94 protein-coding genes (1 of these 94 only partly in view) are annotated in these 114,620 nt (G+C 71.4%); 50 read left to right on the top strand and 44 right to left on the bottom strand.

The genetic code is table 11. From position 1 onward, the window contains the following. A protein-coding gene (locus tag ACFQ6S_RS04390; protein WP_383403273.1) for an ABC transporter ATP-binding protein crosses the window boundary here: on the top strand, nt 1–528 show its end. The gene continues 1,287 nt to the left of window position 1, outside the view; only the last 528 of its 1,815 coding nucleotides appear in the window; its start codon lies off the left edge, out of view; the stop codon is at nt 526–528. Nucleotides 529–603: 75 nt separating this feature from the next. On the opposite strand, the gene ACFQ6S_RS04385 is transcribed toward ACFQ6S_RS04390, so the two are convergent. Both ACFQ6S_RS04385 and ACFQ6S_RS04380 read right to left on the bottom strand, forming a co-directional pair. Further along, nucleotides 604–996 carry a VOC family protein gene (locus ACFQ6S_RS04385; protein ID WP_383403270.1) on the bottom strand — a complete coding sequence of 131 codons (393 nt, stop codon included), beginning with the start codon at nt 994–996 and terminating at the stop codon, nt 604–606. Nucleotides 997–1,129: 133 nt separating this feature from the next. Beyond that, the gene (locus ACFQ6S_RS04380) at nt 1,130–2,815 is read right to left on the bottom strand and encodes a hypothetical protein (RefSeq protein WP_383403267.1); all 1,686 of its coding nucleotides are present in this window, start codon (nt 2,813–2,815) and stop codon (nt 1,130–1,132) included. A 340-nt stretch (nt 2,816–3,155) separates the two neighbouring features. Here ACFQ6S_RS04380 and ACFQ6S_RS04375 point away from each other — a divergent pair, with 340 nt between their 5' ends. The 9 genes from ACFQ6S_RS04375 (at nt 3,156) to tgmB (ending at nt 14,980) form a co-directional block, all read left to right on the top strand. After that, nucleotides 3,156–5,681, top strand: coding sequence for a SpoIIE family protein phosphatase (locus tag ACFQ6S_RS04375; protein ID WP_383403264.1), 2,526 nt, complete (start codon nt 3,156–3,158; stop codon nt 5,679–5,681). A 154-nt stretch (nt 5,682–5,835) separates the two neighbouring features. Further along, on the top strand, nt 5,836–8,607 hold the full coding sequence (locus ACFQ6S_RS04370) for a SpoIIE family protein phosphatase (RefSeq protein WP_383403261.1): 2,772 nt from the start codon (nt 5,836–5,838) through the stop codon (nt 8,605–8,607). A gap of 135 nt (nt 8,608–8,742) precedes the next feature. After that, nucleotides 8,743–9,564 (top strand): chitosanase, encoded by an 822-nt coding sequence (locus ACFQ6S_RS04365; protein ID WP_383403258.1) that lies wholly within the window; start codon nt 8,743–8,745, stop codon nt 9,562–9,564. Nucleotides 9,565–9,728: 164 nt separating this feature from the next. After that, entirely contained in the window at nt 9,729–11,093 is a 1,365-nt protein-coding gene (locus ACFQ6S_RS04360; RefSeq protein WP_383403255.1) for an FAD-dependent oxidoreductase, read from the top strand. A gap of 151 nt (nt 11,094–11,244) precedes the next feature. After that, nucleotides 11,245–11,739 (top strand): lamin tail domain-containing protein, encoded by a 495-nt coding sequence (locus ACFQ6S_RS04355; RefSeq protein ID WP_383403252.1) that lies wholly within the window; start codon nt 11,245–11,247, stop codon nt 11,737–11,739. 220 nt (nt 11,740–11,959) lie between these two features. After that, nucleotides 11,960–13,096 carry a hypothetical protein gene (locus ACFQ6S_RS04350; protein ID WP_383403249.1) on the top strand — a complete coding sequence of 379 codons (1,137 nt, stop codon included), beginning with the start codon at nt 11,960–11,962 and terminating at the stop codon, nt 13,094–13,096. Nucleotides 13,097–13,383: 287 nt separating this feature from the next. Continuing rightward, a complete protein-coding gene (locus ACFQ6S_RS04345) occupies nt 13,384–13,680 on the top strand; it encodes a DUF1232 domain-containing protein (protein ID WP_383403246.1) in 297 nt (98 codons plus the stop codon). 117 nt (nt 13,681–13,797) lie between these two features. Continuing rightward, nucleotides 13,798–13,989 (top strand): putative ATP-grasp-modified RiPP, encoded by a 192-nt coding sequence (gene tgmA / locus ACFQ6S_RS04340; protein WP_383403243.1) that lies wholly within the window; start codon nt 13,798–13,800, stop codon nt 13,987–13,989. Nucleotides 13,990–14,005: 16 nt separating this feature from the next. Further along, nucleotides 14,006–14,980: an ATP-grasp ribosomal peptide maturase gene (gene tgmB, locus ACFQ6S_RS04335; protein ID WP_383403240.1), complete on the top strand. Its 975-nt coding sequence runs from the start codon at nt 14,006–14,008 to the stop codon at nt 14,978–14,980. A gap of 6 nt (nt 14,981–14,986) precedes the next feature. On the opposite strand, the gene ACFQ6S_RS04330 is transcribed toward tgmB, so the two are convergent. Together ACFQ6S_RS04330 and ACFQ6S_RS04325 are read right to left on the bottom strand one after the other, a co-directional pair. Then, nucleotides 14,987–15,202: a hypothetical protein gene (locus tag ACFQ6S_RS04330; protein ID WP_383403237.1), complete on the bottom strand. Its 216-nt coding sequence runs from the start codon at nt 15,200–15,202 to the stop codon at nt 14,987–14,989. 167 nt (nt 15,203–15,369) lie between these two features. Further along, nucleotides 15,370–15,831, bottom strand: a complete 462-nt coding sequence (locus ACFQ6S_RS04325; RefSeq protein ID WP_383403234.1) for a DUF2269 family protein — start codon at nt 15,829–15,831, stop codon at nt 15,370–15,372. A 223-nt stretch (nt 15,832–16,054) separates the two neighbouring features. On the opposite strand from ACFQ6S_RS04325, the gene ACFQ6S_RS04320 reads away from it, so the two are divergent. Together ACFQ6S_RS04320 and ACFQ6S_RS04315 are read left to right on the top strand one after the other, a co-directional pair. Next, entirely contained in the window at nt 16,055–17,011 is a 957-nt protein-coding gene (locus ACFQ6S_RS04320) for a GlxA family transcriptional regulator (RefSeq protein WP_383403231.1), read from the top strand. A gap of 115 nt (nt 17,012–17,126) precedes the next feature. Further along, on the top strand, nt 17,127–17,477 hold the full coding sequence (locus ACFQ6S_RS04315) for a hypothetical protein (RefSeq protein ID WP_383403228.1): 351 nt from the start codon (nt 17,127–17,129) through the stop codon (nt 17,475–17,477). A gap of 41 nt (nt 17,478–17,518) precedes the next feature. Here ACFQ6S_RS04315 and ACFQ6S_RS04310 read toward each other — a convergent pair whose 3' ends face one another. Genes ACFQ6S_RS04310 through ACFQ6S_RS04300 form a run of 3 tightly spaced genes read right to left on the bottom strand, consistent with a single transcriptional unit; the run spans nt 17,519 to nt 29,246 of the window. Then, entirely contained in the window at nt 17,519–24,763 is a 7,245-nt protein-coding gene (locus ACFQ6S_RS04310; protein WP_383403225.1) for a MupA/Atu3671 family FMN-dependent luciferase-like monooxygenase, read from the bottom strand. After that, entirely contained in the window at nt 24,760–27,993 is a 3,234-nt protein-coding gene (locus ACFQ6S_RS04305; RefSeq protein WP_383403222.1) for a type I polyketide synthase, read from the bottom strand. The genes ACFQ6S_RS04310 and ACFQ6S_RS04305 overlap by 4 nt, the downstream gene beginning before the upstream one ends. After that, nucleotides 27,993–29,246, bottom strand: a complete 1,254-nt coding sequence (locus tag ACFQ6S_RS04300) for an MFS transporter (RefSeq protein ID WP_383403219.1) — start codon at nt 29,244–29,246, stop codon at nt 27,993–27,995. The genes ACFQ6S_RS04305 and ACFQ6S_RS04300 overlap by 1 nt, the downstream gene beginning before the upstream one ends. A gap of 502 nt (nt 29,247–29,748) precedes the next feature. On the opposite strand from ACFQ6S_RS04300, the gene ACFQ6S_RS04295 reads away from it, so the two are divergent. After that, nucleotides 29,749–30,375 (top strand): TetR/AcrR family transcriptional regulator, encoded by a 627-nt coding sequence (locus ACFQ6S_RS04295; RefSeq protein WP_383403217.1) that lies wholly within the window; start codon nt 29,749–29,751, stop codon nt 30,373–30,375. Between the two features lie 50 nt (nt 30,376–30,425). On the opposite strand, the gene ACFQ6S_RS04290 is transcribed toward ACFQ6S_RS04295, so the two are convergent. The 4 genes from ACFQ6S_RS04290 to ACFQ6S_RS04275 all read right to left on the bottom strand — a co-directional run bounded on the left by ACFQ6S_RS04290 (nt 30,426) and on the right by ACFQ6S_RS04275 (nt 35,610). Beyond that, the gene (locus ACFQ6S_RS04290) at nt 30,426–31,265 is read right to left on the bottom strand and encodes an SDR family oxidoreductase (RefSeq protein WP_383403215.1); all 840 of its coding nucleotides are present in this window, start codon (nt 31,263–31,265) and stop codon (nt 30,426–30,428) included. Between the two features lie 25 nt (nt 31,266–31,290). After that, nucleotides 31,291–32,121 carry a transferase gene (locus ACFQ6S_RS04285; RefSeq protein ID WP_383403212.1) on the bottom strand — a complete coding sequence of 277 codons (831 nt, stop codon included), beginning with the start codon at nt 32,119–32,121 and terminating at the stop codon, nt 31,291–31,293. Continuing rightward, on the bottom strand, nt 32,118–33,383 hold the full coding sequence (locus ACFQ6S_RS04280) for a glycosyltransferase family 4 protein (RefSeq protein WP_383403210.1): 1,266 nt from the start codon (nt 33,381–33,383) through the stop codon (nt 32,118–32,120). The genes ACFQ6S_RS04285 and ACFQ6S_RS04280 overlap by 4 nt, the downstream gene beginning before the upstream one ends. A gap of 100 nt (nt 33,384–33,483) precedes the next feature. Then, nucleotides 33,484–35,610, bottom strand: a complete 2,127-nt coding sequence (locus ACFQ6S_RS04275; protein WP_383403205.1) for an alpha-galactosidase — start codon at nt 35,608–35,610, stop codon at nt 33,484–33,486. A gap of 104 nt (nt 35,611–35,714) precedes the next feature. On the opposite strand from ACFQ6S_RS04275, the gene ACFQ6S_RS04270 reads away from it, so the two are divergent. Both ACFQ6S_RS04270 and ACFQ6S_RS04265 read left to right on the top strand, forming a co-directional pair. Further along, the gene (locus ACFQ6S_RS04270; protein ID WP_383403202.1) at nt 35,715–36,752 is read left to right on the top strand and encodes a LacI family DNA-binding transcriptional regulator; all 1,038 of its coding nucleotides are present in this window, start codon (nt 35,715–35,717) and stop codon (nt 36,750–36,752) included. Between the two features lie 50 nt (nt 36,753–36,802). Beyond that, the gene (locus ACFQ6S_RS04265; protein ID WP_383403199.1) at nt 36,803–39,262 is read left to right on the top strand and encodes a cellulosome protein; all 2,460 of its coding nucleotides are present in this window, start codon (nt 36,803–36,805) and stop codon (nt 39,260–39,262) included. 62 nt (nt 39,263–39,324) lie between these two features. Here ACFQ6S_RS04265 and ACFQ6S_RS04260 read toward each other — a convergent pair whose 3' ends face one another. Together ACFQ6S_RS04260 and ACFQ6S_RS04255 are read right to left on the bottom strand one after the other, a co-directional pair. Further along, entirely contained in the window at nt 39,325–41,094 is a 1,770-nt protein-coding gene (locus tag ACFQ6S_RS04260) for an ABC transporter ATP-binding protein (protein ID WP_383403195.1), read from the bottom strand. Between the two features lie 128 nt (nt 41,095–41,222). Continuing rightward, nucleotides 41,223–42,080, bottom strand: coding sequence for an aldo/keto reductase (locus ACFQ6S_RS04255; protein WP_383403192.1), 858 nt, complete (start codon nt 42,078–42,080; stop codon nt 41,223–41,225). 257 nt (nt 42,081–42,337) lie between these two features. On the opposite strand from ACFQ6S_RS04255, the gene ACFQ6S_RS04250 reads away from it, so the two are divergent. Further along, nucleotides 42,338–43,225 (top strand): Gfo/Idh/MocA family protein, encoded by an 888-nt coding sequence (locus tag ACFQ6S_RS04250; protein WP_383403189.1) that lies wholly within the window; start codon nt 42,338–42,340, stop codon nt 43,223–43,225. Nucleotides 43,226–43,369: 144 nt separating this feature from the next. Here ACFQ6S_RS04250 and ACFQ6S_RS04245 read toward each other — a convergent pair whose 3' ends face one another. Continuing rightward, entirely contained in the window at nt 43,370–44,131 is a 762-nt protein-coding gene (locus tag ACFQ6S_RS04245; RefSeq protein ID WP_383403186.1) for an SDR family NAD(P)-dependent oxidoreductase, read from the bottom strand. 147 nt (nt 44,132–44,278) lie between these two features. On the opposite strand from ACFQ6S_RS04245, the gene ACFQ6S_RS04240 reads away from it, so the two are divergent. Next, nucleotides 44,279–45,187 (top strand): AraC family transcriptional regulator N-terminal domain-containing protein, encoded by a 909-nt coding sequence (locus tag ACFQ6S_RS04240; RefSeq protein WP_383403183.1) that lies wholly within the window; start codon nt 44,279–44,281, stop codon nt 45,185–45,187. A gap of 20 nt (nt 45,188–45,207) precedes the next feature. Here ACFQ6S_RS04240 and ACFQ6S_RS04235 read toward each other — a convergent pair whose 3' ends face one another. Together ACFQ6S_RS04235 and ACFQ6S_RS04230 are read right to left on the bottom strand one after the other, a co-directional pair. Continuing rightward, nucleotides 45,208–45,534: a hypothetical protein gene (locus ACFQ6S_RS04235; RefSeq protein ID WP_383403181.1), complete on the bottom strand. Its 327-nt coding sequence runs from the start codon at nt 45,532–45,534 to the stop codon at nt 45,208–45,210. A gap of 123 nt (nt 45,535–45,657) precedes the next feature. Beyond that, nucleotides 45,658–46,554: a GNAT family N-acetyltransferase gene (locus ACFQ6S_RS04230; RefSeq protein ID WP_383403178.1), complete on the bottom strand. Its 897-nt coding sequence runs from the start codon at nt 46,552–46,554 to the stop codon at nt 45,658–45,660. A 517-nt stretch (nt 46,555–47,071) separates the two neighbouring features. Between ACFQ6S_RS04230 and ACFQ6S_RS04225 the strand changes: the two genes are divergently transcribed. Together ACFQ6S_RS04225 and ACFQ6S_RS04220 are read left to right on the top strand one after the other, a co-directional pair. Beyond that, nucleotides 47,072–48,280 carry a glycoside hydrolase family 64 protein gene (locus ACFQ6S_RS04225; RefSeq protein WP_383403176.1) on the top strand — a complete coding sequence of 403 codons (1,209 nt, stop codon included), beginning with the start codon at nt 47,072–47,074 and terminating at the stop codon, nt 48,278–48,280. 129 nt (nt 48,281–48,409) lie between these two features. Further along, nucleotides 48,410–48,616: a hypothetical protein gene (locus ACFQ6S_RS04220; RefSeq protein WP_383404316.1), complete on the top strand. Its 207-nt coding sequence runs from the start codon at nt 48,410–48,412 to the stop codon at nt 48,614–48,616. A gap of 69 nt (nt 48,617–48,685) precedes the next feature. Here the strand turns inward: ACFQ6S_RS04220 and ACFQ6S_RS04215 are convergent, their stop codons facing one another. Then, nucleotides 48,686–49,825 (bottom strand): sulfite oxidase, encoded by a 1,140-nt coding sequence (locus ACFQ6S_RS04215; RefSeq protein WP_383403173.1) that lies wholly within the window; start codon nt 49,823–49,825, stop codon nt 48,686–48,688. Nucleotides 49,826–50,011: 186 nt separating this feature from the next. Here ACFQ6S_RS04215 and sthA point away from each other — a divergent pair, with 186 nt between their 5' ends. Beyond that, nucleotides 50,012–51,415 carry a Si-specific NAD(P)(+) transhydrogenase gene (sthA, locus tag ACFQ6S_RS04210; RefSeq protein ID WP_383403170.1) on the top strand — a complete coding sequence of 468 codons (1,404 nt, stop codon included), beginning with the start codon at nt 50,012–50,014 and terminating at the stop codon, nt 51,413–51,415. A 21-nt stretch (nt 51,416–51,436) separates the two neighbouring features. On the opposite strand, the gene ACFQ6S_RS04205 is transcribed toward sthA, so the two are convergent. Then, entirely contained in the window at nt 51,437–51,940 is a 504-nt protein-coding gene (locus tag ACFQ6S_RS04205; RefSeq protein ID WP_383403167.1) for a DUF5709 domain-containing protein, read from the bottom strand. 310 nt (nt 51,941–52,250) lie between these two features. On the opposite strand from ACFQ6S_RS04205, the gene ACFQ6S_RS04200 reads away from it, so the two are divergent. After that, complete coding sequence (locus ACFQ6S_RS04200; protein ID WP_383403164.1) at nt 52,251–53,720, top strand: APC family permease; 1,470 nt, start codon at nt 52,251–52,253, stop codon at nt 53,718–53,720. An 11-nt stretch (nt 53,721–53,731) separates the two neighbouring features. Beyond that, a complete protein-coding gene (locus ACFQ6S_RS04195) occupies nt 53,732–54,703 on the top strand; it encodes a hypothetical protein (RefSeq protein ID WP_383403161.1) in 972 nt (323 codons plus the stop codon). A 29-nt stretch (nt 54,704–54,732) separates the two neighbouring features. Here ACFQ6S_RS04195 and ACFQ6S_RS04190 read toward each other — a convergent pair whose 3' ends face one another. The 3 genes from ACFQ6S_RS04190 to ACFQ6S_RS04180 all read right to left on the bottom strand — a co-directional run bounded on the left by ACFQ6S_RS04190 (nt 54,733) and on the right by ACFQ6S_RS04180 (nt 58,490). Then, nucleotides 54,733–55,869, bottom strand: a complete 1,137-nt coding sequence (locus tag ACFQ6S_RS04190; protein ID WP_383403159.1) for a HoxN/HupN/NixA family nickel/cobalt transporter — start codon at nt 55,867–55,869, stop codon at nt 54,733–54,735. A 183-nt stretch (nt 55,870–56,052) separates the two neighbouring features. After that, entirely contained in the window at nt 56,053–56,997 is a 945-nt protein-coding gene (locus ACFQ6S_RS04185) for a YbhN family protein (protein ID WP_383403156.1), read from the bottom strand. Next, nucleotides 56,994–58,490: a hypothetical protein gene (locus ACFQ6S_RS04180; RefSeq protein ID WP_383403153.1), complete on the bottom strand. Its 1,497-nt coding sequence runs from the start codon at nt 58,488–58,490 to the stop codon at nt 56,994–56,996. The genes ACFQ6S_RS04185 and ACFQ6S_RS04180 overlap by 4 nt, the downstream gene beginning before the upstream one ends. Before the next feature lie 229 nt (nt 58,491–58,719). Between ACFQ6S_RS04180 and ACFQ6S_RS04175 the strand changes: the two genes are divergently transcribed. Beyond that, a complete protein-coding gene (locus ACFQ6S_RS04175; RefSeq protein ID WP_383403150.1) occupies nt 58,720–59,400 on the top strand; it encodes a nucleoside/nucleotide kinase family protein in 681 nt (226 codons plus the stop codon). Nucleotides 59,401–59,409: 9 nt separating this feature from the next. On the opposite strand, the gene ACFQ6S_RS04170 is transcribed toward ACFQ6S_RS04175, so the two are convergent. The 5 genes from ACFQ6S_RS04170 to ACFQ6S_RS04150 form a co-directional block, all read right to left on the bottom strand. Further along, nucleotides 59,410–61,242 carry a hypothetical protein gene (locus tag ACFQ6S_RS04170; protein WP_383403147.1) on the bottom strand — a complete coding sequence of 611 codons (1,833 nt, stop codon included), beginning with the start codon at nt 61,240–61,242 and terminating at the stop codon, nt 59,410–59,412. 5 nt (nt 61,243–61,247) lie between these two features. Further along, a complete protein-coding gene (locus tag ACFQ6S_RS04165) occupies nt 61,248–62,135 on the bottom strand; it encodes a carbohydrate ABC transporter permease (RefSeq protein WP_383403144.1) in 888 nt (295 codons plus the stop codon). Nucleotides 62,136–62,159: 24 nt separating this feature from the next. Next, complete coding sequence (locus ACFQ6S_RS04160) at nt 62,160–63,140, bottom strand: carbohydrate ABC transporter permease (RefSeq protein WP_383403141.1); 981 nt, start codon at nt 63,138–63,140, stop codon at nt 62,160–62,162. Nucleotides 63,141–63,305: 165 nt separating this feature from the next. Beyond that, nucleotides 63,306–64,637, bottom strand: coding sequence for an ABC transporter substrate-binding protein (locus ACFQ6S_RS04155; protein WP_383403139.1), 1,332 nt, complete (start codon nt 64,635–64,637; stop codon nt 63,306–63,308). A 269-nt stretch (nt 64,638–64,906) separates the two neighbouring features. Beyond that, the gene (locus tag ACFQ6S_RS04150) at nt 64,907–66,028 is read right to left on the bottom strand and encodes an ROK family protein (RefSeq protein ID WP_383403136.1); all 1,122 of its coding nucleotides are present in this window, start codon (nt 66,026–66,028) and stop codon (nt 64,907–64,909) included. A 352-nt stretch (nt 66,029–66,380) separates the two neighbouring features. Here ACFQ6S_RS04150 and ACFQ6S_RS04145 point away from each other — a divergent pair, with 352 nt between their 5' ends. The 5 genes from ACFQ6S_RS04145 (at nt 66,381) to ACFQ6S_RS04125 (ending at nt 72,893) form a co-directional block, all read left to right on the top strand. Further along, on the top strand, nt 66,381–67,259 hold the full coding sequence (locus tag ACFQ6S_RS04145; protein WP_383403132.1) for an N-acetylglucosamine kinase: 879 nt from the start codon (nt 66,381–66,383) through the stop codon (nt 67,257–67,259). Nucleotides 67,260–67,427: 168 nt separating this feature from the next. Continuing rightward, on the top strand, nt 67,428–69,350 hold the full coding sequence (locus ACFQ6S_RS04140; protein ID WP_383403129.1) for a phosphatase PAP2 family protein: 1,923 nt from the start codon (nt 67,428–67,430) through the stop codon (nt 69,348–69,350). 93 nt (nt 69,351–69,443) lie between these two features. Then, entirely contained in the window at nt 69,444–71,123 is a 1,680-nt protein-coding gene (locus ACFQ6S_RS04135; protein WP_383404314.1) for an ArnT family glycosyltransferase, read from the top strand. Nucleotides 71,124–71,204: 81 nt separating this feature from the next. Next, nucleotides 71,205–72,128, top strand: a complete 924-nt coding sequence (locus ACFQ6S_RS04130; protein WP_383403126.1) for a MurR/RpiR family transcriptional regulator — start codon at nt 71,205–71,207, stop codon at nt 72,126–72,128. A 390-nt stretch (nt 72,129–72,518) separates the two neighbouring features. After that, on the top strand, nt 72,519–72,893 hold the full coding sequence (locus ACFQ6S_RS04125; RefSeq protein ID WP_383403124.1) for a hypothetical protein: 375 nt from the start codon (nt 72,519–72,521) through the stop codon (nt 72,891–72,893). Between the two features lie 41 nt (nt 72,894–72,934). On the opposite strand, the gene ACFQ6S_RS04120 is transcribed toward ACFQ6S_RS04125, so the two are convergent. Continuing rightward, nucleotides 72,935–73,726: a cellulose binding domain-containing protein gene (locus ACFQ6S_RS04120; protein WP_383403121.1), complete on the bottom strand. Its 792-nt coding sequence runs from the start codon at nt 73,724–73,726 to the stop codon at nt 72,935–72,937. A gap of 109 nt (nt 73,727–73,835) precedes the next feature. Further along, nucleotides 73,836–74,669, bottom strand: a complete 834-nt coding sequence (locus ACFQ6S_RS04115; RefSeq protein WP_383403119.1) for a hypothetical protein — start codon at nt 74,667–74,669, stop codon at nt 73,836–73,838. A gap of 244 nt (nt 74,670–74,913) precedes the next feature. On the opposite strand from ACFQ6S_RS04115, the gene ACFQ6S_RS04110 reads away from it, so the two are divergent. Continuing rightward, nucleotides 74,914–75,588 carry a TetR family transcriptional regulator gene (locus tag ACFQ6S_RS04110; protein WP_383404312.1) on the top strand — a complete coding sequence of 225 codons (675 nt, stop codon included), beginning with the start codon at nt 74,914–74,916 and terminating at the stop codon, nt 75,586–75,588. A 169-nt stretch (nt 75,589–75,757) separates the two neighbouring features. Further along, complete coding sequence (locus ACFQ6S_RS04105) at nt 75,758–76,171, top strand: Zn-ribbon domain-containing OB-fold protein (protein WP_383403116.1); 414 nt, start codon at nt 75,758–75,760, stop codon at nt 76,169–76,171. On the opposite strand, the gene ACFQ6S_RS04100 is transcribed toward ACFQ6S_RS04105, so the two are convergent. Then, nucleotides 76,153–77,541 carry a Gfo/Idh/MocA family protein gene (locus ACFQ6S_RS04100; RefSeq protein ID WP_383403113.1) on the bottom strand — a complete coding sequence of 463 codons (1,389 nt, stop codon included), beginning with the start codon at nt 77,539–77,541 and terminating at the stop codon, nt 76,153–76,155. The genes ACFQ6S_RS04105 and ACFQ6S_RS04100 overlap by 19 nt on opposite strands. 170 nt (nt 77,542–77,711) lie before the next feature. On the opposite strand from ACFQ6S_RS04100, the gene ACFQ6S_RS04095 reads away from it, so the two are divergent. After that, nucleotides 77,712–80,486 (top strand): hypothetical protein, encoded by a 2,775-nt coding sequence (locus ACFQ6S_RS04095; RefSeq protein ID WP_383403110.1) that lies wholly within the window; start codon nt 77,712–77,714, stop codon nt 80,484–80,486. A gap of 26 nt (nt 80,487–80,512) precedes the next feature. Here ACFQ6S_RS04095 and ACFQ6S_RS04090 read toward each other — a convergent pair whose 3' ends face one another. Beyond that, the gene (locus tag ACFQ6S_RS04090) at nt 80,513–80,899 is read right to left on the bottom strand and encodes a PPOX class F420-dependent oxidoreductase (protein WP_383403108.1); all 387 of its coding nucleotides are present in this window, start codon (nt 80,897–80,899) and stop codon (nt 80,513–80,515) included. Between the two features lie 59 nt (nt 80,900–80,958). Beyond that, nucleotides 80,959–82,137, bottom strand: coding sequence for a MalY/PatB family protein (locus tag ACFQ6S_RS04085; protein WP_383403105.1), 1,179 nt, complete (start codon nt 82,135–82,137; stop codon nt 80,959–80,961). A gap of 250 nt (nt 82,138–82,387) precedes the next feature. Here ACFQ6S_RS04085 and ACFQ6S_RS04080 point away from each other — a divergent pair, with 250 nt between their 5' ends. Then, on the top strand, nt 82,388–83,752 hold the full coding sequence (locus ACFQ6S_RS04080; RefSeq protein WP_383403103.1) for a S1 family peptidase: 1,365 nt from the start codon (nt 82,388–82,390) through the stop codon (nt 83,750–83,752). A 9-nt stretch (nt 83,753–83,761) separates the two neighbouring features. Here ACFQ6S_RS04080 and ACFQ6S_RS04075 read toward each other — a convergent pair whose 3' ends face one another. From ACFQ6S_RS04075 to ACFQ6S_RS04060, 4 genes are all read right to left on the bottom strand, one after another. Further along, entirely contained in the window at nt 83,762–84,160 is a 399-nt protein-coding gene (locus ACFQ6S_RS04075) for an EamA family transporter (RefSeq protein ID WP_383403101.1), read from the bottom strand. After that, nucleotides 84,157–84,711 (bottom strand): hypothetical protein, encoded by a 555-nt coding sequence (locus ACFQ6S_RS04070; protein WP_383403098.1) that lies wholly within the window; start codon nt 84,709–84,711, stop codon nt 84,157–84,159. Before ACFQ6S_RS04070 ends, ACFQ6S_RS04075 begins: the two co-directional genes overlap by 4 nt. A gap of 85 nt (nt 84,712–84,796) precedes the next feature. Further along, the gene (locus tag ACFQ6S_RS04065; protein WP_383403094.1) at nt 84,797–84,982 is read right to left on the bottom strand and encodes a hypothetical protein; all 186 of its coding nucleotides are present in this window, start codon (nt 84,980–84,982) and stop codon (nt 84,797–84,799) included. Between the two features lie 100 nt (nt 84,983–85,082). Beyond that, nucleotides 85,083–86,243: an ROK family protein gene (locus ACFQ6S_RS04060; protein ID WP_383403091.1), complete on the bottom strand. Its 1,161-nt coding sequence runs from the start codon at nt 86,241–86,243 to the stop codon at nt 85,083–85,085. A 163-nt stretch (nt 86,244–86,406) separates the two neighbouring features. Here ACFQ6S_RS04060 and ACFQ6S_RS04055 point away from each other — a divergent pair, with 163 nt between their 5' ends. From ACFQ6S_RS04055 to ACFQ6S_RS04040, 4 genes are read left to right on the top strand one after another with little or no spacing between them, the layout of a single operon-like run. Next, entirely contained in the window at nt 86,407–87,372 is a 966-nt protein-coding gene (locus ACFQ6S_RS04055; protein WP_383403088.1) for a carbohydrate ABC transporter permease, read from the top strand. Between the two features lie 18 nt (nt 87,373–87,390). Then, nucleotides 87,391–88,308, top strand: coding sequence for a carbohydrate ABC transporter permease (locus ACFQ6S_RS04050; RefSeq protein WP_383403085.1), 918 nt, complete (start codon nt 87,391–87,393; stop codon nt 88,306–88,308). A 22-nt stretch (nt 88,309–88,330) separates the two neighbouring features. Further along, a complete protein-coding gene (locus ACFQ6S_RS04045) occupies nt 88,331–89,668 on the top strand; it encodes an ABC transporter substrate-binding protein (protein ID WP_383403082.1) in 1,338 nt (445 codons plus the stop codon). Nucleotides 89,669–89,682: 14 nt separating this feature from the next. Further along, the gene (locus tag ACFQ6S_RS04040) at nt 89,683–90,885 is read left to right on the top strand and encodes a Gfo/Idh/MocA family protein (protein WP_383404310.1); all 1,203 of its coding nucleotides are present in this window, start codon (nt 89,683–89,685) and stop codon (nt 90,883–90,885) included. A gap of 43 nt (nt 90,886–90,928) precedes the next feature. On the opposite strand, the gene ACFQ6S_RS04035 is transcribed toward ACFQ6S_RS04040, so the two are convergent. Next, nucleotides 90,929–91,630 carry a L,D-transpeptidase family protein gene (locus ACFQ6S_RS04035; protein ID WP_383403079.1) on the bottom strand — a complete coding sequence of 234 codons (702 nt, stop codon included), beginning with the start codon at nt 91,628–91,630 and terminating at the stop codon, nt 90,929–90,931. A 165-nt stretch (nt 91,631–91,795) separates the two neighbouring features. Then, nucleotides 91,796–92,593: an SDR family NAD(P)-dependent oxidoreductase gene (locus ACFQ6S_RS04030; protein WP_383403076.1), complete on the bottom strand. Its 798-nt coding sequence runs from the start codon at nt 92,591–92,593 to the stop codon at nt 91,796–91,798. Between the two features lie 50 nt (nt 92,594–92,643). Here ACFQ6S_RS04030 and ACFQ6S_RS04025 point away from each other — a divergent pair, with 50 nt between their 5' ends. Continuing rightward, complete coding sequence (locus ACFQ6S_RS04025) at nt 92,644–93,189, top strand: hypothetical protein (protein ID WP_383403073.1); 546 nt, start codon at nt 92,644–92,646, stop codon at nt 93,187–93,189. On the opposite strand, the gene ACFQ6S_RS04020 is transcribed toward ACFQ6S_RS04025, so the two are convergent. From ACFQ6S_RS04020 to ACFQ6S_RS04005, 4 genes are all read right to left on the bottom strand, one after another. Beyond that, entirely contained in the window at nt 93,180–94,094 is a 915-nt protein-coding gene (locus ACFQ6S_RS04020) for an SDR family oxidoreductase (protein ID WP_383403070.1), read from the bottom strand. The two genes, ACFQ6S_RS04025 and ACFQ6S_RS04020, sit on opposite strands and share 10 nt — an antisense overlap. Before the next feature lie 96 nt (nt 94,095–94,190). Next, on the bottom strand, nt 94,191–94,565 hold the full coding sequence (locus tag ACFQ6S_RS04015) for a DUF4180 domain-containing protein (protein WP_383403067.1): 375 nt from the start codon (nt 94,563–94,565) through the stop codon (nt 94,191–94,193). 51 nt (nt 94,566–94,616) lie between these two features. Next, complete coding sequence (locus ACFQ6S_RS04010; protein WP_383403065.1) at nt 94,617–95,246, bottom strand: MBL fold metallo-hydrolase; 630 nt, start codon at nt 95,244–95,246, stop codon at nt 94,617–94,619. Next, nucleotides 95,246–96,334, bottom strand: a complete 1,089-nt coding sequence (locus ACFQ6S_RS04005) for an S-(hydroxymethyl)mycothiol dehydrogenase (protein WP_383403062.1) — start codon at nt 96,332–96,334, stop codon at nt 95,246–95,248. Before ACFQ6S_RS04005 ends, ACFQ6S_RS04010 begins: the two co-directional genes overlap by 1 nt. 224 nt (nt 96,335–96,558) lie before the next feature. Here ACFQ6S_RS04005 and ACFQ6S_RS04000 point away from each other — a divergent pair, with 224 nt between their 5' ends. Next, a complete protein-coding gene (locus tag ACFQ6S_RS04000; RefSeq protein WP_383403059.1) occupies nt 96,559–98,241 on the top strand; it encodes a rhodanese-like domain-containing protein in 1,683 nt (560 codons plus the stop codon). Nucleotides 98,242–98,346: 105 nt separating this feature from the next. After that, nucleotides 98,347–99,096 (top strand): sulfite exporter TauE/SafE family protein, encoded by a 750-nt coding sequence (locus tag ACFQ6S_RS03995; RefSeq protein ID WP_383403056.1) that lies wholly within the window; start codon nt 98,347–98,349, stop codon nt 99,094–99,096. 42 nt (nt 99,097–99,138) lie between these two features. Here the strand turns inward: ACFQ6S_RS03995 and ACFQ6S_RS03990 are convergent, their stop codons facing one another. After that, nucleotides 99,139–99,426 (bottom strand): metal-sensitive transcriptional regulator, encoded by a 288-nt coding sequence (locus tag ACFQ6S_RS03990; RefSeq protein ID WP_383403053.1) that lies wholly within the window; start codon nt 99,424–99,426, stop codon nt 99,139–99,141. A 64-nt stretch (nt 99,427–99,490) separates the two neighbouring features. Between ACFQ6S_RS03990 and ACFQ6S_RS03985 the strand changes: the two genes are divergently transcribed. Beyond that, nucleotides 99,491–100,069, top strand: a complete 579-nt coding sequence (locus ACFQ6S_RS03985; RefSeq protein WP_383403050.1) for a rhodanese-like domain-containing protein — start codon at nt 99,491–99,493, stop codon at nt 100,067–100,069. Between the two features lie 134 nt (nt 100,070–100,203). Beyond that, nucleotides 100,204–101,958 carry an ABC transporter ATP-binding protein gene (locus ACFQ6S_RS03980; protein ID WP_383403047.1) on the top strand — a complete coding sequence of 585 codons (1,755 nt, stop codon included), beginning with the start codon at nt 100,204–100,206 and terminating at the stop codon, nt 101,956–101,958. Nucleotides 101,959–101,974: 16 nt separating this feature from the next. On the opposite strand, the gene ACFQ6S_RS03975 is transcribed toward ACFQ6S_RS03980, so the two are convergent. Continuing rightward, nucleotides 101,975–102,820, bottom strand: coding sequence for a (2Fe-2S)-binding protein (locus ACFQ6S_RS03975; protein ID WP_383403044.1), 846 nt, complete (start codon nt 102,818–102,820; stop codon nt 101,975–101,977). Between the two features lie 175 nt (nt 102,821–102,995). On the opposite strand from ACFQ6S_RS03975, the gene ACFQ6S_RS03970 reads away from it, so the two are divergent. From ACFQ6S_RS03970 to ACFQ6S_RS03930, 9 genes are all read left to right on the top strand, one after another. Next, nucleotides 102,996–104,021 (top strand): FecCD family ABC transporter permease, encoded by a 1,026-nt coding sequence (locus ACFQ6S_RS03970; RefSeq protein WP_383403041.1) that lies wholly within the window; start codon nt 102,996–102,998, stop codon nt 104,019–104,021. Further along, nucleotides 104,018–105,067, top strand: coding sequence for a FecCD family ABC transporter permease (locus ACFQ6S_RS03965; RefSeq protein ID WP_383403038.1), 1,050 nt, complete (start codon nt 104,018–104,020; stop codon nt 105,065–105,067). Before ACFQ6S_RS03970 ends, ACFQ6S_RS03965 begins: the two co-directional genes overlap by 4 nt. 71 nt (nt 105,068–105,138) lie before the next feature. Beyond that, nucleotides 105,139–105,954 carry an ABC transporter ATP-binding protein gene (locus ACFQ6S_RS03960; protein WP_383404308.1) on the top strand — a complete coding sequence of 272 codons (816 nt, stop codon included), beginning with the start codon at nt 105,139–105,141 and terminating at the stop codon, nt 105,952–105,954. 28 nt (nt 105,955–105,982) lie between these two features. Then, nucleotides 105,983–107,011: an ABC transporter substrate-binding protein gene (locus tag ACFQ6S_RS03955; protein WP_383403035.1), complete on the top strand. Its 1,029-nt coding sequence runs from the start codon at nt 105,983–105,985 to the stop codon at nt 107,009–107,011. 106 nt (nt 107,012–107,117) lie between these two features. Then, nucleotides 107,118–108,293 (top strand): acetyl-CoA carboxylase biotin carboxylase subunit family protein, encoded by a 1,176-nt coding sequence (locus ACFQ6S_RS03950; protein ID WP_383403033.1) that lies wholly within the window; start codon nt 107,118–107,120, stop codon nt 108,291–108,293. Beyond that, complete coding sequence (locus tag ACFQ6S_RS03945) at nt 108,290–109,969, top strand: IucA/IucC family protein (protein WP_383403030.1); 1,680 nt, start codon at nt 108,290–108,292, stop codon at nt 109,967–109,969. The genes ACFQ6S_RS03950 and ACFQ6S_RS03945 overlap by 4 nt, the downstream gene beginning before the upstream one ends. Next, nucleotides 109,966–111,150, top strand: a complete 1,185-nt coding sequence (locus ACFQ6S_RS03940; protein WP_383403027.1) for an MFS transporter — start codon at nt 109,966–109,968, stop codon at nt 111,148–111,150. Before ACFQ6S_RS03945 ends, ACFQ6S_RS03940 begins: the two co-directional genes overlap by 4 nt. Further along, nucleotides 111,150–112,931 (top strand): IucA/IucC family protein, encoded by a 1,782-nt coding sequence (locus ACFQ6S_RS03935; RefSeq protein ID WP_383403024.1) that lies wholly within the window; start codon nt 111,150–111,152, stop codon nt 112,929–112,931. Before ACFQ6S_RS03940 ends, ACFQ6S_RS03935 begins: the two co-directional genes overlap by 1 nt. After that, the gene (locus tag ACFQ6S_RS03930) at nt 112,928–114,127 is read left to right on the top strand and encodes a type III PLP-dependent enzyme (protein ID WP_383403021.1); all 1,200 of its coding nucleotides are present in this window, start codon (nt 112,928–112,930) and stop codon (nt 114,125–114,127) included. Before ACFQ6S_RS03935 ends, ACFQ6S_RS03930 begins: the two co-directional genes overlap by 4 nt. A 79-nt stretch (nt 114,128–114,206) precedes the next feature. Here ACFQ6S_RS03930 and ACFQ6S_RS03925 read toward each other — a convergent pair whose 3' ends face one another. Continuing rightward, the gene (locus ACFQ6S_RS03925) at nt 114,207–114,515 is read right to left on the bottom strand and encodes a hypothetical protein (protein WP_383403020.1); all 309 of its coding nucleotides are present in this window, start codon (nt 114,513–114,515) and stop codon (nt 114,207–114,209) included. Nucleotides 114,516–114,620 lie beyond the last annotated feature (105 nt).

The raw sequence follows: 114,620 nt of genomic DNA, 5'->3' as shown, positions 1-114,620 counted from the left end.
ATCGCCTACGTGCCGCAGGATCCGGCGATGTTCCACCGGACGCTGAGGGAGAACATCGCCTTCGCCCGGCCGGACGCCGACGACGCCGAGATCCGCCGCGCGGCGGAGGCGGCGCACGTCACGGAGTTCGCCGACGCGCTGCCGAACGGCTTCGACACCATGGTGGGCGAGCGCGGGATCAAGCTGTCCGGCGGTCAGCGCCAGCGGGTCGCCCTCGCCCGCGCGATCCTGCGCGACGCGCCGATCCTGCTGCTCGACGAGGCGACCAGTGCCCTGGATTCCGAGAGCGAGATCCTCGTCCAGGAAGCGCTGTGGCGGCTCATGGACGGCAGGACCGCGCTGGTGGTGGCGCATCGCCTGAGCACGGTCGCCACCATGGATCTGCTCGTCGTTCTCGACCGCGGCCAGATCGTCGAGCAGGGCACCCACGAAGAACTGCTCGCCTCGGACGGCGACTACGCGAAGCTGTGGCAGCACCAGTCGGGCGGTTTCCTCGACGACAGCCCTGCGCGGGCGGAGCTGCCCTGAGCGGGAGACGGCCCCGGGCGGGGGAGAGTGTTCCGCCGCCCGGCCCGGCCGAGATCGACGTCCCTCGTCGGTCGGTCAGTTCTCCTGGAGCACGGAGAGCACGTTCCCGGCGGGGTCCGTGAACCACGCGATGGCCGCCGGGCCGCCCTCGCCGACCCGGACGATGCCCTTCTCGTCGTGCTCGAATCCGGAGTAGCGCTCCAAAGACACACCGCGTCGCTCCAGTTCGCCGACGGCGGCCGCGATGTCGTCCACGGGGAAGTTGAGGATCGTGAACGTGGCGGGGGTGTGTGTCGGCTTGGGGTAGACGAAGACCTGCGCGCCGCTGCCGAGCTTGAGGATCAGCAGGCGCATCTCCCCCGCTCCCGTCTCCTCCACCTCCAGGCCGAGCGTCTCGCCGTAGAAGCGGCGGGCCTCGCCGAGGTCGTCGACCGAGAAACCGCTGAACGCCTGCGATTGTCCGAGCATGCCGTGTGTCTCCTTCACGGGGAGCTGTCCTGACGTCCCAGGGCACACCACGCACGCGGAGGCCCGGACGCACGCCACGCCTCCGGCATCCGGATGGTGGTGCGCCCTTCACCCGCAGGGTGCGGCACCCCCGTCAGCGTTCGGCGCAGCAGTCGTCCTCGGCGGTGTCCCGGCCGCTCGTGTCGAGCCGGCAGAAGCAGGAGGCCTCGATCGGTACGTCCGCCAGCGCGGCGGCGAGACGCAGCTGCTGGGCCACCATCTGCGCCTCCCCGGTCCGGCCCAGACGCATCAGGCACTCGTGGAGGCCGTGCAGGGACCAGACGTTGCCGGGATGCTGAAGGGCGCGCGGGAGGGAGCCGTCGAGGCCGAGGTCGGCCCGGTAGACCGCCTCGGCCTCCTCGACCAGGCCCTGTTCGAGGAGGAGGGCGCCGTAGGCGTGCCGGGTGGGCTGCATCCAGCCCCACGGTTCGTCGTAGGGGAGGTTGTCGTCCAGGTCGATGGAGCGGCGCAGGGCGGCGAAGGCCGCGTCGTGATCGCCCTTGCGGTATTCCAGCTCGCCGTCGAGCATCGCCGAGGCGATGGCGAGGATGTCGGCGCAGGTGTTGTTGAACAGCATGCGGGTCTCGGGGACCCGGGCGACCGCCGCACGGAAGAGCAGCCGTTCCGCTTCCGCCTCCGGGATGCGGTGGGTGGAGGACAGGGCGACGCCGCGGGCGTAGTGGAGCATCGCGGTCGTCATGGCGTACAGCTCCGGGTCGGTGGGCAGCGGGCGGTGGAGGATGTCGTCCCAGCGGCCGAAGCGGATCAGGGCGTGGACGCGCATGGCGAGGAAGGCCTCGAGCCAGTCGGCCATGGGCGGGCTCGGCACGCGCAGCAGGTCCTCGGGGATGGACGCCTCGAGCTGGGCCGCGGTCCGCAGGGCCACCTCGGACTGGCCGAGGAACATCGCGCCGTAGATCTTGAAGTGGTAGTTGTGCGAGCGGTACAGGGTGTAGAAGTTCATCGCCCCGGCTCGGGCGTGGTACTTCTCGTCGGCCTCGATGGCCGCCGTGTTGTCCGAGACGACCCGCCGGTAGTCGCCGCAGAGCACCTCCAGGTGCGAGGGCATGTGGAGGAGGTGCCCGGCGTCCGGCACCAGTCCGCGCAGCCGGTCCGCGACGGGCAGGGCCAGCTCCGGGGTCGGGGACATCTCCATCAGGTGGATGTACAGGTGGACCAGCCCAGGGTGGTCCAGTCCGGCGTCGCCGGCGAGGGCCCGGTCGAGGACGTCCTTGGCCTCCGGGGTGCGTGCGCCTTCGGCGGGTTCGCCGGTCCTGAGGTCCCACAGCTGCCAGGGGGTGAGGTTCATCAGGGCGTCGGCGTAGAGGGTGGCGATGTCCAGGTCGTCGGGGGCGAGGTCGTAGACCGCGCGCATGCTGTCGGCGTAGGGAGCGTTCCAGATCGAGCAGTCCTCCACCGCCTTGGCCTGCGGATAGCGGGCCCGAAGTGCGCCGATCAGGGCCTGTTCGACGGGGGTGCCGGTCGCCGCCTTCTCATGGGCCAGCTCCACGGCGGCGTGGGTGCGGTCCACGGTGCGCGCGAGGTCCTCGTCGTCGAAGAACTCCCAGGGCTTGTTGTAGTTCGGGCCGAGCGCGTAGGCGATGCCCCAGTGGGCCATGGCGCAGTCGGGATCGGCCTCGGCAGCGGCCTCGAAGCAGACGACGGCCTCCTCGTGATGGAAGGCGTAGGTCCACGCCAGCCCCCGGTCGAACCAGAGCTGGGCCTGGGCGGAGGACGTGGTGACGGAGCGGGTGTGGGTGCCGAGGTCGTAGTACTCCATGGGTCTGCTCTCCTGCCTGGGCCATGCCCACCGGATCGTGACCGAGTCCTTGTGCCAGCATCCGCCCTGTCATCCGCCGGGGGTGCCGTTTCGCTGTCGGACGTCGGGAACGCTCCGGGTCGGTGGTCTTCCTGTTTCGCACCGACAACGGGGTGGGCGGCGGCCCGGTTTCGGGTACTCGCCTTCCGGGAAGGCCACGACATCGGCAGGCGCTGCCCCCGCGCTCCCCGTTCCCATGATCGAATGCACCTGTTTTGCGCCGCCCAGGTGCGGGCCAGGTGCGTCGTGGCGCATTCTTGCTGTGTCGCGGGCGTGACGGCGTACGGACGAGGTAGGGCCGATGACGGTGAGCGCCGAAGGCGCAGAGCGGACGCCCGGCGGGCTGGCGGCGCTGCTGATCGATGCCTCGGCCGAGGCGATCAGTGCGGCGGCCGGCCACGCGGGAGGGGTCTATCTGCGCTCTGGCACGCCCGGACTGCTCCGTCTGGCGGTGCTGGAGGGGTTGCCGGGGCCGTTGTTCCGGCCGTGGTGGCGGCTGCATGTGGACCGGCCGTTCCCCGTCGCGGACGCCTACCGGCTCGGGGTCGAGGTGGTGCTGCCGAACGCGACGGAGACGATGCGCCGCTATCCGCAGTTCGCCGCGGGTCTGCCCTTCCAGTTCGGATCCCTGTACGTCCCCGTCACGAGCGGATCGTCCGTGTTCGGGGTGCTGACGGTGCTGCGGCCCTCGGCGCCGGACGCCACGGAGCTGCTGCCCGTGCGCGAGCGTATGGCGCAGGTGGCGAAGGAGCTGGGCTCGGCGCTGCGGAGCCTGCAGAGCAAGGACACGTCCGCGGTGTCCTGGGACGTCGGGCCCCTGTGCGTCCGGCCGCCGGCCCGGCGTCGGCCCTCCGGGTATCTCGGCCGGTTCGCCTGGGACCCGGTGACGGGCGTGGTGAGCGCCGAGGAGCGGCTGAACGTCGTGCTCGGTACGGTCCCCGGGGAGGCCCACGACAGCGTGGAGGCGTTCGCGGAGGCCGTCGCCCCGAGGGACACGGAACGGATTCTCGCGGCACTGCGGGAGGCGGCCGGCGGCCGGCCGCCGGCCCTGCCGCTGTACGTGCGTGCTGCCAACGGTGCACTGCGGCTGGTCGAGATCTGGGGGCCGTACGACGACCCGGCGCCGTTCGGGATCACGCCCGTACGCGGTGTCGTCCTCGATCCGGGGGAGAGCGCGGTGGCCGACGTGGCGGCCGATCTGCTGCCGGACGGGATCTTCTGCCTGGACCGGCTGGGAGCGGTCGTCTACGCCAATCCGCACGCGGCCCGCCTGTTGCGCCGCTCGCGCACCGAACTGCTCGGCCGGACCCTGTGGGAGACCGTGCCCTGGCTGAACCAGCCCGCAGTCGAGGACCATCTGCGGGTGGCTCTGCTGGCGCCGGAGCCGGTGCACTTCCATGTCCGCAGACCGTCCGCCAAGGAGCACGATCCCACCGCCAGCCCGTTCGGGGGCGACTGGCTCGCACTGTCCCTGTATCCCGGCCCCGACCTGCTGACCTGCACCATCCGCCCAGGGCACGGGGTGGCGGACCACCCGTCCGACGTCCCGGAGGCGCAGGTCACGCCCGAGCCGGCCGGCGCGTCCTCGCTCGCTCCGCTGTACCGGCCCATCGTCCTCGCCATCGCGCTCACCGAGGCGGTCACCCCGCGCCAGGTGTCCGCCGTCGTGATGCGCGAGCTGCTGCCCGTGTTCGGCGGCCGTCGGCTGGCCATCTACCTGCTCCAGGAGCGGCATCTCAATCTGGCCTGGGAGACGGGCTTCCCCAAGGGGTTCCTCGCCCCGTTCGACGGTGTGGGGCTGGACGAGGGCCTGCCGGGGGTGGAGACGCTGACCACCGGGCGACCGCTGTTCTTCGACTCGATGCAGCAGCTCTCCGACGCCTATCCGGGCATCGCGCTGGACGCCACGGAGGGCGCCCGCGCCTTTCTGCCGCTGATCGCCTCCGGGCGGCCCGTGGGCTCCTGCATCCTCGGCTTCGACCGGCCGCGCAGCTTCAGCTCCGAGGAACGGGCGGTGCTCACCGCCATGGCCGGGCTGATCGCGCACGCCATGGAGAAGGCGCAGCGCTACGAGAGCGAGGCCGCGCTGGCCCGCGGACTCCAGCAGGCGCTGCTCCCCCGCCGGCTGTCCGAGCACCCGCTGCTGGAGACCGCCGGGCGCTATCTGCCGGGCACCCAGGGCATGGAGGTGGGCGGCGACTGGTACGACGTCGTGCCCGCCGGGGACGGGCTGGCCCTGGTCATCGGCGATGTGCAGGGGCACGGCGTACAGGCGGCGGCCACCATGGGCCAGCTGCGCAGCGCCGTGCGTGCCTTCGCCCTCGGCGACCGGCCGCCCGACGAGGTCATGAGCGGCACCAACCACCTGCTCATCGACCTGGACACGGGTCTGTTCGCGAGCTGCTGCTACATCAGGCTGGACCCCGCGACCGGTCTCGCCCAGGCGGCCGTGGCCGGGCACCCGCGCCCGCTGCTGCGCCGCCCCGACGGCCGCACCCATCTCGTGGACCTGCCGGGCGGGGTGGTGCTCGGCGTGGACCCGCAGGCCCAGTACCCGGTGGAGGAGCTGCGGATGGAGCCGGGTGCCGTACTGGCGCTGTACACGGACGGGCTGGTCGAACGGCCCGGCGTCGACATCGACGAGGGCATCAGCGCGCTGCGGGTGGCGCTGGCCAAGGCCGGGGCCCCCGGCGCCCGTCCGGGCGGCCGCTCGCTGGCCGGCGTGGCCGACCGGCTCACCGCGACGGCCCGGCACATGGCGGACCGACCCGACGACATCGCGCTGCTGCTCGCGACCCGGCGGGCCACGCCGCTGCGCCGGAAGTGAGGGTGCCTCCACCGGCGTAACCCCGTCGTGGAGACGGCAGTTGCCCGGATTCGACCGATCACGCCCGTGATCGAAGTGTGAGAGAGGAAACAGCTCCTGTCACGGTGTGTGACGTCTCTCGCCTACGGAGGCCCGGCAGTGTAGACATGGGCACATGGTCCGACTATCGGGTCGATCCGGGGCCCGGTCGGCCGGTCGTCCCAGCGGTCCGCGCACCCGGCGTGCGCCCGACCGCGGCGCCCTTGTGCCCGAGCGAGGCGTACCGCTCGATCCGGAGGGACAGCACAAGGGCCCGCTCGCCTGGCTGCGGTCGGCGGTCGGCGGTCGCAGCGTCGCCGGGCAGGTGTTCCTGCTGCAAGTGGTGATCGTGCTGCTGCTGGTGGTCGCCGCGGTGGTGGCCCTGGTGCTTCAGGTGCGCTACGACTCCACGCAGGAGGCGCGCAACCGTTCGGTGGCGGTGGCCGAGTCGTTCGCGAACGCGCCGGGCACCCGGGAGGCGCTGGAGAGCCCTGATCCCACGGCCGTGCTCCAGCCCCGGGCCGAGGCGGCGCGCGTGGCGACCGGCGTGGACTTCATCGTCGTCATGAACACCGACGGCATCCGCTACACCCACCCCAAGCCGGACCGCATCGGCAAGCACTTCGTCGGGAACCTGGAGCCCGCGCTGGAGGGCAAGGTGGTGACCGAGCAGATCACCGGCACCATCGGCCCGCTCGTCCAGGCCGTGGTCCCCATCAAGGATCCCGACGGAAAGGTCGTCGGCCTGGTGTCGGCCGGGATCACCACCGCCACCGTGGGCGGCACGGCCGACCGCCAGCTGCCTCTCGTCCTGACCGCCGCGGCGGTCGCGCTCGGCCTGTCCACGGCCGGCACCGCACTGGTCAGCAGACGGCTGCTGCGGCAGACGCACGGTCTCGGGCCGGGCGAGATGACCCGGATGTACGAGCACCACGACGCCGTGCTGCACGCCGTACGGGAGGGCGTGATCATCGTCGGCGGCGAGGGCAGGCTACTGCTCGCGAACGACGAGGCGCACCGCCTGCTCGACCTGCCCGAGGACGCCGAGGGTCGCCGGGTGCTGGACCTCGGTCTCGCCGCCGACACGGCCGAGCTGCTGGACTCCGGCCGGATGGCCACGGACGAGGTGCACCTGGTCAAGGACCGGTTGCTGGCGGTCAACCAGCGTCCCACCCACCTCAGGGGCCGGCCCTCCGGCAGCGTCGCCACCCTGCGCGACTCGACGGAGCTGCGCGCCCTTTCCGGTCGCGCCGAGGAGGCCCGCGAGCGTCTAGACATGCTGTACGACGCCGGGGTGGGCATCGGCACCAGCCTGGACGTGACCCGTACCGCGGAGGAGTTGGCGGAGCTGGCGGTGCCCCGGTTCTCGGACTACGCCACCGTCGACCTGTTCGACGCGGTGCTCGGGGGCGGGCAGCCGGAGGCGGTCACCCGGCTGCGGCGCACGGCGTCCAGCGGGATCCGCAAGGACGCGCCGCTGTACCCGGTGGGCGAGCAGATCCGTTTCGTCGACTCCTCGCCGCAGGCCCGCGCGCTGAAGGACGGACAGGCCGTCGTCGAACCGCACCTGGAGGAGGCGCCGGGGTGGCGTGCCCAGGACCTGGAGCGCTCGGCGCAGATCGTGGAGTTCGGCATCCACTCGCTGATCGCGGTGCCGCTCAGGGCGGGGTCCCTGGTGCTGGGCGTGGTGAGTTTCTGGCGGTCCCAGAAGGCCGGTCCGTTCGACACCGACGAGCTGGCGCTGGCGGAGGAGCTGGTCGCGCGTGCGGCGGTCTCCATCGACAACGCCCGCCGGTACACGCGCGAGCACAGCATGGCGGTGACGCTCCAGCGCAGCCTGCTGCCGCGCAGCCTGCCCGAGCAGAACGCCCTGGACATCGCCTACCGGTATCTGCCCGCGCAGGCCGGGGTGGGCGGTGACTGGTTCGACGTGCTGCCGCTGTCCGGCGCCCGGGTCGCGCTGGTGGTGGGGGACGTCGTCGGCCACGGGCTGCACGCGGCGGCCACGATGGGCCGGCTGCGTACGGCCGTGCACAACTTCTCCGCCCTGGACCTGCCGCCCGACGAACTGCTCGCACTCCTCGACGAACTGGTCGCCCGCATCGACCAGGACGAGACCGAGGAGACCGACAGCGCCCCGGTGACCGGCGCGACCTGTCTGTACGCGGTCTACGACCCGGTGTCCCGGATGTGCACCATCGCCCGCGCCGGCCATCCGCCGCCGGCCCTGGTCCGGCCGGACGGCACCGTGGAGTTCACCGACGTGCCCGCCGGCCCGCCGCTGGGCCTGGGCGGGCTGCCGTTCGAGACGGCCGAGCTGGAGCTGGCGGAGGACAGCCGGCTCGTGCTGTACACGGACGGGCTGGTGGAGGACCGGGAACGGGACATCGACGAGGGTCTGGAGCAGTTGCGGGACGCGCTGGCCGGGGCCGGCCGGTCGCCGGAGGAGACCTGCCAGGCCGTACTGGAGGCCCGGTTGCCGGCCCGGCCGAGCGACGACATCGCGCTGCTCGTGGCGCGTACGCGGGCGCTCGGGGCGGACCTGGTCGCCGAATGGCAGGTGCCGTCGGACCCGGCGGCCGTGGCCGAGGTCCGTTCCGCGGTGACGCGGACGCTGGAGGGCTGGGGCCTGGAGGAGCTGTCGTTCACCACGGAGCTGATCCTGAGCGAGCTGGTCACCAACGCCATCCGGTACGGCGGTGACCCGATCCGGGTGCGCATGCTGCTCGACCGGAGCCTGATCTGCGAGGTCTTCGACAGCAGCAGCACCTCGCCGCATCTGCGGTACGCGGCGATGACGGACGAGGGCGGGCGCGGCCTGTTCCTGGTCGCGCAGCTGGCCGAGCGCTGGGGCACGCGGTATCTGCCCGCGGGCAAGGTCATCTGGGCGGAGCAGCCGCTGCCGTAGCCCGGCGTCGGCTTGTAGGTAGGTACGAACCTTTGACGTGACCGGTGCCCTCCGCGCTCAGCTTCTGATAGGAAACCTTCCTATCAGTGTCACGTACGGCCAACTCCCCACCCCCCACCACTCATTGGAGCCGCCGTGAAGCACCACCCCACACACACGTCACGCCGCACCCTCCTCGCCCTGATAGGCGCGTCGGTGGCGTCCACCCCACTCCTCAGCCCCTCCGGCGCCGCCGCGCACCAGGCCGCGCTGGGACTCGACGACCCGGCGAAGAAGGAGATCGCCATGAAGCTGGTGTCGAGTGCGGAGAACTCCTCGCTCGACTGGAAGGCGCAGTACAAGTACATCGAGGACATCGGCGACGGCCGCGGCTACACCGCCGGCATCATCGGCTTCTGCTCCGGCACGGGCGACATGCTCGACCTCGTCGAGCTGTACACCGAGCGCCGTCCCGGCAACGTCCTCGCCTCGTACCTGCCGGCGCTGCGCCGGGTCGACGGCACCGACTCGCACGACGGGCTCGACCCGAACTACCCCCGCGACTGGGGCCGGGCCGCACAGGACCAGGCGTTCAAGCAGGCGCAGAACGACGAGCGCGACCGGGTGTACTTCAACCCGGCCGTCCGGCAGGGCAAGACCGACGGCCTCAGGGTGCTCGGTCAGTTCGCGTACTACGACGCCATCGTCATGCACGGCGACGGCACCGACCCCACCAGTTTCCGCAACATCCGCAAGCGCGCCCTGGACCGGGCCCGGCCGCCGGCGCAGGGCGGCGACGAAGTCACCTATCTGAACGCCTTCCTGGACGCGCGGGTGTGGGCCATGAAGCAGGAGGAGGCCCACAGCGACACCAGCCGGGTCGACACCGCCCAGCGGGTCTTCCTGCGCAACGGCAACCTGGACCTCAATACGCCGCTGGACTGGAAGGTGTACGGGGACAGCTACCACATCGGCTGACGGAGACCTGGGGTTGCCGTACCTCCCACGGTCACGGCAACCCCGGAACCACCCATAGAATTGATTTATGAGCTCATAGGTTGGACCCGTGTACCGACTTAGGCTTGCCTTAGTTTAGGCTTCCCGTTCGAGTCGATCTATCGCCTCTCGAAGGGAACCTGATCATGCCCCGCCCCCTGCGGGTAGCCATTGTCGGAGCCGGCCCCGCCGGGATCTACGCCGCCGACGCGTTGCTCAAGTCCGACGTGGCCACCGAGCCCGGTGTGTCCATCGACCTGTTCGAGCGCATGCCGGCGCCGTTCGGCCTGATCCGGTATGGCGTCGCCCCCGACCACCCCCGCATCAAGGGCATCATCACGGCCCTCCACCAGGTGCTGGACAAGCCGCAGATCCGTCTCTTCGGCAACGTCGACTACCCCAACGACATCAGCCTGGACGACCTGCGCGCGTTCTACGACGCCGTGATCTTCTCCACGGGCGCCACGGCCGACCGGGAGCTTCGCATACCCGGCATCGACCTCGACGGCTCCTACGGCGCGGCCGACTTCGTCTCCTGGTACGACGGCCACCCGGACGTGCCGCGCACCTGGCCGCTCCAGGCCGAGAAAGTCGCCGTCCTCGGCGTCGGCAACGTCGCGCTCGACGTGGCCCGCATCCTCGCCAAGACGGCGGAGGAGCTGCTGCCGACGGAGATCCCGCCGAACGTCCACGACGGCCTGAAGGCCAACAAGGCGCTGGAGGTCCACGTCTTCGGGCGCCGCGGCCCGGCGCAGGCGAAGTTCTCCCCGATGGAGCTGCGGGAGCTGGACCACTCCCCCAACATCGAGGTCATCGTCGACCCCGAGGACATCGACTACGACGAGGGCTCGATCGAGACCCGGCGCGGCAACAAGCAGGCCGACATGGTCGCCAAGACCCTGGAGAACTGGGCGATCCGCGACGTCGGGGACCGACCGCACAAGCTGTTCCTGCACTTCTTCGAGTCGCCGACCGAGATCCTCGGCGAGGACGGCAAGGTCGTCGGGCTGCGCACCGAGCGCACCGCCCTCGACGGCACCGGCAACGTCAAGGGCACCGGCGAGTTCAAGGACTGGGACGTCAGCGCGATCTACCGCGCGGTCGGCTACCTCTCCGACAAACTCCCCAAGCTGCCCTGGGACATCGACTCGGGCACCGTCCCGGACGAGGGCGGCCGGGTCATCCAGGAGTCCGGCGAGCACCTGCAGTCGACGTACGTCACCGGCTGGATCCGGCGCGGCCCGGTGGGCCTCATCGGCCACACCAAGGGCGACGCCAACGAAACCGTGGCGAACCTGCTGGACGACTTCGCCAACAGCCGCCTCCAGACGCCGGGTTCGCCCGAACCGGAGGCCGTGGAGGCGTTCCTCGCCGAGCGCGAGGTCCGGTTCACCACCTGGGAGGGCTGGTACAAGCTCGACGCCGCCGAGAAGGCGCTGGGCGAGCCGCAGGGACGTGAGCGCGTGAAGCTCGTCGAGCGCGAGGACATGCTCCGGGAGAGCGGCGCGTAACGCGCCGGCTCGATGCAAACGGAGAGGGGCGGGGGGTCAACCCCCCGCCCCTCTCCGTTTTCCCGCTTTTCGGTGAAATCAGCACAGCGGTCATCTTCCCTGGATACACTCTTGATCTTCACAGAAGCTCCACACAGGGGGATGTTTCTCCATGCGTATACGCATTGTCGCCATAACCGCCGTCGCGGCCGGCACGCTCGGCGCGCTCTCCGCCGCCCCGGCCCAGGCCACCGAATACTCGTCCGCGCTGAAGATCCGCGGCATCCAGTACGACGCGCCCGGCCGCGACTCGAACAACTGCCGGACCGGCAACACCGACGAGGAATACCTGACGATCAAGAACTACTCGTCCGGAACCACGGTGAACCTCAAGGGCTACGTCGTGAAGGACAAGGCCGGCAACCGCTTCCAGTTCACCGCCAACCACAACCTGGGGCCCGGTGACTACGTGAAGCTCCGGGGCGGCAACGGCACCGACTCCGACCGGAACAACGTCGTCTACCGCGACAACTGCAACTTCCTGTGGAACAACGACAAGGACTCGATCTACCTCTACAAGCCCTCGGGCGCCGGGGCGGACTCGCACGCGTACACCAAGACCGGCAACGACCGGGACGGCAACGGCTACATCGGCTACCACAACTGAGCGAGCGCCCGGGGATGAGCAGGACCCGCCCCAAATGCGGATGGTGGGCGGGTCCTGCTCACCGGGTCATTGTCCTGACGGGACGTGGCGCGGACCACGAGTGAGCGGCGGCCGGCCGGTGCGGTCCGCACACACCCCGTGTGCGGACCCCCCGCCCGCTCGGCATCCACCTGCGGCGACATACTGGTAGGGCACGTACCCCCCGCCCACAGATGGACCCATGGCCAGCTCCCCCAGCACCCGCCCCAGCACCCCTCCGACGATCTGGTCGGCCCGCGGTCGCCACCTCGGGCCCGCCGCACAGGATGCACTCCGGCTCAGTCTGCGGCAGCGCAAGGACAGCCGGGCCATAGACGACTACCTTGAGCTGCCCGAGGCCGAGGGCGCCCAGGAGTCGGCCTTCGAGGCCCGCTGGCGGGTCGCCGAGACCGTGACCGTACGGGCCCGGCTCACCGTCGAGCACGGCTCCGGCACTGGGCAGGACTGGGTGCTGGTCGCGGAGGCGGACGCCCCGTGGGACCAGCGGTGGCCGTCGCCGGCCGCCATGTTCTGGCCGCAGGATCCGGACGCGACCTGGGACCACGACGCGGCCACCGGCCTGCGCCTGCGCGACATCAACCCGCTCCCCTCGGACGACAAGGCCGTCCGGAGCCTGCTGCGGGACGCCGCGGGTGACGGCTGGAGCATCCATGTCGTCGTCCACGAGGCCATGACCACCGACCAGCGCGGCCGCGCGCCGCTGGCCGGGATGCTGCCGCCCGGCCTGCGGCACCGGGTGGTCGAGCACCGTGCCGTGCCCAGCCAGCTGCGGGTCGTGAACTGGGCCCTGCGCGAGCACGATGTGCAGGTGCCGCGCGGCGGTGCCGTGGTGCTGCCCGGCACTCCGGCGCCGTCCGGCTACGACGCCGGCGACTTCGCCGTACGCAGCGTCTTCCTCGACGGCTCGGAGCCGGCCGAACTCATCCACGCCGTGACCCGCTTCGCCGCCCTGCCGCGCCCGCTGCCGGAGGGCGCCGAGGAGGCCCTGACCGCCCTGCGCGAGGACTGGCGGCTGCTGACCCTCGAGGAGGAACTCGCCCGCGAGCGGCAGCTGGTGGCGATGTACGCGGAGGCCCTGGAGGCCATGACGAAGTCCCGGGACCTGTATCGCGAGGCCGCCGAACAGGCACACGCGGCACTGGCCGCCTACCGGGAGTCCGCCGCCGAAGCCGTACCCGAGCCCCGGCCCGAGCCGAGCGCCGACGCACCCACGTCCCCCCTCCAGCAGCTGACCCGGACCTTCGAGCGCCTCAAGGGCACCGCCCGGACCCGCAGGGCCGCCGCGGAGGAACAGCCGGAGACCTCCGACCGCCACTAGCGGAGCGAGCGAAAAGTACGGGAAACGACCGACCCGTGCACCCCACGGGCGTATGCCGGCTGGGGCGGATTCGTGGGGCGGGGCTACTGCGTCGGGCGGGTGCTCATCGATGCGTGCTTCAGCCGCCCGGGAGGCCGGTCAAGCAGGTGACCGGGCTCTTTGTGCGTCTTCCGCCCTGACGGGTGAAGGGATGCGGCCGGGTGAGCGCCGTCATGCAATGCGGACGACCCGAGCGGGCATCCGACTAGCAGTGCGTGTGATGTGCGACACCGGCAGGAGGAGTGTCAGTGGAGTCGACCACCACGGTGATCGTCGTCGTCGTGGCCCTCGCGGCCGTCGTGCTCGCCCTGGCCGTCGGGGTGCTGGTGCGGCTCGTGCGGACGCGGCGACTGCTGCGCCGATCCGGGCTGCCGACCGGGCCACGCTGGGTGTTCTGGGGTGCCGTCCTGTACTTCGTACTACCGGCCGACCTGGTGCCCGATCCGGTGTATCTGGACGACATCGGCGTGCTCTTGCTGGCACTGCGTACCCTGCGCCGCTCTCCCGAGGCGGGACCGCCGGACGCCGTTGATTACAGAAAGTAAGGAAACCAACCACGCGTTCGATTCGTTTAAGTAAGTGGAAACCAAAGGGCGTCGGTGGACCGAGGGCCGCCGCCGGGTGACCAGGCTCGATCGGAGCAGCACCTTGAGGGAGAGACGATGCAACCGTTCGCGCTCAACTATGCACGGTCGGCAGTGGAGTTGGAGGTCACCGCTCCGTACGCCTACGACTCCGGTATGCAGTTGAACGTGCTCCGTGACGGGCGCATAGCCGCCTGTGATCACGCCCTGTTGCGGGAGTTGGCCACCACGACGTCCACGGCGGGCTCGAAGACTCACTTCGACGACTGAACACAGGTCGGCGACGATGACCGTCTTGATTCTGACCAACGAAGAGGACGTGACCGCGGACATGGTGGTCGTGCACCTCAACGCGGCCGGCGTTCCGGTGTTCCGCCTCGATCCCGCCGACCTGACCGGCGGGGTCGCCTTGTCGGGCGAGTTCGTGCACGGCGCCTTCCGCGGCCATCTCTCGGCCGCGGGGCGCCTGGTGAGCATCGGCGGGCTGCGGTCGGTCTGGCTGCGCAGGCCGGGGCCGGCGGCGCAGCGTGCGGCCAGTGCCTCGGCCTGGCTGACGGAGGAGGCCGGGCAGGCGCTGTACGGCATGCTGCGCGGCAGCGACGCCCGCTGGATGAACCATCCCGACGCGGCCCGCCGGGCCCGTCACAAGCCCTGGCAGCTACGGCTGGCCCAGCAGTGCGGCCTGCCCGTTCCGGCCACCCTCATCACCACATTCCCGCAGGCCGCCCGCGAGTTCGCCGAGCGCTATCCCGATCTGGTGGTCAAGCCGGTCTCCGGCGCGCATCCGCAGGACCCGCCCCGCGCGGTGCCGACCAGCAGGGTGGCCCCGGACACGGACTTCTCCGCCGTCGCGTTCGGACCCACCCTGCTGCAACGCCGCGTCGCCAAGCGGGCCGACATCCGGCTCACCGCGGTCGGCGATCGGCTGCTGGCCGCCCGCAAGGCGACCGGCACCGAGACCGAGGTGGATGTCCGCTTCGCCGGGTCCGAGGAGCCGTGGCGTCCCGTGGACGTCGCGCCGCGTATCGCCGAGGCGGTCCTCGCCTATCTGCGGGGTGCCGAACTCGCCTACGGCGCCTTCGACTTCGTCGAGGACGCCGACGGGATGTGGTGGTTCCTGGAGTGCAACCAGTCGGGACAGTTCGGCTTCGTCGAGGTGGACACGGGTCAGCCGATCGCCCGCACCATCGCCGAGTGGCTCGCCCGACCCGTCTCCGGGCAGGAGCCCCACGTCAACGGCGCGAGCGCGAGGGTCCTGTGACGGGGCTCAGCCGTGATGCGGGCCGGGCGGCAGGGCGCTGCGCTGCCAGGTCGGGGCCGCGGGCGCCGGGCGGACCGGAGCCGGCGCGTGGCCGAGGGGCGGCCCCGGCTGCATCACGAACTCCATTTCCCGGCTGACGCGTTCGGCCTCCCTGCGCACTTGGGTGGGGATGTCGCCGCGCTCCGCGATGAGCCGGTCGTAGATGGGGGAATCCTGGAACACCCGTCAACGCGCCTTTCCTGTCGTGGCCCCTGTGTGCATATGGGCACGGCTGACGATTCTAGGCGCCGACGCACACTGAAGTACGAATTCTGCCAGAGCGCTTGACGGCGGACGAATCGGCACTGACGCGGCCCGCGACTCGGCGCCGGGTGCCGCCCGGTTTCCGGTCAGGCACCCGTCGTCGAGCCGGGCCGGACGATCATCAGGATGGTGACGGTCGCCCACAGGAGGTTGAAGATCCCGGTGACCACGGCGAGTTGGACCGTGGCCGAGCGTTCTACGGGCCGCTGGGCGCTGAGTTGCTCCAGAAGTTCCTCCTGGCGGGGCAGGACGAACGCGATCAGCAGGCCGGCGGCCGCGGCGGTCAGGGCGATGGAGGTGATGAGCCATCCGCTGCCCAGGACGCCCATCGCCAGGGCGGTGGCCAGGCCGAGGACGGGGACCGAGACCCCGATGGCCGCGTAGAGGCGGCAGACGCGGTGCAGCAGCTGGACGGTGCCCACCGCCACGGCCCCGTCCGCCGCCGGGACGCGGCGCGCGGCCGGCGGGAACATGCTGGCGGCGACGGTGACGGGGCCGACGGCGACGATGGCGGCAAGGACGTGAAGGATGAGCAGGATCTTGGTCATCGGGTGGTGTCGGTCTCCGTGTCGGCGTGGCGTCGGGGCGCCGGGCCCGGTTCGCGTGGGGCGGCGGCCCGGCCCACGTTAGGGATCTTCCGACTGATCGCACAGAGGCTGAAATGACAGCTTCCAACGGGTTTCCGCCACCCCCATATCTGGCCGCTCAGCACTACCTCGCCCTGCGATCTGGACTTCTGTCGATGGCGGGAATCTGCCTAAGGTGGCGTTCATGCACACCGTGGCGATCCTGGTTCTCGACAATGTGGTGCCGTTCGACATGGCGACGCCCTTCCAGATGTTCGGCTGGACGCGGCTGCCGGACGGCCGCCGTCCCTACCGGGTCCGGCTGTGCGCGGAAACACCGGAGGTGCCCACGGAGGGCTTCGCTCTGCGGATCGACCGGGGGCTCGACGGGCTGGCGGACGCGGACACGATCATCGTGCCGGGCTGCGACGACACCGAGCCGCCGTCCGCCGCCGTCCTGGCGGCGCTGCGGGAGGCCGCGCGAGCCGGCACGCGCATCGCGTCCGTGTGTGTGGGCGCCTTCGTCCTGGCCGAGGCAGGACTGCTGGACGGGATGCGCGCCACCACCCACTGGATGGCCACCGGTGACCTGGCCCGGCGCTTCCCCGGCATCCATGTGGAGCCGGACGTGCTGTACGTCGACAACGGGCAGATCCTCACGTCCGCCGGAGCCGCCGCGGGACTGGACATGTGCCTGCACATGATCCGGCGGGATCTGGGGTCGGCCGTGGCCGCCCACACCGCCCGCATGTCCGTCGTACCGCTGGAACGGGAGGGCGGGCAGGCCCAGTTCATCGTGCACGAGCATCCGCCCGTGCCGCGCGGCTCCGCCCTGGAACCCCTGCTGGAGTGGATCGAGGACAATCTCGCGGGCGAGATCACCATCGGGGCGATGGCGGAGCGCTCGGGGATGAGCGAGCGCACCTTCGGTCGCCGGTTCCGTGAGCAGACCGGCACCACTCCCCTGCAGTGGCTGCTGCGGGCGCGGGTGCGGCGGGCCCAGTATCTGCTGGAGAACAGCGACCATCCGGTCGAGCGGATCGCCCGCCAGGCCGGGTTCGGCTCCCCCACGGCCTTCCGTGAACGGTTCCGCCGGGTGGTCGGCACGACGCCGCACTCCTATCGCTCCGCGTTCCAGGGGAAATCCATGGTCGACGCCTAGTCATTCCCGGCGGTCCGGGCCTCGTCGGTCACGGTGGGAAAAATCACCCGAATCCACGAGGGCCGTGAGCAGTTGGACAGAGGGAATCGACCCGCCTCAAGGACGGTGTACCCCCATGAACTGCTCCAGCCGCCTGCTGTGTGTCCTCTACATCGCCACGAGCGCGGGGCTCGCCTGGACCTCGATCCTCGAATTCCGGTTCGGCCCGATGTGGGCCGCCTGTCTGTTCGCGGCCGCCGGTCTCGTGCCGGTCATCGCCGTGGTCCGGGAGACGGTGATCGGTGAACAGCGGCGGATCCTGCTGGATCTGATCGCGCGGGCCTCGCGTGGCGGCGGCGATGCCGCCGAGGCGATCGTGCGGGCGGAGCTCGACTCCGCGTGCTGCGAGCGGTGGTGGACGAGTCTCGGCACCGAGCACGAAATGACCTGCCGGCACTGGATGCCGAGGAGCAGCAGCGCGGCGTGAGCGTCCGCCGTCCGGCTGCGGGACGGCGGACGCCCACGGGTTCACTGCTCCAGCGCCCGGTCGACCTCCTCGCGCAGGAGGGCGACGTAGTCGCGGGTCCAGCCCTCGATGGTGCCGCGGTCCCACAGGTCGGACGAGTACTCGACGAATCCCTTGAGTTCGTCCCCGGCCGGAACGAGCCCGACACTGAGTTCCGTCCGGGCGGCGGCGGGTGCGAGGTCCTCGATGGCCGTGGTCAGACCGGGCAGTTCTACCTCCGCCTCCAGCGAGCTCTGGTAGGCGAAGCCGACGTCCAGCCGGTCCGGTACGTCGACTCCCCTGCGCTCCCGCATCGCCGGGGCGATCCGGCGCACCGGCATGGCACGGTCCATGCACTCCACCGTCGTACGGGCGACCTGGTCCGTCAGCGCGGCGAAGGAATCCGCGGCCCCGTCCCGCACCGGCAGCGCGAAGCCGGTGACCGTGCACGCCAGCAGGGACTCGAACTCGCGGCGCTCACGGTTGGCGTAGGAGACGTTGAACACGACGTCGGACTGCCCGGACTTCTGTGCGAGCATCCGGCCCAGAGCAGCCGCGGTGACCGCGAAGGGTGTCGTCCGCCGCGCTCTCGCAAGCCGCTCGACGGCGGTCCGTACCTCGGCCGGCACGGTGAACATCACGGCGCCGCCGCGTCCGCTCGCGCTCTTCGGACGGGGCCGGTCCAGCGGCAGACCGACGGTGAACGGCACTCCGTCGAGCTCGCGCAGCCAGAACTCCAGCTTCCTTTCGTCGGCGGCCTGGTCGGCCTGCTCCGACTGCCATTGCGCGTACGTCACGGGCTGGCATTCCACCGGCGGAAGACTGTCGGGTTCGCCCGTCGACGCCGAGCCGTAGAGCGCGGCCAGTTCCTTCAGGAGCAGGCTGACGGACCAGCCGTCGCAGGCGGAGTGGTGCAGCACCAGCAGCAGGACCCAGGTGCGCTCGCCGGTACGCAGCAGGCGCTGCGTCATCGGGATGCCCGCCATGGGATCCAGCGGGGTCTCGGCGGCCTCGGCGCTGGCCCGTTCCACGTCGGACCGGAGCTCCTCCGGTGGCCGCCCGGTGAGGTCCTCGACCGGCAGTTCCACCGGCCGGGCCCGCAGCACCTGTTGCTCCCAGCCGTCCCCGCTGCGGGCCAGGCGGGTCCGCAGTCCCTCGTGCCGCTCGACGAGCCGGGTCAGGGCGGTCCGCAGGGCCACCGCGTCCAGGTCACCGGAGAAGGTGATCCGCAGGGCGACGTTGAAGACCTGTGGGAGCAGGTGGTCGGCGTGGACCGTGGCGAAGCGGGACTGCTGCGCGGTGGCGGGCGCACGGCGTTCCACAGCGGCCTCGCCGCAATGGCTGGCCGTCACATCCTGTACCGTTCCGGCCAGTTGGGCCGTCATGGCGCGCAGGGTCGGGTCCTGGTAGAAGCCCAGCATCGGGTACTCGGTGCCGAACTCCTCGCGGACGCGGTTGACCAGCCGCATCGCCGTGATCGAGTGGCCGCCGAGATCGAAGAACGAGGCGTCGTCCCTGATGCCGTCGGCATCGATCCCGAACTCGTCCGCCCACATGCGCCGTACTCGAAGCTCGACGTCCGTCCGGTGACCGGCTGCCGGCTCCCCGCCGGCGCTCGGCCTGCGGCTCGGTGCCGTGGTGACGAGGTCCGGTGCCGGGAGCGCGGACCGGTCCAGCTTGCCGTTGCCCGTCACGGGCAGCGCGGGCGGGATGCGCCAGGCGCGCGGCACGAGGTACTCCGGCAGCCGGGCCGCCAGTTCCTCGGCCAGGAGGTCGGCGCAGGCCTGACGGTCGTCGGCCGCCGTGCCGACAGGGTCGGCGGGCACGGCGTAGGCCGCGAGATATGCCTCGCCCCGGTCGTTGCGCCGGGCCAGTACGGCCGCCTCGCGGACGCCGTCGAGGGCGTTGAGCACACGGGAGACCTCCTCCGGCTCGACCCGGAAGCCACGGATCTTCACCTGGTCGTCGGCCCGGCCGCAGAACTCCAGTTTCCCGTCGGCGGTCCAGCGGACCAGGTCGCCCGTGCGATACCGGCGCGCGTCCGGAGCGGCACCCGGATCCGGCAGGAAACGGTCCGAAGTGAGTTCGGGGCGGTGCAGATAGCCGAGGGCCACGCCCGGCCCGGCGACGTACAACTCCCCCACCGCGCCGACGGGGACCGGGTCGCCCGACTCGTCCAGCACGCTCAGCCGTACGTTGTCGACCGGGCGTCCGACGGCGATGGGCGGGGCGGGGTCCTCGCCCTGCGGGGTCACGGTCTCCGTGCTGCACAGGACGGTGATCTCGGTGGGCCCGTACACGTTCACGGTCTCGTACTGCGCCTCGGGACGCGGCCGGGTGCGCAGTACGTCTCCGCCGAGCAGCAGCTGCCGCAGGGGCGGCTGGTCGCGAGGTGGCAGCCGCAGCACCTGTTCGCCGAGGGCGGTGGGCAGGATGGAGAAGGTGACGCCCTGCTCGGCGTACCACCGCGCCAGGGCCAGCGGGTCCCTGCGAATCTCCTCGTCGGCGAACGTCACCGACGCCCCCGCGGTCAGGGCCGGCCAGATCTCCAGGAGCGAGGCGTCGAAACTCTGGCTGCACACGACGGAGCTTCGGTCGGCCGGGGTGCAGGCGAAGCGCCGGTGGTGCCATTCGCACAGGTCGACGACACCGCGGTGCGGCACGACGACGCCCTTGGGGGTACCGGTGCTGCCCGAGGTGTAAAGGACGCAGCAGGGCGAGTGGCTGTCGGTGCGGGACGCGGCGCGTGCGGGGTGTGGCACGGTCGCGTCGGGCGGTACGACGGTCACGTCCGCGGGCAGCTTCAGGGCTGCCGCCTCCTCGCGCGTCGACACCACGATCCGGGCGCCGCACTCGGCGATGATCTGCTCGGCGCGCACCCGGCCGAGGGACGGGTCCAACGGCACATACGCGCAGCCCGCCTTGAGCACGGCGAGCATGGCGACGACGAGGTCGGCGGAGCGGGGCAGCCACAAGGCGATCTCACCGTCACCCGCGGGGTGCTGTTCCCGCAGGACGGCTGCCAACCGCTCCGCCCGATCGTCGAGTTGGCGATACGTCAGTCGGACATCGCCGCTGATCACGGCCGTACCGCCCGGCGTCGCGGCCGCCTGACGGGCGACGAGGTCGTGGACGGTGGTGTCGGCGAGCGGACGGGACGGGCCGCGTTGCCAGGCCGCCGGCACGGGCTCCCCCTCGACCACTGCCGGGGCGAGCCGGGACAGCGGTACGTCCGGCGTTTCGACCGCAGTGGCGAGCAGGTCACGGAGGGTGGCGAAGAACCGGTCGACCGTCTGCGGGTCGAACAGGTCGGTGTTGTACTCCAGATGGCAGCGCACGCCGTGCGGCTGATCGGTGAAGTAGACGGTCAGATCCGTCAGGGACTTGTCCGGTCCGGCGTCGAGGGGTGTGGCCTCAAGGCCGGGCAGGTCGAAGCGGAACGGCTCGGCCCGCTGGAACTCGGCGAACGCCTGGAACACCGGCGTCCGGTCGACCGCCCTCGGTGGGTCGAGTTCGCGCACCACCCGCTCGAAGGGCACCCGGGCGTGGTCGTAGGCGTCGAGGGCGACCGTTCGCACCCGGTCCAGGAGTGTGGCGAACGTGGGGTCTCCGGACAGGTCGAGGCGCAGGGCGAGCGTGTTCACGAAGAAGCCGAGCACATGCTCGGCCCGCTCGGGCCGGTCCGAGATGGGGGTGCCGACGACTAGGTCCGTCTGTCCCGTGACCCGGTGCAGCATCGCCGCGTATCCGGCGAGCAGGGTCATGAACAGGGTGCCGCGGCGGGCGCGGCTCAACTCGCGCAGTCGGTCGGAGAGTTCGGGATCCAAGGTGTGGAAGACGGCCCGGCCGTTGGAGGTCATCGTGGCCGGGCGCGGCCGGTCGGCGGGCAGGGCGAGCGCGGGCAGCTCGCCGCCGAGGACGCGGCGCCAGTGGACCAGGTCCTCGTCGGCCTCGGGGCCGTGCGCGGACGCCGCCTGTTCCCTGGCGTGGTCGGCGTAGGACCAGGTGAGGGCGGGGAGGTCGGGTGCGGTTCCGTCGCGTTCGGCCCGGTAGAGGGCGGAGAGGTCGCGGGCGAGGACGGTGGCGGAGGCCGCGTCGACGACGATGTGGTGCAGGGACAGCACCAGGACGTGCTCGGCCTCGGCGAGCCTGACCAGCCGCGTGACGAACAGCGGGCCGTCGGCCAGGTCGAAGCGGCGTGCGCTCTCGGCCGACAGGACGTCCCGGAGCGTGGTCCTGGCACCGCCGGTGCCGGTGGCATCCACGACGGCGAAGTCCGGTTCGGCCGCGGGCCGCACCACCTGGCGCGGCTCGCCCCCGATCTCCCGGAAGACGGTGCGCAGCCCCTCGTGCCGGGCCACGACGCCGCGCAGCGCGGCATGCAGGGCGGGCACGTCGAGCGGGCCGTCGAGGCGGATCGCCTTGATCTCGTTGTAGGCGGTACGCCCCGGGAGCAGCCGCTCCAGGAACCAGATCCGTTCCTGGCCGGGCGACAAGGGCGCGTCGGCGGGGGCGATCTCAGCGGCAGCGGGTTCCGGGCGGTCCTCGGTGCGTCGTCGGTGGCGGCGGCGCAAGGCGTCCAGGTGCGGCAGGCCTCCACGCAGCGCGTCCTGCGCCACTCCGAAGTCGACGAGGGCGACGATCTCGTCGGCGCCCGCCGCCGTCACCGCCTCCACCACCGGCCGCACGCTGTCCACCGTGCCGATCAGGGCACGCTGGTCGCAGTAGCGGCCGTAGGCGCGGCGGAACACGGCATCCAGGTCGTCCTCGCTGAGCTCGGCCAGGTCGATGCTGTGCCCGAGGCTGTTGGTGACGCCGCTGAACACGGACAGGGACGCGCGCATATAGCGGGACAGCGGCTCGTAGGCCTCGGCCCGCGCGGTGTCGTGGTCCGGCGCGAGATAGGTGTGCAGCAGGACGGCCACCCGCCCGGCGTCCGGGTCCAGGCCGTGCGCGGCCCGGGTGCGCCGGTACAGGGCGATGTTGTCCTGGAGCTGCTCCACGCTCTGGGTCATCAGGTTGGTGACGATGCCCAGGTCGTGGCGGGCGGCGAGTTCGTACGAGGCGGGGTTGCCGACCACCGCGGTGTACATCGGCGGGACGTCCTGCACCGGCCGGGGGAAGAGCCGTACCTCGGCTTCGCCGTCGCCGCTGGTCCGGCGCAGGGCGTCGCCCCGCCAGAACTTCCGTACCTCCTCCAGCTGTTCGTACATCAGCTCCTTGTGCCGGCCGAAACGGTCCGGGAAGAAGACGAAGTCGTTCGCGCTCCAGCCGCTGGCGACACCGATGCCCACGCGCCCGCCGGAGAGGTTGTCGACCATCGACCACTCCTCGGCGACCCGGATGGGGTCGTGGAGCGGCAGGACGACCGAGCCCGCGTTGAGCCGGATGCGTTCGGTCTCGCGGGACAGCGCGGCGGCGAGCACCGCAGGGTTGGGAAAGAGGCCGCCGAAGGAGTGGAAGTGGCGCTCGGGCATCCACAGCGCGTGAAAGCCGTGCCGGTCGGCGAATCGGGCGACGTCCATGAGGAGTTCGTACTGGCCGTGCCGGGGCTCTGAGGCGTCCTGCGGGTAGTCGCCGAAGAAGTAGACGCTGAAGTCGGTGGTACGCGCGGCGGGTTCGCTCACGGGGCGTGCCGTGCGGGATCCGGTGACGGCCGCGGCGTTCCAGGCCATGGAGGCCACGGCGACCGGAGCGGGCTCCTGCGGCACCGGCTCGGGTGGCGCGGCCTTCGGGGCCACGGGCCGTCCGCCCGGGAAGAAGCCCGCCGACCGCAGCTCGCGCAGCGAGTCCCGTACGGCGTCCGCGACGAACTCGATGTCGCCGTCGGAGTGGGCGGTGGACAGGAAGAAGTTGCGCCACTCCCACACATGCACACCGCGCAGCATGAGGTGGTGGTACAGGAGTTCCATGTCGGCGCGGTGCTCGAAGCGGAACTGTGAACCGAAGTGGCTGATCCTCAGCGGGTACTCCTCGGCCTCGAAGAAGCCGTTGAGCGTCGTGGCCAGTTCGGCGGTCCGCGCGTTGAGCCGCTCCTGCAGGTGCGGGCTGTGCTCCTTGAGGTGGGTCAGTACGGCGCGCGCGGCCACCATCGAGACCGGGTGCTGGATGTACGTACCGCCGAAGAAGGTGGTGTCGGCGGGCGGGTAGCTGTCGTCGCCGTACGACCAGTGGCCGCCGTCGACGCCGTCCATGATGTCCGCGCGGCCCGCGATGGCGCCGATGGGGAAGCCGCCGCCGAGGAGCTTGCCGTACGTGGCGAGGTCGGGGGTGACGCCGTACAGCTCCTGTGCGCCGCGCGGGGCGGGGCGGAAGCCGGTCAGCATCTCGTCGAAGAGCAGCACGATGCCGTGTCGGCGGGTCAGCTCCCGCAGCTTCCTTACGAACTCGACCGGTTGGAGTGCGGGGTGCCTGCTCTGCACCGGCTCGACGACGACGGCGGCGATCTCGCCGGCCTGGCGTTCGATGGCCTCCAGGGCGGCGTCGCTGCCGTAGTCGAGCACCAGCAGATCGGCGACGGCGGACTGCGGGATGCCTCGGGAGACCGGCACGGTCGTGCGGTCGGCGCCGGCCCCGGAGGGGCGGCCGAGGACGTTGTCGGCGTGGCCGTGGTACCCGCCCAGGAAGGTGACGATCTTGTCGCGGCCGGTGGCGGCGCGGGCCAGGCGGATGGCCGCCGAGTTCGCCTCCGTACCGGAGTTGGCGAACGCCACGCGCTCCGACCCGGTGAGTTCGGCGAGGAGTTCCGCAGCCTCGCCGGTCTCGACGTTGCGCGGGCCGAGCTGGATGCCGCGGGAGAGGTGCTCGCGGACGGCCTCGGTGACGAAGTCCGGTTCATGGCCGAAGAGGAGGACGCCGAAGCCCATGGTGATGTCGACGTACTCGTTGCCGTCCACGTCCTGGAGCCGCGCCCCGCTCGCCCGGTGGCCGGCGATGGGGTACAGCATCTCCTTGGTGCCGCTGCGGAAGCCGACCACGGCACGGCTGTCGGCGAGGACGCGACGGTAGCGCTGGGCGATCCGCTTGGAGGTCGGCGTCCTGGCGGTGTAGCGGCGTACGAGGTCGGCCAGGTGCTCCTGCTGGGTCTGCGGGGCGGCCTCCCGCACCATGCCGGAGGTGCGCGGGACCGTCACCCGGGGGCCGTGCACGCGGGGCGGCTGAGGGGCGGGCGCGTCGGCGCCCATCTGTTCGGCGATGCGCTGTGAGAGCTCGGTCATCGCCGCGAGGTCGCGGTCGAGTGCGGCGGATATGCCGTTCAGGCCGGTCACTTGGCCACCTTGCCGTTGAGCCGGTCGGTGGCGGCGGCGGTCTGGAGCGCGAGCAGCTGGGAGAGCTGGGACATCATCTGGAGCTGTATCTGGGACATCTGGTGGATCTTGTGGGCGAGGTCCTCCAGCTCCTCGCGGGTGGCGTATTCGGGAGCGGGGACGGGGGCGTCGGGGGCGGCTACGGGCGCGGGTGGCGCGGCAATCACGGGCGCGGGCGCCGGCACGGGCTCGGGTGCGGTCGTCGGCCGGGGTGACTCCGGCCCGAGGGCCCCCGGCATCCGCGCGGCGATGAACTCCGCGAGCCGCCGCGGCGTCCCCGTCTCCTCGAAGAGCTGGCGCATGGACACCTTGACCTGGTGCTCCTGCTCCAGTTCGCGCAGCACGCTGATCATCTGCAGCGAGTCGGCGCCGAGGTCGAAGAAGGACGCGTCGGCGACGATCACGGTCGGATCCTCGCCGAGGTGCCGGGCGGTCGTGTGGACGATGCCGTGGAGTACCCGCTCGACCGCTGCCTCTTGCTGAACCACTTCGGCTCCCTCTCTCGCTGCTGTTCTCGTGCTCAGGGCCGTCAATCCCGGCCCCGTCCAGTGGTCCCTGTGCTGGAACCGGTATCCGGGCAGGGGGATGCGTCTGCCTCCGCCGCCGGCCAGGAGCACCCGCCAGTCGACGTCCGCCCCCGCGCAGTGCAGCCCCGCGGCGGCCCCCCAGAGGGAGCCGAGGCCGGTGCCGCGTCGCAGGGACGGCAGCGACCGCACGGCGGGAAGCGCCCGGCGGGCCAGACCGCTGAGGGTGGTGTGCGGCCCGATCTCCAGCAGTACGTCGGGCTGTTGTGCCCCGATACCGTGCAACGCCAGGTCGAAACGGACGGGTTCGCGCGTGTGCCGTACGAAGTGCTCGGCGTCGGGAGTCCAGCCGGGCGGGCGGGTCACCCCGTCCAGAGCGCTGACGAACGGGATGCGCACCGGCCGCAGGGCCACGTCGGCGAGTACCTTCCGGAACTCTTCGAGCATCGGTTCCATCAGGGCGGTGTGGAAGGCGCGGGTCACCGGCAGGCGCCGGCCCGGAGTGCCTCGGTCGTCCAGCAGGGCGCACGCACGGTCCACGGCCTCGACCGTTCCCGCGAGCACCTGGGCGCGGGGCCCGTTGGTCACGGCCGGCTCCAGACCGGGTATCTCGGCGGCCAGGGCGAGGGCGGCCGCCCGGTCGAGCGGTGCCGCCACCATCGCGCCGGGGGCGCAGCGCCGCTGCATCAGCCGGCCGCGCTCGATGGTGAGGCGCAGACCGTCGTCGAGGGAGAGGGCGCCGGCCGCGTACAGCGCGGCGTACTCGCCGACGCTGTGTCCGGTGACGGCGTACGGCTCGACGCCGGTCTCGCGCCACAGCCGGACCAGGGCGCACTGGAGGGCGAACAGCGCGGGTTGCGCGGTGTCCGTGTCCTGCTGCGCCCCGTCGGCCGCTGCCTCGTCGCTGAAGAGCCGGGACCCGGTGAGCTCGCGGTAGTGATGCTCGCAGGCGTCGAGCACCTCCCGCGCGACGGGAAACCGCTCGTGAAGGGCGGCGGCCATGCCCGGGTACTGACTGCCCTGTCCGGTGAACTGGAACGCCACGCGTGCGGGGCCTTCCTGCGGCGCCGTCCCGGTGGTCGCCTCCGCCCCCGCGGTCCCGGCGAGCCAGGTGTCGAGGGCGTCCGCGAGGGCCGCCGGGGTGGAGCCCCTGACCGCGAGCCGGTGTCGGCCGTGGGACCGGCCGAGGGCGGCGGTGGTGACGAGGTCCGCCAGGTGCGGTTCGGGCGCCTGCCGTAACCGGTCGCTCAGGGCACGGGCGTTGTCCGCGAGCGCGTCCGCGCCGCTCGCGGAGACCAGCAGCACGTCCGCCGGGGTGGCGGCGTCGGTCCGGGGCGCGGGGGCGGGTGCCTGTTCCAGGATCAGGTGGACGTTGGTGCCGCCGACGCCGAGCGAGGTCAGGCCGGCGCGGCGGGGCACGTCGCCGTCGGGCCACGGCTGTGCGGTGCGGGGGATGTGGAAGGGGCTGTGGTCGAGGTCGAGGGCGGGGTTGGGCTCGCTGAAGTTCGCCATGGGCGGGATGACGCCGTGCTTCAGGACCAGCAGGGTCTTGACGAGTCCGGCCAGTCCTGAGGCCGCGTCGAGATGGCCGATGTTGGCCTTGGTCGAGCCGAGGGCGCAGTAGCCGGTGCGGTCGGTGTCCTCGCGGTAGGCGAGGGTGGCGCCGTCGAACTCGATGGGGTCGCCCTTGAGCGTGCCGGTGCCGTGGGTCTCCAGGTAGCCGATGGTGTCGGCGCGGACGCCGGCGCGCCGCAGGGCCTGGCGGATGGCGGCGCGCTGCCCCTGTGCGCTGGGCGCGGTGAACGCCTTCTTGTCGGCCCCGTCGTTGCCGATGCCCCAGCCGCGGACGACCCCGTGGATCGTGTCGCCGTCGGCGACGGCCCGCTCCAGCCGTTTCAGTACGACGGCCAGGACGCCGGTCCCGCCCACGGTGCCGTCGGCGCCCGCGTCGAAGGCCCGCAGGCGGCCCGACTTGGAGAGGATCGAGCCCTTGACGTACCGGTAGCCGAGGACCTGCGGCACATGGACGGCGGTGGCGCCGACGAGGGCGACGTCGCAGTCGCCCATGAGCAGTGACTGAGCGGCGGACTGCACGGCGACCAGCGAACTGGAGCAGCCCGTCTGCACGTTGACGGCGGGTCCGGTCAGGCCCAGCCGGTAGGCGACGCGGGTGGCGGTGAAGTCGGCGTAGTTGCCGACGGTGATCTGGATGCCCGCCATCCAGTCGGTGACGGGTTCGCTGGGCAGGACGTTGTTGAGGAGGTAGTTCTGGAGCGTGTACAGGTGGTAGCCGGTGCTGGCGTAGACGCCGACGCGGGTGCCGTCGCGCTCGTCCGGATGGCCGGCGTTCTCCAGGGCGTGCTGGGCGCACTCCAGGAACATGCGGTGCTGGGGGTCGGTGAGCCGGGCCTCGCGGGCGCTCATCCCGAAGTGCTGGGCATCGAAGCCTGCGATGTCGTCCAGGACACCGGAGGCGCCGACGAAGTCCGGTGCCCGGTACTCCTCTTCGGGGACGCCGGCGGCGGCCAGTTCCTCCTGCGTGAACCGGGTGATGCGGTCCGTGCCGTCATGGACGAGGCGCCAGAGCTCCTCCGGGGTGTCGGCGCCGGGCAGCCGGAAGGCCATGCCGATCACGGCCATCCGCGGGTCGGGGTCGCTGGTGGCCATCAGCCGCGTCCTTCCGTCACCGTCGATGCGTCAGGGGCGGCCGTTTCCTCGACGGCGGGGTCACGCTTGCCGGCCCTTCCGACGAGCAACAGCAGCAGGGCCAGACACAGTGCGATCGCCAAGCCGTGGAAGGCGGCCACCACCTGCAGCGGTGAGAACGTCTCCAGCAGCGCGCCGCTCACGAGCATGCCGAGGCCGAAGCCGGTGTTCTCGGCCGAGGCGGAGAGTCCGAAGAGCCGCCCGCGCTGGTCGTCGGGTGCGGCCTGGAGCCGCGACACGTAGACGATCTCGGTGAATCCGTCGGCGGCTCCGGCGACGAGAGCGGCGCTGACGGCGGGCACGGTCGGTAGCCCGCAGAACACCACGATGAACCCGGCCGACATCACACAGGCGCCGAGCGCGAAGGCCCGCTCCCCCGGTGTCCGCCCGCTCTTCTTGGTGAGCCGGCCGATCACCTGCTGGGCGACGATGTTGCCGATGGCCCATGTGGCCCAGAACTGGCTGATGAACGTGGCCGGATGGTCGGGGTCGAGGCCGCTGGAGTAGATCGGCAGGGCGACGTTGTGGGAGGAGGATCCCAGTCCGTCCACCGCCCGGATGGCGATCATCGCCATCAGCACCGGCGCCGTACCGAGCAGCAGCCGGGCGGTCCAGCGGGCGGCGCCCGAAGCGTCCGCGGTGCCGGAGCCGGCCGCGGCGGCCTTGGTCCGCACGGGCAGCAGGAACAGCACCGTCGCGGAGACCAGGAAGGTGGCGGCGTCCAGCGCGAACGCGGCGGAGTACCCGACCTGCGCCACCACCACGCCCGACGAGGCGAACCCGGCGATCATGGCGAGCGAACGCCCCGTCACCAGCAGCCCGTTGGCGCGCACCCGGTGCTCCGCCCCGACGATCTCCGGGATGCTGCTGCGCAGCGCCACCTGGGACAGCGTCGAGCAGCCGCCCGTGACCACGGCGAGGGCGTAGAGCAGGCCCACGCGCATGCCGTCGGGCGCGAGCAGCAGCGTCAGCAGCGCCACCGCCTGGCACAGGTCGGCGCCGACCATCAGCCGTTTGCGGTCGTACGCCGAGACCAGACGCCCGCTCACCCAGCCGGACACAACGCTCGTCGCGAGCCGTACGGCCATGAAGAGCCCGGCGGCCAGCGCGCTGCCCGTGGCGTCGTAGACGAAGACGTTCAGCGCCACCATGTTCAGGTAACTGCCGTACGCCGAGATGCCGTTGCCCAGGACGAGCAGACGGAAGTACCTCATGCACCTTCCCCTGGTCTGCATGAAGGGTGTGAATGATGTGCGGCCGGAATGCCTGCCCGCCTGCTCAGTGGCGCGTCAAGTCCACAGGGACAGCGGGCCCCGATACGTCGGTGCGCACCGCTGTCGCACGGCGTGTCCATTCCCCCATGGCCGGCCCGGCACAGAAACCATTCCCCCCATACGCCACCGGTCGGTGGCCATTGGTCCGCCACCCAAGCAGACCCGGACAGGCGGGTTCAAGACTCCAGGGAGGTCTAGACGACTTCCGGTCCGGATTTGGCGATTTCGGAGCGCTCAGCGCCATCGCGCGAGCCTGTGACTCGCCGGCGTTCACGCAGGTGACGTGCCGAAACCCGGCTCACCGTGCCGGTATCGATTTGCGCCAAGGAACACCTCGCCGTCGCGGCCTCACCCAGACCACCGAACCTCCTGTAGGGGCTGCTCCAATTAGAGTGGACACTTCAGCAAGCGATCGTCCACCGTACGACCCGAGGGACACCCCATGAGCAGCCCGCAGCCGACGCGCAGGAAGCGTGCGAACGGGGTGGAGTCACGCCAGCGCATTCTGGACGCCACCGTCGAGATCGCCGGTGAGCGCGGCTACGACGGCACCTCCATCGCGGCCGTCAGCGCCAAGTGCGGGCTGCCGGCCAGCTCCATCTACTGGCACTTCAAGGACAAAGACGACCTGATCGCCGCGGTCATCGAGCGCAGCTTCGAGACCTGGCTCACGGCCGTCGAGCTGCCGGGCGACGAGACCGGCACGCCGCTGGAGCGGGTCACCGCCATGGCGGCCCATGTCGCGAAGTCCCTCGTCGACGCCCCCGACTTCCTGCGCCTCGGCCTGATGCTCGCGCTGGAACGCCGTCCCACCGAGCCCCGTGGCCGCACGGTGTTCCTCCAGGTCCGCGACATCACCCACCGGAAGATCGCCGAGGTCGTCGCCGCCCTGTTCCCCGACCTCGACGAGAAGGCGGTGGACACCCTCACCACGTACGCCATCGCCGGCGCCGACGGTCTGTTCGTGCACCACGAGGTCAACGGCAGGGCCGTCGACCTCGTGGCGTTGTTCGAGCTGCACGCCCAGGTCGTCCATGACGCGGCGGCACGGATGTCGGCACAGCGGTAGGGCGATACGGCGGTAGGGCGATACGGCGGTAGAGCCGTGGTTCCGCGGACCTAACCCGCCTTGAACGCGTCGGCGTGCTCGGCCGCCCACTCGGCGAAGGTGCGGGCCGGCCGCCCGGTGACCTTCTCGACGGTGCCGACGACGGTCCGGCCCACCTCCGGAGTGTTCCCGTACGCCTCCAGCAGGAAGCCGATCACGGCCTCCGGGTGACCGGCTGCCCGCCACCGCGCCACAGCCTGCTCCTCGGTCAGCTCGACCAGGGAGATCTCCTGGCCGCGTGCGGCGGCGATCGCGGCCACCTTGTCGGTGACGGTGAGCAGTTCGGGCCCGGTGATCACGTACTCCTGTCCCCCGTGCCCCTCCTCGGTGAGCGCCACCGCGGCGACGGCACCGATGTCGCCCTCGTGGACCATGGCGCTCAGCCGGGCGACGAAGGGCTCGCGCACCTCGCCGTCGGCGGCGATCCCGTCCGCCCACTCCAGGGCGTTGCCCATGAACTCGACGGGCATCAGCACGGTCCAGTCCACACCGTCGTCCGCCCGTACCGCGTCCTCCAGCGGCGTCGAGTCGCCGCCGTGCAGCACGGTGACCCGGCGCACGCCGGCCGCCCGGGCCAGCTCCAGGATCCGCGGACCGGTCTCCAGCGGGGCGAAGTAGGCCCCGCCGAAGGTGATCAGGTGGACGCCGGTGATCCCTTCCAGCGCCGGGACCAGGCTGTCGGGTTCGGTCAGGTCGCCCTGGACCACCTCGACCCCGGCGGGGAGGTCGGCCTTCGCCGCGTCCCGGGTCAGCGCGCGGACCGCGTGACCGCGGGCGAGCAGTTCGGCGACGACCCGGCGGCCGACGGTTCCGGTGGCACCGGTGACAAGGATCTTCTGCGTCTGCGTCATGGAACGACCGTACGGAGACTTGCGGTCAGGTTCTGTCCGCAAGTACCGAGAGGTCGTTGTCGACCGTGTAGTAGGGCCGCACGACGGCATCGCCGGCCTCGGTCGCCGGAAAGACGTGGATCTCCTTGCGGTCCGCGACGTCGTCGAGAAGCCGGCCGATCCGTACCGGCGCCTTTCCCTCGGCGGATCCGACCCGGACGGACAGGTCCCAGACCCGGTTGCCGGCGTCGCCCCCGCCCGTCAGTTCCCCGTACTCCACGGTGAAGGAGAATCCGCGACCGTCGTCCGCGACCCGGGGCACGAGGGTCCGCACGGTCCCGCCATCGCCCCGCAGCCGCAGTCGTACGACGGCCCCCTCGGCGAGCGACGTGCCGTGCAGCCGGGCCCTGACCGTCATCGACCGGTCCGTGACGTCGATGCCCTCGACCTCCGCGTGGGCGGTGCGCAGCCAGGCCCGTACCGCGAGGTAGCCGTCCTTCGTCACGTACGGGACGCGCACGGCGACCGGCGAGGGCCGGTCACGAAGGTGTCCGTCGACCAAGGTCCGCAGGTCACGCAGGCCGGGGCGCAGACGCTGCCGGGGCGCGCCGGATTCGGGGACGAGGTACACGTCCCAGCGGCCTTCGGCGAGGACGAGTCGCGGTTCCAGGACGGCCTTCAGGCAGCCGTCCTGGAAGGGTTCGAGGTCGAGGGAGTGGAGGGTCTTCTCGGGCTGCCCCTTCTTCGGGCGCAGTCTCAGCAGCAGACGAGCGTCGACGGACGGTGCCCGGAGGGCGAAGGTGATCCGGCCGTCCGCGTCGGCGGTGCAGTCGACCCGGGGGATCGTGCCCTCGGTCGTACGGGTGTCCGTGTTCATCGCCGTCCCCTCCGTACCGTACGCAGCGCACCCGAGGCCACGGCGTGCGCGGCGTCGCGCGCTGCGAAGCCCTGGCTGACCAGGGCGCGTTGTATTCGCCTCGGTTCCGGTGCGACCGCTCGCGCTTCGCCCGGCGCGGCGGTCACCGCGTCGATCATGCGCTCGGCCTGCTCCACGACGGGGCCCGGGGCGAACCGTCGCGCGTTCTCCATCGCGGTACGTCCCATCCGCCGACGCCGCTCGTCGTCGCGGACCAGCTCCAGCAACGCGGCGCTCATGGCCTCGCGGTCCCCGACGGGGACCAGCCGGCCGTCGACGCCGTCCTCGATGATCTCGCCGGGACCGTGGGGGCAGTCGGTGCTCACCACCGGCAGTCCGCAGCGCATCGCCTCGACGATGGTCATGCCGAAGGGTTCGAAGTTGGCGGCGGTCGCGCCGATCGAGCCCTTGACCCACTCCGCCTCCATGGGGGCCGACGCGCCCATCAGAAAGGCGTTGTTGCACAGGCCGAGGTCCTGGATGAGCCGCCGAAGCCGGTCCCGTTCCTCGCCCTTGCCGTAGATGCGCAGTTGCCAGTCCGGGTGGGCGGCGGCGACCGGGGCGAAGGCCTCGATGAGGAGGTCGTAACGCTTCACCGGGACCAGCCGGCCGGCCGCGACCACCACCTTCGCGTCACCGTCCGCCGGGGGCAGCGCGGGATCGGGGACGCTGTTCGGAAGTGCCTCCACCCGGACGCCGGGCAGCCGCATCTTGCGCCGGTAGGCGGCGGCGTCCGCCTCCGTGACCGTGGTGAGCACGTCGAGTCTGCGGTAGGCCCGGCGCAGCGCCGTGCGCAGCCGGGGGGAATGGTTGTCGAGGGTGAGGTGCTCCTGCCCCACGCGGACGACCCGCTCCGGTGCCTGGAGCGCGAGGTGGACGTTGAGCCCCGGCCGTGTGCCGATGACCACGTCGGCGTCGGTCGTCGCCAGGCACTCGCCGATCCGTTCGTCGGTCAGCTCGCTGTACTGCCCGTAGCGGTACTCGGCGGCCGGGAAGACCCGTGCCGGTCTGAGATGCAGCGGATGTTCCTTCTCGTGCCGCAGATCCACCAGCGGTCTCAAGGACACCCTCGGGTCGAGGGTGAAGTTCGGGTGTTCCCGGTGCCTCAGGGCAGAGATGATCTCCACCTCGTGCCGTTCGGCGAGGGCCTGGGCCAGGTTGAACGTGGTGGTGATCGTGCCTCCGATCCCGTAGGCGTTGTGGAGCAGGAAAGAGATCTTCATGGCGGACTAGACCGCGTCCAGTCCCATTCAGTTGCCTTTTGTTATCGCCCTGTTGCCTTTCCGGCCATGTGTCCGACAGATGTGGGACCGCAACGCATGCCTAGACATGCGAGGTCAGCCGGACCAGCAGGAAACCGGGCGTGCGCGGCAGCGTGACCCGCAGCCCGTCGCCGTCCCACATCGCCGAACCGCCCTGGGCGCCGGACGGGTGCAGGATCTCCGCGTGGACCTCTCCGCCCGCCAAGTGACCCACGGGCAGCCGCAGTTCGGGCTCGCCGCCCCGCCGCCAGACCGAGACGTACGTCGTACGGTCGTCGGGCGACCGCATCCCGAGGGCCAGCCACTCGTCCGTCCACCCCGGCAGCCCCAGCGGCCAGAACGGCACGGCCCGCGCCAGGTCCCCACGTATTTTCCGGTACGTGGTCAGCGCGTTCCGCACGAGGGCGAGTTGGCGCCGGGTCATGCGATCCAGGTGGCCCGAGAGATGGATCCGGCCGAGCAGGGCCCCGCCCAGGGTGAAGGCGATCAGATCGTCGTCGTGGTCGGGCTGCGGATAGGCCCAGACGGCGCCCTGTTCGGGTGGCGCGGCGGTCGGGGCGGCGGCCGCGATCGGCGGGTGGCGCAGGGGGTCCTGCTGGTCGCTGGTGGACTGGAGTTGGGTTACGGACAGGGTCGCGCCGTCCATGCGCATGCCGCCCGAGGCACAGTTCTCGATCACCAAGTCCGGGTACCGGCCCAGCACTTCGGCGAGCCAGTCGAGGTAGGCCCGGGTGTGGCCGAGCAGACCGGCGCCCGGGGCGAGGTCTCCGGGAGCGAGCGTTCCGGGGTCGATCACGATGTTGTAGTCCAGCTTGAGGTAGCCCACGCCCCAGTCGCCGACGATCCTGTCCACGGTCCTGTCGAGGTGCGCGCGGGCGGCCGGATGGCGCAGGTCGAGCTGGTGACGGCCCTGCTCGGCGAGGCGTACACCGTCGCGCTGGAAGAAGGCGTCCGGGGGCAGTGAGGAGGCCAGCGGGCTGCGTACGCCGACGACCTCCGGCTCCAGCCACAGACCGGGCACCATGCCGCGCTCGCGGATCCGGTCCAGGACCGCTCGGAGCCCGCCGCCGGGGAAGCGGCGCGACGAGGGCAGCCACTCGCCGACGCCGTCCCACCAGCCGCCGTCCGTCGAGTCGTCGTACCAGCCGGCGTCCACGCAGAAGTACTCCGCGCCCACGTCGGCCGCCGCGTCGATCAGGGGCAGCAGCTTCTGTGTCGTGGGGTCGCCCATGAGCGTGTTCATGTAGTCGTTGAAGACGACCGGGAGGGTGGTGTGGTCCGGGTGCGGGCGGCGCACCGCCCGGCGGTACGAGGTCAGCGCGCCCATGGCCGCGTCGAACCCGGATCCCAGGGCCAGCACGCCCGGCACGGTGGTGAACTCCTCACCGGCGGCGAGCCGGACACGCCACTGGTGCTCGGTGTCCGTGGGGCCGTTCAGCGCCAGATACGTGCCGCGCGCGCTGTCGCCCAGGTCCCAGCGCCAGCCGGCCGGGGACTCGATCTGCCACAGCCAGGTGCGGCCGCTCCCCCGCTCCGTCAGCGCCCCCATCGGCAGATGACCGTCGGTGGGCCAGCTGCCGCGTCCGGCAAGGACCAGGGCGGCCCGGCTGTCGTGCTGATGGACATCGCCGTTGATGTCGGCGACGCTGTCGCGCAGTGGCTCGCTGTACCAACGGCACTCGGCGAGCCAGTCGTTGCGGGCTCGGCGTACATCGAGGGCGTCCGGTGCGGGCAGACCGCCGACCAGCAGGCTGCTGACGGACTGGAGGACGAGGGGCTCGGCTCCGTCGTTGCGCAGCCGGACGCGGGAGCGGAGCACCGGCAGCCCTTCCGGAGACGTCAGTTCGACGAACGCCGTCAACCCCGTTGCCGGGTCGTGGAGTTCGAGGTGCAGCCACCTCCGGTCGCCGTGCCTGCCGGTGCGATGGCCCCGGTACTTCAGCCGCGTGCCGAGGGCCGTGCCGGTGAACCGCGAGCCGGACCAGCCGCTGCCGTGCCCGAGGGCGGTCAACTCGACGAGGGGCAGGGCGCATGCGGGGGCGGCCCGGCCGGGGTCGCCGGGGCGGGCGAGGCGGACCAGCCGCAGGGTTCCGTCGGGAGCGGTGGCGAACTCCGCCTCCAGGCCGGTATGGCCCCAACCGAGCCTGTCCGGCGCGTTGTCGAAGGCCGCATCCGATGTGCTGGTCAAGGTGGTCCCCTCCTGAGCCCGCCGCTCGGGGGGCCGCGCCGACCAGCGTGAATACCTCGTCACGGTCTCTTGACGGCCTCCATGTGACCGGTCACAATCCTGGCATGCATGTGACCGGTCACACAAGGCACCCGGCGAGCATCAGAGATGTCGCGACCGCCGCCGGCGTCTCGTACCAGACCGTCTCCCGGGTCATCAACGGCCATCCCAGCGTCAGGCCCGCCACCCGGGACCGCGTGCTCGCCGCCATCGACGACCTCGGCTTTCGCCGCAACGCCACCGCGCTCGCGCTGGCCAGCGGACGCAGCAGGGCGGTGACCGTGCTCACCGCGAACACCACCCACCACGGCTACGCGTCCCTCCTCCAGGGCGTCGAGGAAGCGGCCCGCGCCGCGTCCTACGCGGTCGGGATCGGCGTACTCGAATCGGACGAGGAGGCCGCCGTCGCCGCCGGGGTACAGCGGGCGGCGGACGTCGGCGGCGGAGTGATCGTCATCGCCTACGATCCGGCCGGAGTGCGGGCGCTCGGCGCCGTCCCCGCCGAACTCCCGGTCGTCGGCGTGGTCGAGACCCCTCAGGCCCCGCCCGGCGGCGACCGCCCCCGGGTGTGGACCGACGACCGCGAGGCCGCCTACGAGGCGACCCGTCACCTGCTGTCCCTGGGCCACGAGACGGTGCACTACGTCGCCATCCCGTCCAGCACCCGCCGTACCAGCGCCCGCACCAACGGCTGGCGGAGTGCCCTGCGCGAGGCCGGAGCCACCGAACCCCGTCCGGTGCAGGGCGGTTGGGGCCCCGAGGGCGGTCACTCGGCCGGGCTGAGGCTGGCGCGGAACCCTGCCGTCACCGCGATCCTGTGCGGCAACGACGAGCTTGCGCTGGGCGTGTTGCGCGCCCTGCACGAATGCGGTCGTCCCGTCCCCGGCGAGGTCAGCGTGGCCGGGTTCGACGACGCCCCGCACTCGGCCTATCTGACCCCGTCCCTGACGACCGTACGCCTGGACTTCACCGGTCTGGGCCGGGCCGCGTTCGCGCTGCTGCACGGGATGTTGGAGGGGGCAGCGCAAGACGCCCCGCGCCCCGTCCGCGCACCGGAGCTGGTGGTCCGGGAGAGCTCCGGGCCGCCGCCCGCCATCGCCTGAACGCCCCACCGCAACCACCCCGGTCACATCAGCACTTGGAGGAACCGCAATTGGCAGGCACCCTCCCCTCGGCAGGCCCCGGTCCGCAGCGCCTCACCGTCGACCTCGGCGCCTCCGAGGGCCCGGTGATGCTCGGCGCCAACGGCGCTCTGTACGGACTCGGCGACGACGGGGTCCCGAGCGACGCCGCGCTGGAGCCCCTCAAGATCACGAGCATCTCCCAGAAGCCGGAAGGCGGCGCACAGCACCCCAACGGCGACGCGCTCACCGTCTCCAGGTCGTTCTTCCGCAACGGAGGCGGCGAGATCCTGGTGATGATGCAGGATGTCTACGCCGAGTGGCCGTACGAGGACCTCGGCATCGACGACTACCTCTCCAGGGTCGACAGAATCGTCGAGGAGGTGACGGCGGACCCGAACCGCGACCGTTTCGTCTACATCCCGTTCAATGAGCCCGACCAGATCTGGTACCGGCTCGACGTCTCCGGCCAGGCCGAGTACGAGGCCAACCGCGACCGGTTCTTCCAGGACTGGAAGGCGGTGTACCGGCGGATCCGCGCGATCGACCCCGCCGCGAGGATCGCCGGCCCCAACGAAGCCGCGTACCACAGCCGCCTGTTGCGCGACTTCCTCGCCTTCGCCAGGCGCGAGAACGTCCTGCCTCAGGTGATGACCTGGCACGAGCTGGACTCCGGCTCGCTGCGGGACTTCCAGGCTCACTACGACGACTACCGGGCCTTGGAGCGGGAGGCGGGCATCGCCCCGCTGAGGGTCAACATCGACGAGTACGCCAACCGCCGCGACCTGTCAGTGCCGGGGCAACTCGTGCAGTGGGTCTCGATGTTCGAGAGGAACAAGGTGTACGCCAACGCGGCCTACTGGGACGCGGCGGGCAACCTCAGCGGCCACGTGGTCCGCGCCAACATCCCCAACGGCGGCTGGTGGTTCTTCCGCTGGTACGCCGGGCTGACGGGCGACACCGTGCAAGTGACCCCACCGCGGCCGAGCGCCGTCGACACGCTCCAGGGCCTCGCCTCCCTCGACAGCGCCCGCCGCCAGGCCCAGGTCCTGCTCGGCGGTTCCGCCGGCGACTGCGACGTCGTGATCCGCGAGGTCCCCGGCTCCGTCTTCGGCCGTACGGTCACCGTGGTCGTCGCGGAGGCCGCCTGGTCCGGCTACGAGGGACGGCATGCGGCGCCGCGTGTGCTCGCCCGGACGAAGCTGCCGGTGGCCGAGGACGGTTCGGTGACCGTGCCGCTGCACGGCATGGACCGCATGTCCGCCTATCGGATCGTCCTCACCCCGGGCGGCTCCGGCACCCCGACCGCTCCTTTGGTCCCCTTCTCGGCGTCGTACGAGGCCGAGGACGCGGCCATCACCGACGGCGAGGTCACCACGCTGGGCACGGTCGAGAACGCCAACGGCTATGCCGCCTCCGGCACGAAGGACGTCGCCTCCCTCAACCGGCCCACCAGCAAGGTCGACTTCACGGTCACCGTCCCGCACGACGGGACGTACGACCTGGCGATCCTCTACGGCAACCAGTCCGGCGCCCCCGCCACCCAGCGCCTCTCGGTCGATGCCGGAGCCCCGGTCACCGTCACCTACCCCTCCACCCAGAACTGGGCCTACCGCGCCAGGAAGGAGTTGCCGGTCCACCTGGCGGCGGGCACCCATGTACTGACGCTGGCCAAGGGCTCCGCCGAGGTCACGCTCGACCGCATCGACCTGACCGCCCGCACCGGCGAGCCCACCGCCTCGTACGAGGCCACGCTGGCGGACATCGGCGGCAGGCCGTCGTACGACTACTCCTCGTCGGCCGACGTGGGCACGGGTGCCCTCGTGCTGCGTCCGGGAGACAGGGCCGTGTTCGATGTGTACGCCCCGTGTGACGGCTACTACACGGTGAGGCCGCGAGCGTCGGCGGCCGTGGAACTCGCCCTGCACGGAGCGACGGTGACGGCTGCGCCCGAACGCCCCCTGCGCCTGTACCTGGTGGCGGGCAACAACCGCGTCTCGGTGACGGCCGGGCACGCGTCGGTCCGTTCACTCGACGTCTCGGGCGACGGCTCGACGTCCGGCACCCTCACCTACGCCGCCGCCTCGGCCCGGCTCACGGGTGGGGCCGAGCTGGTCGAGTCGGCGTACGCCTCCAGCGGCTCCTACATCGGGCGGCTCGGCAACAGCCCGTCCAGTGCGGCCGAGTTCACGGTGCGGGCGCCCGGCTCGGGCCGCCATCTGCTGGTCGTCCACTACGCGCACAACGACCGGCGCGACAACGGCCACGCCTACAACACGGACATCATGTCCCGGACGGCGGACATCACCGTCGGCGACGGTACGCCGGTGACGGTCACCTTCAAGAACACCTGGAGCCCGGACGACTACTGGACCGTGGGCGTGCCCGTCGAGCTGGAGGAGGGCGTCAACAAGGTGACGTTCCGCAACGCGACGGCGTGGGCGCCGAACATCGACCGGATCGAGCTGGGCCGGGTCGTCCACCGACCGTAGCCCGGCCGGCCGTGCCGCCCGCTCCACCGGACGTGGTCCGTGGAGCGGGCGGAACACCCGTGTCAGGCGACCTGCCCGCTGTGCAGTGCCGCGTACGCCCCATTGCGGCGCAGCAGTTCCTCGTGGGTGCCGATCTCCTGGATCCGGCCGTCCCCCATCACCACGATGCGGTCCGCGCCCCGCACCGTGGAGAGACGGTGGGCCACGACGAAGGTGGTGCGACCGCGCAGCAGCCGGGCGAGGGCCTGCTGGACCAGCGCCTCCGACTGGGTGTCCAGGGCCGAGGTCGCCTCGTCGAGGACCAGGACCCTGGGGTCACGGATCAGCGCCCTCGCGATGGCCAGGCGTTGCTTCTGCCCACCGGACAGGCGTGCGCCGCGCTCGCCGACCAGGGTGTCCAGACCCTGCGGCAGCCGGTCGACGAACTCCAGCGCGTTGGCGTCACGCAGCGCCGCACGCACCGTCTCCTCGTCGGCGTCGTCCATGCCGTAGGCGACGTTCTCACGGATGGTGCCGTCGAAGAGGATCGACTCCTGCGGCACGACCGACACGAAGCGGCGGTATGTGCGCAGGTCGAGGGTGTTCATGTCGGTGCCGTCGAGCAGCAGCCGGCCGGAGGTCGGGCGGATGAAGCCGATGACGAGGTTCAGCACCGTGGACTTGCCCGCGCCGGACGCGCCGACGAGGGCGACGGTCTCCCCCGGCGCGACGGTGAGGCCGAAGTCCCGTACTGCTGGGCGGCCGCTGTCCTCGTAGGCGTAGCCCACATGGTCGAAGGTCACCGCGCCGCGCAGCGAGGTGAGTTCGGCCTTGCCCTCGTTGTCCTCCAGTTCGGGGGCCTGGAGGACCTCGCCGACGGAGCGTACGGATTCCAGGCCCTTGGTGATGACCGGTGCCAGTCCGGCCAGGGTGGTCGTGGAGTTGGTGAGGGTGGTCAGGAACGCGCTCAGCATCACGACGTCGCCGGCGGTGACGCCCCAGACGTCGTAGTACGAGACCAGCGCCGCGCCGGCGAGGACGAGCACGCCGACCACGTTCAGCACGACCCAGGCGAGCGAGCCGAAGCGGCCGTTGACGAGATCGAGGCGCATCCCGGAGGTCAGCAGCCGGTGCAGGGTGCCGTCCATGCGGCGCAGCGCCTTGCCCTCCAGGCCGTGGGCACGGGTGACCGGGATGAGGCGGGTCATCTCCGTGACGCGGGAGGAGAGGGTCTCCACTTCGTGCCGGAAGTGCTCGTTGTGGGTGCGCAGCCGGGCCCTCAGGCGGGCGACGACCAGTGCGGCGGCGGGCACGATGACCAGGAAGACCGGTACGAACTCCGGTGTGCGTACGGCGATGATGACCAGGCCGCCGATGAGCACGGTGGTCGCTCCGAGCCCTGTCTCCGCGGTCTGCTGCACCATCTGCTCGACGGTCTCGACGTCGCGCACGACTTTGGCCTGGAGCACACCGGCGCTGACGCGCGAGTGGTAGCCGATGGACAGTTGCTGCATGCGGGTGCACAGCGCGGAGCGCAGGCCGGTGCCCATCCGGCGCACGCTGCCGTACAGCAGACGGACGTACAGCAGGTGCAGGGGGTAGTTGACCAGCAGGATGAACATGATCACGCCGGTGTTCAGCCAGAGTCTGCTGATCGGCTGGTGCTGGACGACGGTGTCGATGATGGACGCAGTGATCAGCGGCAGCAGCCAGACCGGACTGTGCTTGACGGTGAAGACGCCGACCGCCGCCGCGAGGCGGTGGCGGTCGGCGCGGAAGAGATAGGCGAGCGTGCGTACGGGATGTTCGTCCCGGTAACGGTGGTCGAGCGGTCTCTCATGTGACGACGCCATCGGCGTTGTCCTTCCCGATGTTCCGGATGAAGAGCGGGCATTGAATGGATAGCAAGCGCTTTCCTATCCCGTTCCGGAAGGGTGTACACACCAGGTCGGACACGAATTCCCGCTCGCCCCCGGAAGATTCAGACGGCGTCCAGCTGCGCGATCTCCTCGGCGGTGAGCACGAGTTCGGTCGCGGCGAGAGAGTCCCGGACGGTCTCCGGGCGGCTCGACCCCGGGATCGGGACGACGACCGGCGACTTGGCGAGCATCCAGGCGAGGCAGACCCGCTGCGGGCTCACCCCGTGGGCCTCGGCGACGCGCGCGAACGGGGCGTAGGCGGAGCCCAGTTCACCGGCCCGTGAGATGCCGCCGAGCGGGCTCCAGGGCAGGAACGCGATGCCGAGTTCGTCGCACAGACGCAGCTCCGGCTCGCTGGAGCGGAACGCCGGGGAGAACTGGTTCTGCACCGAGACCAGCCTGCCGCCGAGGATGTCGTTAGCCTCCCTGATCCGGTCGGGGTTCGCGTTGGATATCCCGGCCATGCGGATCTTGCCCTCGTCGAGCAGTTCGCGTACGGCGCCGACGGACTCGGCGTACGGCACCCTCGGGTCGGGGCGGTGGAACTGGTAGAGCCCGATGGCCTCCACGCCCAGCCGGCGCAGGGACGCCTCGCAAGCATCCTTGAGGTACCGAGGGCTGCCGTCCAGCGTCCAACTGCCGTCGCCGGGGCGCAGATGGCCGCCCTTGGTGGCGACCAGCACGTCCTTGCCGAGGTCGTGGGAGGCGAGGGCCTTGGCGATGAGGGTCTCGTTGTGACCGACCTCGTGGGCATGAAGGTGGTAGGCGTCGGCGGTGTCGATCAAGGACACGCCGACGTCGAGCGCGGCGTGGATCGTGGCGAGGGAACGGGCCTCGTCCGGGCGGCCCTCGATGGACATGGGCATCCCGCCCAGACCGATCGCGCTGACCTCGACATCCCCGATGCGGCGGGTGTGCATGGGCTCGTGACCTCTTTCGGCTGTCGCGCGGAAAACGATGTCGTCCGGCGAGCGCGCCACGGATCGCACGCGGTACCGGACCGACTCCAGCGTGGCTTTCGGGTCGCGGGAGGTCCAATAGAAGAAAGCGAATGCATTCAGTGACGGCGCCGCTGAATCCCCGCTGCCGGGACCGCCCGGGTAACTGCTTGCGCCGCCTCCGGGTTGATGTGACACCCTCACCTCGATCGATCGACGGCATCGTGAGAGGCGGCGGCATGCGCATCGGACTGCTCGGCACCGGCCCGTGGGCCCAGATGGCCCATGCCCCCGCCCTGGATCGGCACGCCGAACTGGACTTCGTCGGGGTGTGGGGCCGCCGCACGGCCCCCACGAAGGAACTGGCCGACGCCTACGGGGTACGTGCCTACGACGACGTCGACGCGCTGCTCGCCGACGTGGACGCGGTGGCCGTCGCCCTGCCGCCGGCCATTCAGGCCGACCTCGCGGTGCGGGCCGCGCGGGCGGGCTGTCATCTGCTGCTGGACAAGCCGCTGGCACCGACGGTGGAGCAGGCACGGGCGGTCGTCGAGGCCGTCGAGTCGGCCGGGGTGGCTTCGGTCGTATTCTTCACCACCCGTTTCCAGCCGGAGACCGAGGCGTGGATCACCGAACAGGCGGCGGTGGAGGGCTGGTTCACTGGACGGGCGCAGTGGCTCGGCGCGGTGTTCAGCGATGACGGCAACCCGTTCGCGGACTCGCCGTGGCGTCGGGAGAAGGGCGCGCTGTGGGACGTGGGCCCGCACGCCCTGTCCGTGCTGCTGCCGGTCCTGGGGGACGTGCGGCGCGTGACGGCGGCCGCGCAGGGGCCCGGTGACACGGTCCACCTGGTCCTCGATCACAGCGGCGGCGCGTCGAGCACGCTGGCCCTGAGCCTCACGGCACCGCCCGCGGCGGCCGGGGCCGCGGTGGAGCTGCGGGGCACGGCCGGGGTGACACTCCTCCCGGAGAGCACCGAGAGCGCGGTCACCGCCCTGCTCCGGGCCACGGACGGCTTGCTGACCGCCGCCCGGACCGGGAACGCGCACGCGTGCGACGCGGGGTTCGGGCTGCGGGTCACCGAGATCCTGGCGACCGCCGAAGGGCTTTTGAACGGGGAGGCCTGACGGCGCGGGGGCCTCCGAGGCCTGGGCCGTGTCCCCAAGGTCCCGTCGTCCGCCCGCAGGGCGGGTCCCGCGGCATCTGGTGCGTGCTCTCGGCCTGGGGAGCGTGCCATGCGTCGCGGGGCAGGCGGGACTTCGCGGACCGGCCTAGAGGTTGTAGCCGCCCGACACCTCGATGTTCTGGGCGGTGACCCAGCGGCTCTCGTCGGAGACCAGGGTGGCGATCATCGCGCCGATGTCGTCGGGTTCCCCGACGCGGCCGAACGCCGTCTTCGCGGCGAGAGCCGGGACGACTTCCGGGTACCGGGTGAAGGCGTCGTCGGCGAGGCGGGTGCGCGTCGCCCCGGGCGAGACCGCGTTGACGCGGATGCCGCGGCCGCTGAACTCCTTGGCCATGTAGCGGGTCAGGACGTCGAGGCCGCCCTTCATGGTGGCGTAGGCCGAGTAGCCGGGCTCCAGGCCGGTCGTGGTGGCCGCCGAGTTGCTGCTCGTGTTGACGACGGCGCCCCCGTCCGCCATCAGGGGCAGCAGCTTCTGCGTCAGGAAGTACGGCCCCTTCAGCAGGACCCGGGTCAGCCGGTCGAACATCTCCTCCGACATGTCCTCGATCAACGCCGTCTGCGCGATCCCCGCGTTGTTGACCAGGTGGTCGAAGGTGTCGCGCCCCCAGGTGTCGCGCAGCACGCCGGCCACCTTGTCGCGAAAGGCGTCGAAGGTGTCGCTCGCACCGACGTCCAGCGGCAGCGCCACGGCGGTGCCGCCCGCCTGCTCGATGGCGGCGACCGTCTCCTGTCCGCCGCGGGCGTTACTGCCATAGGTCAGGATCACTCCGACCCCGCGCCCGGCGATCTCGATGGCGGCACTCTGTCCGATGCCGGAGCTGGCGCCGGTGACGATGGCGATCTTCATGGTCTCTCCTCTGAGCGAAACGGAAGCGGTGCAGTGATTCCATTCAACCCATCTGACCTGCGGATACGTTAGAACGATGCTCGCCGGTACTTGCACGATCCTCTCGCCTGCGGGAACCGTCGCACGCAACCGTGCTGCAATGGCCGTATGCCGCTGGAAGAACTCCGCGCCCTGCTGGCCCGGCACGTCCGACCCGACTGGACGACCGCCATCGACGGGGTGCTCATCTCGAAGGTCGACCGGCCCGACCCACCGGCGCCCTCGATGTCCGGCACGGTCCTCGCGGTGATCGCCCAGGGCGCCAAACGACTCGCCCTGGGCGACCGGGTCTATGAGTACGGCCCCGGGCAGTACCTGGTCGCCTCCGTCGATCTGCCCGTCACCGGACAGTTCCTCCAGGTCGGCCCCGAGCAGCCGGCGCTGGGCTTCGGTCTCACCCTGGAGCCGTCAGCCGTCGCCGAACTGCTGCTCCAGGCCGGGCCGGGAGACGCTCCCCGGGCCGGCCCAGGCGCACCGTCGGGGATCGCCGTCAGCGACGCCTCCACGGCACTCCTCGACGCGGTGGTCCGGCTGCTGCGTCTGCTCGACGAACCCCGCGATCGGGCCGTGCTCGCCCCCTTGGTCAAGCGCGAGATCCTGTGGCGCCTGATCACGGGTGAGCAGGGAGCGACGGTTCGGCAGCTCGGCCTCGCCGACAGCAGCCTCAGTCATGTCTCGCGGGCCGTGCGCTGGATCCGCGAGCACTATGCGGAGCCCTTCCGGGTGGAGGACGTCGCCCGCAGGTCCGGCATGAGCGTCTCCGCCTTCTACCGCAACTTCCAGGCGGTGACCGCGATGAGCCCCATCCAGTTCCAGAAGCAGATCAGGCTCCAGGAGGCCAGGCTGCTGCTCACCACACACCCGGGCGATGTCACGGGCGTGGGTCAGCGCGTCGGCTATGACAACCCGTCACAGTTCAGCCGGGAATACCGCCGCCAGTTCGGCGCACCGCCCAGCAGGGACGCCGCTCGGCTGCGGGATGCCGTGCGCGGCAGCCACGCGGGTGCCCTTCCCTGAGTCGACCGGGGGGCGGAGCACTAGTCCTCGAACGGCTCCTCGCTCCACCGGAACCACGCCCTGTCACCCTCGATGTGCAGCAGGAACTCGGCGACGGGGCCGTCCGGCGAGGACAGTGAGACGCGTCTTCGGATCTCGTCGTAGGCGGCCTCCCATTCCTCCCAGAGCTCGTCGTGGTCCCGCTCCAGCAGCGCCAGTTCACGGGCGAACAGGTCACGGACATCGTCGTATCCCGGGCCGGGCGTGAAGTGGCCGGACAGCCAGGGGAAGTCGGCCTCGTCGATACGGATCTCCCCCACCGGCTCCTCGCCGCTGCGCACCTGCCAGACGCCGCCGTCGAACCCCATGCCGCCCCTCCGTCACCCGCCGTCGATCACTGTCGGCCAGCATGCCACCGGGCACTGACAGACGGCCCGGACCTGCGGTCGAGGTCCGGGCCGCCCTCCCTCACAAGAGGGTGCTGGCGCTCGCTACGCCTGGCCCACCGGATGGAAGTTGATGCGTTCCTTCACAACGGGGTAGCCGGCCTTGGTGAAGTTCGCGGCCATGGGGAAGTTGCCCTGGTCCGTGCCCCCGGTGATGACCTCCGCGCCCTGCTCGGTGAGGAAGTGGGTGCACTCGGCGAGGAGGTCGTAGGCATAGCCGTGGCCGCGCTGTTCCGGGACGACCCCGATGAAGCCGATGGTCGGGCCGGAGGGATTGTGCGCCGGGATGTGGATGCCGGCCAGGTCGCCCTCCGGGGTGTAGGCGACCTGCCACCACTCCCGTGGGGACGGGCACCAGTGGAAGAAGTCCAGCTCCTCCTGGGCGGCTTGGTCGAGGCCGCCCTCCTCGATGGCGCGCAGCGAGTGTGCGTCCAGGGTGGCGGAGTGGATGCGGCGCAGGGCGTCGAAGAAGACCGCGTCGTCGGACTCGGCGCCGAAGCGCAGCCGTCCGGGACGCTCGGGCAGTCCGAGCTCCGGGGTCCAGCGGTACAGGAAGCGTTCGACGAGGAGTTCGTACCCGGCCGCGCGTGCGGCGTTGAACCGGGCCTCGGCGGCGGCCTTGAGGACGGGGTCGTCCCGCCAGCCGCTGGGCAGGTTGATCTCCAGTTCGACCCGCCAGGGGACGGACCGCAGGAGTTCGGCGCCGGCCTCCTCCTCGCCCTCGGTCACGTCGAACCAGTTGATGTTGATGGGCTCCGAGTCGTCGGGGCCGCCCCACCAGGCGCCACGGGCGACGACCGTGCCGTCGCGCAGGGCCACCCGCTTCCACTCGGTGCGGAACCGGGTACGCCGGTGGCCGTCACCGGCGTCCAGCGGGTCGGGGTGTGCGTCGAAGAGATGGGCGTCGCTCGTGGTGAGCGCGCGGATGACCAGATCGGTCACGGATTCCTCCGGGATACAGGCTGCTTGGAGCGCTCCCGGTCAGATCGTGAACAGCACGCCGGGGCAGCGAAGAAGGGAGCGCGGGAAAGATGTGAACTGCACGGCACTCGCCTCCTTCCGTCCGTCTCAAGGCGTGGAGCCACACAGTACGTGATCTTCGGCGGCGTCGCCACGGGTTTTCCGCGTCTATCGGGGGTCGTCAACCGGGGAATGCTGAGAGCGCTCTCACCAACCCTTGACAGACTTAAGCCAACCTTAGGCGAGGGTTAAGCGGATGTAGTCATTCCGTGTTGGTTCAAGTTCTCGCAGTTCAGGGGGTTTTGGGCCTGGTGCAGACCTGTTGGCCGACGCGAGGGGCATGCGTACCATCGGGGCTCATCGGCGGCACTGACGGTCGGTCCGAGGACATTCCGAGAGCGCTCTCAGGGGACGCTTTTCGCCATCTCTCTCGGGACGACCTTGCAGGCCCGCCGCCGCGACCCAAGTACCCCCACGAGTACTCCGGGAGACCCCCCACATGGCACCCCGTCATCAGCGCCCACTCGGTCGACGCAGGCTTCTCCTCGCCCTCGGCGGTGCGGCGGTGGCCGTCCCCGCCGCCGCCACCCTGGCCCCGTACGCCCTCGCGGACACGTCCGCTGCCGGCGACGCGTCCGTCGCGGCGGGTCCGCTGCCGCTGACGATCGTCAACGACAGCGGCTCCTTCGGCAACGCGAGCGTGCACCTCTACATCGTCGGCAACCAGGACGGCAGGCAGGTCCGTGTCACGCCCGACGGCACCCTCGCGCCGATCGCACTGTCGGACAACGGCTCCGACGGCTTCACCGACTACGCCATCTCCCTGGCCGGCAGCGGCGAGACCCGGCTGTCCCTCCCCTACATGTCCGGCCGGATCTATGTGTCGCTCGGCGAGAAGCTCAAGTTCAAGGCCGTGACCGACGGCAACGGCAATGCCGCGCTCCAGTACCCGGCGGGCTGGGTGACGTCCGACCCCAACTACCCGGTCCTGCACGACTGTGCAGAGTTCACGTACAACGCCTCGGGCATGTTCTGCAACACCACCATGGTCGACATGTTCAGCGTGCCGATGAGCATCCGGCTGACCGGTGCCAAGGACCAGTCGACGGGCCGACTGCGCGCCGGCGGACGGGCGGACGCGTTCGCAGCGGTCCGCCAGGTCGAGCAGTTCGCTCCGCTCGTCGTGGACGACAGGCGCCTCATCGCCCCGGGTCACGGTCTGGACGCCGGACTGTTCGCCAAGGACTACCTCGCGCCGTACATCGACGAGGTGTGGAGCACGTACACCGGGCGGGACCTCACCGTCACGACCAATGCGGGGACGTTCACCGGGCGGGTCCGCGGTGATCGGTTCACCTTCGACGGGCCCGCCCAGGTGTCCTTCGCCAAGCCGTCGACGCGGGACGTGCTGTTCTGCGACGGCAATCTAGCCGCCCCCAACGACGGCACGACCGGTCCCGTCGCCGCGGTGCTCGGTGCCGGCTTCAACCGCTCGACCCTGCTCAGCCATCCCGCCCAGCCCACGACCGACGCCGGCACCTTCTACCGGACCGACCTGACCAATCACTACGCCAAGGCGATGCACGCGGCCACCGCGGACGGCAAGGCGTACGGCTTCGCCTTCGACGACGTGGCCGACTTCGCCTCGTACATCCAGGACACGGCGCCGACGGGGATCACGCTGACGCTCACGCCCTTCGAGGGCTGACACGGCGCGGGAGGGGGTGGGGTGCCGGCGCCTCCGGATGCAGGGTCCGCTCAGGCGTTGAATGGTGTTAACAGACCCGATGACCGCACCGGGCCCGAAGTAGTCATCCGGATCCGAGGAGCACAGATGATGCCGACGTCCCAGCCCGAAGCGTCCGGGCCGTCCGGGGAGCGCACCACCCCGGACGACCTGCTCCACGCCCGCACCGGCACCGAGGTGTCCCCCGAGGACATCGTGCTTGCCTCAGGCAAGGACCTCACCCCACGCAATCTGGAATGGGCGAAGCGCAAGCTGGCGGCCGAGGGGCCGTCCGCTCTCGACAAGCTGCTGCCCTAGCCGTACCCGCCCTGCCCGCCCCGGGTCCGCACGGCCACCCGGGGCGGCCATGTGCGCCCGTCGGGCCGCTCACGCAGGCGCCCGGCCGCCGTCCTCGTCCGTGCACAGCACCGGGACCCGCTGGACGAGGTTGTTCGCGAAGCCTCCGCGGTTCCAGGGCTGGTCCAGTGGCTGGCTGTGTCCTCCGGCGTCGGTGGCCCGGGCGCTCAGCACGTGCTCACCCGGGGTCGCCGTCCACCTGTGCCGCCAGCGGCGCCACGCCCAGCGCTGTCCGTCGTCCGGGGTGGGTTCGGCGTCCTCCCAGGTGCGTCCCCCGTCCACGCTGACCTCGACGCGCGTCACCGGCGCGCGCCCGGACCAGGCACGCCCCTCCAGGTCCACCGGGCCGGGCCGGACCACACGGGCCCGGGACATGAAGTCCGGGAAGCCGGGTGGCACCAGCAGGGCGCGCGGTGCGATACGCGTGACCGGCTCGCCCTCGTCCTCGGCGTGCCGGCGCAGCCGGTAGGCCACGGCCTGCTGGAATCCCGTGAACGGCTCGTCCACGACGGTGATCTCGCGCAGCCATTTCACCTGCGCCATGCCGTACCAGCCGGGCACGACCAGCCGCAGCGGCCGGCCGTGCTGCGGGGGCAGTGGGGCGCCGTTCATCGCGTACGCCACCAGTACCTCGGGATCGTCGCCCAGGGCCACCGCCAGGGGCAGGGCGCGCTGGTAGTCCTGTTCGACGCCGCGCTCGACCCCATGGTCGGCGCCGGTGAAGACCACGTCGACCGCGCTCGGATCCACTCCGGCCTCGATGAGCAGCAGGCGCAGCGGTACGCCCGTCCAGTCTGCGGTCCCGACGGCCTCGACGAGCCACGGCTGGCTCACCGGCCGGGGGGTGAGCAGAGCGCGGCCGTTTCCCGCGCACTCCATCGTGACGCGGGTCGTGACCGGCGGGAACGTCCGCAGGGCGGCCAGGTCCAGGCGCAGGGGGCGGTGGACGCGGCCGTCCAGGGCCAGGTGCCAGGGGGTGCCGTCGGGGACGTACGGGATGTCGTAGTGGGTCAGGACGTAGTGCAGGCCGGGCGGGGTGATGTCGTGGCGCAGGGCTTCGAGGGGCAGGCCGTGGTTGCGGGTCGCGAGCGCCAGTTCGTCCCGGCCGATGCCCTCCTCCGGGGCGGCCAGCCGGGCCGGCGTGCTCGCGTCGGCGAGTCGATGACCCATATAGGCATTATCGACCCATGGTGGCGATATCGCGCCGGGCCGCCGCGACCTCCCCGGTGCGGCGCGAGCACCGGGGGCGCGGCGATGCGGAGGCGCAACTTCCGTACCGCCCCCGGCACTTCGGTCGGGCAACCGTTCACGGTTCGCCCTTTCGAAAGAGGCCCTCCGGCTGTCAGACTCCGGAGGGTGCCCGACCTCGACATGCTCGTCATCGGATCCGGACCCGGCGGTCAGAAGGCCGCCATCGCGGCGGCCAAGCTCGGCCGCCGCGTCGCCGTCGTCGATCGCCCCGACATGGTCGGCGGCGTCTCCATCCACACCGGCACCATCCCCTCCAAGACCCTGCGCGAGGCGGTGCTGTACCTGACGGGTCTCACCCAGCGCGATCTGTACGGGCAGAGCTACCGGCTCAAGGAGGACATCACCGTCGCCGACCTGACCGCCCGCACCCAGCACGTGGTCGGCCGTGAGGTGGACGTCATCCGCAGCCAGCTGTCCCGCAACCATGTCGCCCTGTACGCCGGGACCGGTCGCTTCGTCGACCCGCACACCGTCGCTCTGCAGGAGGTCACCGGCCATGAACGGCTGCTGACCGCCGAGCACATCGTGATCGCCACCGGCACCCGGCCCGCGCGGCCCGGCAGCGTGGAGTTCGACGGGCGGACGATCCTGGACTCGGACAACGTCCTGGCGCTGGAGCGGGTGCCGCGTTCCATGGTCATCGTCGGTGCCGGAGTGATCGGCATGGAGTACGCGAGCATGTTCGCCGCGCTCGGCAGCAAGATCACCGTGGTGGAGAAGCGCGCCGGGATGCTCGACATGTGCGACGTCGAAGTGATCGAGTCGCTCAAGTACCACCTGCGGGATCTCGCCGTCACGTTCCGCTTCGGGGAGACCGTCGCCGCGGTCGAGCGGCATCCGCGCGGGACGCTGACCCTCCTGGAGAGCGGCAAGAAGATACCCGCCGACGCGGTGATGTACTCGGCGGGCCGGCAGGGGCTCACCGACGAGCTGGACCTGGACAAGGCGGGGCTGGCAGCGGACCCGCGCGGCCGGATCAAGGTCGACGAGCACTATCGCACCGAGGTGCCGCACATCTACGCCGTCGGTGACGTCATCGGCTTCCCGGCACTGGCCGCGACCTCGATGGAGCAAGGGCGGTCGGCGGCTTACCACGCCTGCGGAGAGCCCGTCGGTCAGATGCACAACCTCCAACCGATCGGCATCTACACCATCCCGGAGATCAGTTTCGTGGGCCGGACCGAGGACCAGCTAACCGAGGACCTGGTGCCCTTCGAGGTCGGCATCTCCCGCTACCGCGAGCTGGCCCGTGGGCAGATCATCGGCGACTCGCACGGCATGCTGAAGCTGCTGGTCTCCCCCGAGGACCGCACTCTGCTCGGGGTGCACTGCTTCGGTACGGGGGCGACCGAGCTCATCCACATCGGGCAGTCCGTGATGGGGTGCGGCGGTACGGTCGACTATCTGGTCGACGCGGTGTTCAACTATCCGACCCTCGCGGAGTCCTACAAGGTCGCCGCCCTGGACGCCACGAACAGACTCCGGCAGATCGACCACATCGGAGACTGACCACTCGGTGGCACGCCGGCCTCAGATCTCCTGGTCGCCGTCCGGCAGCCCCTCGTCGTCGACCACGTGCATCGCGGCCTCCTCGGCGCCGGCCGCTCCGCCGTCGATGCCCAGGTCGGCGGCGACCTCCTCCTTCGTGGTGTCAGGGTGGGCTCCCTCGTCCGGGGCGACAAGACGGCCCGCGCGGTCGGTGCCGGCCTCGGGGTCGACGGGTTCACCGTCGCCGCCGGGCAGGTCGCCCACGTCGTCGCCGACCGGCACGGTCGCTTCGGGAACCTCCTCGGCCAGCCGTTGGTCGAGGGTCTCGCCGTCGTGCTGTTCGGCTGCCGTGGTGCCGTGCCTGGTCACCCCGAGCGGCTTCTCCGGCGGGGAGTAGCCCTCGTCGAGGATGTCGTCGTAGGTCCGCTCGTCCACGGCGTCCTGAAGGTCGAGCGGCGCGGCGTCCTCCTGCTCCTCGTTGCTTCCGGTGGGCTGGTACGCGTCGTCCGCCATCGGCTCGGAGGGCGTACGTTCGGTGGGGCCCATGGCCGCCTCCCTCACTCGCGGGCATCGCCTGGTTCGGCTGGTGCATGTCCTGAACCGCGTATCCCGTGGCGCGGTCGCCAACCCCGGAAGATCCGTTGGCTCTTGAACCCTCAAAGAGTGTGGCTATCATCACTCGCACACACGGCGTGACTGCACGACGACGCAACGGCGTACAGTGTCCGCCACCTCTCTTTCGCCGCCCCTGACCCGAGGTCACCCCTCTCCGGTTCGTGGCGTTGTTCCACCCACCCCCCTCTACGGCGTCGGGGCCGGTTCGCCCTGAAGTCGTGCAAGACGGAAAGCGGCGCGCATGAGCAACAACAGGGGCAGAGGGCTGCAAGCCAATGCCCTCGGAACGTTCGACACGGTGGTGATGGCGGTCGCGGGCAGCGCCCCGGCCTACTCGATCGCCGCGACCACGGCGGTCCTCGTCGGTGCGGTGGGCCTGGCCAGCCCGGCCGCGCTGCTGTACTGCGCGATACCGATGCTGGGCATCGCGCTGGCCTACAGCCGCCTCAGCCGGATCGACGTGAACGCGGGCGCCAGTTACTCCTGGGTCGGCCGGACGCTCCATCCCTTCCTGGGCTTCGTCAGCGGCTGGGCCCTGGTGATCTCGGCGACGATCTTCATGGTGGCGGGTTCGCTGCCCGCCGGCTCGATGACGCTCGCCCTGTTCGACGGGGAACTCGCGGATAACACCGCGCTGTCCACGCTGGTCGGCGCCTGCTGGTTCCTGTTCATGCTGCTGGTGGTGCTGGGCGGGGCCCGGCTCACGGTCCGGGCGCAGCTCGTGATGTCCGGTGTCGAACTGGTCATACTGGCCCTGTTCGCCGTGCTCGCCCTCTTCCACTCGGGAAGTGCCCGCGCCTTCGACTGGTCATGGCTCGGCTTCGACCACTTCGACGGCGCGACCGGATTCGCCTCGGGCGCGCTGATCGCCGCCTTCTACTACTGGGGCTGGGACGTCACCAGCAACCTCAGCGAGGAGACCCGCAACAGCCGCCGTACGACAGGGCTCGCGGGGCTCATCGGGGTGGGTGTGGTCTTCCTGCTGTTCGAGGTGTTCACGATCGCGGTGAACGTCATCCTCTCCTCCCGCCAGATCCAGGAGAACGACGCCAATGTGCTGGCGGTGCTCGGCGAGGAGGTGTGGCCGGGCTGGGGCGGCAAGTTGCTGATCGTGGCGGTGATGCTGTCCACCATCGCCACGCTGGAGACCACGCTCATCCAGGTCACGCGCTCGCTGTTCGCGATGGGCCGGGACCGTACGATGCCGGCCGCGCTGGGCCGGGTGCACCGCCGGTGGAACACGCCGTGGGTGGCGATCGCGGTGGTCGGCGCGGTGGCGCTGGCGATGTTCATCGCCTCCAACTCCCTGGGCTCGGTGGGCGACATCCTTTCCGACGCCATCTCGGCGATCGGACTGCAGATCGCCGTCTACTACGGGCTGACGGGGCTCGCGGCGGTCGTCGCCTACCGCAAGATGCTGCTGACGTCGGTGGGCGACTTCGTGTTCGGCGGGCTGTGGCCGCTGTTCGGGGCGCTGTTCATGTTCTGGATCTTCGTCGAGTCGCTCGGCGAGCTGAGCCGCTCGGCGATCGTGATCGGCATCGGCGGTCTCGCGGCGGGGCTGATCCCGATGCTCTGGTACTGGCGGCAGGGCAGCGACTACTACCGGCCGTCCAAGCTGGACGCCACACAGACCGTCGAGGCGGACTACGTCCCGGCCGACGGCGGCACCAACCCCCTCGTCCACGAGGGTCTTCCGACCGACTTCTGAGGGAGACCCCGATGGCGCGAGGCAACTCCAAGCGCGACTTCGATCCCGACTTCGACCCGGACTGCGGGGACTCGGCCCTCACCCACGCCCGCCAGGACATCGTGATCGGCCGCTGGCAGGGGCTGCGGGAGCTGCTGCGGGTCACCGGGCCCGACTGGCTGTCCCGGGGCCACCGGGTGCGGTCGCTCGCCCAGGCGTGTGCGAGCAGTTCGACGGTGGAGTCCTGGCTGGCGGCCGAGCCGCACAGCGGTGACGCGCTGGTGCTGCGGGCGGCGACGGAGACGGCCCGGGCGTTCAACGTGGCGATCGCCGCGGGCCGGGGCATGCCGATCGACCAGCAGCGGATCGACACCGCGGTGCTCTCCTGCCTCAGGGCCGCCGACTCCTATCCGGACGATCCGACACCCTGGATCTCCCTCATCTCCGTCGCCCGGCTGTATCCGCAGGGCGTACGGCGGCAGGAACTCGGGCGCTGGTGGGACGAGTTGCACGGGCGGGACCCCTACAGCGTGGAGGGGCACCTCCAGGTGCTGCACTACTACTCCTCGCGCTGGCACGGCACCCACGGCCTGATGTACGACTTCGCCCGCGACGCGGCCGGAGTCGCACCGCCCGGCTGCCCGCTGCCGGTGCTCGTGCAGTACGCCCGGGTCGAGGAGTTCCGCTACGCCCTCGACGCCGCCAAGGGCCGGCACAGTTCGATGGGGATCGGACAGCACTGGAGCAACGACGGCGCCGTCAGCGACGTACGCCGCACCTGGGAGCGCTGGATCATGGGCCGCGCCGACCAGAACGTGGCCCCCGGCGAACTGCGCGACTTCAACTACCTGGCCCACGCGGCCTGTCACGCGGGAGCGCACGACATCGCCGCGGCCCTGTTCCGCATTCTGGGCCGCCGTGCCACCCGGGCGCCATGGGCGTACATCGGCGATCCCGACAAGCAGCTCGTGCGGTGGCGCAAGGAGGTGGGGGTGCGGGCCTGACCGGGCCGCCGGTCGCGGGCCGCGCGGTCTCAGGGCTCCTCGGCGCGCGGGCCCGTCGTCCACTTCTCCTCGATCCGTCCGACCCTCCACACCACCAGGGCGACGGCCCAGGTCACGGCGAACAGGCCCACGACGGCGAACCCGGCGGTATTGAGGTCGAGGCCGGTGGTCCAGGTCCAGAAGGGGCCGTGCAGGGACAGGCGGTCGGCGAGCAGGGTGAGGAGTTCGATGGTGCCGATGAGGAGGGCGACCGCGACGGACAGGCCGGTGATCGTGAGGTTGTAGTAGACCTTGCGGACCGGCTGGGAGAAGGCCCAGCCGTAGGCGAAGTTCATGAACGTGCCGTCGATCGTATCCAGTAGGGACATGCCCGCCGCGAACAGGACGGGCAGGCACAGGATCGCGTACCAGGTCAGACCGGCGGCGGCGCCGGAGCCGGCCAGGACGAGCAGGGCGACCTCGGTCGCGGTGTCGAAGCCGAGGCCGAAGAGAAGGCCGAGCGGGTACATGTGCCAGGGCTTGGTGATCGACCTCGTGGCGCGGCCGAGGATGCGGTTCATGAAGCCGCGGTTGTTCAGCTGTTCTTCGAGGGCCGCCTCGTCGTAGTGGCCCGAGCGCATCCGGCGGAACACCTTCCAGATGCCGGCCAGGGCGACCAGATTGATCGCCGCGATGAGATAGAGGAACGCGCCGGAGACCGTCGTACCGATCAGGCCGGTGACGGCGTGGAGGCGGGAGCCGTCGTCGCGGACCGGTCCGGCCAGGTTCCGCACGCCGAGGGAGAGCAGCACGGCCAGGGCGAGGACCACGCTGGAGTGGCCGAGGGAGAACCAGAAGCCGACCGACAGGGGCCGTTGTCCCTCCCCCATCAGCTTGCGGGTGGTGTTGTCGATCGCCGCGATGTGGTCGGCGTCGAATGCGTGCCGCATCCCGAGCGTGTACGCGGTGACGCCGATGCCGATCCCGAAGGACCGCTGACCGACGTCGTAGTGCTGGGGCGCGACGACCGCGACGAGGGTGAACCAGCCGATGATGTGCAGGGCCAGCACGAACGCGGCCATGCCGCCGACCCTGCTCCACTCCTGCCGCGTCATCGAAGAACGGACGCGGTGCCACGCGGGTGTCGTGGCCGGGAGGGTCGGAGTGGAGCCAGGGGCAGCCGTCATCGCGGTGGGAGCGTCTTTCCTGCGGAGGGCGGCTGCGTTGTACAGCCTGCGGCCATCCTCCGGTACTTGCAAACCATGTGCAGTAAAAGCCGGGGCAGTTGTTCGCCATGGAAACCACAGCTCTTCGCCATGGGGAGGGAAAGCACGGCGAGCGCCGCCTCGTGGAGACGCCCTCGACCTTCTTCACAGGGCCCTGCGGCGGACGAGCACCGCGAGCACCACCAGCCCGGGGATCAGCGGCAGCCACACGGTCAGCAGCCGGTAGCCGAGCACCGCGGAGGCGGCCGCCGTCGCCGGGGCACCGACGGCGGTCAGCGCGAGGGCGAGCACGGCGTCGAGGGAGCCGAGGCCGCCGGGCGTCGGCAGCAGCGCGGCCGCGCTGCTCGCGGCGACGTAGAGCAGCGCCACCCGGGCCGGCGGGAGGGGCAGGGCGACCGCCCGGGTGACGGCGATCAGGACGGCGCAGTGCAGGACGACGAAGGCCAGCGAGCCACCCCACAGCGCCACCGCACGCGCCGGCCGCGCGTGGACGGCACAGATGTACGCCCAGACCGTCGCCGGCGCCCGCCGGCACCGGGGCCACAGCGGGCCGACCAGCAGGAGGACCGCGACGGTGACCGCCGTGAACACCGCGACCAGGATTCCCCCGCTGAAGTGCGGGAGGTGCAGCACGCCGGGGAAGGCCGCGAAGAGTACGGCGACCATGGCGCCGCGCGCGATCCCGCCGGCGGTGCCCTTGACCGCGATCGCGGTGACCGCGTCGCCCAGCGACAGGCCGCAGCGTATGAGGAAGCGCAGGTTCACCGCGCCCGCGCCGAGACCGGCGGGCAGCACCTGATTGGCGGCCGAGGCGGCGAACTGCCCCGCCACCAGACGTCCGGGCGGTAACCGGCGGGGCACCGCGCCCTGTTGGGCGAGCGCCGCGCACGGCCAGGTCACCAGCGCGGCCGCGGCGGCCACCAGCAGCCAGCCCTGGTCGGCGAGGGCGAGCCGGACGGCGCCGGTCTCCAGCACCGGCCAGTGGCGTCGGGCCAGCAGGAACACGGCGACCAGGACGGCGAGTGCGAGGGCGGTGTGCCAGTAGGCGCGTCTGCGCCAGGGCTTGGCGAGGACCTGCTCAGGCGTCATGCCGTGTCGTCCGCACCCGGCGCCGGGGCGATGCGGACCACCAGACCGGCGAGGCGGTGGAGCTCCCAGTCACTGGCGTACCGCGGCGGTTCGCGGCCGGGTACGGAGAGCGCGCCGACCGGGACGCCGCGGGCGGTCCGCAGGATGCCGGCCCGGCTGATGTTGGCGTTGTGGCCGCCGATCGCGCCGGAGCCGCAGCCGGTGTAGTGGGCGACGGGGATGGCATGGTGCCCGGTGAGCAGACAGGGCGGGCGCACGCCCAGGCGGTGCAGTTCGGCTGCGGAGCGGGCCCAGTCTCCGCGGGCGGAGTCGGTGCGGTCCACGATGCGGTCCAGGACGACGTACTGCACGGCCAGATGCCCGGCGAGGCCGAACGCGACCACGGCCGCGGCCGCCGGGCGCAGCCGGCCGTTCGGTGCGGTGACCAGATGGCGCAGCGCGTCGGCGACCGGGAGGGCGAGGAGGAGGTAGGCGGGCAGGAGGAAGCGGGGTGCCGCGTATCCGATCAGGAACAGGTACGGGAAGGCTGCCGTCGTGGCGCAGGCCAGCGGGAGCAGGGTGCGGGTGGTGCGTCCGAACCGGACCGCGACCGCGAGACCGCAGGCGGCGAGCAGGGGGAGCACGAACCACCAGGCGTAGTAGGCCGGATGAGGGGTCGCCAAGTCGCACGGCCGGCACAGGGCGCTTCCGACGAGGGCGCGCAGCTGGTCGTCGACAGCGAGGTTCCAGCCGAGGTCGCCCTGGATGCGGGAGGCCTCGTTCAGCCGCTCGCGCAGGCCGCCGAAGCTGACGTACGCCTCGATCACCCACGGGATTCCACCTGCCGCCAGGCCCAGGGCGAGGGCTCCCGCGAGCCGCCGGTGCCGCGCCTGCACGACGAGGGCGAGCAGCGGCAGTGTGACCCAGACGGCGTCGGTGGGCCGCATCCAGGCCATCAGCGCGGCGCCGGCCAGGACGCCCCACAGAGGGCGCTTGTCGAGGCGGTCGGCGCGGGCGCGCAGGAAGCAGCCGACGCAGAGCAGGGCGCCGTACGCGACCCAGAGGTTGGGCATGGCCTGCGGGCCGTAGAAGAGGGTCACCCACAGGGTGGCGAACAGGGCGCCCGCGCCGGCCAGGACGCGGGCCGCGAACAGTCCGCGCCAGGCGCGCAGGGCCAGGTACAGGCCGAGTCCGGACAGCACGGCGAGATGGAACCGCAGCAGTGTCGTGGACGACGACCAGGAGGCGACGGGCCACACGAGGAGCGAGACGCCCCGCGCGCGGGGTGCGCTGAAGAACGCGGCCGGTGCGTCGGCGGCGACCTGGCTGACGTACACCACCTCGTCCCAGCCGAGGCCCATCGAGGGCCCCACGAGGAGGAGTTGGGCGAGGGCGAAGGCACCGGCGACCGCCGCGAGCGGGCCGTCGCCGCGTGCCCGCCGTGACCTGCCGAACACGAGCGCCTCGTCGAGCCGCCCCGCACCGACGAGCATGGGCCGCGTGCCCTGGGCCATCGTCCACCCCTCACCCCTACGAACCGTAGGGCTACTGAGCCCCACGGCCTGGCGAGTTGGACAGCGGGGAACGGAAAATCAGCGAAAACACGGACAAAGTAACCCGAAGGGAGTGGGTGTGCAGAGCATGTTCGGCCAGCCGGATGACACCGGTTCATGGCCGCCGGTCGATCAGGAACCGGGGTGGACGGCCCGAGGTCGCCACAGGCCGGCTGCCACACTCTGCAATGTGACCCTGACCTTCGAGGACCTCCTCGCCCGCGCCCGGTCCCTCCCCCGTGACGGCCGTCGGGCCGTGCTCGGCATCGCCGGCAGTCCCGGGTCCGGCAAGACGACGCTCGCCGAACGCCTGGTGCGGGAGCTGAACGGTGCCGGGGAGCCGTGGGTCGCCCATGTGCCGATGGACGGCTTCCATCTCGCCGACGCCGAGCTGGAACGGCTCGGCCGACGGGACCGCAAGGGCGCGCCCGACACCTTCGACGCGGCGGGGTACGCGGCGCTGCTGCGGCGCCTGCACGAGGACGCCGACGACGGCACCGTCTACGCGCCCGGCTTCGAGCGGGTTCTGGAGCAGCCGATCGCGGGGGCCGTCCCGGTGCAGCCGACGGCCCGGCTGGTGGTGACCGAGGGGAACTACCTGCTGCTGGACACGGGCGCCTGGGCCCGGGTCCGGCCGCAGCTGGACGAGGTGTGGTTCTGCGAGCCGGACGAGCCGGAGCGGCTGCGGCGCCTGATCGCCCGGCACGAGGAGTTCGGCAAGTCGCACGACGAGGCGGTGGCCTGGGTGCGGCGCTCGGACCAGCCCAACGCGGAACTGGTCGCCATGACCCGCGACCGCGCCGACCTGCTGGTGCCGGTCACGGCACTGCCCGCCCCGCACGAGCCGCCCTCGGCGCGTGCGGGGGCGTGAACTTCCCGCCTACACAGCCCGCAGGGACAGCTCGGGCTCTCCCTGCGCGTCGCCCGCCGGCTCGCCGATCACGGCGGTGAAGGCCTCCGTACGGACCGTCAGGCCCGAGCCGTCGGAAGCGAAGGCGGGCGCGTAGGGACCCGTCGCCCCGTAACGTACGGCGAAGACGTGCAGGTCCTCCGGTCCGCCGAGGGCCGGTTCGGCCTCCAGAGCCGAGGAACCGACGAGGTGGCTCCAGCCCAGGTCAGGGTTGCCGTAGCCGCGAGGGTCGGCCGCCAGCGCGAAGGCCGCCTCCTCCTGGGTCCGGTCCGCGCGGGCGTCGAAGTGGTCCTCGCCCTCCGGCTCCGGGTGGGTGAGGCGGAGAACGCCGGCGGACGTGACCTGACCTTCCGCGTTCCTGCGCACGCGATCGCCGTCGTCGGCGGCGTACGGCAGACCGGCGAGCAGATACGGCGTTCCCGGGAGCCGCTGCACCGCGACCGTCGTCCACAGGCTCGTGCCGTCGGTGACGTACAGGGACCGCACATGGCGCAGGACGTGGTCGCGGCCGACGACCGGCTTGGTGACCAGCTTGGCCGTGAGGCCGTCCGCGCGGACGTCCCGGACACGGACCTCGCCCATCGGGCGGCAGTGCAGGAAACCGTCCGTCACCGGGCCGAAGCCGTGCTGCCGGTTCACCGCCGCGGGGAGGTAGTAGATGCCGGACGCCTCGACCAGCGACGGGGTCATCCGGTCGTCGAAGGCCACCGAGACGCTGCCCGCCCGGAGCTGGTGGCGGGCCGGGGTCGTGGACGGCGTGCGGTGCCAGCGCGTGGTGTCCTGGGTCTGCCAGACCAGCATCCAGGCGAAGTGGCCGTCGACTGAGCCGTCCGCCTTGACGGCGTGCCGGCCCCAGCGGGTGTCGCCCCGGTAGCGGCCGAGGTCGGAGCCGATCCGGGCACTGAAGTAGCGCAGGCCGAGGACCGACTCGAAGCCGCTGTGCTGCTCGCTGTAGCGCGGGCCGCCGTTGTCGAAGCCGCCCGTGGGCAGGCGGGCGTCGATGTAGCGGGCGAGCGCGTCGCCGTCCTCGGCGAAGATCTCCTCGCCGCTGATCCGGTGGGCCTGGGCGAGGAAGGACAGGGAGATCGGGCCGTAGTTGTTGTCGTACGCCCCACCGTGCTCGGGCGGCAGCAGGGCGCCCCGGTCACGCACGCGGTGGGCGCGGATCTCCTCCTCGTACACGCGCAGGGCACGCTCCCGCACCGCGTCGCCGTCCGCGGCGGGCAGATGCCGGGCCAGCATCAGTCCGCCGACCACACAGCCGATCGCCTGGTTGCCGGCCTCCTGCGGATTGAAGAAGGTCGCCTCGGTCAGCCAACGCCAGTATCCGTGCGCCACCGCGACGAGTTCGGCGCGCTGCTCGTCCTCGACGAGCCCCTCCGCGAGATCCAGCACGTCGACCGCCTGGAGCAGCGCCCACACCGTGCTGGGCCAGTCCCCGATGGGGTGCGCGCCTGCCGCGAGGGTGTACCGGGCGTACGGAAGGCCGGACCCGCGCACCTTCAGATTCGGGTAGCCGGGGTTGTCCTCGGTGTACACGCGCTCCCGCAGGTGGAAGGCGAGGCTGTGGCGTACCGCCTCCGGGAGGCGCGGGTCCTTGCCGCGTCGCCAGGCGAGGGCGAGGAGCGAGGTGACGCCGAGTGAGGTGTCGCCGATGTCGTCGACGCAGTCCGGGTGTTCGAGGTTGCCCTCGGGCGTGAGCCGGGCCAGGGCCTGTTCGGCGACACCGGCGAGGACGGCGTCGTAGGCCTCCGGGGTGTCGGGGAGGTCGTGCAGGGCGCCGAGCTGGCGAGGGAGATGCACGGGGGTCAGCCCTTCATACCGGAGGTCGCCATGCCTTCGACCAGCCTCTTCTGGAAGACGAGGAAGCAGATGAGCGTGGGCAGGAGGGCGAGTGTCGACATGGCGAACATGGCGCCGTAGGAGGAGCCGCTGGTCTGGTCGAGGAACAGGGTGAGGCCGAGGGGGACGGTGAACTTGTCGTTCTGCTGGAGGTAGACGAGCTGGTGGAGGAAGTCGTCATAGGTCCAGATGAAGGTGAAGATCGTGGTGGTGATCAGCGCCGGCTTCATCAGGGGCAGGATGATCTTCCAGTAGATCTTCCACGGGTTGGCGCCGTCCACCATGGCGGCCTGGTCCAGCTCGCGCGGGATGGAGCGGATGAACTGGACCATCAGGAAGATGAAGAAGGCGTCCACCGCGAGGAACTTCGGCACGATCAGCGGCAGGAACGTGTTGATCCAGGTCAGGTTGTAGAAGATCGTGTACTGCGGGATCAGCACGGCCTGCGTCGGCAGCATCAGCGTGCCGAGCATCAGGCCGAACCAGATCTTCTTGCCGCGGAACTCGAAGCGCGCGAAGGCGTAGGCGGCCAGCGAGCAGGAGATGACGTTTCCGATCACCGCGCCGATCGTCACGATCAGCGAGTTGGTGATGTAGAGGGAGAAGGAGTTGCCGGAGCCGCTCCAGCCCTCGGAGTAGTTCTCGGGACGCACCTGGTTCGGGATGAGACCGGGCTGGGTGAAGATCTCGGTGTCGGGCTTGAGGGAGCTGCTCAGCATCCACATCAGCGGATAGAGCATGACGACGGCGACGCCGATGAGCAGCGTGTGCGCGAAGATGCGGCGCGGGCCGGTCAGCGAGCGGAGCTTGTGCAGCGGTGACTTCGACGGCTGGGCCGAGGTGATGGCGGACATGGTGTAGGACTCCTCGCTCGGTCGTCAGTCGTCGTAATGGACCCAGAAGCGGCTGGCGATGAAGTTGACCGCCGTGAACAGTGCGATGACCAGGAACAGCACCCAGGCCAGCGCGGAGGCGTACCCCATCTGAAGGTCGGTGAAGCCCTTCTTGTACAGGTACAGGGAGTACAGCATGGTCGAGTTGAGCGGCCCGCCGGAGCCGTTGCTGATCACGAACGCCGGGGTGAAGGTCTTGAAGGCGTCGATGATCTGCAGCACCACGTTGAAGAAGACGATCGGCGTGAGCAGCGGCAGTGTGATCTTGAAGAACCGGGTGACGGGGCCGGCGCCGTCGATCGAGGCCGCCTCGTACACGTCCCTCGGCAGCTGCTTCAGACCGGCGAGGAAGATGACCATCGGGGTGCCGAACTGCCAGACGGCCAGCAGGACGAGCGTGTAGAGCGCGGTGTCGGGGCTGGAGATCCAGTCCTGGCCGGTGTTGAGCCCGAACCAGCCCAGGAAGTCGTTGAACAGGCCCTCGCCGCCGAAGACCTGCCGCCACACGATGGCGATGGCCACGGCCCCGCCGAGCAGGGACGGCAGGTAGAAGGCCGCCCGGTACAGTCCGATGCCCCTCAGATCCCGGTTGAGCAGCATCGCCACGGCGAGGGCCAGGGCGAGCTTCAGAGGCACGGACACCAGGACGTACACGAGGGTGGCGTGCACCGAGTCCCAGAAGACCGGGTCGTCGGTGAACATCCGGTCGTAGTTGTCCATGCCGACCCACTGCGCGGGCGTCAGCAGGTCGAAGTTGGTGAAGGACAGATACAGCGAGTCGAGCATCGGATAGATCGTCAGCCCGAACAGCCCGACGAACCAGGGGGCCAGGAAGAGGTACGGCCACCAGCCCCCGCCCCGCCGTCTGGCGAGGCGGCGGCGCATACGGTCACGCTCCCGCTGGTCGGACACGGTCACGGAACCCGACGGCTCCTTCACGACCGCGTCGGTCTGCGCGGTGGTCATACTCATCTCTCCCTGACCCTCTCCCGGTACTGCCTAGGTGCCCTGCGCTGCAACGCCCTGAAGGGGCGGGGCCCCATTTGATTTGCGGCTACCGCCGCGTGGGCGCGACCAGCCACAACGCGCCCGCAGACGCAACACGACACATCGCGGCACTCCCCTTGGGCGCTACCCCCCGAGAATCCCGGCGGCCTGATCGAAGAACTCCCCCAACTGCGCCTTGATCGACTTCTTGCCGAAGGCAACCGCGAGGTTCGACTCGAACAACAGGTCCCAGATCTGGTCGGCGCCCTGCGGCGGCGGCACCGGCGCGGGCAGCGCGTTGGACGCCTTGGAGACCCGCTGGGAGATGTAGTCGGCGTTCTCCATGTTCAGCTTGTCCGTCTCGGTCAGGCCCGAGGCGATCAGGTTGCGGGCCTTCTCCGTCGGCGGGATGCCGCGGAACAGCTGCATGTCCTTGATCGCGGTGTCGTCCTGGGCGAAGAAGTTCATGATCTTCACCGAGTCGGCGACCTTCTTGCTGGCCTTGGTGGCGCTCAGCAGCACACCGCCGTTGACGAAGTTGCCCTCGCGGGCGCCGGAGAAGTCGCCCTGCGGAGTCGGCAGGAAGTCCAGCTGGGCATCGGTGATGGAACCGCCCGCGCCGTAGACACCGGAGTCGAAGGTGAACAGGGCCTTGCCGATGACCACCGCGTTCTTGGTGAGGTCGTTGTGCGCGGCGGAGGTGATGGCGGGCGGCGGGGAGGCGTTGGTCTGGCGCATCTCCGCCCAGTACTCCCACCACTCCTGGAGGGTGTCGGAGGTGAAGCCGAGCTTCTTGCCGTCGTCGGAGAAGAACTGCTGGCCCTTCTCACGGGCGAAGATCTCGAAGCACTGGAGGGTGGAGCCACCGCCGTCGTCGACGCCGTAGGTCTTCCCGCCGCTCTTCTTGTACACGTCCTGAGCGATCTTCTTCAGGTCGGCCCAGGTCCACTCGCGGTCCGGCAGCTTCAGGCCGAGCTTCTCCAGGCCGCTGCGGTTGACGGTGAGCTGGTTGACGCCGATGCCGGAGGGCACACCGTAGAGCTTGCCGTCGACGGTGCCGGCGGCGAGGAGGGTCTTGGAGAAGCCGGTGAGGTCCAGGGTCTTGCCGACGTAGGAGTCCAGCGGGGCGAGGACGCCCTTGCGCGCGTACTGCGCCACCAGGGCGGTGTCCATCTGGAGCAGGTCGGGGGCGCTGCCGCCGGCGATGTTGGTGTTGAACTTGTCGAAGTAGCCGTCGTAGCCCTGGTAGGTCTCGCGGATCTTGATCTTCGAGTTCTGCTTCTGGAAGTAGGCCAGCGACTTCTTGTAGGCGTTGTGGCGGTCGTCGCTGCCCCACCAGGTCATGGTCAGGTCGCTGCTGGTGCTGCCGGCGCCGGTGCCGCCGGCACAGGCGCTGAGCGAGCTGCCGAGCGCGCCGGCGACGGCCAGTCCGCTCGCGGTGCGGAAGAGGGTTCTGCGCGAGATCTGGTGACCCACCGGGTCCTCCCTGGATGTGCGTGACGGACCGCCCGGCCCATGCCGCGGCTCGGATCCTTTTGTGGATGACGCCTCCCGGCCCGCGACCTCGCCCGGTCGCACCGCCGTGTCGGACGAGGGTCCACGGCCGTCGTCCCGGCCGTGACCGTGCGAGCACGCCCTCACACGGCTCGCCGTACGCGTCGTACGGCGGAGTACCTCGTCCCGAGCCGGGTCCCGCCGGCTCAGAAAGCGCTTGTCCGGACATTGGCAGAAGCGGATGGAGTCCGTCAATGCTTCACCTGGACCGCACCGGTCACGGTTTGGATTCCATGCGCCACGGCCATGCGGGTGGCCCCCACCACGGTGCCGCTGTCGGCGAGCGCGCTGCTGACCACCTCGGTCGGCCAGCTCAGCCGGGCGAGTTCGGCCCGGACGCCGGGCACGAGCTGCGGGTTCGAGCCGACGGCGCCGCCGAGCACGATCAGCCCGGGATCCAGGACGGCGGCCACGGCGGCGGCCAGCCGCCCGACGTCGGCGGCGTGCCGGCCGACCAGGGTGCCCGCCGTGGCATGCCCTTCGCCGGCCAGCGCGAAGAGCCGCTCGGCGGTGTCGGGGCACGGCCCGTCGGCGTCCCGCCACACCTCGGCCGTACGGCGCAGCAGGGACCGTACGCCGATGTGCTCCTCCAGCGCCTCCTGGCGCGGTTCGCGGCCCTCGACCCAGGGATACGGCAGCCGCGCCACCTCACCGGCGGCGCCGTTGGCCCCGCGCAGCACCCGCCCTCCGACGACGATGCCGAGGCCGATGCCGACGCCGATCCGCAGGTAGCCGAACGTCTCACGGCCCAGCGCGGCGCCCTGGTGCAGTTCGGCAAGAGCGGCGCAGTTGACGTTGTTCTCCAGGTGGACGGGGACGCCCGGGGGCAGCGCGACGGCCATGGCGTCGAAGACGGGGCCGGCCTTGGCGGTCGCGGGCCGCATGCCGGTGCCGTCCCGGTCCCAGATGGTGACGTCGCCGACGGCCACGACGACGGCACGCAGCGGGGCGTTCGCGGGCAGCGCGGCCAGCGCCCCCCGCACGGTGTCGGCGGCCTCAGCGCGCGAGCCGGTGCCCTCGGCGAGCAGGCTGCCGTCCAGCGCGCAGCCGCGCACCCGGGTCTGTGCGGGGCCGAGGTCGACGGCGAGCACGGCGCCGGAGGCCGGCCCGAGCCGATAGACGGCGGCGGACCGGCCGGTGGCGCCGGAGGCGGTGCCGGAGTGGGCGGCGAGGCCGGCGGCCTCCAGCTCGGCCACGGCGGCGGAGACGGTCGGCTTGGACAGGCCCGCGGCGGCCGCCAACTGGGGGCGGGTGGCGGTGCCCACCGCGGCCAGCACCGCGAACACCGCACGCGCGCTCTCGCTCAGCTCCATGGTCTCCCCAGGTCGTGCTGCGGCGGACGGACCGCCGAAATGATCGTTCGGCAACGGGAATTCCGCGCCTCTTGACGCACCCTACTTCGTTAGTTAACTTCCTAACGAACTGATGCGGTACTCGCCTGCCGCTCCCATTCCGAAGCCCGTCCCGGGGCTTCCCGACGACGCCGGCCTCGCGCCCCGCAGGGGGCGCGGGGAACTGCGCGACCAGCCACAACGATCCCGCAGACAACCGACGGCTCATCGCGGCCCCCCAGCGGAGCGCCCCCGCACGGTTCGCCCGCCGTCGCTGCCCGAAGCGCAACGACGAAAGAGGATCCGTGCAGGACACCCCCACTCGTCCCCCCTCGTGGTCGGCATCGACGTGGGCGGCACCAAGACGCATCTCCGTGCCTTCGCGGGGGACGCCCTGGTCGCCGATCACGTCCGCGCGAGCAGCGGCTGGCGGCCGCACGACCCGGTGGCCGCCGCCGCCTGGCTGGCCGCGCTGGTCGCCGGCGTCCTGCCGGCGGGTGTCCGCCCCGCCGCACTCGCCGTCGGCGGACACGCCTGTGAGACCCCCCGCCAGTGCGCCCAGATCCGCACCGCGCTCCAACTCCATTTCGACGCACCCGCGTCGGTGGTGGGCGACGCCGAACTCCTCGTCCCTGCCGCCGGGTTGGACAAGGGCGTCGGCCTGGTCGCCGGTACCGGGTCCGTCGCGGTCGGCCGGCTGGCCGACGGCAGCCCGGTCCAGGTCGGCGGCTGGGGAGCGGTCCTCGGCGACGAGGGCGGCTCGGCCGGTCTCGTGCGCGAGGCGGTACGGGCCGTATGGGCCGCGCACGACCTCGGCGACGGGCCCGACGCACTCGCGCGCGGGCTCGTCGACGCGTTCGGAGTCGCCGAAGTGCCCGCGCTCGGCGGGGCGTTGGAGGGCGCGAAGAACATCTCGGCGGACTGGGGCCGGCACGCACCGGTGGTGTTCGCGGCCGCCGAGGCCGGTTCGCCGCTCGCGCGCGCGGTGATCGACGAGGGTGGCCGGTCGCTGGCCGCGCTGGTCGAGCAACTCGCCGCCCGCGGAGTCCCGGTGGACGACGTCGTGGTGGCCGGCAGCACGATTCTCGCCCAGTCCGTGCTGTACGACGCATTCGCCGCCGCTCTCGCCGACAGCGTGCCCGGGGCCACGCCGCGGCCCCTGACCGTGCCGCCGGTCGAGGGCGCCGTGACGCTCGCTCGTTCACTCGTGTGACATCTGCCGGACGCCGGGTGCACCCGGGTCCGACACAACTCGCCCGTAGATCTTCGCTCGTACGACTCGATCCCCTGCGCCTCGTGTGTCTCCCGCGCTCCAGCCGGTCGAGTCGATCATTCGATCTCTTTCCGGCCGTAGCGCCGTAGAACTTCGAGAGAGGCACCCATGCCGTCACCCGTCGGGGGCCACACCACCCCGTCCATCAATAGAAGGCGCTTTCTGACGGCCTCCGTCGGAGGCGGAGCTGCCCTGCTGGCCGTCCCCGCCGTCGCCGGCTGGCTCCCCGCCGCCGACGCCAAGGCCGCCACGAACGCCGCCGCGTTCGTCGACGACTACAAGACCAACGTCACCACGAACCTGACGCCCGAGACCAACGCGGTGGTCCGGATCCTGGGCGGTTTCGCGAAGGTGTGGAAGACCGGTGGCGCCTGGAACACCGGCACGCCGCTGATGCCCGAGGTGCTGCGCGCCAACATGCGCTACTGCGCCGGGATCACCGCCGCGCGCACGGACGCGCAGGCGAAGGAATCGTTCATCATCGACCGTCAGCACCAGAGCTACTCGGTGATCGCCGGGCTCGGTCCGCTGGCCGGCCTGTACAAGTCGGGCGCCAGGGCGGTCACGTCGATCACCGTCGCGCCGGACGGCACCCCCGCCGGGAAGATCAGCGACGCCCTGCCGGCCGACGCGCCGGCCGGATCCGCGATCGGCGCGGGGTCGTACGACTCGGAGCTGGGCAGGGTGGCCAAGCTGGTCGACACCGTGCGCGGTCCGTTCGCCTCCGGCAACCCGGCCAAGTTCGCCTTCCAGTACCCGCGTCCGTGGCGGATGAACGAGGACAGCGAGGTCGTCGACACCGGGCGGAAGGACGCGTTCGGCTTCCCCGTCTACGAGTCGGAGGTGGTCGTCGCCCCGCAGCTGATGCGCCAGCGCGGTGAGACGGCGACCGAGGACGGCGGCTTCCCCAGCGGGCACACCAACGCCCTGCACCTGGCGGCCCTGGCGTACGCCTATGCCGTGCCCGAGCGCTTCCAGGAGCTGGTGACCCGGGCCTTCGAGCTCAGCCACACCCGCATCGTGGCGGGCATGCACTCCACGGTCGACGTCCTCGGTGGCCGCATCATGGCCACGGCCCTGGCCGCCGCCGCCCTCGTCGACCCGGCCAACGCCGAACTCAAGGCCGCCGCCCGCGCCCAGGCCCTGGCGTACTTCGAGGAGCGCACCGGGACCACCGCCGACACGCTGTACGCCTACGCCCACTCGGCCGGTACCGATGAGGATCCGTACGCCGACCGGGACGCCAACGCCCGTACGGTGCGGCCCAAACTGACCTACGTCCTGACCCGGCGCGGCCGCGACGTACCGCTGACCGTGCCGAAGGGCGCCGAGGTGCTGCTGGAGACGCGCCAGCCCTATCTGACCGCGGCCCAGCGCCGCGAGGTGCTGCGCACGACCGCGCTGCCCGGCGGGTACGTCCTGCTGGACGGTTTCGAGCAGTGGGGCCGGCTCGACCTGTTCACGGCGGCGGACGGCTACGGCGCCTTCGACTCGGACGTGACGGTCACGCTCGACGCGGCGGCCGGCGGCTTCGGCGCGGCGGACAGCTGGCGCAACGACATCCGCGGCGAGGGCGGCCTCACCAAGCGGGGCACCGGCACGCTCACCCTGGCCGGGCACAACCGGTACCACGGTGGCACGGCCGTCGAGGGCGGCGTGCTGGTCGCCGCATCCGCCAACGCCCTCGGGCAGGGCGATGTGCGGGTGGCCGGCAGCACGCTCCGGGCCGACAAGGTGCTGCGGGTGCGCGGTTCGTACGTCCAGGAGGGCGACACGCGGCTTGAGCTGCCGCTGCGCAAGAACCACGGTCCGGCGCTGGAGGTGTCCGGCCGGGTCGTGCTGGGCCGGGGCAGCGTGCTGTCGCTGCGCCTGGACGCCGGGCGCCCGCCGGTCGCGGGGAGCACGGTTGCCGTCATCGAGGCAGAGCGACTGCGCGGACAATTCGACCGGGTGGAGCTGAACTCGGACACGCTCCGGGCCGTACCCGTCTACACGACGGAAGGTCTGTCGGTACGACTCCAGAGGCGGTGACACCGTCCCCGGGCGGAACTGATGCAGAGTAGGCCCATGGGCCGGCTCTGGATCAGCTTCCGCCACCGTGGGGCCGAGGGCACCGCGGAGCGGATGATGGCGCTCGAACAACACACGGCCCCGGCCCCGGAAACGCACTCCGAACCGCCCGGCGCGCGGCCCTCGCGGCCGCCCGTCGGGCGGTGGCTCGTCCCGCTCCTCGTGGTGCTGCTGCTGGGCCAGATGGCCGTCGCGATGGTGACGACCGCCGTCCGGCAGACCCCGACGATCGACGAGCCGGTGTACGTGGGCACGGCCGCCGAGTACCTCCATGAACACCGGGTGGTCCACAACCCCGAGCATCCGCCGCTGGGAAAGCTGGTCGTCGCGGTCGGGGTGGCGCTCGCCGATCCGCAGGTCGATTCCTCCTTCACCGGCGATCAGGGCCGGTTGGGACGGCATCTTCTGTACGAATCCGGGAACGACCCGTGGCGGCTGATGCTGTTCGCCCGGCTCCCGGTGATCGCCCTGACGCTGGCCTTCGGGCTGGTGGTGTTCGCCTTCGCCCGTGAACTCGCCGGTTCGGCGGGGGGGCTGGCGGCGCTCGGGCTGTACGCCTTCTCCCCCGACGTCATCGCGCACGGCTCGCTGGCCACGCTCGACGTTCCGGCGGCCGGCTTCGTACTGACGGCGGTCTGGCTGCTGTGGCGGGCCCGTCGCAGGCCCCGCCTCCACCTGCCCCTGGCCGGTGTCGCACTGGGTGCGGCGCTGGCGACGAAGATGAGCACGCTGGCCGCCCTTCCGGTGCTCGTGGCGCTCGCCGGGCTGTCGGTGTGGTGTGCCCGAGAGCCCTCGGAGTCCCGGCGGCGGGCGCTCGGGCGGGCCGCCGCGGGCGCGGCCGTCATGACACTGGCCGCCGTCGCCGTCGTATGGGTGTCGTACCTGGCGGTCGATCCGCGGTTGCGGTGGGCGCCGGAGCAACCCGTTCCCGCGGTGCACGGGTTGCGGGGGCTCGCCGTGGACCTGCTGCCCTTCCCGGAGGCGTACCGGGACGGGATGCGTTTCCAGTTCGACTTCGAGGAGTACCCGTGGGAGGGCTTCCTGTTCGGCCGGCTCTACACGGGCTCGCTCTGGTACTACCTGCCGGCGGCGCTGCTGGTGAAGACGCCGCTCGGCATGCTCGCCCTATGGGCGGCGGGCACCGTCACCCTGGTGGCCGTACGGCGGCTGCGGCCCGCGGTGCCGTATCTGCTGGTCCCCACCGCCGTGCTGCTCGGCGCGGCCATGCTGGGGTCGCGGGACTTCGGCACCCGGTACGCCGTCTTCGTGCCCATGTTCCTGGCGGTGGCGGCGGGTTGTGTGCTCACGGTGCGACGGCGGTGGGCGCCGGTCGCGGCCGGGGCGCTGGTGCTGTTCGTCGCGGTCAGCTCGCTGCGGACGTTCCCCTACTATCTGCCGTACTCCAATGAGGCGTTCGGCGGTCCGGCGAAGACGCATCTGCGGCTGCACGACTCCAACGTGGACTGGGGCCAGGATCTGGGCAGGCTGGCCGACCGGCTGCGCGAGCGGTACCGGGGCGAGCGGATCTGGCTCGTGTACAAGGGCAGCGGAGTGCCGTCGTACTACGGAATCCGCGCCGCGGATCCGCGCAAGGTGCCCGTCCGCGAGGTGCGCGGGCTGCTGGTCGTGTCGGACTCCTCGGTGGCCAAGGCGACCGGACGGCTGGCCGAACTGATCGACAGCAGTCGGTCGATCGACACGGTCGGTCATTCGATCACGATCTACCGGCGATGAGTGCGGGCCACCGAGCGGGCCCTGATCGCCACAGTGTGTGAGCTATGTTGAAGCACTGTGGGAGACAAAAGAGGCGCACCGGTGCCATCGCCTCAGCAGGCACGCGCTCAGGCATCCGCCATCACGTCGGGAAAATCGGTCCCGGAGACCGAGGCATCACCGACTTCCCAGCTCAGGACGCTCTTCGACCAGCCCCGGCTCTCCCCCGGGCAGCGGCGCATCGCCCAGTACCTGATCGAGCACATCACCGAGGCGGCGTTCCTCTCGATCACCGATCTCGCGGAGCGGGTCGGTGTCAGCCAACCCTCCGTGACCCGTTTCGCCGGGGCGGTCGGCTTCAGCGGTTACCCCGCGCTACGGGAGAAGCTCCAGTCGATCGCCCTCGGGGCGCTGGCCGGGGGTCCGGCGGCCGCCGAGGAGAACGGCGCCAACGAGCTTCAGGCCGCCGTGGACGCCGAGATCGAGAACCTGGAGAACCTCCGGCGCGACTTCGCGGACCCCGACCAGGTCATCTCCGTCGGCCGCAAGCTGTCGCAGTCGACTCCGCTCACCATCCTCGGGCTGCGCATCTCCGCCTCCCTCGCCGAGTACTTCGCCTACGCCGCTCGCCGTGTCCACCCCGACGTCCGGCTGGTGACCCGGGGCGGCAGTGTCGCCTACGACGCGCTGCTCCAGTCGCGGGAGGCGGGCGGGACGTGGGTGCTCGCGTTCTCCATGCCACGGCACGCGCAGGAGACGCTCACCGCGGTGCGGGTGGCGCGCAGCGCCGGACTGCGGGTCGCCCTGGTCACCGATCTGGCGCTGGGGCCGGTGGCCGACACCGCCGACGTCGTCTTCTCGACCGGGACCGGATCGCGGCTGGTCTTCGACTCCTACGCGGCTCCCGGCGTGATGGCGTCCGCGCTGCTGCAGGCCATGACCGACGCCGACCCGGAGCGGACCCAGGCGCGGCTCGAGGACTACGAGCACATCTCCGACGAGCACCAGTTCTTCCTCCGGGACTGATCCCCCGCGTCACCCGCCCGCACGGGCAACACCCCCACTTCGGTGAAACCGGACCACAGTGGCACCATCCAACTCAAATCACGCATGAATGTTTTCATACGTCTTGCAAACCAGACGGCATATATAAATACTTCACACGCACCATCCGCCCGCCGAAAGCAGTCGGTCCGCTCATGCGCACGTCACCCCATCCGTCGTGCGACTGCCGTCTGCCTTCCGGGCTCCCTCGCGAACAGCCGTGGTCGCCGTCTCCTACCCGCGTCGGCGCCCGGGCTGTTCGGTCGGGCATCGCCTACGCGAGCGCCCGTGGCGGCGGCCCCGGTCATCCCCTAGGCCGGGGCCGCCCCGACCCCGTCGAACACCCCGGACGACGCCGCACACCCGGAAGCGATGACCATGACCCTGACGACTACGCGCATCAGCTCGGACTGGCCGTGCCAGGTCAAGACCCCCGGCTCCTACGACTGGGAACGCTCCGCCGCCAAGTGGCTGCGTGAACTGGTGCCGGCCCGCTACGCCAGCTATCCCGCGCTGATCCGCCACCCCGTGCTGCTCGCCCGGCATGCGCAGATCCAGGTCCAGAACGAGGTCCGGGTCGCCCGCACCGCCCTGCAGACCGCACGGGCCGACCTGCCCGCCCTCGGCATGCCCGAGTCGGTGATCGAGCACACCATCAAGCTGTACGCGGCGGAGGTCATGCAGTTGCAGCACATCGCCCGCAGCGTGCGCGCGGTGTCGCAGGCACTGGTCGACCACGGGCGCTGATCCGTCGCCCCGAGGCGGCCCCGGCGCCCGCTCACCGGCCGTCATGAGGCGCCGGCGCTCGCCGCGCAGGTGACCGTGGCCGACGGCTGCTCCGCCGATTGCGAAGTGGCGGCGAGGAAGCCGAAGGTGACGCTCGCGCCGGGCGCCAAGGCGCCGTTCCAGGACGCGTTGGTGACGGTCGCCCTGCCGTCCGGGTTCGTGGCGAGGGTGCCGTCCCAGACCTGCGTCAGACGGGCGCCGTCGGGCGGTACGACCGTCGCGGTCCAGCCGGAGGCCGAGGCCGCGGGTGCGTTGGTCAACGTCACCTCGCCCTGGAAGCCGCCCTGCCAGCTGCTGACGGTCCGGATGGACGCGGTACAGGCGGAGTCACCGGCCTCGCCGGCTCCGGGGCCGCCCGGCGCGGCCGGGGTGGATTCTGCCGGGTCCGAGTCCGACGCCGAAGCCGATGCGGTCGGGGACGGAGCCGGCTCCCGGGCCTCCGCTCCGTCGTCGCGGGACAGCAGAAGCGCGCCTCCGAAGCCGACCACCGCTGCCGCCGTCACGGCGACCGCGACGGCGGTGCGGCGAAATCCGGGGCCGGAGTCCGCCGGACCGGGACGGGCACCGCGGCGCGGTGCGATTCTCGTCTGCTCGGCGACGGCCGGCAGTTCCTGTGTCGCGTCCTCGGTGCCGGGCCGGGACCCGGGCACGGCCACGGTCTCGTAGCCGGCCTTTTCCTCCTCCCACTCCCTGAACAGCTCCGCGAGGGCGTCGGTGCGGCGTGGGCGCAGGACTCGGATCGGTTCCAGGGCCGGGCCTTCGTCCGGCTCCTCGGGGTCGGGCCGTGTGGACACGCCGCTCTCCTTCCGTCCCCGTCTGCACGGGGCTTCGCCAATCCCCGAGGAGTGATACGGGGTTGGCGTCCCGCCGGTTCAGCGGAACGGGGTGAGCGTGCGGCCGCGGTCAGGCGTGCGCGGCGAGGAAACGGTGCAGGGACGCCGTCAGCGCGGTGACGAAGGCGTCCCGCCCCGTGTCGTCCAGGGCGTCCAGCGACAGATAGGGGTTGAGGTCCTCCAGCTCGACCAGCAGCAGCTCACCGCCGGGCGCCCGGCAGGCGTCCACCCGTTGGATGCCGTGATCCAGGCCGTTCCACTCGATGAAGCGCCGGGCGAACTCCAGGTCGCCGTCGGCGGGTTCGTACGGCTCCAGCTGCCAGCGCCGGTCGGTGTGCGGCGCGTAGAGCGCGTACTGGAAGTCGTGGTCGACGAAGTAGAACGAGACCTCGTAGGCGAAGTCGACACACGGCTGCACGAGGACGTCTCCGTCGATCGAGGCGCGCAGGTCCTCGGCCGGCACGATCCGCAACCCCATGGAGTCGGCGCCCAGTCTGGGCTTGACGACATAGCGGTCGGTCCTGGGCAGTCGGTCCAGGTCCTCGGCGCGGTCCACGGTGGGGATGACCGGATGCCCGGCGGCGGTCAGGTCGAGCAGATACTGCTTGCCGGCCATGTCCGCCTTGCCGGAGAGCGGGTTGTACACGCGGGTCCCGGCGGCGATCGCGCGGCGGCGGAAGTCGTCGTACGCGTCCTGGTACGTCAGGACCGGCCCGCTGTTGCGGACGACGACCGCGTCGAAGGCGTCCATCAGTGCGGCCGCGTCCCGGGGGTGGCACAGGGCGAGGTCGAAGTCGTCGCGCAGCCGGGAGGTGAGGAGGATGTCCTCGTCGCAGTAGCGGCGCCCGCGCGCCGGGTAGGCCAGGTCGGTGACGTACAGGATGCGGGGGCGGGCGGGCGGCATGGCGGGGCTCCTCGGCTGGGGCGGCACGCGATCGTAGGCAGACCGGCGCCTGCCGAACAAATGTCGGATCGACCGGGAGCTGGAGCACTCAGTTCCCTGGTTGCGCTGCACTGAGTGCCATTAGTGCATCTCTGGGTGCTACGTTCCGTCCATGAGCTCCAGCAGTGCGGCGTCCGGCCGCGGCCGGCGGTCCGAGAAGCCGGACGGCGACGATTCCGCGGACGCCGCGGCCACCAAGCCCCCGATGCGGGACGCCCTGGTCGCGGCGGCCTTCCGGCTGTTTCTGGAGCGGGGTTACGAGCAGACGACCGTCGACGACATCGTGGCGCTGGCCGGCGTCGGACGGCGGTCGTTCTTCCGCTACTTCCCGTCCAAGGAGGATGTGGTCTTCCCGGACCACGAGCGCTGCCTGGCCGACATGACGGCTTTCCTCGCCGCGAGCGACGACGCGCATGAACCGGTGCGGCGGGTGTGCGACGCGGCCCGGCTGGTGCTGCGGATGTATGCCGAGAACCCGACCTTCTCGGTGCAGCGCTACCGGCTCACCAAGAGGGTGCCCGGGCTGCGCGCGTACGAGCTGTCGGTCGTCTGGCGCTACGAGCGGGCCCTGGCGCAGTATCTGCGCGAGCGCTTCGCCGGGCGGCGGGACGGGACCCTGCGGGCCGATGTGATCGCCGCCGCCGTGGTCGCGGCGCACAACAACGCGCTGCGCTCCTGGCTGCGTTCGGACGGGCAGGACGACGCGGGCGCCGCCGTGGATCACGCCCTCGGCTATGTGCAGTCCACCTACGGAGCCGCCCCTCCCCCGGCCCCCGCCCCCGACGAGCAGCCCGACGACGTGGTGGTCGTCGTGTCCCGGCGCGGCGCCCCGCTGTGGCGGGTGGTCCAGGAGATCGAGGCCACGCTCCGACGCGACTGACCCGCGGGCGGCGAGACCAGTTCCAGATTCAGGGTACGCAGTGCCTTTACGTGTGGCACTGAGTGCCATACGCTGCTCCGTGTGCACGGCGGCACGGCGAACCGCGCATGGGCGTGCACGGGAGACCCGCGCACGTGGGATTCCGGACTGGCGCAGGGAGTTGACCAGCGTGTACCACCACTCAGGAAACGTCACTCGTCAGACCGCCGGCTTCGCGGCAGGCGTACTCGACCGCACGGCACCCGAAACGGAGGCCATCGTCTTCCAGCGCTGTACCTGGTGTGCCACCGCCATGTACCACCGGCTGCTGTGCCCGGTCTGCCAGTGCAGCGAGCTGCGCACCGAGCGCAGCGAGGGCGTGGGAACCGTCCGGCACGCCACGGTGGTCCACCGCAACACTCCCGCGGCGCGCAATGTCTCGCTCGTGGAGATGGCCGAGGGGTTCGTGGTGCGCGGCCGGGTGATGGGCCCGCTCATCGGCATTCACAGCGGGGACCGGGTCCGGCTGTCCACGGCGAAGGACCCGGTCCGGGGCGAGCCGGTGTTCCAGCTGGTCGACGAGCCCTACCGGGCCTGGACCTGATCCCCCTGCCCGCCTGAGCCCTCCCACAGCCCGGGCACCAACTCCCGTACGGCGACGGGCCGTCCCGTCTCGAAGCAGCGGTTCGCGGCGAGCCCGACGGCCAGGGCCAGCGCGCCGTCGCGTTCGGTGGCCGTGGGGTGCGCCACCGCGCCCGCCGCCGGGTCGGCCGGCCGCTCCGGGTCGACCGGGCCGAACAGGGCGTCGAGCATCCGCGGGTCTCCGCCGCCGTGCGCCTCGTGGGCGGTCACGAGCGGGATGTCCACCGGAGCTCGCCACAGCGGTCGCAGCGTGAGCCGTGCCCCGCCCGCGTGCTCGGCGGCCGTGTCCCCGTGCAGCGCGCCGCTGTCGGCAGTGATCCGGGTCGTCGGTGGCTGCCAGCGGCTCTCCTCGACCTCGAGTTCCAGCCGGCCGGCGCTGCCGTTGAACATGACCCGGTAGCCCTCCCACGGTGAGTACGCCGTGAGGTGGTACGTCATCGTCGTGCCCTTGGCGTGGCGCACGAGCACGGCCATGTCGTCCTCGATGGTGACGGGCCCGCCGAAGACATTGCGGTCGCGGACGTACCCGTCGTCGTGCTCGGCGTCGAGGTAGAGGCCACGCAGGGTGTCGTTGGCCGCCAGGTCCAGGGCGAAGGGGTCGTCGGCGGCCCGGTCGGCGCCGTGGGCACGGTCGTAGTCCCGGCGCAGTCCGTGGCGTTCGCCCGCCTCGGGACCGTAGAAGGCCAGCCGTCCGTAGCCGAAGACGTCCCGCGGCTCGTCCGCGAGCCACCAGTTGACCAGGTCGAAGTGATGGCTCGCCTTGTGCACCATCAGACCGCCGCTGCGGTCCTTCTCCCGGTGCCAGCGGCGGAAGTAGTCGGCGCCGTGGCGTACGTCGAGGAGCCACTCGAAGTGGACGGAGAGGATCTCGCCGATCGCGCCGTCGGCGAGGAGTTCGCGGACTTTCTCGTGGACGGGGTTGAAGCGGTAGTTGAAGGCGACGGTGAGGGAGTTGCCGGTTGCGCGGACCGTGTCGAGGATGCGGGCGCAGCGGTCCGCGTCGACGGTCATCGGCTTCTCGGTGACCACGCGGCAGCCCGCCTGAAGGGCGGGGACGATGTAGCGGTCGTGCTCGGCGTCGACGGTGGTGACGACGACCTCGTCGATGTCCTCCATGGCGAGCAATTCGGCGAAACGGTCCGGCTCCCACCGGGTGGCGGCGGGCTCGCCGGCCTCGGCCAGCAGTCGGTTGTGGAAGGCCATACGGGTCGGGCTGGGGTCGCAGAGGGCGGCGACCAGGTGGCCGGGGCGTTCGGCGAGGGCGCGGGTGAAGGTCTGGGCACGGTGGCCGGTGCCGACAACGGCAGTGCGGCGTTGGGGAGTTCGGCTCATTGTGGTGGCCTTTCCCGTGTATCGCCCACCCATTCCTGCCCACAGGACCGTTCGGCACCGTCCTGATCGTTTTTCTCTCCCTTCACGGGCAACGCACAACTCACCGCTTCCGTCCTCACGGGGTGAGGGCCCGGGGCCGTCCGTCCCGGGACGAACGGAAGGAGGGGCACGTGATGCGTGCCCGGCGAATAGGGGTCACCGCCCTGGCGGTGCTCGCGATCGTGGGGGCGTCGCCAGGGTGGGCTCAGGCTCAACCGGCGTCCGAGACAAGACAGTTAGCACAGTCGGCCGACTCCGAGGGGCTGCCGCCGGACTGGAGCGTCACCGGCGAGGGATCGGCGCGCAAGCTGGTGTGGCGGTCCGACGAACGGGTGCCCATGGGGGACGCCCGGGTCGAGTTCTACGCCGGTGACCGGCTGCTCGGCCATCCGGCGCAGGCCAAGGACGGGCGGACGTTCCGGCTCGGCCTCGACGGCGTCCGGCTGGACTCCGTACAGGACCTTCAGGTGCGTGCAGCGGGACGCCGGTTGGACGGGCCCGAGGCCGACTCCGGATCCTCCTCCGGGGCACGCTCGGGCGTGACGCTCCCCCAGCGTCTCCCTGCGAACCAGGTCGACCCGGGCAAGCCCGGCACGTACCGGACCGTCACGGGCGAGTACGACCTCGCCCCGGTACGGCTGCCCGGATTCGCCGAGCCGGTCGAGATGCGGGCCGTGGTGGTGGCGCCCAAGGGTGCCGAGGGCCGCCGACCGCTCGCCCTGTTCCTGCACGGACGTCACTTCACCTGCTACACCCCGCAGGGCGACATCACCGGCGACTGGCCCTGCGCCGCCGGCGGCAAGCCGGTGCCGAGCCACCGGGGCTATCTGCGTGACCAGCGGCTTCTGGCCTCCCAGGGCTATGTGACGGTGTCGATCTCCGCCAACGGCATCAACGGCCAGGACTGGCAGGCCGACGACGGCGGCGCGCAGGCCCGTTCCTCGCTGGTACGGCAGCATCTCGCGCGCTGGGCCGACTGGTCCGCCCACCCGGGCACGGCCCCGGCGGCCGTACGGCAGGCACCCCGGGCCGATCTGTCCCGGGTGCTGCTGGTGGGGCACTCGCGTGGCGGCGAGGGCGTCAACCGGGCGGCGATGGACAGCCTTTACCCGGCGCCCGCGGACCAGGACGGCTATCGCGGCCCGGTGCGCTGGCACATTCGCGGCACCGTGCTCATCGGTCCGACGATCTTCGGCCAGAACCCGGTCCCGGACGTGCCGTCGATGACGATCCTGCCGGGCTGCGACGGCGACGTCTCCGATCTCCAGGGCGAGGTGTACGTCGACGGCACCCGCCGGGTCAGCAACGGCGCCGCACTGCACAGTGCCGTGTACGTGGTGGGCGCCAACCACAACTTCTTCAACAGCGAGTGGACGCCGGGCCAGGCCGTGGCGCCGGCGGACGACGATTTCTGGGACGACGAGGAGCAGCGCGACCCGGTCTGCTCCCCCGGCACCAGGACCCGGCTGACCGCCGACCAGCAGCACAAGGCCGGCGCCACCTACATCGCGGCGGCGGCACGGCTGTTCGTCGCGGGCGACGACCGGGTGCGTCCGCTGCTCGACGGCTCGGAGCGGCGCGCTCCCTCGGCCGATCCCGCGCGTGTCCTCACCCACGCGGTGGGGGCGCGACGCGGCGCCGGCTTCCTGCCGGACGGCAAGGTCACCGTGAGCGGGGCCAAGCTGTGCTCGGCGGTGGATCCCTCCTCGGCCAAGGCCTGTCTGTCGTCGGAGACGGCAGGCGGCTCACCGCACTTCGCGCAGTGGGAGACCGACCGTGAGCCGGGCCGCCGCGCGGTCGCGCTGCGCTGGTCCGCGGCCGGGTCCGCCACGCGCGTCAGCCCCGACCGGTCGCTGTCGCTCTCCGGCTCGAAGGCGCTGGCGTTGCGTGTCATCGTGCCGCCGAACACCACCGGTACTCAGCTGGACGTCTCCGTCACCGATGCCGCCGGCCGGCACCGGACCCTCGGCCGGGTCAAGGTCGACGGGCTTCCGGGGTCGGACCGGACCTCTTCGTACTGGGCGCGTGAGGTGCGCGTGCCGGTCGGTGCCGATGACGCGGCCGCGCTCGATCTGAAGCACATCAAGTCGCTGGAGCTGACGCCGCGCACGAGGTCCGGGCGGGCCTGGCTGATGGACGCCTGGGCATGGCAGCCGGGCACGGCCCAGGTGCGTGAGGCCCAGCTGCCCCGGGTCGACATCGGTCGGCTGAAGGTCAAGGAGGGCGACTCGGGCGTACGGACCTACCAGGTGCCGGTCCGGGTCTCCGGGCAGGGCAGCGGGCAGGTACGGCTGTTCGTCTCCGACCCGGTCACGGGCAAGGTCACCGACCGGCTGGTCGCCGTCCGGCCGGGCGCGCAGACCATCGACGTACCGGTGAAGGTCGAGGGCAACCCGCGCTACGGCTACGACACGGGACACTACGTGTTCGTGAAGGCGGTCCGCACCGCCGTGGTCGGCGCCCACCTGGGCGGGGTGACCGTCGAGAACGACGACCCGATGCCGACGGTCTCGGTGACACCGGTCGCCGGCCGGGTGACCGAGGGCCGGCCGCTGAAGTGGCGGGTCTCCCTGTCCGCGGTCGCCGACGCCGAGATCAGCGGGACGTACGTCCTGCTGCCGGTCACCGAGGGCCGGGAACTGTCGACGAAGGACGTCGACCCCCGCTGGCTCGAGGAGACCGCCGGCGCGTCACCGGATCCGGAGAGGCCGTTGTCCAAACTGGACGGGTTCCTCCTGTGGGTGAACGTCGAGGCGGGCAAGAAGTCCGCGGAACTGCAGATCCCGACGGTGAAGGACCAGGTGGCGGAGCAGTCCGAGTCGGTGCGCTTCCAGGCGGCCGACGACTCCGGTGCGCCGCTCCCCGGGGCGCCGGTGATCACGGGCACGGTGCTGGACGCGTCGTGACCCGCACCGGACGTGCCTGACCTCGGTCAGGGCGTCAGTGTGATCCGGATGCCGACTGTGCCGTTCGCACCCCGGCGCAGTCGGCTGCCGAAGAGCGTGAGGCGGCCGGTGATCCCGTACTTGCGGGCGATGAGCTTGCGGTAGCGGGCGCTGGTCGCCTCGTCGCAGATCTCGGCGGTCGCGGGGACCGGTTCGCCGGTCGGCCTGCCGCGCAGGTCGCAGGGGCCGACCAGGACGTCGCCGCGCGCCCGGATGCGCTTGACCTTCCAGGAGTCGGCGACCGTCCACACGCCCAGCGCGTCCCCGTCCCGGACCACCCAGACCGGGGTGGGGACGCCGGTGCCGTTCTTGCGGTAGCTGGTGATGAGCAGGTACTTGCCCGCGCCGAGCCGCGCCGGTGTCGTGTCGTCCATGGCCGGAAGTGTAGGCGGCGGGGTGGGACACGGGATTTCGGGTCCCGCAAGGGCCGTGCTCAGTCGAGCGCCGCCGCCATCCGCCGTACCGCTTCGGCGATCAGCTCGGGTGACGTCGCCAGGTTCAGGCGTACATGCCCGGCACCTCCCGTCCCGAAGGGGATGCCGGAGTTGAGGGCGACCCGGCCGCGCCGCAGGAAGACCTCCGCCGGGTCGTCGCCGAGGCCGAGGGCGCGGCAGTCGAGCCAGGCGAGGTAGGTGGCCTCGGCAGGGTGGTGGGCAATCGCCGGGAGGTGCTCGGCCAGGAGGTCCGCGAGCAGCCGCCGGTTGTCGTCGAGGCCCGCGAGCAGCGCGTCGAGCCAGCCCGTGCCGTCGCGCAGGGCGGCGCTGTGGGCGATGATGCCGAGGTGGCTGGGCCCGTGGCTGACCTCGTCGGGCATACGGGCCAGGTCGGCGGCGGACGCGGTCCCGGCGATGGCCAGGGCGGCCTTGAGACCTGCCAGGTTCCAGGCCTTCGACGCCGACATCAGCGACAGCCCGTTCGCGCTGCCCGGGACGCTCAGGTACGGCACGAACTCGACACCGCCGGCGGTGAGCGGTGCGTGGATCTCGTCGACGACGACACGGACGCCGTGACGGTCGGCGAGGGCGGCCACGGTGGCCAGTTCGTCGGCGGTGTGCACGGTCCCGGTCGGGTTGTGGGGGCTGCACAGCAGGAACGCGGCCCGGCGACCGCCCGCGACCGCACGTCGAAAGGTCTCGTCCAGCGTCTCGAAGTCGATGCGCAGGTCCGCGCCGAGCGGGGCCTCGATCACCTGTCGGTCCATGTGCTCCACGAACTGGTAGAACGGCGGATAGACGGGCGAGTTCACCACGACCGGATCGCCCGGTCCCGTCACCAGCTTGAGCATCTCGACCACGCCGAGCATCACGTCGGGCACGATCGCCGTCCGCTCCACCGCCAGTCCGTCCCAGCCCCACCGCTTCTCCGCGAATCCGGCGAGCGCCTCGGCGTAGCCGGTGCCGGCCGGGTAGCCGGTGTCGCCGAGCGCGAGGGCCTCGGTGACCGCGCGCACCACGGGTTCGGCCAGGGGTACGTCCATCTCGGCCACCCACAGCGGCAGGACGTCGTCGGGGTGGGCGCGCCACTTCATGCTCGTACGACATCGCAGCCGGTCCAGGGTGAGGGCGCGCAGGGGGTTCGGTTCGCCGGACGTTTCGTGCGGGCTCCTGGTCATGGGGCACAAGATAGGTGGGCTGTACGCCGCCCGGGAACAGCGCGGGTGCCGCGTGACCGGTGATGTGCGGCGGATTCCCCGAAATGGCCGGTGACCTGCTGTCCGGCACCCTGCTGCCTGACGACGGCACGAGAAAGATCAGGCGTGCGGTGAACGCGGGCGGGCCGGGCCGCGTATGCAGAGAGGGTGCTCAACTCCGGGAGGGCCCCGTGGCGTTGACGCCGCGCTGTACTTGGTTCGGGAGCCATGCATGAGGCACGCACGACGACGTCTCGTCCGGCGGGTGACACGGCTGGCGGCCGTCGGCGGACTCCTCCTCGGAGGAACGATGGTCACACGCGCCGTGGCGAGCGAACCCGGCGACGCCTCCGCCGTCCCGCGCACCTTCGCCGCCACGGCCGCGGACACCGGCAGCGATCTCGTCGCACGGCTGGGCAGCTCGCGTACGGCGGGCAGCTGGATCGGCGCCGACGGTAAGCCGGTCGTGGCGGTCACCGACGAGGCCGCCGCCGCCGAGGTGCGCAAGGCCGGCGCCACGGCGAAGATGGTCGACCGCACCATGGACGAGCTGAAGTCGGCGACGTCGACGCTGCGTTCCGCACCCCGGGTGGCGGGGACGGCGTGGGTCATGGACTACCGGTCCAACGACGTGGTCGTGAAGGGCGACAGCACCGTCTCGTCCGCCGACTGGTCTCGGATGACCGAGCTCGCGGACGGTATGGGCGACTTCGTCCGCATGGAGCGCACCGAGGGCACGTTCACGACACGGCTCAACGGCGCGCTGCCGCTGCTGTCGACGGCCGGGCGCTGTTCGGCCGGTTTCAACGTGACCGACGGGCAGCGCGACTTCATCCTCACGGCCGGGCACTGCGGGCCGGACGGTTCGGTGTGGTTCGCCGACAACCGGGGCACCCAGCAGATCGGCCAGACCGTCCGGCAGAACTTCCCCGGCGGTGACTTCTCCCTGGTGCAGTACGCGAGCGGGAAGGCGGGCGCCGGGGCCGAGGTCGTGTCCATCGGTGACGGCAAGGGCGTGCGGATCACGGGCGCGGGCGATCCCGCTGTCGGGCAGCGGGTGTTCCGCAGCGGCAGCACCAGCGGACTGCGTGACGGCGAGGTGACGGCGCTCAACGCCACGGTCAACTACCCCGAGGGGACGGTCACCGGGCTCATCGAGACGAACGTGTGCGCCGAACCCGGGGACAGCGGCGGCCCGATGTTCTCCGAGGGAATCGCGCTCGGTGTGACGTCCGGCGGCAGCGGCGACTGCGCCGCGGGCGGTACGACGTTCTTCCAGCCGGTGACCAAGGCCATGGCAGCGCTGAACGTCAAGCTGCTGGTGGCGGCGCAGAAGGGTGCCGGGCAGGGCGCCGCACCGGATCCGTCGGCGACGCAGAGCGACATCGCACCCGGTGAGGCCTCGCCGGGCTCCTCGGCCCCGGTGACCGGTGAGGACGCGACGACGCTGCTGGCCCGGCTCGCCGACCCCAAGAACGTGGGCCCCGGTCTGCTGGTCATCGCGGGCAGCCTGGTCGCCCTGGCCGCGACCCGGTTCATCCGCGCGGAACAGGACCGCAAGGCGTATCGGCAGTACTACTCGGCGACCTGGAGCTGACCTGCCCGGTCACCCGAGGGTCAGCAGTACGGTGGCCATCGCCGCACCGGCCGGCCCGATCGCCCGTCGCACGGTGAGGGGTTCATGAACCAGAGCGAACCCCAGGATCACCGGCAGCGCCGGGTAGAGGGAGGCAAGGACCACGGCGACCGCCGGCAACTGCCGCTGGGCGGCGAGCAGATAGAGGATGAGTCCGAGCGCCGCGCCCGCTCCGATCAGCAACGCCTGCGCACACCGTCGCGCCGGAAGCCGCAACTCCCGGCCGTACCCGGCGGCGACGGGCAGCAGCACCAGTACGGCGGCCACGCGGCCCGCCGCCACCGGCCACAGCCCGCTGGACGGACCGGCCCGGCCGAGCGCGAGGTACTGCACGGCGACGCCGGCGCCGGCGAGCAACCCGTCGCTCACACCGGCCGGGGTACCGGCGCGGGCCGGGCTCGGACACGCGGCGCGAGGTGGTCACCCGGCGGGCCGGGCCAGGTCGTCGCGCCGCCGTCGGCCCGCCGGCCGCCCCGGTCGTCCGCGACGAGCCAGAGCGCGGGCACGGTGACCGCGAAGCCGGTCCAGGCGACGGCACCGGGCCGGTCGCCGAGCAGCAGCACACCGCACAGCACGGACAGCGCGACGGAGGTGACGGTGCTCACCGGAACGACGGTGCTCATCGCGCCTCGGCTCAGGCCCCGGTTGAGGAAGTGCATGGCCGCTCCGCTGCCGACGCCGGACAGCGCACCCCACAACAGATCCGTGAGACCTACGGCATCGGCGGAGACGAGAAGTGCCGCCGCGACGGCGAGAAGCAGGCCGCCGAGCTGGCCGGGGAGGGTGACGGCGGCGAAGTGGGTGCGGCGGGACAGCAACCCGCCGGCGGTGGGGGCACCTCCCGGCTCGAGCGAAGCCGAGAGCTGGGGGACGACGATGCCGTAGCAAACGGCCGAGGTCAGTGCGAGGAAGGCACCCATCGAGTCAGGGGTGCCCGGAGAGGGTGTTCCGATGCGTGGCGAGGTCGGTCGAGGATGATGCTCGGGCCTGCGCCTGAGCGAGCGCTCAGGCCGCCTTCACCGTCTGCGGGGCCGCTGCGGCCCACTCCAGGACGAGGCGCTGGTACTCCTCGCGCTGCTCGACGCTCAGTGTCCCGCCCGACCGGCGCCACAGCGCCCGGATCTCCTCGTTGACCTCGTCAGCCGATCGATCGGAGGCGATTTCAACAGTGGTGGACATGCTGTGAAGCATACGGTCCCTGAGGTGAAGGCGCTGTGAGTAAGCACACTCAATGCGGACATATCGGACCGTGTTGCTGATCACGTCCATCTGTCAACAAGCGCCGCGGAGTTCACGCGTCCGCCGCCCCCAGCACCAGCACCTGGATGGCCAGAACAGCGGCGCCACGTGCCCAGTCGTGAAAGTCGGACACCTTCGTCTCGAGGTCGATCGGCGCGGCCAGCGGGTGCCGGTGGGCGCGCATGGCGTCCGCCACAGTCGCACCGGCGACGTCCATCAGCCCCACCCCCTCCCCGGCGAGAAGGATCTTCTGCGGCAGCACGAAATTGCCGATCTGCGCCACCAGGATGCCGAGCGCGCGGGCCGCCTCCTCGATGACGCGGGCCGGCATCGGCTCCCCCGCCGCGGCGAGCGCGAGGATCTCCTCGTACGTCCGGTCGCGGCCGGTGGCGGCGCGTACCTGGTAGCGGATGTTGGGGATGGTCAGCAGGGAGACGGCGCTGCCCCGGGCCCCGTCGGGGGTGAGCGGTCCGTTGGGGTCGACGATCCAGTGCCGGCCGAAGCCGCGGTCCTCCTCGGCGTAGGGCACCCGCTTGCCGCCCAGGACCAGCCCGTAGCCGATGCCGGCGCCGATGGTCAGGACGACGAACCGGTCGAGGCCGCGCCCGGCGCCGAACCAGGTCTCGGCCTCCACGAGCGCGGCGACGTCGTTCTCCACGACCACCGGCAGCCCCGTACGCTCCTCGACCAGCTCGGCGAGCGGCACGTCGCGCCACTGCAGGAACGGTGACTCCCCCACCACGGCACGGTCCTCGACGAGGCCGCCCACGCCGATGCCGATGCCGGCGAGGCGGGGATGGCTCACGGCCAGCCGGTCGGTCATCTCCCCCAGCAGGGCCACGACCTCGGCCGGATCATGGGTGTCCAGGGGGCGGTCGTAGCGGGCCACGATCTCGCTCCTGAGAGTGGTCACCACGCCGTAGACCATGTCCTCGGTGATCTTGTAGCCGACGAAGGACCGTGACTCGGCCACGACGTCCAGCGGCTGGGACGGGCGGCCCTGACGCACCTCGATCGGGGCGCCCGCCTCGGGGACCTCGATCAGGAGCCCCGACTCGATCAGCGGTTTGGTCAACCGGGTGAGACTGCCGGCGGACAGGTCGAGCCGCCGGGCGAGTTCGGTGCGGGACAGGGGGCCGGCGAGGAGCACCTCGATCGCCACCGAGCGTTCACCGGGGCTGAGGGGAAGCCAGCTGGCGGCTACTGCGGTCATGGTCGTCAGGCTCCCACATGATTTTTTTCTCGACAAAAGCAACCAGGCCAGTCTATGACGGTCGGTGCGTCTCGAAGAAGATGTTTGCAGGCCCCTTGACGGCTGGATTCTTCCGCCACAAAAGTAAGTGACCGAGGACGAGCCGCGGACGAGGGAGTCTCTGATGACCATCGCCTCCAGCAGCCCTCCGTCGCGTCTCCCATTGGGTGGCGTCGAGGGGGCAGGGACCGAGCAGAGGGCACGGCGGGCGAGTGCCCGCGAGAACCGGGGGGACGGGCGGCTCGCCGCGGTGTTCATCGCGCCGGCGCTGCTGGGCTTCGCCGCCTTCCTGCTGTGGCCGACGCTGCGGGGCATCTATCTGAGCTTCACCCGCTTCAACCTGCTGACGCCGCCGGAGTGGGTGGGCCTGGACAACTACGTCCGAATGGTCCACGACCCGATCTTCTGGGACTCACTGCTGGTGACCGTCGAGTACGTGGTCATCAACATCGGCGTGCAGACGGTGTCGGCGCTCGCCATCGCCGTCCTGCTCCAGCGGCTGACGCAGTCGGCGGTGCTGCGCGGGATCGTGCTCACGCCGTATCTGATGTCCAACGTCGTCGCGGGCATCGTCTGGCTCTGGATCCTCGACACCCAGCTCGGCATCGGCAACGAGATCATCGCCGGGATCGGCTTCGACCGCATCCCGTTCCTCGCGGACGAGACCTGGGCGATCCCGACGATCGCCCTGATCAATGTGTGGCGCCACGTCGGGTACACCGCGCTGTTGCTATTCGCGGGTCTGATGGCGATTCCGAACGACATGTACGAGGCCGCGAAGGTGGACGGCGCGAGTGAGTGGCGGATGTTCTGGCGGATCACCATGCCGCTGCTCAGGCCGGTCCTTGCGGTCGTTCTGATCATGACGGTGATCGGTTCGTTCCAGGTCTTCGACACGGTCGCGGTGACGACCGCCGGCGGACCGGCGAACGCCACCAACGTCCTGCAGTACTACATCTACGGCGCCGCCTTCGGCCGCTTCCAGTTCGGGTACGCCTCGGCGATGTCGGTGGCCCTGCTGGTCGTGCTGAGCGCCATCACCGTCCTGCAGTACCGGCTCACCCGGGCCGGCCAGAGCGACCTCGGCTGAGGGAAGGGAGACACCGACATGGCTGCTGTGGCAGACACGACGACCGTACGGCGCGTGCGGAGCCGGCCCTCCTTCGGGCGGGTCGTGGCCTGGGCGGTGATGGCCGCCATCGTGCTCATCACGCTGCTGCCGTTCTACTGGATCCTGCGCACCGCGCTGTCCTCGAACACCGCGCTCGCCGCCCATCCCGGCGATGTGCTGCCGGTCGACGCGACGACCGGCGGCTTCGAGCGGGCCCTCGGCCTGCAGTCGGCCGAGGAGGCCATCGCCCAGGGCGGCTCGGGCGGCGGGCTCAAGTTCTGGCGTTATCTGATCAATTCGGTGATCGTCTCGACACTGATCACCGTCTGCCAGATCTTCTTCTCCGCCATGGCCGCATACGCCTTCGCCCGGCTGCGCTGGCGCGGTCGGGAGAAGGTGTTCGCCCTGTTCCTGGCCGGGCTGATGGTGCCGACGATCTTCACCCTGCTGCCGAACTTCGTACTCATCAAGCAACTCGGCCTGGTGGACAGCCTGTTGGGCGTGGCGCTGCCGACGATGTTCATGACGCCGTTCGCGGTGTTCTTCCTGCGGCAGTTCTTCATGAACGTGCCCCGCGAGGTGGAGGAGGCAGCGCTGCTGGACGGCGCCGGGAAGATACGGATCTTCTTCCGGGTGATGCTGCCGATGGCCTCCACACCGATCCTCACGCTGGGACTGCTGACCTACATCACCGCCTGGAACGACTACTTCTGGCCGTTGATGGTGTCGTACACCGACAGTTCGCGGGTGCTCACCGTGGCGCTGGCCATCTTCCGGGCACAGACCCCGCAGACCGGCTACGACTGGTCCGGCCTCATGGCGGCCACCCTCATCGCCGCCCTCCCGATGCTCGTCCTGTTCGGCTTCTTCGCGCGCCGCATCGTCGGCTCCATCAGCTTCACCGGCATCAAGTAGGGGGACAGGGATGCGAGTTCGTATGCGTACGGTCCTGGCGCTGGCCGGGGCGATGGCGCTGTCCCTGGCCACCGGCTGCGCACAGGGCGGCGCGGCCGGGTCGGGCGGCAACACGGTGACGTACTGGCTGTGGGACGCCAACCAGCTGCCCGCGTACCAGGCCTGCGCCAAGGGGTTCGAGAAGCAGAACCCCGGGCTGAAGGTGAAGATCACCCAGATGGGCTGGGCCGACTACTGGACCAAGCTCACCGCGAGCTTCATCGCGGGCACCGAGCCGGACGTGTTCACCGACCACATACAGAAGTTCGGGCAGTTCGCCGACCTGAACGTGCTCGAACCGCTCGACGACCTGGGCCTGGACGACTCCGCGTATCAGGCGGGCCTCGCCGCCAACTGGAGAGGCCAGGACGGCCACCGTTACGGCGCGCCAAAGGACTGGGACACCGTCGCCCTCTTCTACAACCAGAAGCTGGTCAAGGAGGCCGGGCTCGGCGCCGGGCAACTCAACTCCCTCTCCTGGAACCCGCAGGACGGCGGCACCTTCGAGAGGGCCATCGCGCATCTGACCGTCGACAAGAACGGCAAGCGCGGTGACGAGGAGGGCTTCGACAAGAACAACGTCAAGGTGTACGGGATGGCGACGGGCGGTGCGGGGGACGCCGACGGCCAGACCACGTGGAGCCCCTTCGTCGCCTCGGCGGGCTGGAACTACACGGACAAGGCGCGCTGGGGCACGAAGTACCAGTACGACAGCGAGACCTTCCAGTCGGTGGTCGACTGGTACTTCGGCCTGGCGAAGAAGGGCTATCTCGCGCCCTTCACCGATTACACCGACGGCGCCAACCCGGCCAACGCCCAGGTCGCCTCGGGCAAGGCGGCGACCTCCTTCGACGGTGCCTGGATGATCTCCACCTACTACGGCACCAAGGGCCTCGAGGTCGGTACCGCGCCCACGCCGGTCGGCCCGACCGGCAAGCGCGCCACGATGATGAACGGCCTCGCCGACTCCGTCACCAAGAACGCCCGCAACAAGGAGGGCGCGAAGAAATGGGTGCGGTACCTGGCCTCGAACGAGTGCCAGAAGACCGTCGGCGGCTACGGCATCGTCTTCCCCGCGACCCCGGACGGCACGGCAGCGGCTGTGGCCGCGTACGAGAAGAAGGGCATCGACGTGTCCGCGTTCACCGAACCGGTCACCGACAAGAAGAACTCCGCGACCTTCTCCTTCCCGATCACCGACTATGCGGCGGACGTGTACTCCCTGATGCGCCCCGCCATGCAGGACGTCTACGCCAACGACGCCCCGGTGAGCGGTCTGACCAGGACCAACGACCAGATCAACCTCATCCTCGGCCAGTGAAAGGCACACACTCCATGACGTTCTCCCTCGGCATCGTCGGCGCCGGCCAGTTCTCCGGCCAGTTCGCCACGCTGTTCCAGGCCCACCCCGGTGTCAGCGACGTGTACGTCACCGATCTGCTGCCCGAGCGGGCCGGGCAGCTCGCCGAAGCACAGGGACTGGCCGGCACCTTTCCCTCGTACGAGGCGATGCTGGAGTCGAAGGCCGTCGACGCGGTCGCGATCTTCACCCAGCGCTGGACCCACGGCCCCCTGGTGCTCCAGGGCCTGAACGCCGGCAAGCACGTCTACTCCGCCGTCCCCATGGCCATCACCACGGAGGAGATCGCGGCGATCATCGACGCGGTCAAGGCGACCGGACTGACGTACATGATGGGCGAGACCAGCCAGTACAACCCGGCGACCGTCCACGCCCGCAACCAGATCGCCGAGGGCTCCTTCGGGCGGCTCTTCTACGCCGAGGGCGACTACGTCCACGACATGGATCTGGGGTTCTACGAGGCGTACCAGTACAGCGGCGGTGAGAACTGGAAGGCGACGGCCTCCTATCCCCCGCTGCTGTACCCGACGCATGCGGTGGGCGGGGTGCTGGGGGCCTGGCAGACGCACGCGGTGAGTGTGTCGGCGATCGGCGTCGTGGACGACCGCGGCGACGGCGTCTTCGACAAGTCCGTCAGTCAGTTCGGCAATGACGTGTCCAACGCGACCGCGCTGTTCGAGGTCGCGGGCGGCGGCTCGTTCCGTACGAACGAGTTCCGGCGCGTCGGATATCCCTCCCACATACGGGAGTCGCGATTCCGGTTCTTCGGCACCGAGGCGAGCATGGAACAGCTCGCCACCGTGGCTCTGTGGCAGGACAAGAAGGGCGTCAAGGACATCAGTGAGCTACTGGAGCCCAAGCCCACCCTGTCCCCGGACGACCCGTCGCTCCAGCACATCGCGCCGGACCTGCGGGCCGCCTTCACCTCGGGTTCGGCGCCGGTGCACGACCGCGCCCGGCTGCCCCGGGAGTTCGACAATCTGCACAACGGCCACGAAGGCAGCCACCACTTCCTGGTCGACGACTTCGTGACCGCGGTCAACAGCCGCAGCCTGCCGTCCGTGAACGCGTGGGTGGCTGCCCGCTACACCCTGCCGGGCATCGTCGCGCACGAGTCGGCGCGGCAGGGCGGGGTCAGGCTGGAGATCCCGGACTTCGGGGACGCGCCCGAGGCGTGACGTTTCCCCGACCTCGACCCGCGAGCCGGGTGCCTGTCCTGACTCAGGTGCCCGGCTTGCGGCCGTACACGTAGACGTCGTCGCCGTTCTTCAGCAGCGACCAGTACTTCTTGGCGTCGGTCTTCGTCATGTTGACGCAGCCGTGCGAGCCCGGCGGGTTCCACATGCTGACGCCGACCGAGTGGAAGGCCTGGCCGCCGTCGAAGAACTGGGAGTACGGCATCGGCACGTTGTAGATGGTCGACACGTGGTCGATGTTGCGCCAGTAGATCTTCTTCAGGCCGGTGCGGGTCTCGTAGCCGTTGCGGCCGGTGCGGACCGGGACCGGGCCGTACACGAGCCGGCTGCCGTCCTGGATCCAGCTCAGCTGGAGCGTGAGGTTCACACAGGCGATACGGCCCTTGTTGACGGGGCACTTGCCGTCCTTGTTGGGGTTGTTGCCGACGGCCTTCTGCTTGTTCATCAGGTCCATCACACCCCAGGTGACGGGACCTGCGTAGCCGGCGTTCGGGGTGATGCCGTGCTTGGTCTGGAAGGCCTGGATGGCCTTGCAGTCTGCGGTGGACTGCCTCCCGTCGACCGGACGGCCGAGGAACTTCTCCACCTTCTTCTGATACGGGCCGGCCTGCGTCGTGCAGCTCGGCGCCGCCTGTGCCGGACTGGCGGCGAGCGTGAGCGCGAGCGGTGCGACCAGTCCGCCGGTGATGCCGAGTGCGACGGCGCGCCGTCTGCGTATGTCCCCCATGGCCGGGCCCTTCCCTAGCGTGTTCTGTGGACTTCTGCCAGGTAGACCCGTGTGCGGGGGTATCGGTTGTGCTCCGGATCGGGCTGTGACCGAACGGTGAAATTTCGCCAGGCCGAGCGCGTGGCCGGATGGGGCGGAGCGGGCGGTGCGGGCGGTGCGGGCCCCTCAGCCCTCGCTCCGACGCTGGACCGCCGCCTGGAACCCGGTGTTGACCGCGGTCAGGCCGCCGTCGACGGTGAGGGTGGTGCCGGTGATCCAGGCCGCGTCACGGGAGGCCAGAAAGGCGACGGCGGCGGCGATGTCCTCGGGTTCGCCGACCCGGCCCAGGGGATACAGCGGCCGGATCGCGTCGAGCTCCGCGTCCCGTCCCTCCCACGCCGAGGTGCGCACCGTGCCCGGCGTCACCAGGTTGACGCGGACGCCGCGAGCGGCGGCGTGGCCGGCGAGGGTGCGGGTGAGCGAGCCGAGGCCGGCCTTGGCGGCGCTGTAGGCGTGGTTGCCGAAGTCCTGGAGGCCGTTGACGGAGCCGATGTTCACGATGGCACCGCGGCCGGTGGCGGCCAGGTGCGGGAGGGCGGCGCGACAGCAGCGGTAGGTGCCGGTCAGGGTGATGTCGAGGTCGCGGCCCCATGCCTCGTCCGGGCCGTCCTCGAAGAGCTCGGTGTCGGGTGTGCAGGAGGCCGCGCTGTTGACCAGGACGTCGAGCGAGCCGAACGCCGCCACGGCGTGGGCGACGGCCGCCTCGACGGACGCGCGGTCGGCGACGTCGCAGGCCAGCGCCACTGCCGCGAGCCCGCGTCCCCGCAGCACCGCCGCCGTCTTCTCGACCTCGGGTCCGTCCCGGTCGGTCAGCAGGACGCGGGCGCCCTCCTCGGCGAGGCGGCGTGCGGTGGCGGCGCCGATGCCGCGGGCCGCGCCGGTGATCAGGACTCCGTGAGCTGCGAATCGCGTCGTGTCCGTCATGGTGCGAACCGTAGTGCCGGGACGATCACCGTGGCAGATAGCGTGCGTACATGTCGGTGTTCATGCAGCAACTCCCCGCTCTCATAGGCGTTCTCGTCGGTGCGCTCGGTTCGTACGTGGTGGTCGTGCGCGGCGACCGGATGAGGTTCGGGCGGGAGCAGGCGGCTCGCTGGGAGGAGCGGCGGCTCGCGGTGTACGCCGACTACGCGCGGTCGGTGAAGAAGACGGTCACGATCACTTATCGGGTCGCCTCCGAGCTCCGCCTCGGGACGCACCCGGACCCCCTCACCCTCGATGCCGCCGAGTCGCTGCTGGCCGAGGCGAACATCGAGCGGGATCCCTCGGGCGAGGCGCTGATCATGCTGGGCAGCGTCGCCGTGGTGGAGAAGGGGCGGGCCTGGGTCGTGACGGTGATGGACATGGAGCGCTTCGTCCGCGACGGTGGTCGGGACCGGGAAGCCTGGCAGGCGCTGGTGGAGCGGCAGCGCGCCTGGCGGGAGGCCTACTACGCGGCGGTGCGGGAGGACCTGGGCCTCCCGCCGGGCCACTCGGCGCGCTGGCCGATCCGCGCCGACGCCGCTCCGCCTCAGCGGTAACCGGTGGTGTCCGCCGGCTTGCCCGCGTCCTGGACCTCGACCAGGTACCGCCAGGCGTCGGGGCGGCTGCCGTCGAGGTCGGTGAAGCCGTAGACCTGCGCGAGCTGTCCGCCGGAGAGGGACTCGCCGTTCCAGCGGGCCACGTCGGGGTCGGCGGCGAGTGCGGCGACGGCGCGGCCGACATAGCGCGGTGTCTCGGAGATGGCGAAGTGCGGAACGCGGGCGAGGGCGTCGCGCCAGTTGTCCTCACGCACTTCGAACGCCTCCAGCATCATCTCCGAGCGCAGCCAGCCCGGGGTCAGCGCGACGGCGGTGGCGCCGCGCGGTCCGAGTTCGTGGCCAAGGGAGAAGGCCATGCGCAGGACGGACGACTTGGCGAGGTCGTAGAAGAAGGAGTTGCGGTAGTTCGCGCGGTTGTATTCCGCCGTGCCGTCGGTCATCTCGACGACCAGTCCGCCCGGCCGGCGCAGGAGCAGGGGCAGGGCGTGGTGGTTGGTGATCGCGTGCGTCTCGACCGCGAGCCGCAGCAGCCGCAGGCCCTTGTCGAGGTCGTGCTCCCAGACCGGGCTGTCCCAGGCGAAGAGCTTCTCGCCGCCCCAGATGTCGTTGACGAGGACATCCAGCCGGCCCTGTTCGTCCGCGATGCGGTCCACCAGGATGCGGACCCGCGCCGGGTCGAGATGGTCGGTGGGTACGGCGATGCCGTGGCCGCCCGCCTCGGTGACCAGGTCGGCGGTGTCCTCGATCGTCTCGGGGCGGTCGTACTCCGAGCGCCGGGCCCGTGTGCTGCGTCCCGTGACGTAGACGGTGGCGCCGGCCGCCCCCAGTTCCACGGCGATGCCGCGTCCGGCTCCTCGTGTCGCCCCGGCGACCAGTGCGACCTTGTCCTTCAGCGGCTGTGACATGTCCGGCCTCCCGTGCCCCTTGTGTGCGGTGTCGCTATCGAGGGTGCCGGGTAAGCCGGACATCTTCTGTCGTCTTTTTCTCGTCGCGTCGAGGGGTCACCCGGCCGGGCGCAGGCGGGCGTCGAGGTCGTCGTAGGTCGGCAGGAACCAGATGTGGTTGCCGCTGTTCGTCTCGTGGACGAAGTCGCGCAGGGCCGTGCTCCCGGCGACGTGACGGGAGATGTCGCCGACCACGACGAGGCGCTGGCGGTAGGTCACGAACTTCTGCATGACCGCGCCCGCGACGCCCGACCGCAGCCGGAAGAACTCGTCCGCGACACGCTCAACGGGCACCGCGACCAGCTCGGCCTCCTGCCCCATCGCGTCGCCGATCAGATCGAGCGCCGCGCTCTCGCCGTCCAGGGCCGGGCCGTCGGGAGCGCAGCGCAGGACGCGTACGTCATGCAGGGTCACAAGCGTGTTGGTGGTCATGGGGCGTGATCGTACGGTCGCGTCACACGCCTCACGACGGGTTTTCCTGTCTCAGTGGCCCCGGTCGAGCCACTCCTGGAGGTGCGGGGCCTCCGCGCCGATGGTGGTCGGGTCACCGTGGCCTGTGAGGACCTTGGTCTCGGGCGGCAGACCGAGCAGCCGGTCACGGATCGAGTCGATGATCGTCGGGAAGTGGGAGTAGGAGCGGCCGGTGGCGCCGGGGCCGCCCTGGAAGAGGGTGTCGCCGGTGAAGACGACGCCGAGGCCCGGGTCGTGCAGGCACACCGCGCCGGGCGCGTGCCCCGGGGTGTGCAGGACCGTGAGGTCGGCGCCCGCGGCCTCGATGACCTGGCCGTCCAGGAGGTGGGCGCCCGGGTCACGGTCCGGGTGGGTCAGCTTCCACAGCGGCATGTCGTCGGGGTGCAGCCAGATCACGGCGCCGGTGCGGTCGGCGAGGGCGGGTGCGGCGTCGATGTGGTCGTTGTGGGCGTGGGTGCACACGATCGCCTTCAGGCGCCGGTCCCCGACGGCCTCGACGATGGCGTCGGCGTCATGGGCGGCGTCGATGACGACGACCTCGTGGTCGTCGCCGACCAGCCATACGTTGTTGTCGACGTCCCAGGTGCCGCCGTCGAGGCTGAACTGCCCCGAGGTGACGAGGCGTTCGATGCGGGCGGCCATCAGAGCATCACCACCGAGCGCAGGACGTCGCCGTGGTGCATCCGCTCGAAGGCCTTCTCCACGTCCGTGAGTTCGATGGTCTCGGTGACGAACGCGCCCAGGTCCAGGCGGCCCTGCAGATGCAGGTCGATCAGCATCGGGAAGTCGCGGGAGGGCAGACAGTCCCCGTACCAGGAGGACTTCAGCGCCCCGCCGCGGCCGAAGACGTCCAGCAGCTGCAGTTCGAGCTTCATCTCCGGGGTCGGTACGCCGACCAGGACGACGGTGCCGGCCAGGTCGCGGGCGTAGAAGGCCTGCCGGTACGTCTCGGGGCGGCCGACCGCCTCGATGACGACGTCGGCGCCGAAGCCGCCGGTCAGTTCGCGGATCGCCTCGACCGGGTCGGTCTCACGGGAGTTGACGGTGTGCGTGGCGCCCATCGAGCGGGCCTTCTCCAGCTTGCGGTCGTCGATGTCCACGGCGATGATCTTCGCGGCGCCCGCGAGGCTGGACCCGGCGATGGCCGCGTCTCCGACGCCGCCGCAGCCGATGACCGCGACCGAGTCGCCCCGGCCCACGTTCCCGGTGTTGATCGCCGCGCCGATGCCGGCCATCACTCCGCAGCCGAGCAGTCCGGCCACCGCCGGGGACACCGAGGGGTCGACCTTGGTGCACTGTCCGGCCGCGACGAGCGTCTTCTCGGCGAAGGCGCCGATGCCGAGGGCCGGGGAGAGCTCCTGGCCGGTGGCGGCGAGGGTCATCTTCTGCTGGGCGTTGTGCGTGTCGAAGCAGTACCAGGGGCGGCCGCGCAGACAGGCCCGGCACTGCCCGCACACCGCACGCCAGTTGAGGATCACGAAGTCCCCGGGGGCGACGTCGGTGACCCCCTCCCCCACCGACTCCACCACGCCCGCCGCCTCATGCCCCAGCAGGAAGGGGAAGTCGTCGTTGATGCCGCCCTGCTTGTAGTGCAGGTCGGTGTGGCAGACCCCGCAGGCCTGGACCTGTACGACGGCTTCTCCCGGCCCCGGATCCGGCACGACGATCGTCTCCACGCGCACGGCCTCGTCCTTGCCCGGTGCGATCACGCCCCGTACTTCCTGCGCCATGGTGCCCAGCCCTTTCCTCGGCGGCTCTCCGTCCGCTTCCGACCCTAGTCGTGACTGATCGGTAGAGGCACGGAGCGGGGGTCTTCACATCCGCTTCCGGCCATCACGTCGAATACCCCCGGGGGTACCCTGCTACCGTGGTCATATACCCCCTGGGGTAATTTTCCGACGCCACCCGCACGCCGGGGGAGGCACGGTTAGGCCAAGACTGAGAGGAGTGCGCTGTGTACTTCGTCGACACCATCGATGTGCCGGGACTGGGCAACCGCTGCTACCTGGCGGGCGGTGCCCGCAGCGCCGTGGTGGTCGATCCACCGCGGGACATCGACCGGATGATCACGGCCGCCGCGCGGCGGGGTGTGCGCATCACACATGTGGTGGAGACACATGTGCACAACGACTATGTGACCGGCGGCCTGGATCTGGCCCGGATCACCGGCGCCGCCTATCTGGTGCCGGCCGCCGCGCGGGTCGCGTACGAACGGGTGCCGGTCGCCGACGGGGACCGTACGCCGGTCGAGGACGACCTGGTGCTGCGCGCCGTAGCCACTCCCGGGCACACCCCGCACCACACGTCGTACGTACTGGAGGAGGCGGGACACGCGGTGGCCGTCTTCACGGGCGGCTCCCTGCTGATCGGCACCGTGGGGCGGCCCGACCTGGTCGAGCCGGGACTCACCGGACGGCTGGCACGGGCGCAGTACGACTCCGCGCACCGGCTGGCGGCCGAGCTGCCGGACGAGACGGCGGTGCTGCCCACGCACGGATTCGGCAGCTTCTGTTCGGCCACCCGGGCGGCCGGCGGCACGGCGACGACGATCGGGCAGGAGCGGCAGGGGAACGACGCCCTCGTCAAGGACGTCGACACCTTCGTCGCCGATCTGCTGGCCGGCCTCGACGACGTGCCCGCGTACTACGCCCACATGGGCCCGGCAAACACTCGGGGCCCGGCTCCGGTGGACCTCACACCGCCCCGCCCGGCCGACGCCGAGGAGATCGCGGCGCGGCTGGCGGCCGGTGAGTGGGTGGTGGATCTGCGTCATCGGGTCGCGTTCGCCGAGGGGCATGTCGCCGGGGCGGTCAACTTCGAGGCCGAGGGGCAGCTGGCCACCTATCTGGCCTGGCTGCTGCCCTGGGGCAAGCCGGTGACGCTGCTCGCCGAGACACCCGCCCAACTCGCCGAGGCCCAGCGCGAACTGGTCCGCGTCGGCATCGACCGGCCGGCCGCGGCAGCCACGGGGGCACCGGAGGACTGGATACGACCGGGCGAGCGTCCGCACTCCTTCCCTCGGGCGGCCTTCGGCGACCTCGCCGCCCAGGACGGGGGTGTGGTCACCCTGGACGTGCGACGTGACTGCGAGCGTCACGCCGATCACATCAAGGGTTCCGTGCACATACCGCTGCACCAACTGCGCGGCCGGCTCTCCGAGATACCGGACGGCACCGTGTGGGTGCACTGCGCCGGCGGCATGCGGGCCGCCATCGCCGCCTCGCTGCTCGACGCGGCGGGACGCGATGTCGTCGCCGTCGACGACTCCTTCGACTCGGCCCGCGCCGCCGGTCTGCCCATGGCCCGCGTCACCCCTGCCGAGGCCTGCGAACGGGCTGCCGTGGGCGCCGCCGTCCTGGTGGATGTCCGTGAGCCGCGGGAGTGGACCGAGGCCCACGCTCCCGGCGCCGTCCTCGCACCCCTGTCCGCCCTGGCCGCCGGTGCGCCCCTGCCGGAGTCCGCGCAGGCCGGCCCGTTCGTCGCCATCTGCCGCTCCGGCAAGCGCTCCCGCGAGGCGGCGGCACTGCTCTCGGCGCGTGGCGCCGAGGTCGTGGACGTGATCGGGGGGATGCGGGCCTGGACGGAGGCGGGGCTTCCGGTGGTGGCGGAGCAGCCGGGGGAGACCGTTGACGAGTGACATCAGGGCCGGGCGCTTCCGCCGCCGGGCGAGGTGTGACCGCCCGGTCGAAGTCTTCCGCCACCGGGCTCCGATCGGGCTCATGGACAGCCCCGGAGCTCTTTCGTGACCGCCCTGCTGCTCGGCCTCCTGGCCGGTGCCGTCACCGGGCTCTCACTCGGGGCGCTGGGCGGCGGCGGCAGCGTGCTGGCAGTGCCGGCGCTGATCTATCTGCTCGGTTTCACCCCGGCCGCGGCGGCCACCGCGAGCCTGGTCGTCGTCGGCGTCACCTCCGGCATCGCGCTGGCCGCGCAAGCCCGGGCGGGCACGGTGCACTGGCGGGGCGGGGCGTGGTTCGCGGTGGCGGGACTGATCCCGGCGGCGGTCGGCGGGGCGGTGTCCGGGTGGCTGTCGCCCGGTCTGCTCACGGGGACGTTCGCGGTGATCGCCGCCATCGCCGCGCTGCGCATGCTGCGGCCGTCGGCTTCCGTACGGCACGAGGACGTGCCGGTGCGGTCCTGGCAGGTCGTCCGGGCCGGGGCGGGACTCGGCGCGGTGACCGGGGTGCTGGGGGTGGGCGGCGGCTTTCTCGCCGTACCTGCGCTGGTGAACGTGGTAGGGCTGCGGATGCGGTCCGCCGTGGGGACCAGCCTGCTGGTCATCACCGTCAACTCACTGGTCGCGCTGGCTGCCAGGGCGGGTACGCAGGCCCCCGTCGACTGGGCGGCCGTGGCCCCCTTCGCTGCGGCCGCCGTACTCGGCGCGTGGGACGGCAAGCGCCTCGCCGGGAAGGTCTCCGGCGACAGACTGCGGCAGATCTTCGCCTACGCCCTGCTGGCGGTGGCCTTGCTCATGCTCGCGGATGCCGTCGTATGACCGGGCGCGGCACACGGCGGAACACACCCGTCCGCAAGGCACTTACGCGAGCGACAGGAAGAGCTTCTCCAGGCGGGCCTTCATCTGCTGCGTCGTCTCGCCGTCGTTCCGGCCCTTCTCGGGGTCGGTGAGGCACTGCTGCAACCCGGTCGCGATGATCGCGAAGCCGGCCCGGTCCAGGGCGCGCGAAGCGGCGGCGAGCTGGGTGACCACGTCCTCGCAGTCGCGGCCCTCCTCGATCATCTTGATCACTCCGGAGATCTGCCCCTGCGCCCTGCGCAGCCGGTTGAGCACCGACTTGAGGTCGTCGCCCTCGAACTGAAGCTCCACGATCACTCCTCTACATACCCTTGGGGGTATTTTACCCCCTCCCCTCGAAAGGATCTCATTCCGCATGACCTCGCCCTTCGGCCCGCGCACCCTCGACATCGACGAGGCCCGTACCCGACTGCCCGGCCTGACCGTCATCGATGTCCGCACACCCGGCGAGTACGCCGCCGGACATCTGCCCGGTGCCCTCAACATCCCGCTGGACCAGCTCGACCGCGCCCTGCCCACGCTCGGCCGGCGCACCGGTGAGGTACTGGTGGTCTGCGCCTCCGGGGCCCGCTCCGAGAACGCCCGCCGAATTCTCGGTGAGCACGGCGTACCCGCTCTGACGCTGGTCGGCGGCACCCAGGGCTGGGCGGCGCGCGGGCACGAGCTGCACCACCCGGCGTCCGGCGGCCGCCGCACCTGGGCCATGGAGCGGCAGGTGCGGTTCACCGCGGGCGCCCTCGTCCTGGTCGGCCTCGTCCTCGCACTGCTGCATCCGGCCTGGCAGTTGCTGTCCGCGGGTATCGCGGGCGGCCTCGTCCTCTCGGCGCTCACCAACACCTGTGGAATGGCCGCGGTGCTGTCGAAGCTGCCGCACAACCGCCCACGCCCCGCCGACCTCGAGGCGACACTGGCAGCGCTGGCCCAGCAGGCGTAGGCACCCGTCACGTACGGCGGATCGCGCGCTCTGCCCCAGCACGGAAACCGGCGACCTCGCGGGCCGAAACCGGCAGGCCCCGCGGGCGCGACCCGACGTAGCCTGAGGGCTCCGTACGACTCCGGAGGAGCCCCGTGAGCATCGCAGCGACCCAAGCCACCACGTCCACCTGGCGGCTGCTCCTCGGCTATGTGCGCCCGCACCGTTGGGCCCTGCTGACGGGCGCCGTGCTCTCGCTGGTCACGGGCGCCACCGGGCTGCTCCTGCCCCTGGTGGCGCGGGAATTGATCGACGACCTCTCCCACGACCGGGCCATAACCGGTGCGCTACTGATCATGTCGGGGCTGGTGGTGACCAACGCGGCGCTGGGCGCGCTGGGTTCGTACGTCCTGCGGCGCACCGCCGAGTCCGTGGTGCTCGGCGCACGGCGCGCCCTGTCGTCGTATCTGCTGCGGCTGCGCATCACCGCCGTGGACCGCAGTGAGCCGGGCGATCTGATGGCCCGCATCACCTCGGACACCACGCTGCTGCGCGAGGTCACCACCGACTCGCTGGTGGGCCTGGGCACCGGCGGGCTCACGCTCGTGGCGACGGTGGTGATGATGGGCCTGGTGGACCCCGTGCTGCTCGCGGTCACGCTCGGCGTGATCCTGTGTGCCGGCACGGTTCTCGGGGTGATCGTGCCGCGCATCAACCGGGCCAGCCGGCAGGCGCAGGACGCGGTCGGTGTGATGGGGGCCTCGCTGGAGCGGATCCTCGGCGCGCTGCGCACGGTGAAGGCGTCCGGCGCCGAGCACCGGGAGGAACGTACGCTGCACGAGGCCGCAGAGGAGTCGTGGCGGCAGAGCGTACGCGCCGCCAAGTGGGCGGCCGCCGCGGGCAATACGGCCGGGCTCGCGATGCAGATCGCCTTCATCACGGTGCTCGCGGTGGGCGGGGCGCGGGTGGCGACCGGGGCGATCGACATCGGCACGCTGGTGGCGTTCCTGCTGTACGTCTTCTATCTGATGTCGCCGATCCAGGAGGTCGTCGGCGCGATCACGCAGTATCAGACGGGCTCCGCGGCGCTCGCGAGGATCCAGGAGGCGCTGCGGCTGCCCGCCGAACCGGCCGCGCTGCCCGCGCCGTTGCCGTCCGCCGGGGCCGAGCCCGCCGCGGTGGCCTTCGAGGATGTGCGCTTCCGGTACGCCGAGGAGCTGCCGTACGTCCACCACGGGGTGACGTTCTCAGTGCCCGCGCAGGGCATGACGGCGTTCGTCGGCCCGTCGGGCGCGGGCAAGACCACCGTCTTCTCGCTGATCGAGCGGTTCTACGACCCCGAGGACGGGACCATCTCGCTCGACGGACGGGACCTGGCGGACTGGGAGCTGCCCCAACTGCGGTCCGCGATCGGCTATGTCGAGCAGGACGCCCCGGTGCTGTCGGGTTCCCTGCGGGCCAATCTGCTGCTCGGCAATCCGGACGCGGACGAGGACTCCCTCACGCGCGTGCTGAAGACGACCCGGCTGGACGGGCTGATGGCGAAACTACCCGACGGTCTGGAGACGCTCGTCGGGCATCGCGGCACCAAGCTGTCCGGCGGTGAGCGCCAGCGCGTGGCCATCGCCCGCGCCCTGCTGCGTCGCCCCCGGCTGCTGCTGCTCGACGAGGCCACCTCGCAACTGGACGCGGTGAACGAGGCGGCGCTGCGCGACACCGTCGCCGACGTCGCCCGGACGACCACGGTCCTGGTCGTCGCCCACCGCCTGTCGACGGTGACGATGGCCGACCGGATCGTGGTGATGGACGCGGGCCGGGTACGCGCGGTGGGCACCCATCGCGAACTCGTCGCGGGCGACCCGCTGTACGCGGAGCTGGCGGCGACGCAGTTCCTGGCGACGGCGGAGTGAGCCCGTACCGGCGGTCTCAGCCCTGGAGCCTGCGCAGCCGTTCCGCGTCGCAGGTGCGGGGGCAGGTGCCACACGCCTCGGCCGGGCGGATCGTGTAGTACATGCAGCACCCGGTACGGGTGCGGGTGGCATGCCGGCGGCCGTCGTCGGTGGTCAGGTGGCGGAAGTCGGCGCCGTTCGGATACGGGGCCACAGCGCTCGGCAACAGCCGGCCGGCCGCCCGTACGGCGTGGTCCTCGCGGCCCAGCGTGCGGCCGAGGTACCAGATGCCGGAGACCAGGTCGTCGGAGACCATGCCCCACAGAGCGCGTGAGCGGCGCCGGGCGATCGGGCCGATCGCGTCCAGCAGCGGGCCCATGTGATCGGCGACCGACGCCCGCAACTCGGCGTCCAGCGCCTCCTCATGAGGGACCGTCAGCACTCCGGGCAGCGTGGCCGCCGGGTCGTCGGCCAGGCAGGCGAGGTCGCTGCCGGGGGTGACGGTGAACTCGGCCCTGGCCAGGTCGAGGCGCAGGTCCTCGGGGCGGATCCGGGGCACCCGGCGTTCGAGGTACCAGGCGCCGCTCATCAGGAGCGAGACCGACCATGCGTAGTCGTGCAATGCCCGCGAGGCGGCGACGTCGCGACGCGGAACAACCCCGTAGCGATCGTGAATCCGGGCCGCCTCCGCCGCCACGAAGGCGTCGAGCACAGCCTCGTCCTTCACCAGTTCCGCCGCCGGCACTCCCGCTCGGGCAGCGTCGGCACCGGGCGCGGCGACCCGCACGGAGAGCGCCTCGCAGAGGCCGGTGAGCCGCGCATAGCCGTCACCGAGCGTGTGCGCGACGGCGCCGGTCGGCGGTGTCGTCGGGGCCACGGACATCGTTGCTCCCCTGCGTGGTTTCAAACGAAAGCCAGATAGGTAAGGCTTACCTTACACTGACGATCATGCAGAGAATGCCAGGCGGGGGAGCCATGAGTGATCACCTATTGGCGCACATCACGGTGATCACACAGCAGTTGAACTTTAAAGCAAGCCTAACCTAAGCTCACGGCTTGTGACCACGACCCAACGGGGCGCACCCATCGGCGTGCCCTTCCGTGCCCTCAGGCACATTCCGCTCCTCCTGACCGGCCTCGCCGCCCTAGCGCTCTGCACCGCGCTGAGCCTCGCCTTCGGCGCCCGCTCCGTGCCCCTCGGCACGGTGGCCGACGCCCTGTTCGGCAACGCTCACGGACGCGAAGCCCTCGTCGTGACCGGGCTGCGCCTGCCGAGAACCGTGATCGGGCTCGCCGTCGGCGCGGCGCTCGGGGTCGCCGGGGCCGTGGCCCAGGGCATCACCCGCAATCCGCTCGCCTCACCCACCACGCTCGGCATCAACGCGGGCGCCGGTTTCGCGGTCGCCGTCGCCATCTTCGCGCTGAAGCTCAACAGCCCCGTCCAGTACATGTGGTTCGCGTTCGCCGGCGCGGCCGGGGCCGCCCTGTTCGCCCAGGCGCTGGCCCGCCGCGCCGGGGACATCGACGCCGTACGGCTCGCCCTCGGCGGCACCGTGCTCCAACTCGTGCTGCTGTCCTGGACGTCGGCGGTGATGCTGATGAGCCGGCGCACCCTGGACGAGGCCCGCTTCTGGCTCGCCGGCTCGATCTCCGGGCGCACCCTCGACGTGCTGTGGCCGGTCCTGCCGGCCCTGCTGCTCGGCCTGGTCGTCGCGCTGGCCGTCTCCCCCGCCCTCAACGCCCTTGCCCTGGGCGACGATTCGGCCCAGGCACTCGGTGTTCCGGTGGCCCGGATCCGGCTGGCGGGCGGCGTCGCGGTCGTCCTGCTCGCCGGGTCGGCCGTGGCGGTGGCCGGCCCGATCGCCTTCGTCGGCCTCGCCGCGCCCCATCTCGTACGGCCCCTGCTCGGCGGCGACCACCGGCTGCTGGTGCCGGGCTGTCTGATCGTCGGCCCGCTGCTGCTGCTCTCGGCGGATGTGCTCGGCCGGCTGGTCATCCGTCCCTCGGAGCTGGAGGTCGGCATCGTGACCGCGTTCCTGGGCGCGCCTCTGCTGGCGTTGCTGGCCCGGCGGGTGACCCGATGAGCGTCGCGGTCGTGTCCGTGCGGACGAAGTCCCCGTCCCGTGCCCGGGTCCGGCGCCGTGTCCTGCTGTTCACCGCGGCCGCTCTGGTTCTGCTGTTCGTGCTGCTCACCGTGTCCCTGACGACGGGTGAGATGCCGATGTCCGCGGGCACGGCACTGCGTGCGCTGGTCGGGCTCGGGGATCCGGGGGACGTGCTGGTGGTGCGGCAGTTCCGGGCGCCACGGTCGGTCGCGGCGATCGTCGCCGGTGCGGGACTGGGGGCGGCCGGGTGTGTGCTGCAGCGTCTGTTCCGCAATCCGCTGGCGTCGCCCGATGTCATGGGGGTGACCGGTGGGGCTTCGCTGGGTGCGGTCGCGCTGATCGCGACGGGGGCCTCACAGGCGCCGATCCCCGTCGGGGCGCTGGGCGGCGGACTCCTCGCGGCGCTGCTGCTCGGCGTGTTCGCCTGGGGCTCGGGGCTCGCGGTCACCCGGCTGGTGCTCACCGGGCTCGCCGTGCAGGCGGGCCTCGCCGCCGCCGTGAACCTGATGATCGTGCGCTTCCCGGCCGAGCTGGCCGGGTCGGCACTGCAGTGGACCACCGGTTCGGTGTACGGGCGGACGTGGACCGAGGTGTGGGGCGCGGGCGGCGCGATGATGCTCGCGCTCGTGGCCGCACTCGTCATGCACCGTCGGCTGGCGGTGCTCGACCTCGGGGACGACTCGGCGGGCGCGCTCGGCCTGCGTGTGTCCTCCGCACGGCTCCAACTGCTGCTCGTCGCCGTCGCGTTGGCGTCGCTCGCGGCAGCGCTCGCCGGACCGGTGACCTTCGTGGCGCTCGCCGTGCCGCACATGGTGCGGTTCGTGACCGGACCCCCGATGGCCACGTCATTGGCGCTGGCCGGACTCACCGGAGCGGTGCTGCTGCTGGCCTCCGACCTGGTGGTGCAGCACCTGCTGCCGATCGAGGGACTTCCCGTCGGCGCGGTCACGGCCACGCTCGGCGCGCCCTGGCTGCTGGTGCTGATGCTGCGGCAGAGCTCACCCGTCGGCAGGAGCCACGGATGACCGGCGTACGCGAGGAACCCCGGACGGCCGGCGTACCCACCGAACCCCCCACCGGTCCCCAGGAGCCGCACATGACCACCGCCAACCAGCTCGCCACCCACGGCCTCGATCTGCGCTACGGGGACCGTGTCGTGGTCGGTGGCCTCGACCTGACCCTTCCGGGCGGGGCGGTCACAGCCATCGTCGGCCCCAACGCATGTGGAAAGTCGACCCTGCTGAGGGGCCTGAGCCGGCTGCTCGCGCCGGCGGCCGGGACCGTCATGCTCGACGGCGCCGACATCCACCGCATGTCCGCGCGGGCGCTCGCCCGTCGCATGGGCCTGCTGCCACAGCAGCCGGTCACGCCGGAGGCGATCACCGTGGAGGCGCTGGTCCGGCTGGGCCGCTATCCGCACCAGCGGCTGCTGAGCCCCTGGTCGGCCGCCGACCAGAAGGCGGTGGACGGGGCCCTGGAGCGCACCGGCATGGCTCCCCTGCGCGACCGGCCCGTCGACCGGCTGTCCGGCGGTCAGCGCCAACGCGCCTGGATCGCGCTGGCGTTGGCCCAGGACACCGAGCTGCTCCTGCTCGACGAGCCCACCACCTTCCTCGATCTGCGGCACCAGCTCGATGTCCTCGACCTGGTCGCCGCGCTGCACGCCGAGGCGGGCCGCACCGTGGTGATGGTGCTGCACGACCTCGGACAGGCCGCCCGCTACGCGGACCACATGGTCGTCCTCAAGGACGGCCGACTCGCCGCCGCCGGCGCCCCGGCGGACGTACTCGACGCGGAACTCGTCAGGTCCGTGTTCGACGTGGACTGCCGGGTGATCCCCGACCCGGAGACCGGCACCCCGCTGGTCGTCCCCAAAGCCAGCGCGGTGCGGCATTCCGCCGCGACCGCCTGAGCACTCCCCACTCACAGAAAGACCCCCCATGTTCAAGCGATCCCCCCTGCGCGGATTCGGCCGGCTGATCGCCGTGCTGCTCGCCGTCGTGCTCGGTACGGCCGTGCTGGCCGCCTGCGGCAGTGAGGACTCCGCCAAGGAGAGCGACACGGCGAAGGCGGCCGGCGACGGCTCCGCCTTCCCGCGCACCCTCAAGACCGTGATGGGTGACGTGAAGATCCCCTCCCAGCCCCAGCGGGTCGTCGTCCTCGACACCGGCGAGCTGGACGACGTCACCCTGCTCGGCATCGACCCGGTCGGCGCGGTCGCCCCGCACTTCAAGACCGAGGGCGGCTTCCCGACGTACCTCAAGGGCGAGTTGAAGGACACCGTCGACGTCGGCCCGCTGCTGGAGCCGAACCTGGAGAAGATCGCCTCGCTCAGGCCCGATCTGATCCTGTCCTCGAAGGTCCGGCACGAGAAGGTCTACGACAAGCTCAGCGCCATCGCCCCGACCGTGTTCACCGAGACCACCGGCGGTGTCTGGAAGGAGAACCTCAAGGTCCACGCCGAGGCGCTGGGCCTGGAGAAGGAGGCCGCGGCCAAGCTCAAGGAGTACGAGACGCAGGCCGAGGCGCTCGGTGAGGCCATCAAGGCCACCGAGAAGAAGGACGGCGCCACCATGCCGACCGTGTCCGTGGTCCGCTTCATCGCCGGGCCGACCCGCCTCTACCAGTCCAACTCCTACAGCGGTGTCGTCCTCGACGACATCGGCTTCCGGCGCCCGAAGTCGCAGATCTCGAACGACCCCCAGGTCACGATGAAGGACGTCAGCCCCGAGCAGATCGACCAGGCCGACGCCGACCTGATCTTCGTCACCGCCGCCGACGTCGAGGACAAGACCCAGAAGCAGCAGGTCGTGTCCAACCCGGTGTGGAAGGACCTCCCGGCCGTGCGGGACGGCAAGGTCTTCGAGGTCCCGGACGAGACATGGATGTCCGGCATCGGCGTCCAGGCCGCCGAGCAGATGCTGAAGGACGTGGCGAAGGCCGCGGGCGTGACGCTCCCGGCGAAGTAACTGCCGCTGCCCCTTCGGGGCGGGCCGGGCCCCGTCGGCCCCCGCAACCGGCTGATGGCCCGGCCCGCCCCAACCCCCACCCGCTAGCGGAAGTTGTTGCACTCCCATGCGTCTGTATCTGCTCGCCCTCAATCCGACCGACTCCGTCACCGAGGGCTTCCTGCCCGCCGCGGCCCGCCTCGGCCTGGACGTCACCGTCCTCACCGACCAGCCCGACGCCCACCGCCGCACCTACCCGGACCTCGAGATCCTGGAGTGCGACGTCCGTGACTTCGCGGCCGTGATCACCCGGGTCTCCACCCATCACACGCCCGACGCCGTCTTCACCAACAGCGACCACCTACAGACCCAGGCCGCCCTGGCCGCCGCCTACTTCGGTCTCCCCGGCAAGGACTGGCGAGCCACCCTGCGCTGCAAGGACAAGGCCGAGATGCGCCGCCATCTCGCCACGGCCGGTGTGGACACCGTCTGGTCCGCCGAGCTGACCGAACCGGTCGCGCCCGGCGACGCCCCGTACCCCTGTGTCGTCAAGCCGCGCGAGGGCGTGGCCAGCGAGGACGTCGTCCTCGTCGACGGCCCGGAGGAACTGGTGGCGCACACCAAGGAGATCCTGAACCGCCGTCCGGGCGCCGTCCTGGTCGTCGAGGAATACTTCCCCGGCGAGCTGTTCACCCTGGAGACCCTCGGCGACGGACAGGTCCGCCATGTCCTGGGCGGCTTCCACACCGAGCTCTCGCCGCCGCCGTACTTCATCGAGGAACGGCTCACCTTCGTCCCCGGCCACCCCGAGCCGGTTCTCGCGCAGGTCCTCGGGCAGCTGGACGCGCTGGGCGTCGGGTTCGGGGCCTGCCACACCGAGTTCGTGGTGCAGGCGGGGCGGGCGCGGATCATCGAGGTCAACTACCGTGCCATCGGCGACCAGTGCGATCTGCTGCTGGCCCGGCTGCTGCGGGTCCCGCTCTTCGAGCACATCCTGCGCACCCATCTGGGCGAGCCGCTCCCGGCCGACCTCGGCGCCAGCCGGGACGGCGCCGCCCGTCTGGAGTACCCGTGTGCCGACCGCGCGGGCACCCTCGTCGCCGCCCCCGACGCCGCCGAACTCGACGTCGACGGCGCTCATCTGACGTACCGTCCGATGCGTACGGTCGGCGAGCGGCACGAGCTGTACCGCACCAACCGCGACTACCTCGGCGTTCTGCGCGCCACCGGCGACGACCGGGCGACGGTGGACCGGGCGGTGACGGCCTTCCTGGCCGAACGGCGCTGGGAGATCCAGCCGTGACCGCACCGGCCACCGCGAGGGACACCTGCGAGGCGGAACTCCTCACCCGTGTGCTCAGCGCTCTGCTGCGCGAGGACGTGGTCGGGCTGCGCAGCCGCGGCACAGCGGTGGAACAGTCGGACGGGCGCTGGATCCGGCTGCCGGCGGGGGACGACGCCCTGCTGCTGCCCGTCGTCGAGGACGGCTACCAGTGCGCGTACGCCGCCCGGCTTCCGCTGCTCGTTCGCGAGTCGGACGGTGCCGAGCTGACGTCCTGCGCCACCGTGCTGGGCGCTCTGCGGGCGCTCGCCGAGCCCGAGGACCGTGGCGGTTTCGACGCGTTCGCCGAGGAGTGCCGACAGACGCTGGCGACGATGCGGTTGCACGCGGCGACGCGCACCGAGGTCATGGAGCGGCTGAGCACCGGGCCGGGGCTCGGTGGCAGTTTGGCGTACGACACGCTCGCCGCTCACCTCGATCATCCGGTGTACCCGACGGCACGCGGCCGCGCGGGGCTCGATGAGGGGCAACTGCGCGCGTACTCCCCGGAGTTCCAGCCGCGCTTCGCGCTGCGCTGGATCGCCGTACCGCGGGACGCGGTCACCCTGGCGGGCACACTGCCGGAGTTCTGGCCGACGCCCACGAACCTCGGGCTGCGTGACATGGACGGCACGCATCTCCCGCTGCCCGTCCATCCCCTCACCCTCGACGCCGTGCGAGCCGCCGATCTGCCGCGGGGCACGGTGCTCGCCGCGCGGGCCCACCTGGACGTCGTCCCTACGCTGTCCATGCGGACCGTGGCGACGGTCGGCGATCCCTCCGCGCATCTCAAACTCCCCCTCGCCACCGCGACGCTGGGCCTGCGCAACAAGCGGACGATCAAGCCGGGCACGCTCGTCGACGGCGCGGTCGGGCAGCGGCTGCTGGAGGCGGTGATCGAGCGCGAGCCCCGGTTCCGGGACGTGATCCTGCACGCCGACGAGACGACGTACGCCCACGCCGGGCACGAACTGCTCGCCGTGCTGTGCCGCCGCTACCCGGCCGGTCTCGACGACGCCGTGGTGGTGCCGATGGCGGCGCTGCTCGCCGAGGCTCCCGGCGGAGGGCTGGTCGTCGACGATCTCGCCGACCGCTTCTACGGCGGCGACCCGCTCGCCCTGCTGGACGCCGCCCTCACCCTGCTGTTCGACTGGCAGACCACGCTGTTCGGCCACGGCATCGCCCTGGAGTCGCACCAGCAGAACGTCTCCCTGGTGCTGCGGCCCGGCAGCCTGCGGCTGCTGTTCAAGGACAACGACGGCCCGCGCGTCAACACCCGACGACTGAACGCCGTGTTGCCGGGGCCGTGGCCCTTCGACGACGCACGGATCTTCGGCACGGACGACGGACCGGTCGCCGACCTGTTCACCACGATCACCGTGCACCTGTGCGCGGGGGCATACGCGTTCGGACTCCCCCGCCATCGCGCCGCCCTGCTGGATCTCGTACGGCGGCGGCTGGCGGAGGCCGTCGACCGGCTCGGCGGCGACGCGGCGGACGCGCTGCGCGCCCGTGTGCTTCAGGCGCCGGAGCTGCCGGTGAAGGCGATGGTGTCGGCCGGGACGCTGCTGTCCAAGGAGCGGTCGGGCGCGGACGACGTCAACAAGCACTACACGACCGGCCCCAACTACCTGCTGCCGTACGGGGGTTCCGCATGAGCGCCGAAGCACTGCGGATGCCCGCCTTCGGACGCGGGCAGGTGCACACGCTGGCGGGCTGCTACTTCGTGGCGTCGTTCGCCGCGCTCGGCCTGCCGCCGTATCTCACCGAGATCCTGCCGGAGCTGGGCGACCGGAACGCCCGCTGGGCGGGGGTGCTCTATGTCGTACCGACGGTGTTCGGCGCACTCGGCGCCCCGCTGTGGGGGCGGCTCGCCGACCGGTTCGGCCGCAAACGACTGCTGCTGCGCGCCCAGTTGGGGCTGGCGGTGGCCTTCCTGCTCGCGGGCTGGGCGGACTCGCTGGCGACCTTCACGCTGGCCCTGGTGCTCCAGGGCATCCTCGGCGGCACTTTCGCCGCGTCCAACGGCTATCTGGGCGCGACTCTGGAGGGTCCGGCACTGTCCAGGGCGCTCACCCTGATGCAGGGCAGCGCGCGGGCCGCTCTGGTCGCCGCGCCGATCGTGGTCGGTTCGCTGTCGGGCTGGCTGTCGCCGCACCGGCAGTACGCCCTGCTCGCCGTACTGCCGCTGACGGCCGCGCTGTTGCTGGCCGCGCTGCCCGAACCCGACGGGGCGGCGGAGCCGGAGCGAATACCCGAGGGGGCCGACGCCGCGCCCCCGATCGTCCCGCTGAAGGCCCTGTACGCCCTGGAGTTCGCCTTCGTGTTCTCGACCGTCATCTCGTTCCCCTATCTGATCGAACTCGTGGAAGTCCGGCTGCCCGGCACCTCCCCGGCGCTGTCCGGCGTCCTCTTCGCCCTGCCGCACCTGTGCTATCTGCTGACCGCGCTGGCCGTGCACTCCGTGTTCCGGCACCGCCCCAGGAGCGGGCTGGCGCTCGGCTTCGCCTGTATCGCGCTCGGCCTCGCCGGGCACGGGGTCGCCGGGTCCCTGGCCGCGCTGGTCGCCGTTCGGCTGCTGCTGGGCGCGGGACTCACGCTCGGGCTGGTGTGTCTGTCGGTGCTGGCCGCCGACTGCGCCAAGGGCCGGGCGCCCGGCGGGCTGTTCGGTTCGCTGGAGTTCTTCTCCAAGGCCGGCGCGGTCGCCGCCGGCATGGCCGCGGCGGCGGGCAGCGCCCGCTACGGGCCTGCCGCACCCGTGCTGATCGGCGGTACCGCCGCCGCCGTCACGGCCACTGTTCTCCCCACACTGCACCTGCGCACCCGCTGGAGCCGTTGATGCCCTCCCTGACCGACTCGCTCGGGACTCCTCCCAAGCTCTCGTCCCCGACCGAGCAGAGCGATCCCCCCTTGTCCGCCCGCGCCGGCCTGCCCAGCGCCGACGAGGCGGTGGCCCACACCCTCCTCAACTGTCTTCTGCGCGAGGTCTCCGGCCCCGAGCACCAGTCCGTCGTGACCGACGGCCGTCTGCTGCTGCGGCTGCCCCGCCGCGGGGTCCTGCTGCGGGTCGCTCTGCGCCGTACGTCGCTGCTCGGTGCGCACCGCTTCACCGGGCCGGTGAGCGAGCAGCGGGGCGGCGTCTGGGCGGAGGTGGACTGGCGCCGTCTCGCCCAGTACAGCCATGACGAGCTGTCGCTGCGGACGGGCGTGCGCAACGAGGAGTTCCTGGAGCAGATCGCCTCCAGCCACGACGCCGTCGAGACCGCCCTCGGCGCCCTGGGCACGGCCCGCCCGACGGACGACCGGCTCTCCGCCTACCTCGCCTCCGAGCAGTCCCTGTTCTTCGGCCACCGCTTCCACCCCACGCCGAAGGCTCGCACGGGCGATCCACGGGCCTGGGCCGCCTACGCGCCCGAGGGCGGCGCGTCCTTCCCGCTGCGGCACCTCGCCGTGCGCGCCGAGCTGATGGCCGAGGAGTACACCGACCCCGCGGCCCTCGCCCCGCTGGACCGTCAGCGCCCGGACGTCCCCGACGGCTACCGGCTTCTGCCCGCCCACCCCTGGCAGTACGAGACCCTCCGCGAACACCCGCTGCTGCGCGCCGCCCTGGAACGCGGTGACGTCCTGGACCTGGGCCGCGGCGGGAAGCCGTTCGCCGCCACCGCGTCGGTGCGCACGCTGTACGACGGGGAGTCCTTCCTGAAGTTCAGCCTGAATGTGCGCATCACCAACTGCCTGCGCAAGAACAGCAGTTACGAACTGTCCGGCGCCGTCGCCCTCACGCGCGCCCTGGCCCCGGCCTTCACCGACCTCGCCGAACGCTTCCCCGGCAGCGACATGCTCCGCGAGCCCGCCTACCGCACCCTCGCCCTGCCCGGCCCCGACGGCACACCGGACCGCGCGCTGCTGGAGGGCTTCGGCGTGATCGTCCGCGAGGGCCTGCCGAGCCGGCTCGCCCCGGGCGCCACCGCCCTGCTCGCGGCGGCCGTCGCCGACGAGTACCCGACCGGCGCCGCGCACATCTCCCGGCTCCTCGCCGGAGCGGACGAACGGACGGCCCTGGACTGGTGGTCGGCGTATCTCGGTCTCCTCGTCCCCCCTGTCCTGTCCGCCTACTTCGACCACGGCCTGGTCCTGGAGCCGCACCTCCAGAACGTGCTGATCTGCGTCGACGGCGCGGGCCGGCCCGCCCAGGTCCTCTTCCGCGACCTGGAGGGCACCAAGCTGGTCCCCGACCACCACGAGGACACCCTGGGCGCGCTGCCGCCCGAGGTCGCGGGGCCGATGACGTACGACGCACAGCGCGGCTGGGACCGCGTCGTCTACTGCCTGCTGGTCAACCATGTCGCCGAGCTGCTCGCCGCCCTCGCCGACCTGCACCCGCGGGCGGAGGCCGCGCTGTGGGCCCGGGTACGCGACACGGTCCGGGCGTACGCCGGCGACCACGGCTGCCCGCCCCGGCTGGCCGCCCTCCTCGCCGGGGTGCCCCTGCCCGCCAAGGCCAACCTCCTGACCCGCTGGGAACGCAAGGCCGACCGGGAGGCGGGATACATCCGGCTGCCGTCGCCGCTCGCGGAGGACATCCTCCGCGACACGACGACGGGGAGCACGGCCCGATGACACAGCCCACGCCCGCGGTCCGCGACCGCGTCATGTCCCTCTCCTCGGCCGAACTTCCCGCGTACGTGTACGACTTGACGGCCCTGCGCAGCCACGCCGCCACCGTGCGGGCGGCCCTCCCCGAGCGGGTCGAGCTGTACTACGCCGCCAAGGCCAACCCGGAGCCGGAGATCCTCGCCGCGCTCGGCCCGTACGTCGACGGCTACGAGGTCTCCTCGGGCGGTGAACTCTCCCATGTCGCCCGGGCCGTACCGGGACGACCGCTCGCCTTCGGCGGTCCCGGCAAGACACCGGAGGAGGTGACGGACGCCCTGGCGGAAGGGGTCGAGCGCTTCCACGTCGAGAGCGAGTACGAGCTGCGCATGCTGGCCGAGCTGGCGCGTAGGGCTACGCCTGGGCGTCGAGTGGCGGTCCTGCCGCGCGTCAACCTGCCGGTGGCCGACGGGTCGCTGGCGGGCAGCTCACTCGCGATGGGCGGCCGGCCGACCCCGTTCGGCATGGATCCCGCTCGGGCCGAGCCGGTGATCCGGCTGCTGGCCGACGGCGCCTACCCACAGCTTGAACTGCGTGGCGTCCACGCCCACTTGGCCAGCGGGCTGCAGGCCGCGGAGCAGGTGGCGGTGGCCGAGTCCGTCGTCTCGTGGGCGACGGGCCTCGGGGTGCGGCTCGGCGAAGTGAACGTCGGCGGCGGCATGCACGTCGACTACGGCGACCCGGACCGCCGCTTCGACTGGACGGCCTACGGCACCGGGCTCGCCCGGCTGACCGAACGGCACCCGGAGCTGACCCTGCGCATCGAGCCGGGCCGGGCGCTCACGGCGTACTGCGGTTGGTACGCCACCGAGGTGCTGGATGTGAAGCCGAGTCACGGCGAGGAGTTCGCCGTGGTCCGGGGTGGCACACACCATCTGCGGACCCCGGCGGCCAAGGGGCACGACCAGCCGTGTTCCGTCCTGCCGGTGGACGGCTGGCCGCACCCCTGGCCGCGACCGGCCGCCGAGGGCGAGCGGGTCACCCTGGCCGGACAGCTGTGCACGCCGAAGGATGTCCTGGCCCGCCGGATGCCGGCCGTGGGGCTGAGGGCCGGGGACCGGGTGGCGTTCGCACTGGCGGGGGCGTATGCGTGGAACATCTCCCACCACGGCTTCCTGATGCACCCGAGGCCCGGCTTCCACTTCCTGGGTACCGCTGGGTAGACCGCACGTCACTCTCGGCACATACGAAAAGGGCCGCCCGGAAGCGGGCGGCCCTTGGGGGGTGCGGGCGGGCGGCGGCTCACACCTTGAGGGCGCCGGGCAGCATCCTGGTGACCGGGGTGTCGAGAGCCTTGACCTGCTGCGGCCGCTGCGCCCGGCTCAGCTCCTTGAGCTGGTCGAGCCGTGCCAGCTGGTCGGACGGGCGCGGCATCTTGGCCCGGCGGTCCGCGGGAACACCGGTCGTCGCGAGCGAGTCGAGCGTGGTCACGGGGTTGAGCATGCCGGCGCTCGGGGCGTCCGCCGGGGCCGCGTTCGCCAGCGGAGCGGCGAGGCCGGTGACACCGGCCGCGAGACCAACGGCAGCGACGATACGTCGTGTTGAGATCATGCTTTCCGCAACGCGGGCGGCCGCCACGAGACACGGCCGGGCGGCCCCCCTCACCCGTCAGGCCCAGCGCACCGGCAGCGCTTGCCGAGCCCGGCGGTGCGGAGG

Origin of the sequence: Streptomyces sp. NPDC056479, assembly GCF_042795335.1 — a bacterium.
Lineage (GTDB): Bacteria > Actinomycetota > Actinomycetes > Streptomycetales > Streptomycetaceae > Streptomyces.
Note: the sequence above shows the minus strand (reverse complement) of the source record. Positions and strands in the feature narration are given on the sequence as shown.

Excerpts from the sequence above, each read along its gene's own strand:
- ACFQ6S_RS04385 (WP_383403270.1), bottom strand. The coding sequence starts at position 996 with ATGCTCGGACAATCGCAGGCGTTCAGCGGTTTCTCGGTCGACGACCTC.
- ACFQ6S_RS04380 (WP_383403267.1), bottom strand. The coding sequence starts at position 2,815 with ATGGAGTACTACGACCTCGGCACCCACACCCGCTCCGTCACCACGTCC.
- ACFQ6S_RS04375 (WP_383403264.1), top strand. The coding sequence starts at position 3,156 with ATGACGGTGAGCGCCGAAGGCGCAGAGCGGACGCCCGGCGGGCTGGCG.
- ACFQ6S_RS04370 (WP_383403261.1), top strand. The coding sequence starts at position 5,836 with ATGGTCCGACTATCGGGTCGATCCGGGGCCCGGTCGGCCGGTCGTCCC.
- ACFQ6S_RS04360 (WP_383403255.1), top strand. The coding sequence starts at position 9,729 with ATGCCCCGCCCCCTGCGGGTAGCCATTGTCGGAGCCGGCCCCGCCGGG.
- ACFQ6S_RS04355 (WP_383403252.1), top strand. The coding sequence starts at position 11,245 with ATGCGTATACGCATTGTCGCCATAACCGCCGTCGCGGCCGGCACGCTC.
- ACFQ6S_RS04350 (WP_383403249.1), top strand. The coding sequence starts at position 11,960 with ATGGCCAGCTCCCCCAGCACCCGCCCCAGCACCCCTCCGACGATCTGG.
- tgmA (WP_383403243.1), top strand. The coding sequence starts at position 13,798 with ATGCAACCGTTCGCGCTCAACTATGCACGGTCGGCAGTGGAGTTGGAG.
- tgmB (WP_383403240.1), top strand. The coding sequence starts at position 14,006 with ATGACCGTCTTGATTCTGACCAACGAAGAGGACGTGACCGCGGACATG.
- ACFQ6S_RS04325 (WP_383403234.1), bottom strand. The coding sequence starts at position 15,831 with ATGACCAAGATCCTGCTCATCCTTCACGTCCTTGCCGCCATCGTCGCC.
- ACFQ6S_RS04320 (WP_383403231.1), top strand. The coding sequence starts at position 16,055 with ATGCACACCGTGGCGATCCTGGTTCTCGACAATGTGGTGCCGTTCGAC.
- ACFQ6S_RS04315 (WP_383403228.1), top strand. The coding sequence starts at position 17,127 with ATGAACTGCTCCAGCCGCCTGCTGTGTGTCCTCTACATCGCCACGAGC.
- ACFQ6S_RS04305 (WP_383403222.1), bottom strand. The coding sequence starts at position 27,993 with ATGGCCACCAGCGACCCCGACCCGCGGATGGCCGTGATCGGCATGGCC.
- ACFQ6S_RS04300 (WP_383403219.1), bottom strand. The coding sequence starts at position 29,246 with ATGAGGTACTTCCGTCTGCTCGTCCTGGGCAACGGCATCTCGGCGTAC.
- ACFQ6S_RS04295 (WP_383403217.1), top strand. The coding sequence starts at position 29,749 with ATGAGCAGCCCGCAGCCGACGCGCAGGAAGCGTGCGAACGGGGTGGAG.
- ACFQ6S_RS04290 (WP_383403215.1), bottom strand. The coding sequence starts at position 31,265 with ATGACGCAGACGCAGAAGATCCTTGTCACCGGTGCCACCGGAACCGTC.
- ACFQ6S_RS04285 (WP_383403212.1), bottom strand. The coding sequence starts at position 32,121 with ATGAACACGGACACCCGTACGACCGAGGGCACGATCCCCCGGGTCGAC.
- ACFQ6S_RS04280 (WP_383403210.1), bottom strand. The coding sequence starts at position 33,383 with ATGAAGATCTCTTTCCTGCTCCACAACGCCTACGGGATCGGAGGCACG.
- ACFQ6S_RS04270 (WP_383403202.1), top strand. The coding sequence starts at position 35,715 with ATGCATGTGACCGGTCACACAAGGCACCCGGCGAGCATCAGAGATGTC.
- ACFQ6S_RS04260 (WP_383403195.1), bottom strand. The coding sequence starts at position 41,094 with ATGGCGTCGTCACATGAGAGACCGCTCGACCACCGTTACCGGGACGAA.
- ACFQ6S_RS04255 (WP_383403192.1), bottom strand. The coding sequence starts at position 42,080 with ATGCACACCCGCCGCATCGGGGATGTCGAGGTCAGCGCGATCGGTCTG.
- ACFQ6S_RS04250 (WP_383403189.1), top strand. The coding sequence starts at position 42,338 with ATGCGCATCGGACTGCTCGGCACCGGCCCGTGGGCCCAGATGGCCCAT.
- ACFQ6S_RS04245 (WP_383403186.1), bottom strand. The coding sequence starts at position 44,131 with ATGAAGATCGCCATCGTCACCGGCGCCAGCTCCGGCATCGGACAGAGT.
- ACFQ6S_RS04240 (WP_383403183.1), top strand. The coding sequence starts at position 44,279 with ATGCCGCTGGAAGAACTCCGCGCCCTGCTGGCCCGGCACGTCCGACCC.
- ACFQ6S_RS04235 (WP_383403181.1), bottom strand. The coding sequence starts at position 45,534 with ATGGGGTTCGACGGCGGCGTCTGGCAGGTGCGCAGCGGCGAGGAGCCG.
- ACFQ6S_RS04225 (WP_383403176.1), top strand. The coding sequence starts at position 47,072 with ATGGCACCCCGTCATCAGCGCCCACTCGGTCGACGCAGGCTTCTCCTC.
- ACFQ6S_RS04220 (WP_383404316.1), top strand. The coding sequence starts at position 48,410 with ATGCCGACGTCCCAGCCCGAAGCGTCCGGGCCGTCCGGGGAGCGCACC.
- ACFQ6S_RS04215 (WP_383403173.1), bottom strand. The coding sequence starts at position 49,825 with ATGGGTCATCGACTCGCCGACGCGAGCACGCCGGCCCGGCTGGCCGCC.
- ACFQ6S_RS04205 (WP_383403167.1), bottom strand. The coding sequence starts at position 51,940 with ATGGGCCCCACCGAACGTACGCCCTCCGAGCCGATGGCGGACGACGCG.
- ACFQ6S_RS04200 (WP_383403164.1), top strand. The coding sequence starts at position 52,251 with ATGAGCAACAACAGGGGCAGAGGGCTGCAAGCCAATGCCCTCGGAACG.
- ACFQ6S_RS04195 (WP_383403161.1), top strand. The coding sequence starts at position 53,732 with ATGGCGCGAGGCAACTCCAAGCGCGACTTCGATCCCGACTTCGACCCG.
- ACFQ6S_RS04190 (WP_383403159.1), bottom strand. The coding sequence starts at position 55,869 with ATGACGGCTGCCCCTGGCTCCACTCCGACCCTCCCGGCCACGACACCC.
- ACFQ6S_RS04185 (WP_383403156.1), bottom strand. The coding sequence starts at position 56,997 with ATGACGCCTGAGCAGGTCCTCGCCAAGCCCTGGCGCAGACGCGCCTAC.
- ACFQ6S_RS04180 (WP_383403153.1), bottom strand. The coding sequence starts at position 58,490 with ATGGCCCAGGGCACGCGGCCCATGCTCGTCGGTGCGGGGCGGCTCGAC.
- ACFQ6S_RS04165 (WP_383403144.1), bottom strand. The coding sequence starts at position 62,135 with ATGTCCGCCATCACCTCGGCCCAGCCGTCGAAGTCACCGCTGCACAAG.
- ACFQ6S_RS04160 (WP_383403141.1), bottom strand. The coding sequence starts at position 63,140 with ATGACCACCGCGCAGACCGACGCGGTCGTGAAGGAGCCGTCGGGTTCC.
- ACFQ6S_RS04150 (WP_383403136.1), bottom strand. The coding sequence starts at position 66,028 with ATGGAGCTGAGCGAGAGCGCGCGTGCGGTGTTCGCGGTGCTGGCCGCG.
- ACFQ6S_RS04140 (WP_383403129.1), top strand. The coding sequence starts at position 67,428 with ATGCCGTCACCCGTCGGGGGCCACACCACCCCGTCCATCAATAGAAGG.
- ACFQ6S_RS04135 (WP_383404314.1), top strand. The coding sequence starts at position 69,444 with ATGATGGCGCTCGAACAACACACGGCCCCGGCCCCGGAAACGCACTCC.
- ACFQ6S_RS04125 (WP_383403124.1), top strand. The coding sequence starts at position 72,519 with ATGACCATGACCCTGACGACTACGCGCATCAGCTCGGACTGGCCGTGC.
- ACFQ6S_RS04115 (WP_383403119.1), bottom strand. The coding sequence starts at position 74,669 with ATGCCGCCCGCCCGCCCCCGCATCCTGTACGTCACCGACCTGGCCTAC.
- ACFQ6S_RS04110 (WP_383404312.1), top strand. The coding sequence starts at position 74,914 with ATGCGGGACGCCCTGGTCGCGGCGGCCTTCCGGCTGTTTCTGGAGCGG.
- ACFQ6S_RS04100 (WP_383403113.1), bottom strand. The coding sequence starts at position 77,541 with ATGAGCCGAACTCCCCAACGCCGCACTGCCGTTGTCGGCACCGGCCAC.
- ACFQ6S_RS04090 (WP_383403108.1), bottom strand. The coding sequence starts at position 80,899 with ATGGACGACACGACACCGGCGCGGCTCGGCGCGGGCAAGTACCTGCTC.
- ACFQ6S_RS04085 (WP_383403105.1), bottom strand. The coding sequence starts at position 82,137 with ATGACCAGGAGCCCGCACGAAACGTCCGGCGAACCGAACCCCCTGCGC.
- ACFQ6S_RS04080 (WP_383403103.1), top strand. The coding sequence starts at position 82,388 with ATGAGGCACGCACGACGACGTCTCGTCCGGCGGGTGACACGGCTGGCG.
- ACFQ6S_RS04070 (WP_383403098.1), bottom strand. The coding sequence starts at position 84,711 with ATGGGTGCCTTCCTCGCACTGACCTCGGCCGTTTGCTACGGCATCGTC.
- ACFQ6S_RS04065 (WP_383403094.1), bottom strand. The coding sequence starts at position 84,982 with ATGCTTCACAGCATGTCCACCACTGTTGAAATCGCCTCCGATCGATCG.
- ACFQ6S_RS04060 (WP_383403091.1), bottom strand. The coding sequence starts at position 86,243 with ATGACCGCAGTAGCCGCCAGCTGGCTTCCCCTCAGCCCCGGTGAACGC.
- ACFQ6S_RS04055 (WP_383403088.1), top strand. The coding sequence starts at position 86,407 with ATGACCATCGCCTCCAGCAGCCCTCCGTCGCGTCTCCCATTGGGTGGC.
- ACFQ6S_RS04050 (WP_383403085.1), top strand. The coding sequence starts at position 87,391 with ATGGCTGCTGTGGCAGACACGACGACCGTACGGCGCGTGCGGAGCCGG.
- ACFQ6S_RS04045 (WP_383403082.1), top strand. The coding sequence starts at position 88,331 with ATGCGTACGGTCCTGGCGCTGGCCGGGGCGATGGCGCTGTCCCTGGCC.
- ACFQ6S_RS04040 (WP_383404310.1), top strand. The coding sequence starts at position 89,683 with ATGACGTTCTCCCTCGGCATCGTCGGCGCCGGCCAGTTCTCCGGCCAG.
- ACFQ6S_RS04035 (WP_383403079.1), bottom strand. The coding sequence starts at position 91,630 with ATGGGGGACATACGCAGACGGCGCGCCGTCGCACTCGGCATCACCGGC.
- ACFQ6S_RS04030 (WP_383403076.1), bottom strand. The coding sequence starts at position 92,593 with ATGACGGACACGACGCGATTCGCAGCTCACGGAGTCCTGATCACCGGC.
- ACFQ6S_RS04025 (WP_383403073.1), top strand. The coding sequence starts at position 92,644 with ATGTCGGTGTTCATGCAGCAACTCCCCGCTCTCATAGGCGTTCTCGTC.
- ACFQ6S_RS04020 (WP_383403070.1), bottom strand. The coding sequence starts at position 94,094 with ATGTCACAGCCGCTGAAGGACAAGGTCGCACTGGTCGCCGGGGCGACA.
- ACFQ6S_RS04015 (WP_383403067.1), bottom strand. The coding sequence starts at position 94,565 with ATGACCACCAACACGCTTGTGACCCTGCATGACGTACGCGTCCTGCGC.
- ACFQ6S_RS04010 (WP_383403065.1), bottom strand. The coding sequence starts at position 95,246 with ATGGCCGCCCGCATCGAACGCCTCGTCACCTCGGGGCAGTTCAGCCTC.
- ACFQ6S_RS04005 (WP_383403062.1), bottom strand. The coding sequence starts at position 96,334 with ATGGCGCAGGAAGTACGGGGCGTGATCGCACCGGGCAAGGACGAGGCC.
- ACFQ6S_RS03985 (WP_383403050.1), top strand. The coding sequence starts at position 99,491 with ATGACCTCGCCCTTCGGCCCGCGCACCCTCGACATCGACGAGGCCCGT.
- ACFQ6S_RS03975 (WP_383403044.1), bottom strand. The coding sequence starts at position 102,820 with ATGTCCGTGGCCCCGACGACACCGCCGACCGGCGCCGTCGCGCACACG.
- ACFQ6S_RS03965 (WP_383403038.1), top strand. The coding sequence starts at position 104,018 with ATGAGCGTCGCGGTCGTGTCCGTGCGGACGAAGTCCCCGTCCCGTGCC.
- ACFQ6S_RS03960 (WP_383404308.1), top strand. The coding sequence starts at position 105,139 with ATGACCACCGCCAACCAGCTCGCCACCCACGGCCTCGATCTGCGCTAC.
- ACFQ6S_RS03955 (WP_383403035.1), top strand. The coding sequence starts at position 105,983 with ATGTTCAAGCGATCCCCCCTGCGCGGATTCGGCCGGCTGATCGCCGTG.
- ACFQ6S_RS03950 (WP_383403033.1), top strand. The coding sequence starts at position 107,118 with ATGCGTCTGTATCTGCTCGCCCTCAATCCGACCGACTCCGTCACCGAG.
- ACFQ6S_RS03940 (WP_383403027.1), top strand. The coding sequence starts at position 109,966 with ATGAGCGCCGAAGCACTGCGGATGCCCGCCTTCGGACGCGGGCAGGTG.
- ACFQ6S_RS03935 (WP_383403024.1), top strand. The coding sequence starts at position 111,150 with ATGCCCTCCCTGACCGACTCGCTCGGGACTCCTCCCAAGCTCTCGTCC.
- ACFQ6S_RS03930 (WP_383403021.1), top strand. The coding sequence starts at position 112,928 with ATGACACAGCCCACGCCCGCGGTCCGCGACCGCGTCATGTCCCTCTCC.
- ACFQ6S_RS03925 (WP_383403020.1), bottom strand. The coding sequence starts at position 114,515 with ATGATCTCAACACGACGTATCGTCGCTGCCGTTGGTCTCGCGGCCGGT.